The organism is Bradyrhizobium sp. USDA 376 (assembly GCF_054063675.1).
Genome location: NZ_JBSSGN010000001.1, coordinates 8676386 through 8788065, shown reverse-complemented (window position 1 = coordinate 8788065; position 111680 = coordinate 8676386). Strand labels below are relative to the sequence as shown.

Here is a 111680-nt window from a genome sequence, read left to right as displayed (position 1 = left end):
GCCGGCAAGCGCTGCGCTCGCGCACCGATCTGGTCTTCCTCGACGTGCAGCTGCCTGACGGCGACGGCTTCGAGCTTGCCAAGGAAATCCAGGCGACCAGCAACGCGGGCATCATCTTCGTGACCCGCCGCGACACCGATGTGGATCGCATCCTCGGCCTCGAGATCGCCGGCGACCATTACGTCACCAAGCCGATCAATCTGCGCGACCTGCTCGCGCGCGCGCGCAGCGTGCTGCGGCGGCGCTCGATCGACCGCAAGGCGGCGCGCAACCATAACTCGATCGCCTTCGGAGACTGGATCATCGACCTGACGCGGCGCGAGCTGCTCGGCGCCGATGGCAAGCCGGTGGCGTTGACCCGCGCCGAATTCGACCTGCTCGCCGCGCTGGTCGGCGCCGACGGCCGGCCGCTCAGCCGCGACTATCTGATCGAGGTCGTCAGCAACCGCCAGGCCGAGGTCGACATCCGCACCGTCGATGCGCTGGTGGCGCGGCTGCGCCGCAAGCTCGTCGGCAGCGGCACGCCCGTGATCGCGACCGTCACCGGTGTCGGCTACAAGCTCGCGCTCAGCGAGCGGCTCTAGCTCAATCGGCTATCGCGCGCGGGCGCTCTGGTCCGTTGACGTCTTCGCCGGCCCGGCGAGCCGGTCGTCGACCGCATAGAGCGTGCAGGTCGCCGACCATTTCAGGCAGGCGGCGAGCGAATCGCGCTGGGCGTCCTCGGCGGTCGTGCGCCCCGACCGCCAGCCGTAGCCGCCGTTCGGCGACACCGCAAACGCCTTGTGCGGCAGCGTGCTGGCGAGATAGCGCGCGAACTCGGCGCGCGCGGCCTCGTTGAGCTGGCTCGGCGGCGGCAGCGGATCGGGCGGGCTCAGGATGTCGTGGTTCAGCCCACGCTCGCGCAGGAACGCGTCGACGTAGGGCGTCCATTGCGGGCGGCCGGCCACGGAATAGAGATAGTGCCCATCGTCGCCGTAAGCCGGCGCCGCGACGAATTTTGCGGTGCCGCCATTGCCGCGAAACCCGTCATAGAGCCGGCGCGCAAGATCGGGTCCGAAGAAGTTGTCGTTGGTCGCGTAGACCCACAGCATCGGCACGCGCGAGGTCTTGCCGAAGCTGGCGAAGGCCTGCACCAGCCCATCCTCGTTGCAGACGTCATCGTCGTCGCGCGAGCCGCGGCCGCCGGCGAAGCTGATCGCGGCGACGAGGCCGGTCGGTGCCTGCGCCGTCAGCGCGACGGTGGCGAGTCCGCCGGCGGAATGGCCGGCCGCGATCATGCCGGATGTCGTGACGTCGGACCGCCGTGCCATCGCGTCGATCGCAGCGCGCAAATCGGCGACCGCAACCGCCGCCGCCGGCAAATAGGCGGCATTGGCGCAGCCGCCGACGCTGTCGACGCGGCCGCCGGGCGAGGTGCCGTAGCCGCGCCGCATCACGATCAAGGCGGCAAAGCCGCGCCGGGCATATTCCAGCGCGATGCCGTAATATTTGTGCGCCGACATCGTCGCGCGGTCATCGAACTTGCGCGGCGAGCCATGGCTGAGCAGCGCCAACGGATAGCGCTTCGTCCCCGCCGGCCGCACCAGGAACGCCTCCAGCCCCTGCGGCCCCGCCTCCGTCATCGGGATGCGCAGATCCTCGGTGTAGAATTCCGCAGCCCGCGCCGGCGCGCCGGCCACGACAAGGCCGGCGATCAGCAGCAGCAGCTTGCGCGAAGGGATCATGGGACGATTCGAGGGGCGGTGGTGGCGAGCATAGCACGATCCTGGGGATGCGCGGGCAAGGCACACTGCTTCTCGTCGTCCTGGCGAAAGCCAGGACCCATTACCCCAACCCGTCGTTTGACGAAGGCTCGTGGTCGGTACGGCTGTCGAACTCCACGGATGGACCTCGCGGTATGGGTCCTGGCTTTCGCCCATGGGCGCTAAAATAGGATTTGCGCATTGGATTGGCTTGTGATTCCAAATTGGGATGGCACACGAATCGCTTGTGAACGAGGACTGGGCGCGTGTTGTCGCCCGGCTTGGCGGCGCCGAAGCGCTCAACGTTAGCGCGCGCGAGACGAAGGCGTTTGTCCGCCCGCGGGAAATCAGCAATGCGGTGGATTTGCTGCGCTTGATCCTGGCGTATTGCCTTGGCGAGCGAGGTCTGCGGTTGACGGCGGCATGGGCCACGTCGGTGGGCCTTGTCGATATCTCCAACGTGGCTCTGTTGTATCGGTTGCGTCAGTGCGGAGATTGGCTGGCGAAGTTGATAGGCCAAGCACTGGCGAGCGGTGCGCCGAAGGCGAGCCACGGCCGCCTGATCCGCATTGTTGACGCCACGACGGTCCCGAAGGCTGGGACGAGCGGCAGGAACAAGAACGCGGTGTGGCGCATACACAGCGCGTTCGATCTTCCGCAGGAGCGCTTTGGTCACTTCGAGCTGACCGATCAGCGAGCGGGCGAGACGCTGGACCGGATACCGGTGATTGCCGGCGAAATCCGTCTTGGCGACCGCGCTTATCTGCAACCGGAGCGCATGGCACGTCTCGTCGATGCCGGCGCGGACTTCGTGATCCGGTCCGGCTGGAAGAGCGCGCGTTGGGTTGATGCCAAAGGTGGTCTGGTCGATCTGACGGCCGAACTGCGCAAGGCTTCGGCATGTGGCCTGATCGATCGACCGATCTGGATAAAACGCAAGTCTGGCGCACCGCTGCTCGCTCTGCGTCTGGTTGCCGTCAAGAAGCCGGCGCAAGCGGCCGCGGTCGCACGACGCAAGGCGCGCCGAACGGCCCAAAAGGGAGGCCACCAGCTCTCCAGGCAAACACTTGACGCTGCAGATTGGGTGATCCTGGTGACCTCGCTCGCACCGGAGGACTTCTCAACGAGCGATGTCCTTGCCCTCTATCGGCTGCGATGGCGCATTGAACTCGGCTTCAAGCGGCTCAAGAGTTTGATTGGCCTGAAGGGCCCTCCCGGAACTGACGAGCGGTCCGCCAGGCCCCACATCCTCGCTCATCTGCTGATCATTCTCCTGCTCGAGCCACTCGTCGACGAACTCGAGGACTCTCCCCGCTTGGCCGAGGCCGCCTGACCCGTCCAGGGACCTGGCGTCTGCTCCGCCAACTCGTCGCCTCCCTCCGACAAGCAATCATGCCCCAACCCGCGATTGCTTGCCTGCGCAGACTTCGCTCCACGCTCGGACGGCATCTACACGAACCACCAAGACGAAAACGTCGCTATCAAGCAATGCAACTATTTTAGCGCCCATGGGCTTTCGCCAGGACGACAGCGGAGTTTGTGGCGTCGTCACATTCAAGGAACGCCTTCCCCCTCGCGCGTGTTGTGCATTTGGCGGGGGCCCCGCCGATGCTATGGTGTCCCGCACTCACGACAAAGACGAGGATAATTCAGTGGCTGATGTTCATCCCGCGGCGGGCAAGCAGGTCTCGCCGGACGCGCTCACCAACATTCCGCGGCTGGTGACGGCCTATTTTGCGGGCAAGCCCGATGTTGCGGATCCGGCACAGCGGGTGGCGTTCGGCACCTCCGGCCACCGCGGCACCTCGTTCAAGAACACGTTCAACGAGGGCCACATCCTCGCGACGACGCAGGCGATTTGTGACTACCGACAGGAGAAGGGCCTGACCGGCCCGCTCTTCATCGGCATCGACACCCATGCGCTGGCCGAGCCGGCGCTGGTGAGCGCCGTCGAGGTGTTCGCCGCCAACGGCGTCGACATCATGATCGACAAGGACGGCGGCTACACGCCGACGCCTGTGATCTCGCACGCGATCCTGACCTACAACAAGGGCCGCACCTCGGGCCTTGCCGACGGCGTCGTCATCACGCCCTCGCACAATCCGCCGGAGGACGGCGGCTACAAATACAATCCGCCGCATGGCGGCCCGGCCGACACCGACGTGACCGGTGTGGTCGAGAAGCGCGCCAACGCCTATCTCGCCGACGGCCTCAAGGGCGTGAAGCGCATCGACTACGCGAAGGCGAAGAAGTCCGCGAACGTGCATGCCTACGACTTCATCACGCCCTATGTCGCCGATCTCGGCAGCGTCGTCGATCTCGACCTCGTCAAATCGGCCGGCATCAAGATCGGCATCGATCCGCTCGGCGGCGCCGCTGTGCATTACTGGCATCCGATCATCGAGCGCTATGGCCTCAAGGCTACCGTCGTGAACGAGGCGATCGACCCGACCTTCCGCTTCATGACGGTGGACTGGGACGGCAAGATCCGCATGGACTGCTCCTCGCCTTATGCGATGGCGAGCCTGATCGGCATGCGCGACCGCTTCGACGTCGCCTTTGCCAACGACACCGACGCCGACCGCCACGGCATCGTCACGCGCACGGGCGGCCTGATGAATCCGAACCACTATCTTGCGACCGCGATCTCCTATCTGTTCGCGCACCGTCAGGACTGGGGCAAGAGTGCTGCAATCGGCAAGACCGTGGTGTCGAGCTCGATCATCGACCGCGTCGCCAAGAAGCTCGGCCGCAAGCTGGTGGAGACCCCGGTCGGCTTCAAATGGTTCGTCGACGGGCTCGTCAGTGGTGGCTTCGGCTTCGGCGGCGAGGAGAGTGCGGGCGCCTCGTTCCTCAGGCGCGACGGCACGGTGTGGACCACCGACAAGGACGGCATCATCCTCGGCCTGCTCGCTGCCGAGATCATGGCCAAGACCGGCCGCGATCCGAGTCAGCTCTTCAATGACCTCACCGCCGAGCTCGGCGTCCCCCATTACGCGCGCATCGACGTTGCGGCGACCGGGCCGCAGAAGAACATTTTGAAGTCGGTCACGCCCGAGCAGCTCGGCTTGAGGGATCTCGCCGGCGATCCGGTTCGCTCGACGCTGAGCAAGGCGCCCGGCAACGGCCAGCCGTTCGGCGGCATCAAGGTCGAGACCGATTTCGGCTGGTTCGCCGCACGGCCGTCCGGCACCGAGGACGTCTACAAGATCTATGCGGAAAGCTTCCGCAGCACTGAGCACCTGAAGCGGATTCAGGGGGAGGCGCAGGCGGGGCTGGCCAAGGTGTTCGCGGCGTAGGACGCACGAGGCGGGGGTTGCTCTCGGACGCCTCCCGGGGAGGGGGCGCGTATCCTCCGGCGTCATCGCCCGCGCAGGCGGGCGATCCAGTACGCCGCGGCGGAAGTTGTGTGAACCCAATGTCTGCCGCGGCGTACTGGATTCCCCGCTTTCGCGGGGAATGACAGTGGGGATCGTATTGTATACATCGCACTTAGAATAGGTATTATAATACACATATTTGGCCTTGAACAATTCCATCCCTCAGTTATTGTATACATAACGCATACATAAGCCGTGGGAGTGAGACCAATGACAAAGCCCTTCCCCATGAACGCCTGGTACGCCGCGGCGTGGGACGCCGAGGTGAAGCCGGCGCTGCTGCCGCGGACGATCTGCGGCAAGCACATCGTGATGTACCGGAAGGCCGACGGCTCGGTGGCTGCGCTGGAAGACGCCTGCTGGCACCGCCTGGTGCCGCTGTCCAAGGGCCGGCTCGAGGGCGATACGGTCGTCTGCGGCTATCACGGCCTGAAATACAACGCGCAGGGGCGCTGCACCTTCATGCCCTCGCAGGAGACCATCAACCCGTCGGCCTGCGTGCGCGCCTACCCCGTGGTCGAGCGCCATCGCTACATCTGGCTCTGGATGGGCGATCCCGCGCTGGCCGATCCCGCGCTCGTGCCCGACATGCACTGGAATCACGATCCGGCCTGGGCCGGCGACGGCAAGACCATCCGCGTCAATTGCGACTATCGCCTCGTGCTCGACAATCTCATGGACCTCACCCACGAGACTTTTGTGCACGGCTCCTCCATCGGCAACGACGCGGTCGCCGAAGCTCCGTTCGACGTGACCCATGGCGAGAAGACCGTGACGGTGACGCGCTGGATGCGCGGCATCGAGGCGCCGCCGTTCTGGGCCAAGCAGCTCGGCAAGCCCGGCCTCGTCGACCGCTGGCAGATCATCCGCTTCGAGGCGCCGTGCACCATCGCCATCGACGTCGGCGTGGCGCCGACGGGCACCGGCGCGCCGGAAGGCGATCGCTCGCAGGGCGTCAACGGTTTCGTGCTCAACACCATCACGCCGGAGACCGAGAAGACCTGCCACTACTTCTGGGCCTTCGTCCGCAACTACCAGATCGGCGAGCAGCGCATCACCACCGAGATCCGCGAAGGAGTCTCCGGCATCTTCCGCGAGGACGAGCTGATCCTGGAAGCGCAGCAGCGCGCCATGGACGAGAATCCCGATCGCGTCTTCTACAACCTCAACATCGATGCCGGCGCGATGTGGACGCGCAAGCTGATCGACAGGATGGTGGCGAAGGAAAATCCGCCGCCGCACCTCCAGGCTGCGGAGTAGGATATGGCCGAGCGTGAGGTCGATCGCTCCATCTCGCAGACCGTGAAGGCGCAGCTGGCGCTGCGCGACCAGATCCTGTCGGGCTCCTTGCGTCCCGGCGAGCGCATCTCCGAGCTGCAGGCGGTGGAGACCACCGGCGCCTCACGCACGCCGGTGCGCATGGCGCTGGTGCGGCTGGAGGAGGAGGGCCTGCTGGAGGCAATCCCTTCCGGCGGCTTCATGGTGAAGGCCTTCTCCGAGCGCGACATCTCCGACTCCATCGAGCTGCGCGGCACGCTGGAAGGCCTCGCTGCGCGCTTCGCCGCCGAGCGCGGTGTCTCCGCGCGCGAGCTCGAGCCGCTGAAGGAATGCCTCGCTGCGATCGACGAGTTGCTGCGCCAGGTGCCGATCTCGATCGAGGCCTTCTCGTCCTACGTCACGCTCAATGCACGCTTCCACGCGGTGCTCACGGAATTGTCGCGCAGCCCGCCGCTGATCCGGCAGATCGACCGCGCCTCGGCGCTGCCGTTTGCTTCCCCGAGCGGTTTTGTGATGGCGCAATCGGCGTTGCCGGAAGCGCAGCAGATCCTGATCATCGGCCAGGAGCACCATCGCGTCGTCATCGACGCCATCGAGAACCGCGAAGGCGCGCGCGCCGAAGCCATCATGCGCGAACATGCGCGGCTTGCGGTTCGCAACTTGAGGCTTGCGCTCCGCAACCGGACCCATCTCGACCTCCTGCCGGCGCTCGCGCTGATCAAGACCGCAACCGACTGAGGCAGTCACCATGCGCTTCATCGAAACCTGGACCCCGGCGACGCTCGTCTCGACGCGCGATCTTGCGCCCGGCATCCGCGAATTCCTGATCCGCCCCGATCAGTTCGACGGTGCGGCCTATCCGGTCGGCAGCCACATCAATGTCAGCGTGACCATCGACGGCCAGCCGGAGACGCGGTCCTATTCGCTGGTCGGCGAGGCCTCTCCGCACGGCCTTCGAATTGCGGTGCGCCGCACTGATGATTCCCGTGGCGGCTCGCGCTACATGTGGTCCTTGCAGCCGGGCGCGCGGCTCGACATCACCCAGCCCGCCTCGCTGCTTGCGGTGGACTGGGCACGCCAAAACTATTGCCTGATCGCCGGCGGCATCGGCATCACCCCGATCCTCGGCGCCGCGCAGGCGCTGGCGCGGCGCGGGGCAAACGTCACGCTGCACTATGCCGTGCGCTCGCGCACTGAGGCCGCCTATCTCGACGATCTCGCCGCGATGCTCGGGGAGCGCTTGGTCGTACATGCCAGCGATGAAGGCAAACGCCTCGATCTCGATGCGCTGTTCGCGTCATTACCGCAAGGCACGCTGGCGCTGTTCTGCGGCCCGATGCGCATGCTGGACGCCGCGCGCCATGCCTGGATCGGCGCCGGCCATCCGCTGCCCGATCTCCGCTACGAAACCTTCGGCTCCAGCGGCACGCTGCCGACCGAAACCTTTCGCGTGCGCCTGAAGGGCTCCGGCGTCGAGCTCGAAGTCCCGCGCGAGCGCTCGATGCTGGACGTGCTCAACGCCAGTGGCCACGAGGTGATGTACGATTGCAAGCGCGGCGAATGCGGCCTCTGCGCCATCGACGTGGTCGCGGTCGACGGCGAGATCGACCATCGCGACGTCTTCTTCAGCGACCATCAGAAACAGAGCAACCAGAAGATCTGCGCCTGCGTCTCCCGCGCGCGGGGTACCATCACCGTGGACACGCTGCTGCGGGCGGATGCGGTCTGAGCCGGCCCGGAGCGAGACTCCGTTAGGGGAATCGACAGCGGCCGCAGGCTCCACCTCTCCCGCTTGCGGGAGAGGTCGGCGCGAAGCGCCGGGTGAGGGTTCTCTCCTCTTGGGGAATCTCTCCGTCGAGACACCCTCTCCCCAGCCCTCCCCCGCAAGCGGGGGAGGGAGCTCACCGCCCTTGTGGTCGGCAGTTGGACTCGATCACCTACGCCGCGTAAATCGCCCGGTATTTCTTCGTATTCAGCAGCGCCAGCACGCCGTCGGCGGCCACCGGCCGGCTGATCAGATAACCCTGCACCTCGTCGCAACTGATCTCGCGCAGATATTCGAGCTGGTCGGCGGTCTCGACGCCTTCGGCGACCACGGCGATGTTGAGGTCGCGCGCGAGCGAGATCACCGACTTCACGATCGCGGCGCAGTCCGGCTGCACCAGCATGTCGCGGATGAAGGACTGGTCGATCTTGATGCGGCTGAACGGCAGCTTGCGCAGGTAAGTCAGCGATGAGAAGCCGGTGCCGAAATCGTCGAGCGCCACGGTGACGCCGAGTTGCAGCAGCGCGTTCAGGATCGAGGCGGCCGAGCCGTATTTCGACAGGAGCATCGATTCCGTGATCTCGATCTCGAACCGGCTCGGAGAGACCTTCGCATCGGCGAGTGCCTGCACGATGGTCTGGAGGATGGCCGTGCTGTGAAACTGCGACGCGGAGAAATTCACGGCGACCCTGATGTCTTCGGGCCAGTCCGCCAGCGTCGCGCAGGCGCGCCGGATCACCCATTCGCCGATCTCGTGGATCAGCCCGGTCTCCTCGGCGATGGCGATGAACTCGCTTGGCGGCACCAGCCCGCGCGAGGGATGCTGCCAGCGCAGCAGCGCCTCGAAGCCGGTGATGCGGTTCTCGTCGAGATCGAGGAACGGCTGAAACACCAGGAACAGCTCGTCCCGCGCAATGGCACCCTCGAGGTCCGCTTGCAGCGCCTTGCGGTCGCGGGACTGCCTGTCGTCGGCCTGTTCGAAGAAGCAGACGGTGCCCGGTCCCGCCTTCTTGGCGCGATAGAGCGCCGCATCGGCGTTCTTCATGATGTCGAGCGCCATAGTGCCGTCGCGAGGCGCCAGCACGATGCCGACGCTGGTCGCGCCGACGATCTGGCGGCCCTCGATCTGGAACGGTTCGTCGAAGGCTGCAACGAAGCGCTCGGCGATCTCGAGCGCATCCTCGGGCCGCGCCAGATTGGCCATCACCACCGCGAACTCGTCGCCGCCGATGCGCGCGACGTGCTCGGCCGCGCGGGTGCAGCGCTGCAGGCGGCCTGCGACCTGCACCAGAAATTCGTCGCCGGCGGGATGGCCCAGCTTGTCATTGACCTCCTTGAAGCGATCGAGATCGAGCAGCAGCACCGCGAACTCCTCGCCCGACAGCGCGAGGCGCTTGAGCGCGGCATCGAGCGTCTCGTTGAAGGCGAAGCGGTTGGGCAGTTGCGTCAGCGGGTCCTGCCGCACCGTGCGCTCCGCCTCGATCTGCCGCATCACGCGCCGCGCGAACGAGAACGAATTGATGAACACGCCGCGCAGCAGCACGCTGCCATAGACCACGACGAGGAAGGCGATCAGCAGGAAGGCCAGGTCGCCGTTCCTGCCGAGGCAGATCGCGATGCCGCCGAAGATCGGGGCCGTGAAGGCGATCGCCGCGATCGGGATCGTGGCGAAGGCGAGCGCGCCGCCGGCCAGCATTCCCGAGCACAGGCAGGTGATGACGAGCTGGCCGCCGGTCGAGGCATTGGCGAAGAAGGCGACCGGGACGATGCCCCAGGCGGCTCCGAGCAGAAAGGCATTGCGCACCAGCCGATGCATGGCACGCTGCGAGACGAAGTGCGGCTTGGTGATGCGGCGCGCGGCGTGGGATTGCAGGCCGAATGCGATCGCCGCGGCGGCGACCGCGACCGCCCAGATCAGGGCGAACGTCCTGTCCGGTGACGACCACAGCGCGATGGCCAGCACGATGGCGTTGCAGGCGTTGGCGAGCATGATGCCGACCGAATAGCCGAGCACCAGCGACATCTGTTCGGCGCGGATGTGGCCCGCCACGGCTTCGTCCGTTGCGGGACCGCCGAACACCGACAGATCGCCGGCGAACAGCCGCGCGAAATAGCTGGTCAGTTGAGTCCGCATTCAAGAGCCTAGCAGCAGGGCCGTTTGTCCGGCTCGATCCGGAGAATTCTCCGCAAACCTTTGACGAACTATGAATTATCCACGCTTGCCGGGGTGGTCGCGACCACTTCTGCGTGTTCAAAGGAAGGTATCGATAACAAATCGATACAAATGCGGTGCTATGCGTCACGCCTGTGGCACATGGCCTGTTCGGTGGCGGCAAGGAAGCTGTCTGCCTCCTCGCAGAGCGGCTTCGGGACCCGGAAGAACTGCTCCCCGATCGGCTTTTTGCCGCACCCCGGCCGGATCGAGACGCCCCCCGATCGCGTGATACGTTCGTGGACCGACCAGGCCACCGTGCGCGGTGTCGGCACTGGATGCATTCGAAATCCCGAGGGCCTGTCCATGAGCGAGCCTTCAGCCGATGTTTCGGCAACGGTCGAATACACGATGGACAAGTGGCGGATGGACCGGGTTCCCTGGGCCATGTGGGCTTGCGTCGCCGGCCTTGCGGTCGTGCTTCACGCCGAGAGCCGTGGCCAGAATGGAGCGGTTTTGGCCGCCGTCTATCTGGCTCTCCTGGGTCTGGCGTTCGCAGGCTATGCACTGACGACCCTGATCGGACGGTCCGGCCTGCCTCTGCTTCTGGAATTGCTGATCGGCGCCCTTGTCCTGATCATCTTCTCCGCTCTCATCGGTGGCATCAGCCTGATGGTCGGCGGGTCGACCGGCGGCTCCAGCTATGTCGGCGCCATGCGCAGTCTCTATTGGAGCCATCTCGTGAACCCATCGCTGAATGTTTTCGGCTGGATGTTGCTCTACTTGGGATCGGGATGGATCGCGTTCTCGTCCTACCGGCACTTCCATGCGGATCGGGCAGTCGTCTCCATGTCTGCCGCGGGCATCCGGTTTCACAGGCCATGGCTCAAGGGTCTTTTCATCCCCTGGCAGGAGGTGCGCGGGGTGGGCCACCTCGAGGTCCCTGGCATGTCGGGGGTGCCGTATGTCAGTCCGTATGCTGCTGCCGTCATGGTCGGTCAGGATTTCTATGAGCAGCACATCGCGTCGAAGCGAAGCTTCCTTGCGCCACCCGGGTCAGAAGCCATGTTCTGCCCGAAGGGCGAGATGATGCAGGTGGTGCTGAACAGCGCCGACATGACGGTCAAGCCCGATGATTTTCTCAGGCCCGCCGAGGCGCGATGGAAAGCCTTCCGGGATCGGGCCGGATCGTCATCGCAGCCCGGCGGCACTATCGTCTACGGACGGTGGTCCATCAACGGCTCTGCATGGCAGGCCGTTCAGTTTCTTGCGCCTCTCGTCGGCATGGCCGTGGTCATGCTGTACCGATAGGGGCAATCCTGCTCAGCGTCCGAGTTGCTTCGGATCGTAGAAGAAGCGCTCCTCGATGATCTCATTGCCTCGCCAGGTCTGCCACGCGATCTCCTCCAGCGTCCGCGTCACGCCCTCGGCGTTGGTGAAGGAGAATTTCCAGCGGCTGGCGACAATGTCGCCATCGATCAGGCTCGGGCCGAGGCGCACGGCAGTGACCTCCTTGAACGCCGCCAGCACGCCGCGCTCCTTGTCCGCGAGCTTGTCGCGCCCGACCACGGGCGCGGCGAGGTTCTCATAGGTCGCGGCGTCCGGGGTGTAGTAGTCGAGGATCGCGCCGACGAAGTCACCATCCTCCAGCCGCTTCGCAAAGGCTTCGACGATGTCACGGCTGGGCATGGCGCACCTCACAATTAAAACCGACTGATGGTCGGTAAATACCGACCGATAGTCGAAAAGTCAACTGGCCGCCCGCGGCAAATTCGATTAGAGCTTCACTTGATCAAATTGAGGTGCGTCCGCGAAGAAGGTCGGCCCCCTCTCCCGCTTGCGGGGGAGGGCTGGGGTGGGGGTGCCTCCGCAATGAAGAACCCCCAAGAGGAGAGAGCCCTCACCCGGCGCTTCGCCATAGCCGAGGCGGCGCCTCGGCGTTCCTAAGTAGACGGCCGCCGAAGGCGGCCTATGCCTCTCCCGCAAGCGGGAGAGGTTGAGCAAACCCGCGGCTCCAGATGAGGACTCATGGCGAAACAGGCGGAGCGGCGGGCGGCGACATCGGAGGCGATCCTGACGGCGGCGCGCCGCCTGTTCGGGACGCAAGGCTTTGCCGCCACCACCATGGACGAGATCGCGGAAGGCGCCTCCGTCGCCAAGGGCGCGGTCTATCATCACTTCAAGACCAAGGAGGCGGTGTTCGAAGCCGTGTTCGACCAGGTCTCGCGCGACCTCGTCGCCGAGATCGATCGCACCGCGCGGGCCGAGAAGGATTTGCTCGCCGCGATGGTCGCCGGCACCCAGCATTACTTTGCCGCGACCGCCAAGGGCCCGACCGGCCAGATCATCCTCCGCGACGGTCCCGCCGTGCTCGGCTGGGAGCGTTGGCGCGAGATCGACGCCCAGCACTTTGGCGGCAAGATGCCGCGTGCGCTTTCCGCAGCAATGGAGGCGGGCCTGATCGCGCGGCAGCCGGTCGAGCCGCTGGCGCGGCTGCTGCTCGGCGCGGTGACGGAGGCCGCGGTCGCCTGCGCCGGACGCGCCGACATCGCAAGGGCGGGCGCGGAATATGCCCGTGCGTTCAAGTCGCTGGTCGAGGCGCTGCGCCTCCGCGCATGATTGTGCTACTGACGAACCGGAAACGCCCACACAACAAGAAGAACAGTAGCGCATGAACGCAAATTCCTCTCTCGCACCCACCGATCCCGAATTCGACTACATCATCGTCGGCGCCGGCTCAGCCGGTTGCGTGCTCGCGAACCGTTTGTCTGCGAGCGGCAAGCATAGCGTGCTCCTGCTCGAGGCCGGCCCGAAGGATTCCAACATCTGGATCCACGTGCCGCTCGGCTACGGAAAACTGTTCAAGGAGAAGTCCGTCAACTGGATGTACCAGACCGAGCCTGAGCCCGAGCTGAAGGGGCGCCAGGTGTTCCAGCCGCGCGGCAAGACGCTGGGCGGGTCAAGTTCGATCAACGGCCTGCTCTATGTCCGCGGCCAGCACGAGGACTACGATCGGTGGCGCCAGCTCGGCAATGCCGGCTGGGGTTACGACGACGTGCTGCCTTACTTCAAGAAGGCCGAGAACCAGTCGCGCGGTGCGGATCAGTATCACGGCACGGGTGGGCCGCTGCCGGTCTCCAACATGATCGTCACCGATCCGCTGTCGAGGGCCTTCATGGACGCCGCCGTCGAGACCGGTCTGCCCTACAATCCCGACTTCAACGGCGCGACGCAGGAAGGCGTCGGCCTGTTCCAGACCACGACGCGTAACGGCCGCCGCGCCTCGACGTCGGTCGCCTATCTCGGCCCCGCGCGGACGCGCAGCAATCTCAAGATCGAGACTGAGGCGCTCGGCCAGCGCGTGCTGTTCGAGGGACGTCGCGCCGTCGGGGTCGAATATCGTCAAGGCGCTGCACTGCGCCGCGCGCGGGCGCGGAAGGAGGTCGTGTTGTCGAGCGGCGCCTACAACTCGCCGCAGCTCTTGCAGCTCTCCGGCGTCGGCCCTGGCGATCTCCTGCGCAAGCACGGCATCGATGTGGTGCTGGACGCGCCGGGCGTCGGCCACGACCTCCAGGACCACATGCAGGTCCGCATCGTGATGCGCTGTTCGCAGAAGATCACCTTGAACGACACCGTCAACAATCCGCTTCGCCGCACGCTCGCCGGCGCGCGCTATGCGCTGTTCCGCAAGGGCTGGCTGACGATTGCGGCCGGCACCGCGGGCGCATTCTTCAAGACCAGCCCGCGGCTCGCTTCGCCCGACATCCAGGTGCACTTCCTGCCGTTCTCGACCGACAAGATGGGCGAGAAGCTGCACGATTTCTCCGGCTTCACCGCCTCGATCTGCCAGCTCCGTCCCGAGAGCCGCGGCTCCTTGCGCATCAAGAGCGCCGACCCGACCGTGCCGCCGGAGATCCGCATCAACTACATGTCCACGGAGACCGACCGCACCACCAACGTCGAGGGCCTGAAGATCCTGCGCAGGATATTGAGTGCGCCGGCGCTGAAGCCGTTCGTGGTCAACGAGTATGATCCCGGGGCGAAGGTATCCACGGATGCCGAGCTCCTGGATTATTGCCGCGAGCGCGGCAGCACCATCTATCATCCGACCTCGACCTGTCGTATGGGCAACGACGCGCTCGCGGTGGTGGACCAACGGCTGAAGGTGAGGGGGCTCGAAGGCCTCCGCGTCGTCGACGGCTCGGTCATGCCGGACCTCGTCTCGGGGAACACCAACGCGCCGATCATCATGATCGCCGAAAAGGCCTCCGACATGATATTGGAGGATGCGCGGTAGAGCATGATCCGGACCCGGAGGGCCGCGTTAGCGCAAAGTGGGAACCGGTTTTCCGATCAGATCATGCTCAAACAAAACTACGCCTCTCGAAAGGACAACGGCTTGGCTACGCGACTGAAGATCGGCACCCGCAAGAGCGCGATGGCGCTGGCACAGACGGAAGAGATTGCGCGCCGCCTGACTGCCGCCGTGCCCGGTCTCGATGTCGAGATCGTCAAGTTCGACACGACGGGCGATCTCGACCAGACCAGCAAGCTGCTGCCGCATGGCGGCAAGGGCGGTGCCTTCGTGGCGCAGATCCGAGCCGCCGTGCTGTCGGGCGAATTGCAGGCGGCGATGCATTCGCTGAAGGACATGCCGGGCAACGAGGACACGCCCGGCCTCGTCATCGGCGCCACGCTGTCGCGCGATCCGCCCGGCGATGCGCTGGTGCTGCGCGACGGCGTGACGCTGGAGGCGCTGCGCCAGTCCCGCGGCAAGGGTTTTAAGATCGGCACCAACGCGGTGCGCCGGGCCGCCTATGCGCGGCGGTTGTTTCCCGATGTCGAAGTGATCCACTTCCGGGGCGCTGCCGACACCCGCGTGCGAAAACTCGACAATGGCGAGAAGCAGCGCCTGCCGGATGGCGGCGCGGTGGGGCCGGCGGATGCGTTGATCATGGCGCGCTCGGGCCTTGATCGCGTCGGCCTGGCGGACCGGATCGCCTACGAGTTCACCGCGGCGGAGATGCTGCCGGCGGCGGGGCAGGGCATCGTCGCCGTCGAATGCGCGGCGCAGGACTGGCAGACGCGGCAAATTCTATCATCGATCGACGATCCCGCCGCGCACGCCTCGGCCGATGCCGAGCGCGAGGTGCTGTGGGTGCTCAACGGTCACTGCAATTCGCCGGTGGCGGGTTTTTCGACCATCGCCGGCGATCAGATGTCGCTCACCGCATCCGTGCTCGACCTCTCCGGCGACACCATCATCGAAGCCTCGCGCACGGGCCCGGCCAACCGCCCGCGCGAGCTCGGCCGTGCCGTGGGTCTCGATCTGCTGGCGAAGGGTGCGGCGGAGATCATCGAGCGCAGCCGCCCGCGCTAAAGCATGATCCGGAAAAGTGCGAAGCGGTTTTCCGGAAAGATCATGCGCAAACAACAACCTAAAGCGCATCTCATTGCGCTTTAGACTCTCACCAAATTTCTCATGGGGGCGATGATGGCATTATGCCCCTGTTTTGCCCGACGGGTCAAACCTCGTCGCTTCCGGACCTGAAGCTGCGCCGTGCGAAATTCTTCAATGATTTGTACTGTGCATGGGGTTGTTTTCGCAGTTTTTGTTGAGGGCTTTCTTTTCCCTCAGCTCATGGTTCGAGACGCGCCGTAAGGCGGCGCTCCTCACCATGAGGGTCCAGGGGATTTCGCCGCGAACACCAGCCTCATCCTGAGGAGCGCGCCCTTGCGCGCGTCTCGAAGGATGGCCGCAAACCGAGATGCCGACCGCTAGCCCCGCACCCTCTTGATCATCTGCTCGACATGGGCGATCGGCGTCTCCGGCTGGATGCCGTGGCCGAGATTGAAGATCAGCCGACCGGCAGCGAAATTGGCCAGCACGTTGTCGACCGCGCCGTCGAGCGCGGCGCCGCCGGTGATCAGCACCAGCGGGTCGAGATTGCCCTGCACGGCGACCTTGCTTTGCACGCGCTCGCGGATGAAGGCCGGCTCCGCGGTCCAGTCGATGCTGACGCCGTTGACGCCGGTGGCCTCGACGTACCCCGGCAATTGCGCAGCAGCACCGCGTGGAAAGCCGATGATCTTCGCATCCGGCACCTTCGCGCGCACGCCCTCGACGATGCGCCGCGTCGGCTCGACCGACCATCGCACGAATTCGGTCGGCGGCAGCACGCCGGCCCAGGTGTCGAAGATCTGCAAGGCATCGGCACCGGCGGCGAGCTGCGCCAGCAGATACTCGATCGAGCTGTCGACCAGTACGTCGATGATTTTCGAGAATGCGTCCGGATGCCGGTAGGCCATCATCCGCGCCGGGGCCTGGTCGGGCGTGCCGTGGCCCGCGATCATGTAGGTCGCCACCGTCCACGGCGCGCCGCAGAAGCCGATCAGCGCGGTCCTGGGATCGAGCGCGCTACGCACGATCTTCAGGGCGTCGAACACCGGTTGAAGCTTGCCGAGATCGGCGTGCGGCGCCAACGTCGCGACCTTGGCGGGATCATCGAGCGGCTCGAGCCGCGGGCCTTCGCCGACCTCGAAGCGCACCGAGCGGCCGAGCGCATAGGGGATCACGAGAATGTCGGAGAAGATGATCGCCGCATCGAAGCCGAACCTGCGGATCGGCTGCAATGTCACCTCGGCGGCAAGCTCCGGGTTGAAGCAGAGATCGAGGAAGCCGCCGGCCTTGGCGCGCACCTCGCGATATTCCGGCAGGTAGCGGCCGGCCTGTCGCATCATCCACATGGGCGGGACGTGCTGGCGCTGGCCGGAGAGCACGTCGATGAAGGGCTTTTTTGCAGGCTGGGGCACGAATGGTCCTGAACGAGGTTATGGCTCCTGATACACCGCCCCGGCGCTGAGCGGAACAGGGGAACCAGCGCAATCGGGTCGCGTTGACCAGCCAAAGGAGGAGATCATGGCTGAGAGATTCAATCCCGCCCCGCACGACAAGCACGCCGACGATCTGCGTGAGGCGCTTGCCGCCGATCGTCATGCCAAGCTCGATACCGGTCTGGAAGACACCTTCCCCGCGTCCGATCCCGTCAGCGCCACGCAGCCGACGCCGTCCAAGGCCGATGCGGAGGCAGATAGCCCCTCGCTCTGGGACAAGGTGAAGGCGATCTTCAGCTAGCGGCGAGGGCCGCCGGATTCCGATAGGCTCGCTAAGGCCTTGTTAGCGATGTGCCGATCCCGGCGTCCGTAAGACTACTGGAAAGCGGGGAGATAGCCGCGTATTCCGGTAGTGATTTCAGAGTTCACTAAGAGAAGCGGCAGAGTTTCCGAAACGATCGGAGAAATTCTGCCGCATGAGCGCCGCTACCCAAAGAGCCGGATGGAGCCGCCTGCCGCTGCGTGCGGCGGCGTTCGTCGTGCTGACCTGCGCGACCATCCTCGGCGTCAGCGCCTGGCGCGAGTGGGCCGCGCGCGATGCGGTGCTCAGGGGCGCCGAGACCGAGATGGCGAACGTTGCGCGCTCGCTGACGCAGCACGCCGAGGACAGCCTCGACCTCCTGGATTCCGGCATCGTTGGCGTCGTCAGCCGTCTGGAGATGGATGGCACCGACCCCACCACGATTGCCAAGCTCGGAAACCTCCTGGAAGCCCGGGCGAAGTCGGTCGAACGCATCCACAGCCTCGCCATCATCGACGACCAGGGCAAAAGGCTGACCTCGCCTGGGACGATCGGCTCGACGTTCAGCGACGACGCGTTCTTCCGCCAGCACCAGCTCTCGCCGAAGCGCGAGCCCCATTTCGGACGCCCGGTGAAGAGCCTGATCGACGGCGAATGGGTCGTCACCGTGTCGCGCCGCTTCAACAAGCTGGACGGCAGCTTCGGCGGCGTGGTGCTCGCGACCATCAGCTCCGGATATCTGTCGCATTTCTACGAGCAGTTCGAGATCGGCCGTAACAGCTCCGTGGCGCTGACGCATGGCGACGGCCTGATCGTGGCGCGCTATCCGAGCAACGAGAAATTCGTCGGACGCAGCGTCGCTGACAAGCCGTTGTTTCGCAACCCGAGCCTGCAGGGACCGAGCGGCGCCTATCACTTCAAGTCACCGCTGGACGGCGCCGAGCGCGTCAGCTTCTTCAAGCGCAGCGCGCGTTATCCGCTCATCATGCTCGCCACCGTCGACAGGGACGAATTGCTGGCCCCGTGGCGCGCCGCTGCGATCTCCCGCATGCTCTACGTGCTTGCGCTGGTCATGCTGATCGCGATCATCGGCGCGGTGCTGGTGCGGCAGTTGCAGCGCGGGCAGCGCATGGCGGCCGCCCTGGTCGAGAAGGAAGCGCATTTCCGCCTGCTTGCCGAAGGCTCCAGCGACATGGTGACCCGGATCGGGCTCGACGAGCGGCTGCGCTATGTTTCGCCGTCGTCGGTCCGTGTCGTCGGCTGGCGGGCCAATCAACTGATGGGTACGCCCGCGCTCGCCGGCATTCATGCCGACGACCTGCCGCAGGTCCAGGCCCTCGTCGACGCCATGAAGCGCGGCGAGAAGGAGGAGGCGCGCGTCACCTACCGCAACTCGCACCGGCAGAAAGGCGAAGTCTGGCTCGAATCGACGATGCGGGTAACGCGCAAGGACAACGGCCGTGTCGATGGCGTGGTCGCGATCTCGCGCGACATCACCGAGCACAAGCAGCTCGAAACCCGGCTCGAGACGCTTGCGATCGAGGACAGCCTCACCGGGCTTGCCAACCGCCGCCGCTTCGACGAGCGGCTGAAGGAGGAATGGGCGCGGGCCTATCGCGACCGCTCCAGCCTCGCTTTGCTGATGATCGACGTCGACCACTTCAAGGCCTACAACGACGAATACGGTCATCCCGCCGGCGACGCCTGCCTGCGCGTGATCGCCAGGATCCTCGCGGCCGAGATGCAGCGCGCCGGCGATCTGGCCGCGCGCTACGGCGGCGAGGAATTCGCCATGCTGCTGCCGAACACCGATGCCGGCGGCTGCGCCCGGATCGGCGAACGGATCCGCGAGGCCATTCACCGGCAGGGCCTCGTCCACGCCTCGAGCCCGATTTCGAAACGCGTGAGCGCCTCGCTTGGCGGCGCGGCCTGCCGGCCGACCTTCGAGCGAACCGCAGGAGTTGCGTCGCTGGTGGAGGCCGCCGATCGCGCGCTCTACGCCGCCAAGGATGCCGGCCGCGACCGCCTGATGATGTCCGGCGAGCTCATGACCCTGCTGCCCAGGGCGTCGGGACAGTAAGAGCTGGCCGACCTGAGAGCCATCGTGTCCCGGACGCGACGCAGCGTGAAACGATGCGGCGCTGAGCCGGGACCCAGCGCATGTCTTGCCGCGATAATGGGCCCCGGTTCAGCAGCGCATCGCAAAGCGCGCTGCGCTGCGCCCGGGGCACGAGAATTCAATAATGCGGCGGGCGCTCGTTGGCGGGGCCCGGCGCATGGGCCTCGGCCTCCTGCAGCCGCTCGCCGAGCTCTGCGATCTTCCGCGTCAGCGCGTCGATCTGCTTCCACTGCGCGGTGATGGTCTGGTTCAGCGTCTCGATGGCGTCGTCCTGATAGGCGATGCGCATCTCCAGCGTGTCGATGCGCTCGCTCATCGTCTTGATCTCATTCGTCACGTGCCGCGTCCTTGTCCCGTTCCCGCAAACCGTGGCCGAGCGCAACGCGCTCGTCGAACACAAAACATTCGCCGCGCCAGCGGCTCTGCGCCTCCGGCACCACTTCCAGGTATTTCAGGATGCCGCCCTTGAGGTGATAGACCTCGGCAAAGCCGTGGGCGAGCAGGTGCGCGCTGGCCTTCTCGCAGCGGATGCCGCCGGTGCAGAACATCGCGATCCTGCGGTGTTTTGCCGGATCGAGTCTTTGCGCGGCAAACTCCTTGAACTGGCCAAAGTTCTTGATGTCAGGGTCGACCGCGCCCTCGAACGTGCCCATCGCCACCTCGAAGGCGTTGCGGGTGTCGAGCACCAGCGTGTCGGGGGCTGCGATCAGCGCGTTCCATTCGCGCGCATCGACATAGGTGCCGACCTGGCGCGTCGGATCGGCGGCCGCATCGCCCAGCGTGACGATCTCCTTCTTCAGCCGCACCTTGAGCCGGCCGAATGGCATCGCCTCCGCAGTCGAGAACTTCAATTCGAGATTGTTCAGCCGGCCGCCGAACAGGGCGCCGTGTGCGAGCTCGTGGGCGAACGTGTCGATCGCCTCGGCTGCGCCCGCGATGGTGCCGTTGATGCCCTCCGCGGCCAGCAGCACGCTGCCCTTCAGCGCAAGGCCGGCGCAGAACGCGCGCAGCGGCTCACGCAGCTCGCGGTAATTGGGCAGGGCGGCAAACTGATAGAAGGCGCAGACCTTGTAAGTCATGCCGCCCGTTTAGCAGGCGCCCGGCGCTCAGAAAACCCGCATGGCCGAAGGTTAATTCCCGTCTATACGCCCAGCGGATGGCAGCCATTTCCCTGGTATGCCAGCATTGCCCGGATGGGCCGGAATGTGCCATGTAGACCCGGTTTTTCCGAGACGGCGCGGCGCGCGCATCCACGGCCAAGAAAGCCTCAAGAAAGCCTAACGAGAGCAAAAATTCGATGAGAAACTTCCATTTCCCCGGCAGGTCCACGGTCCACGCCACCAACGCCATGGTTGCGACCTCGCATCCGCAGGCCTCGCTGGCCGCGATCGAGGTGCTGCGCGAGGGCGGCACGGCGGTGGACGCGGCGGTCGCCGGCTCGGCCGTGCTCGGCGTGATCGAGCCGCAATCGACCGGCATCGGCGGCGACTGCTTCGCGCTGATCCAGCCGCGCGGCGAAGGCAAGATCATCGCCTATAACGGCTCCGGCCGCGCCCCGAAGGCGGCGAATGCCGACTGGTACCTCGAGCGCAAGATCAACTCCGTGCCGCTGACCTCGGCGCATGCGGTCTCGATCCCCGGCGTGATCGACGCTTTTGCGACCGTGCTGCGCGATCACGGCAAGTTCGGCTTCGACCGCCTGCTCCAGCCCGCGATCAAGGCGGCCGAGGAAGGCTATGTCGTCGCCCCGCGCATCGCCTTCGACTGGAAGAACCAGTTCGAGAAGCTGAAGAATGGCACCAACACCGTGCGTTACCTGCTGCCGGGCGGCAAGCCGCCGGTGGCCGGCGACGTCCTCCGCCAGGCCGAGCTCGGCAAGACGCTGCGCGCCATCGCCAAGGACGGCCGCGACGCCTTCTACAAGGGTGCGATCGCGGAGGACATGGTCGAGACCCTGCGCGGTATCGGCGGCCTGCACACGCTCGACGATTTCGCCGCGCACACGACCGAAGTCACCACGCCGATCGGCACCATGTACAAGGGCCACGACGTCTGGCAGTGCCCGCCGAACGGCCCGGGCGTCACCGCGCTCCTGATGCTCAACATCCTGTCGCGCTTCGACTTGACCAAGTACGCACCCGTGAGCGTCGAGCGCTTCCATCTCGAGGCGGAAGCCGCGCGCATCGCCTACATGAATCGCGAGATGCACGTTGCCTCGCCTGCGCACATGAAGATCAACGTCGCCGAGATGCTGGAGAAGGGTTTTGCCGACGAGTACATCAGCAAGATCCGCATGGACGGCATGCTCGACCTGCCCAATGTCGCACCGCCGATGAATCCCTCGACCATCTACATCACGGTGGTGGACAAGGACCGCAACGTCTGCTCGTTCATCAACTCGGTCGCGCATTCCTTCGGCTCGGCGATCGTCTCCGACAAGACCGGCGTGCTGTTCCAGAACCGCGCCGGCGGTTTCCGCATCCAGCCGGGCCATCCCAACTGCATCGAAGGCGGCAAGCGCCCGCTGCACACGATCATGCCGGGCCTGCTCACCAAGGGCGGTCGTTCCACGATGTCGTTCGCGGTGATGGGCGGCCAGTACCAGCCGACCGGCCAGACTCATCTGCTGACCAACATCCTCGACTATGGCTGCGACGTGCAGGAGGCGATCGACATGCCGCGCGGCCTGCACTACGAGGGCCAGTACCAGCTCGAGGACAGCGTTCCCGCCGACGTCGTCGAAGGCCTGAAGAAGCTCGGCCACAAGACTACCAGCGTGGTCGGCCCGCTCGGCGGCGCCCAGGCGATCTGGATCGACTGGGAGAAGGGCACGCTCACCGGTGGTTCCGATCCGCGCAAGGACGGCTGCGCGCTGGGTTATTGATCGGGCTGCGAGACAGGTTCTTCGCAGACGATCAGGAAAAGTTGACGGAGGGCGGCGCGGCATCTGCTGCGCCGCCCTTTCTCATTCGGAACGGGACTCATTGCTCCCAGTTAAGGGCGGAGCGGCGCAGGTGTGCGCTGCTTGATTCGAACGCGGCGGAGGCCGTTCATGCCCGACAACTCGAGTTCCAGACCGTCCGGCTTCGACCGACGCGCCTTCATGGCCGGTGCTGCCGGCAGCGCGCTCGTTCCGATTACGGCGCGCGCTGCTGCCTCGCAGGACCCACGCGCGCCGGCGATGCAGGATCCATCAGTGCCGGTCGACGTCACGCTGCATGTGAACGGCAAGGATCGGCGTCTGCGCATCGATGCGCGCACGACCGTGCTCGATGCACTTCGCGAGCATATGGGCCTCACCGGCAGCAAGAAAGGCTGCGATCACGGCCAGTGCGGCGCCTGCACGGTGCTGATCGGTGACCGCCGCGTCGTGTCGTGCCTGACGCTGGCGCTCGCAGCCGAAGGGCTGGAGATCGCGACGATCGAAGGCCTCGCCACCGATGATCGCCTGCACCCGATGCAGCAGGCGTTCGTCGACAATGATGCGTTCCAATGCGGTTATTGCACGCCCGGCCAGATCATGTCGGCGATTGCTTGCGTGAAGGAAGGCCATGCCGGCTCCGAGGCCGATATCCGCGAATATATGAGCGGGAACATCTGCCGATGTGCCGCCTATCCCAACATCGTCGCGGCCGTGAAGCAGGCGGCGCCCGAGATCTTGAAAGGCTAGCCGCATGCGACCCTTCCTGTATCAGAGGGCGACGGACCCTGACATGGCCGTCCAGGCGCTGAGCGCAGCCGCCGCGCAGCCGCTCGCCGGCGGCACAACGCTGATCGACCTGATGAAGCTCGACGTGATGCGGCCGACCGCGATCGTCGACATCAATCCGCTCGCGCGTGGCTGGTCGGCGATCGAGCCTGGCCGTGAGAACCTTCGGCTCGGCGCGCTCGCAAAAATGTCCGACGTCGCTGCGCATGATGAGATCCAGCGCAATTATCCTGTCATCGCCAATTCGCTGAAGCTCGCCGCCAGCGCCCAGCTGCGCAACATGGCAACGCTCGGCGGCAACGTGATGCAGCGGACGCGCTGCAGCTATTTTCGCGATGTCTCCTACGAGAACTGCAACAAGCGCAATCCTGGCTCGGGTTGCGCGGCGATGGACGGCGTCAACCGCATGCATGCGGTGCTCGGCGTTTCCGACCAGTGCATCGCGACCTATCCCGGCGATTTCGCCCAGGCCCTGATCGCGCTGGATGCGAAGGTCGAGATCACGGGCAAGTCCGGCAGCCGCAGCATGCCCTTCGCAGAGCTGCACAAGGCGCCGGGCAATTCGCCAGACATCGAGACCACGCTTCAGCCGGGCGAGTTGATCTCGGCCTTTACTGTCTCCGGCCGCTGGCCGCGTTCGGTCTATCTCAAGGCGCGGGATCGGCAGTCCTACGAATTCGCCTTGTCGTCCGCCGCGATCGCTCTCGACGTGCAGGATGGCACGATCCGGGACGCACGGGTCGCGCTCGGCGGCGTTGCCACGGTCCCCTGGCGCGCCCGCGAGGCGGAGGCGCTGCTGAAGGGGCAGAGATTCGACGACGGCCTGGCGCAGCGCGCTGCCGATGCCGCCTTTGCAGACGCGCGCGGCCGCCGGCACAACAGCTTCAAGATCGCGCTCGGCAAGCGCGTGGTGGCACGCGCGCTCCAGCAGGCCGTAACGATGGAGATATGACCATGACCGCTGCAGCTCCCGAGCCGAAGGCGAATATGGGCCAGGCCGTGCCGCGTTATGACGCGCGCTCGAAGGTCACGGGGCGGGCGACCTACGCGTCCGACATGCCGCTGGCCAATCCGGCCTACGCGTTCCTCGTCACCAGCGCGATCGCCAAGGGCCGCATCGACAGATTCGATCTCGAGGACGCGAGGGCCGTGCGCGGCGTGATCGACATCGTTACGCACGAGAATGCGCCTGATCTGAAGGAGTCGAAACTGTTCAGCAATGGCGGCTACGCCGGGACCACGATCCAGCCGCTGAAGTCGCCCGACATCGCCCATGACGGCCAGATCATCGCGGTCGTCGTCGCCGAAAGCTACGAGGCCGCGCGCGAGGCGGCCAACCGCGTCAAGGTCAGCTATACGGTCGCTACGCCCAGCGCGACCTTCGATTCGCCGGGCACGACGACGGCCGCCGCGAAGGGACAAAATTCGCAGTTCAAGGAAGACCCGAAGGTCGGCGATTTCGCTGGGGCGTTCGAGGCGGCCGAGATAAAGCTCACAGCGGCCTACGATACGCCGACGCAGCACCACAATCCGATGGAGCTGTTCACGACGAGCTGCGCCTGGATCGGCGACGATCTCGTCATCTACGAGCCCAGCCAGTACGTCCATGGCCTGAAGAACGGCGTTGCCGAGCAGCTCGGCATCGACGCCGACAAGGTGCGCGTGGTCAACCCTTATGTCGGCGGCGGCTTTGGCTCGCGCGGCTCGATGACGCCGCGCACCGCAATCATTGCCGGCATCGCCAGGCGGCTGAACCGGCCGATCAAGCTGGTCCCGACCCGCGACCAGGGCTTTACCATCACGACCCACCGCGCCGAGACGCGCCACGAGATCAAGCTCGGCGCCAGCCGCGACGGCAAGCTGGTGGCGCTCAGGCACGAGGGCGCCGAGGTCTCCTCGCGCCCGGACGCCTATTGCGTCGGCGGCACCAAGACGACGACGCGGCTCTATGCCTGCCCGAATGTCGACAGCCTGGTGTCGATCGTGCGTGCCGACCGCAACACCCCGGGCTTCATGCGCTCGCCGCCGGAGGTGCCGTATCTGTTCGCGCTGGAAAGCGCGATGGACGAGCTCGCCGTGAAGCTCGACATGGACCCGGTCGAGCTCCGCCGCATCAATGACACCACTATCGAGCCGATCGGCGGCAAGCCCTATACGTCGCGATCGCTGATGGCATGTTTCGACGAAGCGGCCAAAGCCTTTGGTTGGGCGCAGCGATCGGCTCAGCCGAAATCGATGGCGGAGGGGGACTGGCTGATCGGCTATGGCTGCGCGGCCACCTGCTATCCGACACAGATGGGGCCGGCAGCCGCCCGTGTGCGCCTCCAGCGTGACGGCCGCACCCGGGTCGAGATCGCCGGCCATGAGATCGGCACCGGCGCCTATACGGTCATCGCGCAGACCGCGGCCGAGCGGCTCGGCGTGCCCCTGGAGAAGGTCGCTGTCTTCATCGGCGACAGCGATCTGCCACCGGCGCCCGTTGCAGGCGGTTCGAACTCGACCGCCAGCACCTGCTCGGCGGTGATGATGGTGTGCGACCAGATTCGCCAGCGCCTGTTCAAGGCCGTGATGCCTGACAGTCTCACAGACAAGGCCAAGGAGACTGTTGGCATCAGCCAGGCGCCGACCACCCAGGCCGCGAAGAGCGATCGTCCGCTCGATATCGAGAAGGCCTTCGATGCGCTCGGCGTCGGCGTGGTCGAGGAATATGGCGAGTGGAAGCCGGAGGGCGCGCCGCTGGACTCGTTCAAGGCCATGCACAGTGGGCATGTCCGTCTCGTCGGCGGCCATCAAATGAAGGACAAGATCGCTTACGCCTTCGGTGCCGAATTCGTCGAGGTCAGGGTCAACCGCTTCACGCACGAGATCCGCTGCCCCCGCCTGGTCGGCGCCTTCGCGGCCGGTCGCATCATGAACCCGCGCACGGCGCGCAGCCAGCTGATGGGCGGCCTGATCTGGGGCATGTCCTCGGCACTGCTCGAGGCCACCGAGATCGACGAGCGCAATGCGCGCTACGTCAACGACAATCTTGCCGATTATCTCGTGCCCGTGAATGCGGATGTAGCAGGCGTCGAGGTGATCCTGCTCTCCGAGCAGGACGATCACATCAACCCCGCGGGCGCGAAGGGCCTCGGCGAGCTCGCCAATGTCGGCACCAATGCGGCGATCTGCAATGCGCTCTACCACGCCACCGGTCAGCGCATCCGCAAACTGCCGGTCAGGCTGGAAAATATCGAGGTCTAAAGGGGTGGAAACGGCGACGGCGTTGGGTTAGACACCTCCCGCCTCAAATGGAAGGTGTCTTATGCAGCGTTTCCAGCGCGTGCTCCTCGCTATCATGTCGGCACTCGCGATCACGGTGATCGCCAGCGTGTCCGATTTCGTTTCCACCACGGCCTCGGCCCAGACCGCAGGAAAGACCATGACCACAGCTTCAGGCTTGCAGATCATCGACACCGCCGTCGGCACCGGCGCCTCGCCGCAGCCCGGCCAGACCTGCGTGATGCACTATACCGGCTGGCTCTATGAGAACGGCCAGAAGGGCAAGAAATTCGACTCGTCGGTCGATCGCAAGGAGCCGTTCGAGTTTCCGATCGGCAAGGGCCGCGTGATCGCGGGCTGGGATGAGGGCGTCGCCTCGATGAAGGTCGGCGGCAAGCGCACGCTGATCATTCCGCCGCAGCTCGGCTATGGCGCGCGCGGCGCCGGCGGCGTGATCCCGCCGAACGCAACGCTGATGTTCGACGTGGAATTGCTCGCGGTGAAGTGACGGCGCAGCCGTCATTCCGGGGCGATGCGTTAGCATCGAACCCGGAATCTCGAGATTCCGGGTCTGGTGCTTGCGCACCATCCCGGAATGACGGCATCATGAAAGCACGAACAAAAAGACCGGCCTTGCGGCCGGTCTTTTCGCTTTCAACGCTGCTCGTCACTCCGCGGCGCGGCGTGCGGCAGCCGCGGCGCGATCGATCGCGTCCTTCGCGGCGTCCTTGGCATCGCCCATGGCCTGCTGGCCCTTGCCCTTGACCTCCTGGACCGCGCCTTCGCCCTTCATGCGGTCGGAGCCGGTGGCTTCACCGACGCCCTGCTTGGCCTTGCCGATCGTCTCGTTGGCGGTGCCCTTGATCTTGTCGGTCGTGCTGCCCATGAAACTCTCCTTCCATTTTGCGCGCGAGGACAACGTCAGGCGGCTACGAGGGTTCCGATTTTGGTATGGCTTGCGGATGCGGCTTTAGGTTACTTTGCCGCGCACGGAACCAACAGAAAGCAAGTCCCATGACCGGCCATGATCATTCGCATTCCCACCATGACCACGATCACGACGATCGCTGGAAGCATGACGGCGTGCGCGTCATTCCCGGCAACCAGCTCGATACCAACGTGCCGTCGACGGCAGGCATGGACCGTGCCGCAGCCATCAATTTCGCGCGCGTCGGCGCGCAGAAATTGTGGGCCGGCACTGTCAGCATCAAGCCCGACGCCAAGACCGGCGCGCATCATCACGGTCATCTCGAAAGCGTCATCTATGTCGTGAAGGGCAAGGCGCGGATGCGCTGGGGCGAGAAGCTGCAGTTCACCGCGGAGGCCGGCCCCGGCGATTTCATTTTCGTTCCGCCCTACGTGCCGCACCAGGAGATCAACGCCAGCCCCGACGAGGTGCTGGAATGCGTGCTGGTGCGCAGCGACGGCGAGGCGGTGGCGATCAACCTCGACATCGAGCCGGTCGAGAAGCCCGAGACCGTGCTGTGGATCGACCCGGTGCACCGGGACCCCAACGAGAAGAAGTAAGGCCTGGCTGAAAGCCTGCCGGTTCTGTGCGACAGAATCCCGCAGGCAGAGCCTGAAAAAATTATCCGGAAGCCGTGTCGGATGGCTGTCGGCCCGTCCGTCCTTGGGCAGAACCCCGCCCAAGGAGCTTCCGATGCCCAAGATGATCTTCGTCAATTTGCCGGTGACCGACCTCAAGCGCGCCACCGCTTTCTATGAGGCGGTCGGCGCGGTCAGGAACCCGCAATTTTCCGACGAGACGGCGAGCTGCATGGTCTTCTCCGAGACCATTTTCGCCATGCTGCTGACCCACGACAAGTTTCGTCAGTTCACGCCGAAGCCGATCTCGGATGCCAGGATATCGAACCAGGTGCTGTTCTGCCTCTCGGCGGACAGCCGCGACGAGGTCGACGAGATCGTCGGCAAGGCGGAGGCAGCGGGCGGGGTGGCCGATCCCGGCCCGAAGGACGAATACAGCTTCATGTACGGCCGCAGCTTCGAGGATCCGGATGGCCACATGTGGGGCGTGAACTGGATGGACCTCGCGGCCTTCGCCGCGCAGTCCGACATGGCGCACGCCTGATCGAAACCCAGCCAGCCGAAGAGGAGCATTCACGATGTCCAAGCTCGTGCCCTGCATGTGGTTCAACGGCGATGCCGAGGAAGCCGCGAAGTTCTACACCTCGCTGGTGCCGAATTCCGAGATCACGCACGTTCAGCGCAATGTTTCGGACGGCCCGTCCGGCAAGACGGGCTCCGTGCTCGTGGTCGAGTTCACGGTGGCCGGGCAGCCCCTGGTCGCGCTCAACGGCGGCATGAAGATGGAGTACACCCACGCGATCTCGCTGATGATCCATTGCGACGACCAGGCCCAGGTCGACAGCGTCTGGAGCGCGTTCCTCGCCCATGGCGGCAAGGTGGAGCAGTGCGGCTGGCTCAGGGATCGCTGGGGCGTGGCCTGGCAGGTGGTGCCGAAGGTGATGTTCGAGTTCCTGTCGAGCCCCGACAAGGCCGCGGCCGCGCGTGCGATGCAGGCCATGATGAAGATGGTGAAGCTGGACGTCGAGGTGTTGCGGCGCGCGTTCGAGGGCAAGACGGCGGCGTGAGGGCAGCATAGGTGCCGTAGGGTGGGTTAGCCGAAGGCGTAACCCACCACTTCTGTGACCGCGGACATGAAAGAGGTGGGTTACGCTTCGCTAACCCACCCTACGAGACCGGGCTAAGAGACTGTGCTCGGCGGCTAGTAGTTGATCCTCAACCCCACGCCGCCGTGGATGGTGTTGCCGACCGGCTGCGGACCCAGCGTGCCGTTGGCGAACAGGTCCACGATCCAGCCCTTCTGCACGCGGAAGCCGAGGCGGCCGCCATATTCGAACCAGCCCTGGTTGCCCATGGTCGGCACCACCGTGCCGTTGCCGGTCACCGTCGCGACGATGCCGCTATGGCTGGCGAACGACTGCACCCAGCCGCCGTTGATGTTGGCCTCGATGTTGCTGCCGTAGAGATGCGTCCACTGGCCGCCGATCTTGACGAGGCTGGTGCGGTCGGTGCCGGTCGCGATGCTGGCGTCGAATGGATTGAACGCCACCGCACTGTCGCTATAGCCGGAGACGCGTTGCCAGAGCTGCCAGACCTCGATCGAGGCTGCGACCTCGTCGCGCGGTGACACGCGGCTCATCCAGCCGGCACGGCCATAGACCGCGTAGTTCGAAGCGTTGGTCGAGCTCGTGACGCTGACCGGGCCGAGGCTGGTGTTATAGCTGCGGGTGTAACGCGCCTTCTCCCACGGCGTCAGGATCGTGCCGATATCGAAGAACGGGCGCGAGGAACCCCAATCGGTAAAGTCATAGCGCAGCGCGAAGGCGCCGATCGGCGCGCTGGTGATCTTGTAGCCGCCCTCGTTGTATTGGGTGTAGGCGATGCCGGCGAGCAGCGACAGATTGTTGGTCAGCTCCTTGCGGCCGTGAATGCCGGCCGAGAACGAGCCGGCCGAGCCGAACGCGCTGATGCAGTCGCTGCAATTGACCTGCTCGTTGACGCCGAGCAGCACCGTGCCGAGCACCCGGTTGGTGATCATCTGGTTGAAGCGCTGATTGGCGAGGCCACCGATCGAATTGCCGCTGGAATCCGCGCCGGTCGGGCCCGGCGGTGCAGACGGGCTCGGCGAGGGCGACGGATAGGGGTTCGGTGATGGCGAGGGAGAAGGTATCGGCGTTGGTGTGGGTGTCGGCGTCGATATGGGCGTGGGTGTCGGCGTCGGGGACGGCGAGTACGTCGGCGACGGGTAGGGATTCGGCTCGCCGCATTCGGACCCGCACTCAGCCGACTGCGCAGCCGCGGGCCGCGCGTTGAACGCGACAAGCGAAAACGCAGCGGCTGCCGTCAGTGCAGCGGCGAGGATGAGGCTCCTGACGTTGAACTTCGCCATCGTCAGCGTCCGCACAGCATGCCGTCGTCATGGACGGCGGGCGTGATGGTCGGCGAAGCGTCGGCGTACTGGTTGACCGAGCATAGTCCGGCATTCGCGGCGCAGTTGGCCGCGAAGGTCCAGGGCGGCGTGTTGGTCTTGGTGATGGAGACCTTGCCGCCGGTCGAGGTGATGATTGCGGTGTCACCGGGCTGAGTGAGCTGCACGCATTGGAAGCTCAGCGTGCAGACGCTCGCGGCGCCATCCTGAAGCACGACGACGGAGCGGCCGCGCTGGGAGAGGATGTCGAGCGTGGTGCCGCGCACGCCGATGGTCGCGAGCGGCGTCGTGATCTTGTAGGCGGTCTTGTCGGAATGTCCGGTGACGAAGCGGAATGCGCCCGTCGTCATCCGGATCGCAACGGCGCGATAGCTGCGCTCGTCGTTGAAGACGGTGCGGTCGAGCTTCAGCGTCGCGCTCGGGCCGAGCGACAGATTGGTGCTGTCGGCCATCACGAAGCGCGCCGCGCTGTCGGCGCCGGTGCGCACGGTCTCGTCGCGCAGCATGCTGTCGCCGACGCTGATCGGCGTCGTGGTCGCGGCCACCCGCACCACCTCGTTCTGAATCACGACGGCTTCGCCGACGCGTGTCTGCGCCTGCGCGCAAGGCGCGGCGCACAATGCGGACGTGAACAGTGTAAGGAAAAGCCAGAAACGCAAATTCATTTCGCAACCGATCGATGTGTCCCTGATCGTACCGGATCGCGCGCGCTTCTGATGTGGCGGAATTATCACAAGCGGCGCAGGACGTGCGTCATGCTTAGTGACAGCTGCGGCAGAATGCGTTCAATGACGAGAGCCAATTTATTTTTCTCCGCGGTGAAGCCGATTTGCCACGTAAAACAGCCCCACAAGAGACGCTGGAATTGCCTGCGGTTCCGAAGGTGTCGCGGAGCGCAGCAATTGCTGTCGCGATTTTCCTGCTCGCGCATCTGGCGCTGCTGATCGGACTCACCACGCCGGATAAATTCGTCTTCGACGAGGTGCATTACGTGCCGGCGGCGCGCCAGATGCTGGCGCCGGTGATGTCGCAGCCGATGCTCAATCCGATGCATCCGCCGCTGGCCAAGGAGCTGATCGCGGCGTCGATCGCGACCTTCGGTGACAACGCGTTTGCCTGGCGCTATCCCGGGGCATTGTTTGGCGCACTCGCCATCGTCGCGATCTATCTGTGCGGCCTCGCGCTGTTCGCGGCGCAGGGGCCGGCGATCGCCGCCGCGCTGATCGCGGCCTTCAACCAGATGCTCTACGTGCAGGCGCGCGTCGCGATGCTCGACATCTATGCGCTCGGTTTCGGTCTGCTCGCGACCGCGGCCTTCCTGCATGGCTTTCGCAAAGAGCGGCCGCACGCACTGTTCGCGGTGGCGGGCTGCCTGTTCGGCCTTGCCGCAGCCTGCAAATGGAGCGGCCTGTTTTCGCTCGGCGTCTGCATCGTCATCATTGGCGTGATCCGCCTGATGCAGAGCTGGCGCACGCTGTTCGCCGACGCAAAGCCGGACGATTGGTATCGGCCCGACCTCTGGCCGGACTTCAAGGCGCTCCATGTCGCGCTTTGCTTCGCCGTGCTTCCCGCAATGACCTATCTCGCCGCGTTCGTCCCGCTCTATGGATTGTCGCTGCCGGATCTGGTCGAGGCGCAGCGCCGGATTTTTGCCGACAACACCACCACCGCGATCGCCGGCCATACCTATATGAGCGCGTGGCCGTCCTGGCCGTTGCTCGCGCGTCCGGTGTGGTTCCTGTTCGACAAGACGGCGGAGGACAACGTCTCCGCGATCGTCTTCCTCGGCAATCCGCTGGTGGCGTGGCCGGCACTGCTCGCGCTCGCGGTCGTGCTGCGCGATTTCGTCGTCGCACGCCGCCGGGACGCGTTCCTGATCGCGGCGTTTTACTTCGGGCCCTGGCTTGCCTGGGCGTTGCTGCCGCGCACGCTGGGGTTCATCTACTACTACCTGCCGGCCGCGACCGCAGCTTCCCTCGCACTGGTCTACGTGCTGCGCCGGGGCGGCATGCCGCGCTGGCTGCTGTGGGCCTATGTCGGCGTCGCCGCGATCAGCTTTGTGGTCATGCTGCCGGTCTCGGCGGCCTTCATCGGCACGTCGATGCAGCATTTCAATCGGCTGATGCTGTTCCAGAGCTGGATATGACATCGCCGCCTGCCGGGGTGCGGCAGGCGGCGTGTTTCGCGCGACGGTTCGAAATCATTTCGACGCGGTCTTGGTGTCCATGTTCACGACCTGGACGCGGCGGTTGATCGGGTCGGCGCCGTTGGCGGTATCCTTCAGCTTGGTCTTGCCGTAGCCGACGGTGACGAGATCGGTGCCGTTGAGGCCGTAGTTCTGCACCAGATACTTCTTGATGGTGTCGGCGCGCCGTTCGGAGAGGCCTTGATTGTACTCTTCGCCGCCGATCGTATCGGTGTGACCGGCGACCACGAAGGTCGAGCCCTTCAGCGCCGGATCGGACAGCGCCTTGCCGAGCGCCTGCACCGACGGCACCGAGGTCTTGGCGATGTCGGCCGAGTTGTAGTCGAACTGGATCTCCAGATCGATCTTCGGCTTGGTCGCGGCTAACTCGGCGATCTGCTCGCGCTCGCCCATCGAGAGCGACCGGGTCGAGCGGTTGCGCACTGTGTTCAGGAACGTCGCTTCCTTGGCCTGCGCAGTCGGATCGGCCTGCGGACCAACGGACAGGCCGCGGGTCACCGGCTTCGGCTTCAGCGCGTCCACGATCTGGCTGGCGGAGAAATTGTTGTCGCCGGCCAGTGCAAAGCTCGCCGTCATCGACAGCGCTGCGGTAAGAGTGATCGCCTTCAGTCCAAAAAACTTATCAAAACGGGTCATTGTCGTATCCTCGCTGTAACGCCTGATGGCGATTTGATGCTGCGAGCATAGGGGAGGTTCAAAGGCCGAAGTGTGACCCTGGTCACGGTAGAAGTGGAGGTTTCCGAGGCCATCCTGGCGCAATTTTGCGGGTTTCTGCCGCATGATGGCCCAGCCGTGCGGTCCGGTCCAAGGGGACGCGAGCGCGGGAAGAGGAGTTGGTCGCATCCTTCCCGGCGCGGGTTCGAGCTGCGGTTGTCCTGGCGTGACCCAGCTCACCATGGATAGCCGCCACGAACGGCAAGGCCGGTTCACACTACGAAACCTGTGCTCATCGATCGTCGCAAAGCCGTCGCGCGATGGCCAGTCTGCGAACAATTTTTCGGCCAGATGCACGCCTAGCAGAATCCTTCGCCACCAACCGCAGACGAGGGGAGCCGAGTACCGTCCAGTGCCGAGGCCAAGTGACTATAAGTTCTATCGCAGTAGCCCGCCGGATCGGACTGTGTCCCTGAGCTCCATGCCCATCTATATCGGCGCGGCGATGATCGCGCTGGCGATCCTGCTGTCGACGCTGATCACGGGGCTCACCTCGCGCTATGTCGGCCTCGAAGCGCCGGCCGACGAGAACATGTGGCTGGTCGACCGTCTCACCGGCAGCGTCTATCGCTGCCAGGCCGAGGGGCGCGGCAGGGCGTCATGTGAGCCGGACGTCGCCACGGGCAGTCTCGGTGGCCGGTCCGGGGCGCCGAAGGACAGTCGCTGACCGCATCTGCCTTCGCATTGCAGCAAGAAAATTGTCTTCTCCGCGAAACGTCTGCGCGAGAGAATACGTAATTGCGAAGGCCGGCATGACGCCGGTTTCGTTTTACGGAGGAGACTTTTCGATGAAGATCTTGCTCACGGCCGCAGCCTTTGTCGCGTTCACTCTTTCGCTGTCCCCGGCATCCGCCGCCATGATGGCGTGCACCAAGGACAACATGATGAAGTCCGCCGCCACGATGGGCGGCACCCCCGACACGCCGGCCAAGATGGCGGCGAACAAGGAAATGGCCATGGCCAACACCGACATGAGCAATGGCAAGATGAAGAGCGCCTGCATGCACTACATGAAGTCGCAGAAGGCGATGTCGATGAAGTAGGCGCGCCGCGCGCCGTCCAGCCGCGCTGTCAGCAGATGGCAGCGCGGTTTTCCCTAGCCGCTCTCTTGCCCCGTTCTTTCTCTTGGCGCGAATTCCGCTACATTGTGTCCTGCAATGTCACGCGCGCCCAAACCGCTTCCCCTCACCACCACACAGGCCCGGCAGATCTGGCTGCACGCCCAGCGGCTGGATGAGCGCACCCCGTTCGGCGAGGGTGCGCTGGCCGTCGCGGATGCGGTCTCCCATCTCGGCTATGTGCAGATCGACACCATCAACGTCATCGAGCGCTGCCACCACCACATCCTTTACAGCCGCATCCCGTCCTATCGCCGCGCCGATCTGCGCCAGGCCCAGAGCGTCGACAGAAGCGTGTTCGAATATTGGACCCATGCGCTCTCTTACGTGCCGGCCGGCGACTTCCGCTTCTTTCTTCCGGCGATGCGCGAGCACCGCCGCGAGGGCCACAAATGGTACGCCTCGGTCAAGCCTGCCGACACGCGCAAGGTGATGCGGCTGCTGCGTGCCGGGCCGCTGACGATCCGCGACATCGAGGACGACGTGCTCACCGAGAAGGAGCACCTTTGGCAGAGCCGCAAACCCTCGAAGCGGGCCTTGCAGCTCGCCTTCTATACGGGCGTTGCGACCATCAGCGAGCGCCAGGGCATGCTCAAGACCTATGAGCTGATGACGCGCCATTTCGGCTGGGACAAGCTGCCGAGGCCGGCCTCGAACAAGGACATCACGGCCTATCTGCTCGACCGCGCGCTGCGCTCGCAAGGCGTCGTCAGCCTCGATTCGATCTGCCATCTGGACGCGCCGCGCAAGAAGGCGGTGGCGGGCCTGATCGCCTCACGCGTCCGCCGCGGCGAGCTCGTGCCCGTTGCGATCGACGGCGCGGGCCGGCAGGAGCATTGGGCCACGCCCCCGGCGCTGGAAGCGAACGGCGAGGTGTCGCCCGATCTCGTCCACATCCTCTCGCCGTTCGATCCCCTGATCATCCAGCGCAAGCGCACCAACCTCATCTTCGGCTACAACCACCTGTTCGAGGCCTACGTGCCGAAGGCGAAACGGAAGCTCGGCTATTTCGCGCTGCCGGTGCTGGTCGGCGACGAGATCGTCGCCGCGCTCGATCTGAAGACCGACCGGCAGGCGAAGAAGCTCCTGATGCAGAAATGGAGCTGGGTCGGGCAGGGCAGGAAGACGGCGGGGCGCAGGGAGCTCAAGCATGTGATCGAGGAGGAGCTCGATCGGTTCGAGCGGTTTCAGCTGGCGGAGTGAGCTACGCCTTCGTAGGGTGGGTTAGCCCTGCGATTGCGCGAAGCGCAATCGCTCGGCGTAACCCACCTCTTCTGTTTCAGCAGAGACCGGTCTCGTAGGGTGGGCAAAGCGAAGCGTGCCCACCTTCCTTGAGCACGAAGAAAAATCGTGGGCACGGCGCTAGGGCGCCTTTGCCCACCCTACGAGACCGCGCATTGCGACGAGCCGATCGATCCAAACCCCGAACGCAATACCGATCGCATACGCCACCAAATTCCACTGCGAGAATATCCGCCCGAGCAGCAGCGCGCCGGCCGTCGTGAGCCGGAACGCATCGAGCCATGGCACATGCACCAGCCGAGAGAATTCCACGACGACTGCAATCACCACCGCGATGACCGTGATCTGCATTCGCGATAGCCGCGGCAGTAGAACCCCGACCAGCAGAAACACCATCGTCGCCCACAGCAGCGAGCCGCCGTACTTCACCACGAAGGCGGGAAGTCCAAGCGGAAAGCCGTACCAGCGCAAGGACAGCCCGCAGGCGATCACGACCAGCGCGAGGGCGGCGCGGGTCAGCGATGTCCGGAGCGGTGCAATGGAGTTGACTGGTTGCGCCCCGTGCATTGCTCGCTCCATTGACTCTTCGCCCGCAATGCGGAAAACCGCGAGCCAGCCCATAAAAGCAACAACCCCGGGGGGAAAGCCATGAGCCAGACCACGACCTATGCCGGTTCCGCCGGCGCCGCCAAGTCGGACATCGAGACATCGACGATCCGCGCCATCTCCTGGCGCCTGATTCCGTTCCTGGTGCTGGCCTACTTCTTCTCCTATCTCGACCGCGTCAATCTCGGCTTCGCCGCGCTGACCATGAACGCGGAGTTGAAGTTCACGCCGCTGATCTTCTCCTGGGGTGCCGGCATCTTCTTCATCGGCTATTTCATCTTCGAGGTGCCGAGCAACCTGGCACTGGAGAAGTTCGGCGCCAGCCGCTGGATCGCCCGCATCATGGTGACGTGGGGCATCATCTCGGCGCTGATGGCGATGGTCAGCGGCGTGACCAGCTTCTACGTCCTGCGCTTCCTGCTTGGCGTCGCCGAGGCCGGTTTCTTCCCGGGCATCATCCTCTACCTCACCTATTGGTATCCGGCCGAATATCGCGCCCGCTTCCTCGCGGCCTTCGCCATCGCCGTGCCGGTCTCGACCGTGATCGGCGCGCCGATCTCCGGCCTGCTGCTCGGGCTCGACGGCATGATGGGGCTGAGGGGCTGGCAGTGGCTGTTCATCATCGAGGGCATCCCCTCGGTGCTGCTCGGCATCGTCACCTGGTTCTATCTCACCGACAAGCCGGAGAAGGCGGACTGGCTCTCGGCCGAGCAGAAGGCCTGGCTCAAGGCGAAGCTCGATTCCGAGATCGCGGCCAAGCAGGCGGTGAAGCATTTCTCGCTCGGCGAGGCGCTGTCCTCGCCGAAGGTGATCGCGCTCAGCCTGATCTATTTCGGCTTCGTCGGCGCGCTCTACGGCATGCAGTTCTGGCTGCCGCAGATCGTCAAGGCGTTCGGCCTCACCAATGCGCAGACCGGCTTCGTCACCGCGATCCCGTATCTGTTCGGCACCATCGCCATGATCCTGTGGGCGCGGCATTCAGATGCGACGCGCGAACGCGTGTTCCATGTCGGCGCGCCGCTGCTGCTCACGGCGGTCGCGCTCGGCATCTCCTCCTATCTCACCGATCCCACGGCGACGATGGTGGCGCTGACCGTCGCTGCAATCGGCGTGTTCTGCTGCTTCGGTGTGTTCTGGACCCTGCCGACCGCCTGGCTCTCCGGCACGGCCGCCGCCGGCGCCATCGCGCTGATCAACTCGATCGGCAACCTCGCCGGCTTCGGCGGTCCGTATCTGATCGGCTGGGTCAAGGAAGCGACGGGGCAGACCTCGACCGGTCTGCTCGTTCTCGCCGTCCTGCCGCTGCTCGCCGGCATCCTGGTGTTCGTGGGTCGCCACGACACCAAGCACGAGTTCGCTGATCAGGGGCGGTAGAGCCGAGTGAACGGTCCCGTAGGACCTCCTACCCGTGGTCAAGAGGTAGACGTCCTTGATGGGCGAGCATAGCGCCGTGCTCGCCGCCGTCCAGGACGCTTCGCGCCGGCGTTGCCGGTGCCGACGGCCTCCTGGACAGCGTCTGCGCGCGGCGCTGTGGCGATCGGCAGGTCGGGACGAAGGAATGGTCACACCGGCCGAACAAAGGAATGAGGCTCAGGCTTTAGTGGAGGTCCTTGCGCTATAGTCCGCCTCGTATGGGGTGTGTCGCTTGAGCGTCGTGCACAAGGCAAAGAGCAAGCGATCCCCTACAGTGCGCAGAGCACGCGCGTGGCCATGTCCTCGCTGTCGCAAGGCATCATAGCGTCGCCTGCTGGCCTCATCGTGTTGGATGGCGACCCGCGACCAGTGATGGACGGCGCTCTGTAGCCGCCTGTTGCAGGCGAGGCGACGGATCACGAAGCGTTGCTTGCCGCTTTGCCGCGTCACCGGCGCGGCCCCTGCCAAGGCGCGCAGAGCATGATAATCTCGCCTGCGCAGAGGCTCTGCGGCCTCGGCGAGCAGTGTGGCGAGATGGATCCTGCCGATTCCTGGCCAGGAGCGAAGGATCGTCACGTCGCACTGCTCCGAGCTCTGCCCCGAGGCCTTCTCCTCGCCTTCGATTGCGACGCACAGACGGTCCAGGTTCTGATGCGCCTCCTTGATCTGCTGATTGACCAGGTGCAGTCGTGCCGCCAAGCTGCGGATGTGTGCGCAGGCGGCCTCGGTGGTGCCGGGTGCCACGAACAGCGGGGCCTCGCGTAAAGTTTCAAGCACCCCCGCCGCATCAAGGCGGCGGATGCGATGGGCTTTCAGAACGCGTGCAATTGCCTTCTCGCTGGCCTTGGCCGCACGGGCCGGCGTCGGCACCATCTGCCAAAGCGCCAGGAACCATTCGTCAGCGACATCGTCGGTCAGCTTGGTGGCCTGCGGATAATATCGCCACAACTGCTTGCGCAGCCGGTTGGCAAGACGTGTGCGCTCCTGCTGCAGTTCGTCGGCCAAGCGCGACCACTCGCGCAGCTCGATCATCGTGGGATCGTCGACCACAAGCCGACGGAACGCCGCGCGATCCGTGCGGAGCGAAGCTCCGAGCACATGGGCATCGCGGCGGTCATCCTTGGCACCAGCCACCGTGAAGCGATCACGGAAGCGGTCAAGCTGCTTGGGATTGATCGCGAACACCGCAAACCCGTGTTCGAGCAACACCTCCACCACCGGGCCGTGCGGCATCTCGATCGCCACGGCGATCTGCCCCGGTGCGGCGTTGGTCTTCTGCAGCAGCCAGTCGCGCAACTCCGTCAGGCCCGCACCCTCATGGGCGAACTCGCAGTGAGCAACCTGTCTTCCTTCGGTATCCAGCAGGCAAACGCTATGGCTCTGCGTTGCCCAATCGATCCCGACGAACCAGCGTACATCTTCGAGCATTGTTGGGACCTCCTTGCTCTCAAAAAGCGGGCCACCGCGATCCTGATCGATCCCTGTACTGGCGCTCTCGGCGCGAACCTCCTACTGGATCTCGACCGCGGCCGCTCTGCCGGGGCGCGGCTCCTACGTCGGTGTTCAAGACACAGGTGGGCAAGGCTGCTCCCGGCGGATCGGCCCGTGTTCCAGTCTACACCTTCGACTGGATGCGAACCCCAAAAGGGTACAGGGTGGGCAAAGCGAAGCGTGCCCACCCCCTCTATGCCAATCGAAACGAATGGTGGGCACGGCGCTGACGCGCCTTTGCCCACCCTACGGCATCTCGCCCAAGGCGCCGGACCCGGACTGCCCAACCCTACAATCGCACCTTCGAGGCAATAGTCCCCAATCCTTACCACCCCTTAACGATCACGCTTTCCTGATGACTGACGATTATTGACTTTTATCAGTGATTAGTCGACATTCCTCTCATTGCAGCCGCAGGAGTGTCCTCCGATGTTCGTCCGGTCCGTTTTGTCCAGCTATTCCAAGCTTTTGGCGGGTGTGTCGCTGGCCCTGATGGCCGCCGCCCTGGCCGGGTGCAATGACACCGTCGCCGAAAAGGCCGAGCCGCCGCGGCCGGTTCTGGTGGCGACCGCGCATTATGATGCCGAGACCCCGGAGCGGAGCTTCGTCGGCACCGTTCGGCCCCGGATCGAGAGTGACCTGGGCTTCCGCGTCGCCGGTAAAGTTGCAAAACGCCTCGTGGAAGTCGGCCAGACCGTCGAGATCGGCCAGCCGCTCGCCACTCTCGACGAAGTCGACCTGAAGCTCCAGGCCGAGCAGGCCCTGGCCGAGCAGACCGCCGCGACCGGTGTGCTGGCCCAGGCCGCCGCCGCCGAGCAGCGCGCCAAGGATTTGAAGGCCAAGGGCTGGACCACCGACGCGCAGATGGATTCGAGCCGGGCGTCCGCCGACGAGGCCCGCGCCCGCCTGAACCGCGCCGAGCGCGCGCTCGAGCTGAGCAAGAATTCCCTTTCCTACGCGACGCTCAACGCCGACGCCCGTGGCGTCGTCACCGCAACGCTGATCGAGCCCGGCCAGGTGGTCGCCGCGGGCCAGGCTTCGATCCGTGTCGCCCGCTTTGCCGAGAAGGAAGCGGTCGTCGCGATCCCTGAGACGCTGGTTGGACGCGCCAAGTCGGGCGTCGCCAGCGTCACTCTTTGGTCGGAGCCGGACAAGAAGTACGCAGCGAAGCTGCGCGAGATCGCGCCGGCGGCGGATCCCGCCACCCGCACCTATCTTGCGAAGTTCTCGCTGCCCGAGGCCGACGACAAGGTCGCGCTCGGCATGACCGCGACGCTGACGCTGTCGGACGCTGCCACCGAGCGCGTCGCGCGGCTGCCGCTGTCGGCGCTGTTCAACGAAGGCGGCAAGCCGTCCTTCTACGTCGTCGACGACAACGGCGGCGTCACGCTCAAGCCGGTGACGGTGAAGTCCTACGAGAGCAACGACGTCGTCATCACCGGCGGTGTCGAAGAGGGCGCCAAGATCGTCGCCCTCGGCGTGCAGAAGCTCGATCCGGGCCAGCGGGTGCGGGTCGTGTCGTCACTGTCGTTCTAGGTTTTTTACAAGTTACGTCGTGTGAGGTGAGTTTCGGCCCTTGTCCCTAAGCAAAGGCTGAAGCGGCGAAGCGATCCAGAACCTGCCCAGCCCCCTGGATTGCTTCGCTGCCTCGCGACGACGGTTTGAACAGAGCGGCTGTCGTTTTTAACTGGATCGACCTTCGGAGAGTGCGATGAAGCGCTTCAACCTTTCGGCCTGGGCCGTCAGCCATCCGACGCTGGTTCTCTTCCTGATGATCATCCTCGGCGTTGCCGGCTTCTTCTCCTATGAGAAGCTCGGCCGCGCCGAGGACCCGTTCTTCACGGTCAAGACGGTGAACGTTTCCGTGATGTGGCCGGGTGCGACGTCGCAGGAGATGCAGGCGCAGGTCGCCGATCCCATCGAGAAGAAGATCCAGGAGCTGCCCTATTTCGAGAAGGTGCAGACCTATTCCAAGCCCGGCTTCGCCGCACTCCAGGTGACCTTCCGCGACAACACGCCGCCGAAGGACGTGCCCTATCTCTTCTATCTGCTGCGCAAGAAGCTGGTCGACGTGCAGGGCCAGCTGCCCTCCGGCATTCTCGGACCCGTCGTCAACGACGAGTTCTCCGACGTCGATTCCATCCTCTACATGATGACCGGCGACGGCGCCGACTATGCCCAGCTCAAGAAGGTCTCCGAAGGTTTTCGCCAGCGCCTGCTCAAGGTGCCCGGCGTCACCAAGGTCGACGTCTACGGCAATCAGGATGAGCGCATCTTCGTCGAGTTTTCGCATGCGAAGCTCGCCACCCTCGGCATCACGCCGCAGGCGCTGTTCGATTCGCTCGCCAAGCAGAACAATGTGACCCCCGCCGGCACGGTCGAGACCTCCTCGCAGCGTGTGCCGCTGCGCGTCACCGGTGCGCTCGACGGCGCCAAGGCCGTCGCCGAAACGCCGGTCGAGAGCAACGGCCGCGTGTTCCGCTTAGGGGATATCGCCACCGTCACCCACGGCTATGTCGATCCGCCGAGCTTCGTCGTCCGCCAGGAAGGCAAGGCCGCCATCGGCATCGGCGTCGTCACCGCCAAGGGCGCCAACATCCTCGAGCTCGGCAAGGAGGTCGAGAAGGCGACAGCCGAGTTCATGAAGGCCGTGCCGCAGGGCATCGACGTCAAGCTGATCGCCGACCAGCCCAAGGTGGTCGAGCACGCCGTCGGCGAGTTCGTGCACTCCTTCATGGAAGCGCTCGTCATCGTGCTGTTCGTCTCGTTCCTGGCGCTCGGCTGGCGCACCGGCATCGTGGTCGCGCTGTCGGTGCCCCTGGTGCTCGGTATCGTCTTCATCGTCATGAACACGATGTCGCTCGACCTGCACCGCATCACGCTGGGTGCGCTGATCATCGCGCTCGGCCTGCTCGTCGACGACGCCATCATCGCGGTCGAGATGATGGTGGTGAAGATGGAGCAGGGCTGGGACCGCATGCGCGCGGCGTCCTTTGCCTGGGAATCAACTGCGTTTCCGATGCTCACGGGAACGCTGGTCACGGCCGCTGGCTTCCTCCCCATCGGCTTTGCCAATTCGGCGGTCGGCGAATATGCCGGCAGCATCTTCTGGATCGTGGCGATCGCGCTGGTCGCCTCGTGGTTCGTCGCGGTGATCTTCACGCCCTATATCGGCGTCAAGCTGCTGCCCGAGATGAAGGCGCACCACAATCACGATCCGCACGCAGTCTATGAGACCCGCATGTACCGGGGCCTGCGCGCCATCGTGCAATGGTGCGTCAACCACCGCATCACCGTGGTGGTCGCGACCGTCGGCGTCTTCGTCGCCTCGATCGTCGGCTTCGGCCATGTCCAGCAGCAGTTCTTCCCGCTGTCGGAACGGCCCGAGCTGTTCCTCCAGCTGCGCCTGCCCGAGGGCACCGCCTTCAACGTCACCGAGAAGGCGGTCAAGAAGGCCGAGACCCTGCTCAAGGACGACAAGGACATCGAGACCTATACGTCCTATGTCGGCCAGGGCTCGCCGCGCTTCTGGCTCGGCCTCAACCCGCAGCTGCCGAACGAGGCCTTTGCCGAGGTCGTCATCGTCGCCAAGGGCGTCGAGGCGCGCGAGCGCATCAAGGCCAAGATCGAGAACGCTGCTGCCGAAGGCTTCCTGTCCGAGGCGCGCGTGCGCGTCGACCGCTTCAACTTCGGTCCGCCGGTCGGCTTCCCCGTGCAGTTCCGCGTGATCGGCCCCGACGCCAACAAGGTGCGCGAGATCGCCTACCAGGTCCGCGACGTCATGCGCCAGAACAAGAGCGTCAAGGACGTCCAGCTCGACTGGAACGAGCAGTCGCCCTACCTGAAGCTCGTCGTCGACCAGGACCGCGCCCGTGCCATGGGCCTGACCCCGCAGGACGTCTCGCAGGCGCTCGCCATGCTGATCTCGGGCTCGCAGGTCACCACCGTGCGCGACGGCATCGAGAAGGTTGGCGTGGTCGCCCGTGCGATCCCGTCCGAGCGCCTCGACCTCGGCGGCGTCGGCGATCTCACCATCACTTCGCGCAATGGCGTCGCCGTGCCGCTGCAGCAGATCGCCAAGATCGAATATGCCCACGAAGAGCCGATCATGTGGCGGCGTAACCGCGACATGGCGATCACCGTGCGCTCCGACGTCGTCGACGGCGTGCAGGCGCCCGACGTGACCAACCAGATCACGCCGAAGCTGAAGGCGATCAAGGACCACCTCGAGCCGGCCTACCGGATCGAGCCGGGCGGCGCGTTCGAAGAGTCTGCCAAGGGCAACGCCTCGATCTTCATCCTCTTCCCGGTGATGGTCATGGTGATGCTGACGCTGCTGATGATCCAGCTGCAGAGCTTCTCGCGCCTGATCCTGGTGTTCCTGACCGCGCCGCTCGGCATCGTCGGCGCCTCCTTCGGCCTCAACGTCGCCAATGCCCCGTTCGGCTTCGTGGCGCTGCTCGGCCTGATCGCACTCGCCGGCATGATCATGCGCAACACGGTCATCCTGGTCGACCAGATCGAGACCGACGTCAGCCACGGCCTGACCCGGCGCGAGGCGATCGTGGAGGCGACCGTCCGCCGTGCCCGCCCGGTGGTGCTGACGGCGCTCGCCGCGATCCTCGCCATGATCCCGCTGTCGCGCTCGGCCTTCTGGGGCCCGATGGCGATCACCATCATGGGTGGCCTGTTTGTGGCGACGTTCCTGACGCTCCTGTACCTGCCGGGCCTCTACGCCCTGTGGTTCCGCAAGAGCCTGGATGAGGCGGGTACCCCCGAGCAGCCTGCCGCGCCGCAGCATGGGAGCGATGACCAGCATGCAATTCCGCTTGCTGAAGCGGCTGAATAAATGAGAAGAGTGCTGATTGACGAGTCCTGACAGATGACACTGGTTGCGGAACATATCGAAGGCGACACCCGGGATCGTATCCTCGAGGTGGCCGAGCGGCTGTTCCGCCAGATCGGCTACCAGAAGACCACGGTCGGCGACATCGCCAAGGAGCTCAGGATGAGCCCCGCCAACGTCTATCGCTTCTTCGAATCGAAGAAGGCGATTCACCAGGCGGTGGCCCGTTCGCTGATGGGCGAGGTCGAGCTGGAGGCGCAACGGATCGTGGCGCGGCCCGGCCCGGTACTCCCGCGCTTCCGCGAGCTGCTCACCACCATCCACCGCATGAACACCGAGCGCTATGTCGGCGACAACAAGCTGCACGAGATGGTCGCGATCGCGATGGAGGAGGACTGGGACGTCTGCGTCGCCCACATGGAGTGCATTGCCGGGGTGATCGGCCAGATGATCGCGCAAGGTGTCGCCTCCGGCGAGTTCGAGGCGGCGGACCTGCAACTGGCCTCGCTGTGCGCCTGCACGGCGATGATCCGCTTCTTCCACCCCCAGATGATCGCCCAGTGCGCCACCAAGCCGGGCCCGACCATCGACCAGATGATCGATTTCGTCATCGCGGGTCTGTCGCCGCGCCACTGACGGGCGGGAAGTTTCCTCCTATAAGCTGCTTCTCTGTCATTCCGGGGCGCCTCGAAGAGGCGAACCCGGAATCTCGAGATTCCGGGTTCGATGCTTTGCATCGCCCCGGAATGACGGAAAACGGAGAAGCAGCGCGTGACCGACAAAGACCTCTATTTCTACGAGCCCTCCAAGGGCCACGGCCTCAAGCACGATCCCTTCAACGCCATCATCGCGCCGCGGCCGATCGGCTGGATCTCCTCCCGCGACACCAGGGGCCACGTCAACCTCGCGCCCTACAGCTTCTTCAACGCGTTCTGCTACGTGCCGCCGATCATCGGCTTCTCCTCCACCAACTGGAAGGACACGGTGTCGAACATGGAGCAGACCCGGGAGTTCGTCTGGAATCTCACCACGATGGACCTCGCCAAGCACATGAACGCGACTGCGGCGCACGTCGCCCCTGAGGTCGACGAGTTCGAGATCGCGGGGCTGACCGCCGTGCCGGGCAAGCTCGTCAACGTGCCGCGCGTCGGGGAAAGCCCCGTCGCCTTCGAGTGCAAGGTCTCCGACATCGTTCGCCTCAAGGGCGCCAACGGCAAGGAGGCCGACGCCTGGCTGACGCTGGGCGAGGTGGTCGCCGTCCACATCGACAAGGCCATGATCAAGGACGGCGTCTATCAGACCGCCGCCGCCCGCCCCATCGTCCGCGCCGGCCGCCGCGGCGATTATTTCGAGATCAAGCCGGAAAACATGTTCGAGATGATCCGGCCGGATTAGGTCGGGCCCACCGCTCTCTCCACATGTCATTCCGGGGCGCGCCGTCAGGCGCGAACCCGGAATCCATAACCACGATAGGGAGTATGGATTCCGGGCTCACGCTTCGCGTGCCCCGGAATGACAGTCGGAGACATTGCACCTCCATCCCTCCCGGAACTGCCCCCACGCCCCGGCCGTTAGGCCCCGGGCGGCCGCCCGGCCGCGTCAATCCGCTTCATTTTGCTCGTGAAGTGTTCACGCACCCAGGCCAGTTTCCGCTAAAATGCCCTGTCACCGCGCCGATCCATGAGGTCCGCCATGAGCTTCCGCCGCGACAAAATCACCAAGCCGATCTTCTCCTGGGCGCGCGGCGTGCTGCCGGCGATGTCCGACACCGAGCGCGAGGCGCTGGAGGCGGGCGATGTCTGGTGGGATGCCGATCTCTTCACCGGTGATCCCGACTGGTCGAAATTGCTGAAAATCGCGCCGGCCAAATTGACCGACGAGGAGGAGGCCTTCCTGAGCGGCCCCGTCAATGAGCTCTGCGCCATGCTCGACGAATGGAAGATCTTCTGGGAATGGCGCGACCTGCCGCAGGACGTCTGGCACTTCGTCAAGCGCGAAAAGTTCTTCGGCATGATCATCCCGAAGGAGTTCGGCGGCCTCGGTTTCTCGCCCTACGCGCATTCGGAAGTGGTGCGCAAGATCTCGACCCGCTCGATCGCCGCCGCCGTCACGGTGATGGTGCCGAACTCGCTCGGCCCCGGCGAGTTGCTGATGCGCTTCGGCACCAGGGAGCAGCAGGAGCGCTGGCTGCCGCGCCTCGCCGATGGCCGCGACATTCCCTGCTTCGGCCTCACCAGCCCCGAGGCCGGCTCGGATGCCGCCTCGATGGTCGACAGCGGCATCATCTGCAAGGGCATTTTCGAGGGCCGCGAGGTCATCGGCCTCAGGCTCAACTGGCACAAGCGCTACATCACGCTCGGGCCGGTGGCGACGCTGCTCGGTCTCGCCTTCAAGGCCCATGATCCCGATCATCTCGTCGGCGATCAGGAAGAGCTCGGCATCACCGTGGCGCTGATCCCGACGAACTTGCCCGGCGTCGAGATCGGCCAGCGCCATCTGCCCTCGATGCAGGTTTTCCAGAACGGCCCGAACCGGGGCCGCGACGTCTTCATTCCGCTCGATTACGTCATCGGCGGCAAGGAGCGCCTCGGCCAGGGCTGGAAGATGCTGATGACCGCGCTCGCCGCCGGCCGCGGCATCTCGCTGCCGTCGCTGTCGGCGGCTGGCGCTGCCTATGCCGCGCGCACCACCGGAGCCTATGCCCGCATCCGCGAGCAGTTCGGCATTTCCATCTCCAAGTTCGAAGGCGTCGAGGAGCCGCTCGCGCGCATCGTCGCCACCGCCTACCAGCTCGATGCCGCGCGCCGGCTCACCTGCGCGGCGCTGAATGCCGGCGTCCATCCCGCCGTCATCTCCGGCATCATGAAGCTGCACGCGACCGAGCGGATGCGCGCCGCGGTCGACGACGCCATGGACATCCACGGCGGCAAAGCCGTGATCGATGGTCCGCAAAACTATCTCGGCAATCTGCATCGCGCCGTCCCCGTCGGCATCACGGTCGAGGGCGCCAACATCCTGACCCGCAATCTCATCGTGTTCGGGCAGGGCGCGATCCGGGCGCATCCTTACCTCCTCGACGAGATGAACGCGCTTGCGGACACCGATCGCGAGCGCGGGCTCACAGCGTTCGACACGGCGTTCTGGAAACATGTCGGCCACAGTTTTCAGACGCTGTTCCGCGCCTTCGGCCGGAGCTGGACTTTTGGCGCCTTCGCAATGGCGCCCGATGCCGGCGATGCCACGCCATTCTATCGCCAGCTCTCGCGCTATTCGGCGGCCTTTGCGCTCTGCGCCGACATGGCGCTGCTGACGCTCGGCGGCGCGCTCAAGCGCAAGGAAATGCTGTCGGCACGCTTCGGCGACATTCTGTCCGAGCTCTATCTGCTCTCGGCCGTCCTGAAGCGCTGGCAGGACGAGGGCCGGCAGAAGGAGGATTTTGCAGCGCTGGAATGGTGCATGGCGACCGGCTTCAGGACCATCGAGAACCGGCTTGCCGAAATCCTCGCCAACCTGCCCAACCGCTTTGTCGCCGGCTTCCTCAAGCTCGTGGTCCAGCCCTTCGGCGCCCGCGTGCTCGGCCCGTCCGATCGCGTCGTGCATCAATGCGCTGGCATCGTGCTGGAGCCGTCGGCGGCACGCGAGCGCCTCACGCCGGATCTCGCTTATGTCGACGACGACGGCGGCTTTGCCCGGCTGGAGCGAGCGTTCAAGCTGGTGGCCGGGACCGATGCGATCGCCAAGCGCATGCGCGCTGCGCACATAAGGGACTGGAAGGATGCCGTGACCAAGGGCGTGATAACGCAGGCCGAGGGCGAGCAACTGGCGGCTGCTCACGAAGCAGTCACAAAAGTCATCGAGGTCGACGATTTTGCGCCGGAGGCGCTGTCGCCGATTTACAAGAAAACCGGCGACGTGCATCAGTTCTTCCAGGAACTCGGTGAGCAGAGGGCGGCAAGCTGATGGCACGACCGGTTTTCATCGTCGACGGCAGCCGGACGCCGTTTCTGAAGGCACGTTCAGGGCCAGGTCCGTTCACGCCGGTCGATCTTGCCGTGCAATGCGGCCGGCCGCTGCTGGCGCGTCAGCCGTTTTCGCCCGACGATTTCGACCAGGTCATCCTCGGCTGCGTCAACGTGATCGCGGACGAGATGAACCCGGCCCGCGTCGCCGCGCTCCGGCTCGGCATGGGCGAGGACATGGTCGCCTTCACCGTGCAGATCAATTGCGGCTCCGGCATGCAGTCGATCGACACCGCCTATCGCTACATCCGCGAAGGCCATGCCGACATGATTTTGGCGGGCGGCACCGAGGCGCTCAGCCACGCGCCGCTGGTCTGGCCGAATTCCGGCGTGCGCTGGTTTGCCGGGCTCGCCACCGCCAAGGGCGTGGCCGCGAAGCTGGCTGCGGCGTTCAAGTTGCGGCCGCGTTATCTCAAGCCGATCATCGGCCTCGAGCGCGGGCTGACCGATCCCGTCACAGATTTGAACATGGGCCAGACCGCCGAGGTTGTCGGCCATCTCTTCGGCATCACCCGCGCGCAGTCGGATGCCTATGCGGCCGAGAGCCATCGCCGGCTCGCGCACGCGCAGGGCGCGAGTTTTCTCAAGGGCGAGGTCGAGACCGCGTTCTCCCGCGACGGCAAATTCTTCGACCACGATGACGGCGTGCGTCCGGACTCGACGGCCGAGTCGCTCGCGAAACTGAGGCCGGTGTTCGAACGCCCCTGGGGCCAGGTCACCGCCGGCAATTCCTCGCAGATCACCGATGGCGCCTCCTGGGTGATCCTCGCCTCCGACCAGGCGGTGGCAAAGCACAGGCTGACGCCGAAAGCTGTCATCGTCGACAGCCATTGGGCCGCGCTCGATCCCAGCATCATGGGGCTTGGCCCGGTGATGTCAGCGACGCCGCTGCTGAAGCGCAACGACCTCACCATCAAGGACGTCGAGACCTGGGAGCTGAACGAGGCTTTTGCGACGCAAGTGCTCGGCTGCCTCGCCGCATGGAACGACGACAAATTCTGCCGCGAGATTCTTGGGCTCGACGGCGCGGCCGGCGAGATCGACCGTGAAAGACTCAACGTCGATGGCGGCGCCATCTCGCTCGGTCATCCCGTCGGCACCTCCGGCAACCGCATCGTGCTGCATCTCGTTAACGCGATGAAGCGGCTCGGCACGCGGCGTGGCGTTGCCACCGAATGCATCGGCGGCGGGCTCGGCGGCGCCATGCTGATCGAGGCGGTGTGACCATGGATTCCAAGATCATGACCGCGCTCGGCGACCGCGTCCTGACGCTCGGGCCGCAGCCGGCGCCAGAGAGTCCCTACAAGCACTTCAAGCTGACGCGCGATGCCGATGGCGTTGCCTGGCTGCTGTTCGACCGCGCCGATTCCAGTGCCAACACGCTGTCCTCCGACGTGATGGAAGAGTTCGACGCCGCGCTGGCGGCGATTGAGACCGAGCGCCCCGCGGGCCTCGTCATCCGCTCGGCAAAGCCATCGGGCTTCATTGCCGGTGCCGACGTCAACGAATTCCGCGGCGCGGCCGATCCCGAAATGGTCGAGACACGCATCCGCGCTGCGCATGCGGTGGTCGACCATCTGGAAGCCCTCAAGCTGCCGACGGTCGCGGTGATCCATGGCTTCTGTCTCGGCGGCGGGCTCGAGGTCGCGCTCGCCTGCCAGGCACGCATTGCTATCGACGGTGCGCGCTTCGGTTTCCCCGAGGTAATGCTGGGCCTGCATCCCGGCCTTGGCGGCACTGCGCGCTTCACCGCGCTGGTCAACCCGACGCAGTCGATGGCCTTGATGCTGACCGGCCGCACCATCGACGCGCGTCGCGCCAAATCGCTCGGCCTCGTCGACACCGTGACGCAGGAGCGCCACGTCCAGGGCGCGGTGAGAGATGCGCTGTTCGGCCGGCTGAAGCGGGCCAAGCCCGGCCTGTTGACGCGCGCGGCCAATCTCGGACCGGTGCGCGGACTCTTGGCCAAGCGTATGCGCTCGGAGGCGGCGAAGGCCGCATCCCGCGAGCACTATCCCGCGCCTTACGCGCTGATCGATCTCTGGGAGACCCATGGCGGCAGCAAGGCCGCGATGCTGAAGGCCGAGCAGGCGTCATTCGCCAAGCTGATGGTGACGCCGACCGCGCAGAATCTGATCCGCGTCTTCTTCCTGCGTGAGCAGATGAAGAAGGCGGCAGGCTCCGGCAACACGGTGAAGCATGTCCACGTCATCGGCGCCGGTGCCATGGGCGGCGACATCGCGGGGTGGTGTGCGGGGCAGGGGCTGCGCGTCTCGCTCGCCGACATGAAGGCGGAGCCGATCGCAGGCGCAGTCAAGCGCGCGGCCGAGCTCTACGGCAAGATCATCCGCAAGCCCACGGACGTGCGCGACGCGCTCGATCGCCTGATCCCCGATATGGACGGCGAGGGTGTCCGCAACGCCGATCTCATCATCGAGGCGGTGCCGGAAAAGCTCGAGCTCAAACAGAAGGTCTATGCCGGCCTCGAGCCCCGAATGAAGCCGGGCGCGATCCTTGCGACCAACACGTCGAGCATTCCGCTTCAGGATCTACGCACCACGCTGGCGCGGCCGGAGCGGCTGGTCGGTCTGCATTTCTTCAATCCGGTGTCGCGGCTGCAGCTGGTCGAGGTCGTCAGCCACGACGGCAACGAGCTAGAGGTGCTCAAGGAAGCGCTCGCCTTCGTCGGCGCGATCGACCGCCTGCCGCTCGCCGTGAAGAGCTCGCCCGGCTTCCTCGTCAACCGCGCGCTGACGCCTTATATGCTTGAAGCCATGGTGATGCTGGACGAGAAGACCGACCAGCGCCTGATTGATGCTGCGGCCGAACAGTTCGGCATGCCGATGGGGCCGATCGAGCTTGCCGACCAGGTCGGCCTCGACATCTGCCTCGACGTCGGCGACATGCTGCGGACCAAGTTCGGCGACCTGCTGCCGCCGACGCCGGCCTGGCTGCGCGAGAAGGTCGCCAAGGGCGAACTCGGCCGCAAGACCGGCAAGGGTTTTTACACCTGGAAGGATGGCAAGGCGGAGAAGGCACAGCTCGCCGAGACCGGCCCGCGCGTCACCGACCAGATGATCGACCGCCTGGTGCTGCCGATGTCCAATGTCTGCGTCGCGGCGCTTCGTGAGGGCATCGTCGACGATGCCGATGCGGTCGACGGCGCCATGATCTTCGGCACCGGTTATGCACCGTTCCGCGGCGGTCCGCTGAATTACGCGCGCACGCGCGGCGTCGAAAACATTGTATCCACCCTGCGCGCGCTGGCGGAGCGATTCGGCGAGCGCTTCGCGCCCGATCCGGGCTGGGACAATTTCAAGTGAGCAATCTCAAGTGAGAGAGGCATGAACGAGCAAGCCAATACCGGACCGAGCGGGGATCTCTGCATCCGCACGCTGGCGATGCCGGCCGATACCAACGCGAACGGCGACATCTTCGGCGGCTGGCTGCTCAGCCAGATGGACGTCGGCGGCGGCGTGTTCGCATCGAAGGTCGCGAAGTCGCGCACCGTGACCGTGGCGATCGAGGCGATGAATTTTCGAAAAGCGGTCTATGTCGGCGATCTCGTTTCGGTCTATGCCAACCTCGTGCGTGTGGGGCGCACGTCCATCACCGTGCATCTGGAAGCGTGGGCGCTGCGTCGCGGGGAGCAGCATCCGTTCCTCGTCACTGACGGCAACTTCACCTACGTCTCGATCGACGAGCACGGCCGCCCGCAGGCGGTTCGTTCGAGCGACACTGTCATCGCGACGTAATCGCGCGCGGCGCTCTGTCTCGTCTCACGAAAACTTGCAGCAAGCGAAACGCGGCGCGCGTGAGTCATCGCGTCGCGGCTTCGCCAAGAACCAGTCACAAAACGGATGAGGTCCCGGCGTACTCAATTGCCTGTCGATTCGAGGTGGAAACGGCTTCAAATGCCCAGGAACTTTTGGGCGGAGATGCCGTTATTTGCCCGCACTGAGGAAACCACGGACCATGCCGGACAGCTACATCATCGAAGTCGATTCGCAGACCGCAGGTATCGTCGTTCGTTCTTCTGGAGGTTACTGCTTCTTCGCCTCATCCCAACGATTCAACCGTCTCGAAGGCCAGCTCTTCCGCAACGCGCGCGAAGCCGAGCGCGCCGCACGCAGGCTGTTGAATGGCGATGTGAAGGAGGCGGCGTAAGCGCCTGCCGCTGATGATTTCGACGCGCGAAGCGTGGTCGGAATTTTTTGCCGAGCGCACCGCTGCCCTCTCCCCACGAGGGGAGAGGGCAAGAGGTGCCATCACAACTTCGTCGCGGCGCGCGAGAGCAGCTTCCACTCGTCGCCCTGCTTCTGCCAGTTCATCAGGATGTGAAGGTTGGTCGATACTTTTTTCCCATCGGCTGCCATTTCCTGTTCCCCCAGCCAGTGGAAGCGGACGATCGCCGCGGGACCGACGACCTTGATGGTCGGGTCCTTGTATTCGATCGACAGGAACTTCGATTTGCCGTCGGTGGCATTAGTGACGAAGGTCGCCTTGTCTTCGACCTTGCCGCTGGAATGGCTGTAGCTGAGGTCGTCCCAGCACAGCGCGCCGAGCGCCTTCGGGTCGGCCGCGATCTGGGCGAGGCGGAAGGCCTCGACCTTCTTCGCCACGGCGTCCTCGTCCGCTGAAGCGGCCAGCGCCGGCGTGGCGAGAGCAAGCGCGGAGACCGCAAGAGCCGGGACGGCCAGAGTCGAGAGAGCCAGATCGCGTCGGTTGATCGTCATCGTTTCCTCCTTTTTGATCTTGCACCGAGTGTTGCAGCCGCGCGCGACTTTGTCGAGTGTCACGTATTGGTCATGTGGATGCGTCATTGCGCGATCGAGGCCGTATTGATACGTCTCGCGCATCGATGTGTCGCGCATGTGGGAAAGTACGGAAATGATCGAGGCCAGCTACGATGCGATGGGCAGGGCGTTGTTGTTCGACATCGACGGCACGCTCGCCGACACCGATCCGTTGCACTTGAAGGCTTTCAACCAGGTGCTTGGCCCTCACGGACATGTCTTCGATCACGCACGCTTCTCCAGGGAGCTGCAAGGCTTCGCCAATGTCGCGATCGGTGAGCGCTTTCTGCCCCACGAGGCGCCGGAGCGGCGCGCCCTGATCCTCGACGAGAAGGAGGAAGTCTTCCGCGCGCTCGTGGCCGGGCAGATCGCACCGCTGCCGGGATTGATGGCGCTGCTCGACCGGGCCGACAGGGCCGGCATTCCCATGGTCGCGGTGACCAACGCGCCACGTCTCAACGCCGAGCTGCTGCTCTCCGGCCTCGGCATCACGCATCGCTTCAAGGCACTCGTGATCGGTGCCGAGCTGCCGCACGGCAAGCCGCATCCGCTGCCCTATCAGGAAGGGCTGCGTTTCGTCGGCGCGCGGCCGGAAACCTCGATCGCGTTCGAGGACTCCCGCACCGGCGTGCAGTCCGCCACGGCGGCCGGCATTCCGACCGTCGGCATAAGGACCAGCCTGAGCCATGCTGACCTGGTGGCATCAGGCGCGGTCACGTCCGCCAGCGCCTTCGATGATCCGGCGCTGCTCGCGCGTCTGGCGAGCGCCATGACTTGGTAAGAAAATGACATGGTAAGAAATGGCGTGGTGAGGGCCCTTCATCCGTTAACCGTGATCGGCGCGCGCATTGACCGAAGGCGCGAACCGCCGCACCATGCATCATCCTGACTTGAGGCCGTTGCCGTGACCGGATTGACCCATCGCCAAGCCGAAATCCTCAACATCGCGCGCGCCTCCGGCCGTGTCATGGTCGAGGAGCTCGCGCGCCGGTTCGAGGTCTCGGCGCAGACCATCCGCAAGGATCTCAACGATCTCTGCGAGCGGAGATCGCTGACCCGCATCCATGGCGGCGCCATCATCGCCTCCGGCGTGGAGAACCTCGCCTATGAGGCGCGCCGTTTCGTCGCCGCCGACGAGAAGAAGGCGATCGGGGCTGCCGCCGCCTCGCTGATCCCGAACGGCTGCTCGCTCTTCATCAACATCGGCACCACGACGGAGGAGGTCGCGAGCGCCCTGACCTCGCACGAGGATCTGCTCGTCATCACCAACAACCTCAATGTCGCGATGCTGCTGTACCGCCATCCCCGCATCGAGGTGGTGGTCGCCGGCGGCACGGTGCGGCGTGCCGACGGCGCTGTGGTCGGCTCGACCGCGACACAGCTGATCGGCCAGTTCAAGGTCGATTACGCCATCATCGGCGCGTCTGCGATCGACGAGGAGGGCGCGCTGCTCGACTTCGATTACCGCGAGGTGCAGGTGGCGCAGGCCATCATCGCCAATGCCCGCAGCGTCATGCTGGTCGCCGATTCGACAAAGCTCCGCCGCAGCGCGCCGGTGCGCATCGCCCACATCACCCAGATCCAGACCTTCGTCACCGACCAGGAGCTGCCCGAGCGCCTTGCCACCATCTGCCACAGCAAGGGCATCGAGGTGGTCGAGGCGATGCCGAAAGGTGCGGACATCGATGATCCGCAGACCGATGCCCAGGATGCGGCACCGGAAGCCGCGCCGGTGGTGCGGCTGAGATAGGGCTTATACGTCGTCCCATGGATTGAGCAGCGGGACGCCGAAGGCCGCAAAATCTTTCACATTGCGTGTGATGAGCGTGAGGTTGTTGACGAGTGCGGTCGCTGCAAAGAAGCCGTCCATCACGGACAGCGCAACGCCGCTCCTGCGGCTCTGAGCCATCAGGTCGCCCCAGCGCTCGGCCACCGCGTGATCGATCGGCAGGACGCGTTCGGCAAACCGCGCCGGCAGATCGTGGGCAAGCCAGGCGGCCAGTGCCGTGCGCCGGCGGCCGTCCTCCAGCAATGCGATGCCCCGTCGAAGCTCGGCGATCGAGGCAACGCTGATGAACGCGCGGTCCTCGTCGATCGTATCAAGCCAAGCCAAAACTTTCGGCGAAGGCGCAGGCCGCTGAACCTCCGACAGCACATTGGTGTCGAGCAGCAGGTTCACGGCATTTCGTCGCGCGGCGCGTCGTGTACGCGTTCAAGCTCGAGGTCGGCGCCGCGCAGCGGCGAGGCCAGTAGGAATTCGGCGAGCGTGCCTTTGCGTGCGACCTTGCGCGCCCATTCCTCGGCGGAAACGACCACCGCATTGGGCTTGCCGTGGCGGGTAATGACCTGCGGCCCGGTTTGGGCGCGGTCGATCACTTCGGAGAGCCGTGCCTTGGCGTTGGCGAGCGTCCAAGTGTCATCCGTCGGAAGCGAGTCGGGTGCAGGGTTGCGATTGGCCATGGGCAGAAACCAATATGACTATTGTGACTATAATTCTGTGCAACTAACCATTCAAGGGGCGCGGTTGCTTTTCGAATGGCCGTCCAAGCTGCTTATTTGCGCGGCCTTTTGCCCACCAAAAAGTTCCTCTTTCACTTCCTTTCGCCTCTCTTTCATCTTGCTTTCGTTTTTCGGTGTGATCTAATCAAAAACGAAAGTAGCCGCTCGAAGGAACGGGCGGTCGCCGGGGGATGCGTCTGTTGGAGCGTATTTTCGATCTCGCCATCATTGGAGGCGGTGTTAACGGCTGCGGCATCGCGCGTGACGCGGTGGGCCGCGGCAACACGGTTTTCCTGTGCGAAATGAACGACCTGGCGAGCGGGACGTCGTCCTGGTCGACCAAGCTGGTGCATGGCGGCCTGCGCTATCTCGAATATTACGAGTTTCGGCTGGTCCGCGAGGCGCTGATCGAACGCGAGATTCTCTGGGGCATCGCGCCCCACATCATCCGCCCCCTGCGTTTCGTTCTGCCGCATCACGCCGGCCTGCGCCCGGCCTGGCTGCTGCGCCTCGGCCTCTTCCTTTATGACCACATCGGCGGCCGCCATCTGCTGCCCGCCACGCGCTCGGTCGACCTCAAGCGCGACGAGGTCGGCAAGCCGCTGATCCCGAATCGCTACAGCCGCGCCTTCGAATATTCGGACTGCTTCGTCGACGACGCCCGCCTCGTCGTGCTCAACGCGCGCGACGCCGCCGACAAGGGCGCCGAGATCCGCACCCGCACTCGCGCCACCGAGATCCGCCAGGCCGATGGCGTCTGGACCGTCAGCATGCTCAACACGCTGACCGGCGAGCGCTCGCAGGTCCGGGCACGGGCTCTGGTCAATGCCGGCGGCCCCTGGGTCGAGGACGTGCTCGGCCGCGGCGCCGGCGTGAATGCGAAAGCCAAGGTGCGCCTGGTGCAGGGCTCGCACATCGTGGTCAAGAAACTCTACGACCACGACCGCGCCTACATGTTCCAGAATGCCGACGGCCGCATCATCTTCGTGATCCCGTACCAGGACGATTTCACGCTGATCGGCACCACCGACCGCGACTATGACGGCGATCCCGCCAAGGTGAAGGCGACGGCTGAGGAGATCCAATATCTCTGCACCGCGGCGAGCGAATATCTGGCCAAGCCGGTGACGCCGGAGGACGTGGTCTGGACCTATTCCGGTGTGCGTCCGCTCTATGACGACGGCGCCAACGAGGCCAAGGCCGCGACGCGCGACTACGTGTTCGAGCTCGACACGCCCGGTGGCTCTCCGCTGCTGTCGATCTATGGCGGCAAGATCACGACCTATCGCCGCCTCGCCGAGGAGGCGCTGGAGCGCCTTGCGCCCTATCTACGCAGCGCGAAGGCGCGCGAGGGTTGGACCGGCAAATGGCCGCTGCCGGGCGGCGACATGAACGTGTCGGATATTGACGGCCTGATCGTGGAGCTGCAGCGCGGCTATCCCTTCCTCGGCCACGAGCATGCGCGGCGCCTGGCGCGCGCCTATGGTACCCGCGCCATCAAGCTGCTCGGCGATGCGAAATCGGCCGCGGATCTCGGCCAGGCCTTTGGCGCCACGCTGACCGAGCGCGAGGTCCGCTACCTCATGGCCAATGAATGGGCCGTCACCGCCGAGGATATCGTCTGGCGCCGTTCCAAGCTCGGCCTGCGACTATCTGCCGACGAGATTGCTGCCTTGGACGACTGGATCAGGAGCCACGCTGTGCCGCAAACTCCCCTGCTGGAAGCAGGAGGACGCTCATGAGCGTGACACTCGATCACGTGACCCGGACCGTCGACGGTATCGAGCACATCCGCGACGTCTCGCTGACGCTCGAGAGCGGCACGCTCAACGTGCTGCTCGGACCGACGCTGTCGGGCAAGACCTCGATCATGCGGCTGCTCGCCGGCCTCGACAAGCCGACCACGGGCAGGGTGCTGGTTGGCGGCAAGGACGTCACCGGCGCCGACGTGCGCCAGCGCTCGGTCGCGATGGTCTATCAGCAGTTCATCAACTATCCCTCGCTCACGGTCTACGAGAACATCGCCTCGCCCCTGCGCGTGCAGGGCAAGCCGCGCGAGGAGATCGAGACGCGGGTGGCGGAGGCCGCCAAGCTGCTGCGGCTCGAGCCGTTCCTCAAGCGCACGCCGCTTCAGCTTTCCGGCGGCCAGCAGCAGCGCACCGCGATCGCGCGGGCGCTGGTCAAGGGCGCCGATCTCGTGCTGCTCGACGAGCCGCTCGCCAATCTCGACTACAAGCTCCGCGAGGAGCTGCGCGCCGAGCTGCCGCGCATCTTCGAGGCCTCGGGCGCGATCTTCGTCTATGCCACCACCGAGCCCACCGAGGCGCTCTTGCTCGGCGGCAACACGGTGTGCATGTGGGAGGGCCGGGCGCTGCAGATGGGCGAGACCGCCAACGTCTACCGCCGGCCGCAGACGCTCCGCGTCGCGCAGGTGTTTTCCGATCCGCCGCTCAATCTCGTCGGCATCGAGAAGAAGAACGGGCGCGTCGCCTATGCCGGCGGCACGGCGTCGCCGGCCTCGGGCCTCTATTCGTCGCTGGCCGACGGCACCTATCGCGTCGGCTTCCGCGCCCATCAGCTCGGGCTTGCCAATGGCGAGGCCGATCGCCACGCCTTCCATGCCACTGTCACGGTGACCGAGATCACCGGTTCGGAGAGCTTCGTGCATTTGACCCGCGACGGATTGAACTGGGTTGCGGTGCTGCACGGCGTGCACGAGTTCGAGCCGGGCCAGACCATCGATGCGGTGCTCGATCCGAATGACGTGTTTGTGTTCGATGCGGCTGACCGCCTGGTCGCCGCTCCGGGCATAGCGTTTTCAAGCGAAGTGCGTAGCGGTTCGCGTGAAGAAAACGCGTCAACCAGAAAAAGCTCTTAAGGGGGAGGTGCGCCATGGCCCGCATTGACCTCGTCGATCTCGCCCATTCCTACGGCGGCAATGATGCGCCGCAGGAGAGCTTTGCGCTGAAGCCTGTCACCATGACCTGGCGGCAGGGCGGCGCCTACGCGCTGCTCGGCCCGTCCGGCTGCGGCAAGACCACCCTGCTCAACGTCATCTCCGGCATCATCACGCCGTCGCGCGGAAAGATCCTGTTCGACGGCAAGGACATCACACCGCTGTCAACCCAGAAGCGCAACATCGCCCAGGTGTTCCAGTTTCCGGTGATCTACGACACCATGACGGTGGGGCAGAACCTGGCGTTTCCGCTGAAGAACCGCGGCGTGCCGAAGGCCGACATCGACAGGCGCGTCGCCGAGATCGGCCGCCTGCTCGACCTCGAGCCCTATCTGAACCGCAAGGCCACGCGCCTGACCGCCGACGCCAAGCAGAAGATCTCGCTCGGCCGCGGTCTCGTGCGCAACGACGTTGCCGCCGTGCTGTTCGACGAGCCGCTGACGGTGATCGATCCCGAGCTGAAATGGCAGCTCCGCTCCAAGCTGAAGGCGCTGCATCGTGAGCTCGACCTCACGATGATCTACGTCACCCACGACCAGACCGAGGCGCTGACCTTCGCCGACACCGTGGTCGTCATGCATGACGGCCGCGTCGTGCAGAGCGGCACGCCGGCCGAGCTGTTCGACAAGCCGGCGCATACCTTCGTCGGTTATTTCATCGGCTCGCCCGGCATGAACATCCTGCCGGCGGAGGTGAGGGGGCGCGAGGCGCTGATCGACGGCCACGTCATCGCGCTGAATCGCGCTTACGACAACCTACCGGCGGGTGCCAAAATCGAGATCGGCGTGCGCCCCGAATTCGTCGAGGTGGTCGCGCCCGCGCCCGGCCTGCTCACCGCGAAGATCGAGCGCATCGACGATCTCGGCCGCATCCGTTTCGCGCGGGCGCGCCTCGGCGATGCCAAGCTCGCGGCGCGTGCGCCCGCCGGCTTCACGTCATCCGACGGCAACGCCGGGCTGAAATTCGACCCGTCGCACGTCCACGTCTATGCCGACAGCCTTCTGGTGGAGGGAGCCGCCTGATGGACAAGACCGTCAACCAAAAAGCATGGTTCCTGGTGCTGCCGGTGTTCCTGGTCGTCGCCTTTTCGGCGGTGCTGCCGCTGATGACGGTGGTGAACTATTCGATGCAGGACACCTTCGGCAACAACCAGTTCTTCTGGAACGGGGTCGGCTGGTTCAAGGAGCTGCTCGACCCCTCGACCGATCTCGGCGGCCGCTTCCTTGCCTCGCTCGGCCGCAATCTGTTCTTCTCGCTGGTGATCCTCGCCATCGAGGTGCCGCTCGGCATCGTCGTTGCGCTGTCGATGCCGCGCGAGGGCTGGACGGTGGCGGCCTGCCTGATCATCCTCGCGCTGCCGCTGTTGATTCCGTGGAACGTGGTCGGCACGATCTGGCAGATCTTCGGCCGGCCCGACATCGGCCTGCTCGGCTATGTGCTGAACGCCATCGGCATCGACTACAACTACGTCTCCAATGAGGTCGACGCCTGGGTCACGGTCATCGTGATGGACGTCTGGCACTGGACCAGCCTCGTCGCGCTGCTCTGCTATGCCGGCTTGAAGTCGATCCCGGACGCCTATTACCAGGCGGCCCAGATCGACGGCGCCTCGCGCTGGGCGGTGTTCAAGGCGATCCAGCTGCCGAAGATGAATCGCGTGCTCTTGATCGCGGTGCTGCTGCGCTTCATGGACAGCTTCATGATCTACACCGAGCCGTTCGTCGTCACCGGTGGCGGACCCGGCAACTCCACGACCTTCGTGTCGATCGAGCTGGTCAAGATCGCGCTCGGCCAGTTCGACCTCGGCAAGGCCGCGGCGCTGTCGCTGGTCTACAACCTGATCATCCTGATCGTCTGCTGGATCTTCTACACCGTCATGACCAATGCCGGTGTCGAACGCAAAGTCCAGGCGGTGAGCGAGCCGGCGGCGGAGCCGAAGCCTTCGGCCGCGCTCAAGCCCGTGCCCGCGCTCAAGCCAAAGGAAGGAGTGGCCTGATGCATTCGATCCCCGGCCGCCGCCTCATCATGGGGCTGTTCCTGATCTTCCTGCTGCTGCCGATCTACTGGCTCGTCAACATGAGCTTCAAGACCAACAGCGAGATCGTCTCGACGATGACGTTGTGGCCGCATACCCCGACGCTGCAGCACTACAAGCGCATCTTCACCGACGAGAGCTGGTATTCCGGCTACATCAATTCGCTCGAATACGTCGTCCTCAACACCATCATCTCGATCTCGGTGGCGCTGCCCGCGGCCTACGCGTTCTCGCGCTACCGTTTCCTCGGCGACAAGCATCTGTTCTTCTGGCTGCTCTCGAACCGCATGGCGCCGGCGGCGGTCTATGCGCTGCCGTTCTTCAATCTCTATTCGGCGATCGGGCTGTTCGACACGCCCTGGGCCGTCGCGCTCGCGCACTGCATCTTCAACGTTCCGCTCGCGGTGTGGATCCTCGAGGGTTTCGTCTCCGGCGTGCCGCGCGAGATCGACGAGACCGCCTTCCTCGATGGCTATTCCTTCCCGCGCTTCTTCATCAAGATCCTGGTGCCGCTGATCGCGAGCGGCATCGGCGTCGCCGCCTTCTTTTGCTTCATGTTCTCCTGGGTCGAGCTGTTGCTGGCGCGCACGCTGACCTCGGTGCAGGCAAAACCCATTGCCGCGATCATGACGCGCACGGTCTCTGCCGCCGGCATGGACTGGGGCCTGCTTGCTGCCGCCGGCGTGCTCACCATCATCCCGGGCGCGCTGGTGATCTGGTTCGTCCGTAACTACATCGCGCGCGGTTTCGCGCTCGGTCGCGTGTAAGGGGAGGCATCAATGGAATCCATCGCATGGATGGCCTGGACGTTGCCGACTGCGATCTTCTTCGCCGCGCTCGCCTGCACGCTGGCGGTGATGACGTGGCTCGCCGCGGTCTACCCCGAGGCCGAGCGCGTCGGCGTGCTCAGTATTCCGACCACGCGCGGCGACCGGCTGTTCATCTCGCTGATCGCCGCGGCCGTCATCCATCTCGTCTGGATCGGCCTTGTCGGCACCGACGCGATCGCCACGCTGCCGATCGGCGAGGAGGGGTTTGAGATCTCGAGCCTGTGGCTCGCATCAGGAATTTCGCTGGTCACGGCCGCGCTCATTTTCCGCACGGTCTGAAGCTCGCGAAGGGACGGCCAGATCCGGGACCAACCCGGGCCTGTATAAAAGTTTGTCGCTGCAACGGAGGAACAACATGCGACAGTTTAGGAGAAGGAAAGGTCCATTGACCAAGAATAGTTTTCTGACCATGTCCAGCGCCGCTGCGATCGTTGCGGTGTCGTTCGCCGTCTCGGCGCCGGTCCGCGCCGCCGACGACGCCGCGATCCAGAAGTGGATTGCGGAATTCCAGCCCTCGACGCTGTCGAAGGACGAGCAGAAGAAGGAGCTGGAGTGGTTCGCCAAGGCCGCCGAGCCCTTCAAGGGCATGGAGATCAACGTCGTCTCCGAGACCATTGCGACCCACGAATACGAGTCGCAGACGCTGGCCAAGGCGTTCTCCGAGCTCACCGGCATCAAGCTCAAGCACGACCTCATCCAGGAAGGTGACGTCGTCGAGAAGCTGCAGACCCAGATGCAGTCCGGCAAGAACGTCTATGACGGCTGGATCAACGATTCCGATCTGATCGGCACGCACTTCCGCTACGGCCAGACCATCGCACTGTCGGATTACATGACCGGCGAGGGCAAGGACGTCACCGATCCCCAGCTCGACGTCAACGACTTCATCGGCAAGTCGTTCGGCACCGCGCCGGACGGCAAGCTCTATCAGCTGCCCGACCAGCAGTTCGCCAACCTCTATTGGTTCCGCTACGACTGGTTCACCAACCCGGACTACAAGGCCAAGTTCAAGGCCAAGTATGGCTACGAGCTCGGCGTGCCCGTGAACTGGTCGGCTTACGAAGACATCGCCGAGTTCTTCACCAACGACATCAAGGAGATCAACGGCGTCAAGGTCTACGGCCATATGGACTATGGCAAGAAGGACCCCTCGCTCGGCTGGCGGTTCACCGACGCCTGGCTGTCGATGGCCGGCAACGGTGACAAGGGCATTCCGAACGGTCTTCCGGTCGACGAGTGGGGCATCCGCATGGAAGGCTGCCGTCCGGTCGGCTCGAGCGTGGAGCGTGGTGGCGACACCAACGGCCCGGCTGCGGTCTACTCGATCACCAAGTACCTCGAGTGGATGAAGAAGTACGCTCCGCCGCAGGCCCAGGGCATGACCTTCTCCGAGTCCGGTCCCGTGCCGGCTCAGGGCAACATCGCCCAGCAGATGTTCTGGTACACCGCCTTCACCGCCGACATGGTGAAGCCGGGCATCGCCGTGATGAACGCGGACGGTACGCCGAAGTGGCGTATGGCTCCGTCGCCGCACGGCTCGTACTGGAAGGAAGGCATGAAGCTCGGCTACCAGGACGCCGGTTCGCTCACGCTGTTGAAGTCGACCCCGGCTGACCGCCGCAAGGCGGCCTGGCTCTATCTCCAGTTCATCGTCTCCAAGACGGTGTCGCTGAAGAAGAGCCATGTCGGTCTCACCTTCATCCGTGAATCCGACATCTGGGACAAGTCGTTCACCGAGCGTGCGCCGAAACTAGGCGGCCTGATCGAGTTCTACCGCTCGCCCGCGCGCGTGCAGTGGACCCCGACCGGCAACAACGTGCCCGACTATCCGAAGCTCGCGCAGCTCTGGTGGCAGAACATCGGCGATGCGTCGTCCGGTGCGAAGACGCCGCAAGCCGCGATGGATGCACTCGCGGCCGCTCAGGACTCCGTGTTGGAGCGCCTGGAGAAGTCCGGCGTGCAGAAGGAGTGCGGTCCGAAGCTGCACAAGAAGGAGACGGCCGAGTACTGGTTCGCCAAGGCCCAGAAGGACGGCACCATCGCCCCGCAGCGCAAGCTCGCCAACGAGAAGCCGAAGGGCGAGACGGTCGACTACGACACCCTGATCAAGTCGTGGCCGGCAACTCCCCCCAAGCGCGCGGAAGCGAAGTAAGCAGCGCGTAGCGTCACCAAACACGAAAGGCCGGGAGCGATCCCGGCCTTTTTCTTTTTCTCCGTCGTCCTGGACAAGCGAGCAAAGCGAGCGCTGATCCAGGACCCATTACCACCGGCCTTGTTGAGAGGCTGTACTGTGGCGGCAATCAACTGCCGCAATATCCGTTTGGGGTAATGGGTCCTGGCTTTCGCCAGGACGACTCGTGGCTACTCCGCCGGCTCGGCCGCCAGCGCCGGGTAATCCGTGTACCCCTTCGCACCGCCGCCATAGAACGTATTCTTGTCCCAGTCGTTCAGGCCTGCACCCTGCTTCAGCCGCTCGACGAGGTCGGGGTTGGAGATGAACGGCTTGCCGAACGCGATGAGATCGGCGGCGTTGGCGTCCAGCACCTTGCTGGCGAGGTCGAAATCGTAGCCGTTGTTGGCGACATAGGCGCCGGCAAAGCGCTTGCGCAGGGACGCATAGTCGAACGGGGCGATGTCGCGCGGCCCGCCGGTGGCGCCTTCAACGACGTGGAGATAGACCAGCTTCAGCGCGCTGAGGCCGTCGACGATGTGGTCATACAGGGCCTGCGGATTGGAATCCGAGATGTCGTTGGCGGGCGTCACCGGCGAGATGCGGATGCCGGTACGATCGGCGCCGGCTTCAGTCACGACAGCCTTGGAGACTTCCAGCATCAGCCGCGCGCGGTTCTCGATCGAGCCGCCATAGGCGTCGGTGCGCTTGTTGGCGCCGTCCTTGGCGAACTGCTCGAGCAGATAGCCGTTGGCGCCGTGGATCTCGACGCCGTCAAAACCGGCTTCCAGCGCGTTCTTGGTGGCGCGCTTGAAGTCGTCGATGATGCCTGGAATCTCGGAGCGCTCGAGCGCGCGCGGCTCGGAGACATCGGCGAAGCCGCCGTTCACGAACGTCTTGCCCTTGGCGCGGATCGCGCTCGGCGCCACCGGAGCTGCGCCATGCGCCTGGAGATCGACATGCGAGATGCGGCCGACATGCCAGAGTTGGATGAAGATCTTGCCGCCGCGCTCATGGACTTTGTCGGTGACCTTGCGCCAGCCGGCGACCTGGTCCTTGCTGTAGATGCCGGGGGTGTCCTGGTAGCCCTGACCCTGTTGCGAGACCTGGCTTGCTTCGGTGATCAGGAGGCCCGCGGAGGCGCGCTGGCCATAATAGTCGGCGGCAAGCGCGCCGGGTACGAACGTGCCGGGCACCGCGCGGTTGCGCGTCAGCGGCGCCATGACGAGGCGGTTGGCCAGTGTGATCGGGCCGAGCTTGTAGGTCTCAAACAATTTGGTCGAACGGCTCATGGGAATGCTTCCAGGCGGTGAGAGGTCACGAACACTTGTGCATCGCGACATCAGGCGCAAGGGATGAGCCATACGGAAAGTGCAGGCGAGCTGCGCGGCAAGGACCGCGCAGCATAATTCGTGTGCAATTTCGGCCGGGACAGCAGAATTCCGCTACGCGGCCGTGCGATTTGACAAGTCAGTTCGCGCCGAGGAAATCGCGCTTGCCGATCTCGACGCCGTTGTGGCGCAGGATGCCGTGGGCGGTGGTGGCGTGGAAATAGAAGTTCGGCAGCGAGAATGCGCTGAGGAATTGCTGGCCCTTCATGGTGATGGATTTGTCGGGACCGGCCGGGAAGGTGACGTCCTTGGTCTCGGCGCCCTCGAACTGCTCGGGCTTGAACGATTTGACGTAGTCGATCGTCTTCGCCAGCCGCTGCTTCAATTCCGCAAAGCTGGTTTCGGTGTCGGGATTCGCGGGCACTTCACTGTGCGTGAGGCGCGCGCAGCCCTTGCTGGCGAAATCGCTGACGAGCTGGATCTGTTTCGACAGCGGCAGCATGTCCGGGAAGAGGCGGGAGCCGAGCAGAACGCTGGGATCGATCTTTTTCGCCGCGCAATGCGCCTCGGCCTTGGTGAGCAGGCCGGTCAGGCTGTTCAGCATCTGCAAATAGGCGGGAACGACGGCGTCGTAGAAGGACATGTGATGCTCGCTTCAATGAGGGGAGATCTCAGGAGAAAACCTGAGTCACTCACATGGGAGCCTCATGGAAAAATACAATCGCGAAAGCGGCTTGTGCAATGCGAAAATTCTATCGCACCGTCGCCTGTGGCTGCGCCTGCGCCGTGCTGCCGCGCATGCGCGCGAGCAGCTCGGCGGTCGGCCAGGAATCCGCCGGCAGGCCGAACTTGATCTGCATCGCCTTCACGGCGGCGCGGCTCTGCTGGCCGAGCACGCCGTCGACCTTGCCGACATTGAAGCCGGCCTGGACCAGAAGCTGCTGCAATTGCTTGAGCTCGTTGAACGGCAGCTGCGCGACCGGCGCGGCCGGCTTGCGCATCGGGGCTGCGCCCGCGATGCGGGTGGCGAGATAGCCCGCCGTGGTCGAATAGATCAGCGAGTTATTCCACTCGGTGTAGGCGGCGAAATTCGCATACGCCATGAAGGCGGGACCGGTCCGTCCCATCGGCAGCAGCACGGAGGCCGGCAGATTGTCGTTCGGCAGCGGCCGTCCGTCGGGATAGGTGACGCCGAGCTGCGCCCATTTCGAGCGCGGCTGTTGCACGGTGAGATCGGTCTGCTCCCATGGCAGGTTTTGCGGCACCTTGATCTCCTCCAGCCACGGCTCGCCGCGCCGCCATTTCAAGCCGTTGGCGATGTAGTTCGCGGTCGAGCCGATCACGTCGTCCTCGCTGCGCAGCAGATCGCGCCGTCCATCGCCGTCATAGTCGACGGCGTAGTTGACGTAATGCACGGGCAGGAACTGCGTCTGTCCGAGCTCGCCGGCCCACGAGCCGATCATCTCGTCGGGCGTGAGATCGCCGCGGTCGATGATCTTCAGCGCGGCGATGGTTTCGCCCACGAACATCTCCGAGCGGCGGCAGTCATAGGCCAGCGACACCAGCGATTTCAGCGTCGGCAGATTGCCCATGTTGACGCCGAAATCGCTCTCCAGGCCCCAGAATGCGGCGATCACCGCCGGCGGCACGCCATATTCCTTTTCGGCGCGCGCGAACGCAGCGGCGTGGTTCTTGATGTGCTGCTGGCCGTTCTGCATGCGATAGGGCGCGGCCATGCGTCCCGCGAACTCGGTGAACAGCTGGCCGAACACACGCTGGCCGCGGTCGCGGTTGACGATGCCCTGGTCGTAGACGAGGTAAGGCGAAGCCTCCGCGATCGTTCGCTGCGACACGCCGGCCGCGACGGCCTGTTGCTTCACGTCGGCGAGGAAGCGATCGAAGTTCGCGCCATTATGGCACGAGGCCGCGCGCGGCGACGGCGCGGTGGCCTTGGGCGCCGCAGGTCTTGCGGGCGGCGGTACGAACTGGGCAGAGGCAGTGGCGGAGCATGCGAGGAGTGCGACGGCCGCGATCGCAAATCGGGTCTGGAGCATAGGGGTTCCGGCGGGGAGGGCAGGCGTGGATTCGCCGGAAGTTTAGGGGAAGTGACGGTCTCAGGCCATCCCCTCAAGGCCAAGCCGGCTCATGGGGAATTGAAGTTACTGGGCTTCGGCGATCTTCGGTCCGGATGACAACATCTGCGCGTTGGCTGCCAAGGGCCGCTTCGACGGCGATGCCGGGTCCGGCAATCGGAAAGCGGCGTCGGCCGGCGCTCCCTGGGATGGCCGACGGGCAGCGGTTGCCGGAAGCACGATCACTTTCGCTCCGACTTTGACCCGCTCATAAAGGTCCACGACATCGTCATTGGTCAGCCGGATACAACCGGACGAAACCCGCTTCCCGATCGTATCGGGATTGTTGGTGCCGTGAATTCGATATTCGGTCTCGCCCAGATACATCGCCCGGGCGCCGAGCGGGTTGCCGGGACCGCCCGCCATGAACCGCGGCAGATAAGGCTGACGCGAGACCATCTCCGCAGGCGGATGCCAATCCGGCCATTCTGCTTTACGGGCCACAGTCTGTTCACCGGACCACGTGAAACCTTCGCGGCCAACACCGATGCCATAGCGCATCGCCTGCGCGTCGTTCAGAACGAAATAGAGGAATGTGTTCTTGGTATCGATGATCACGGTGCCGGGCGCCTGACGGCTGGCGTAGTCAACCACCTGCCGGACAAGTGCTCCGGGAGCGTCAGCGGCGGCTTTTGGTGGTTCGACTAGAGGCGCCGGGGCTGGAATCGGAGCCGGAACGGGCGCTGACGCATGAACTGGCGTCGACACGTAAACCGGAGTTGACGACGCCCGGGCTTGCGGCGCGGACGGCGTCCGTGCCGGCTGAACGGTCGCCGGACGCGACAGCAAACCGTATCCCAAGGCGGCGACGGCCACGGCGCCAATTGCAACTCTTCCGACCATTGGGAGTGCGAGCGTCTCTGCTTTTCCACGCTTGGCCCGCTTGCTCATGTCTTTCCCCAGATCATCACGTCTGGAAGAGGTACCTAGCAAATTTTAACAAAGTTCGAAGCGCTGCCGCTCAGAGTGGAACCGTTAAGCGTCGTTAGCCATCAATGGTGCAGACGCCTTCCATCCCTTCGGAACAGTCGGCAATCATGGTTAAGCGGAGTGGCTTCCGCTTTGCCGTGAGGCGTCGATGTTCAGCGTGCAGACCCTAGCCAAACAGCCGCATCAGCAGCGCTTTGCCGACCGGGAGCGCCTTGACCGCCCGATAGGCGCGCACATACTCGCCGGCATAGAACGCCCGGATCGCATGCACGCGCGTGTCCATGCCTTCCTCGAACCGCACCGCGAATCCGTCCGTCGTCCGCCGCACCACGATCGCGGCGATCGAGCGGCCGTAGATCCGGCATTCGATCGTGCTGCCGGGCGCCGGCGGATCGGGGTCGATCAGCCGGGCGCCGGTGATCGAGATGTCGGCGAGCCGCGCCAGATGCGACCTGCCGTCCTGGCGCAGCAGCACCGGCTCGTTGCGATGAAAGCGCTCCGCCTTGCGCTTGCGCGGCTGCTCGATGCAGACGAAGCAGACCACGGTGAGGATGAGCGCGTTGTAGAGGCTCCACGCCAGCGCCAGTCCGCCATAGGCGATGTTCTCGCCGCGCAAATGCAGGATGAAGGCATAGGCGATGGCCGCGAGCGTGATGACAAGCGCGCTGCCATAGAGCCGCAGCAGCGGCCATTCGACGAAGCGCCTGTCGCGGTCGCCGCCCTTCGCGGTGACCTTGAACTTGTGTCCTTTCGGCTTCAAGAGGCCGGTTGCCACCGCCTTGAGCACCGCCGGCGCGGCGATGAGTTGCGACACGTCCGTCATCATGGCGAGCGAGCGGCCGCGCGACAGCCACGCCATGGTGAGACCGATCCAGACATAGAACGGCAGAAAATAGCGCAGCAGCTCGTTGAGGTCGGCCCGGACCGCCTTGATGCCGAACAGCAGGAACAGCCAGGGCACCACCAGGCCCGCGACCTTCGAGGTGTAGACCGCGGCCCAGCTCATGAAAGCATCGACCAGCGAGAGGCGGTCGATGAAGGAGAGCTTCGACGTCTGCGATAGCGGGCCGCTGCGGCCGCGCACGATCTGCATCAGGCCGAGACACCAGCGGGCGCGCTGGGTGATGTATTCCCTCAACCCTTCCGGCGCGAGCCCGATCGTCAACCGCTCGTTGAGATAGATCGTGTTGAGGCCGCATTCCTTCAGGCGCAGCGTGACGAGATAGTCTTCCGTCACCGAGTCGGTCGGAAACCCGCCGATCTGCACCAGCCCGGCATAGCGAATGAGCGACGAGGTGCCGCAGCAGAAGGCGACGCCCCAGGCATCTTTCGCCGGCAGCAGGATGTCGAAGAAGAAGCGTTGTTCGTCCGGCCAGACGTCGGTCGCGGCAAGGTTGGTCTGGATCGGGTCGGGATTGATGAAGTGCTGCGGCGTCTGCACCACCCCGACCGAGGGATCGTCCATAAGCGAGATGGTTCGCGCAAGGAAGTCGGGCCGCGGCACGAAATCGGCGTCGAGAACGGCGACGAATTGCGGCGGCTCCGGCAGCGCACCGACATGTCGGAGCGCATGGTTGATGTTGCCGGCCTTGGCGTGGCGGTTGTCGGGCCGCGTCAGATAATGGCAGCCGAGTTCGCCGGTGAGCCGCCGCAGCCAGGGCCGCCGGCCGTCGTCGAGCACCCAGACGCGATAATTGCCGTATTCCATGCCGGTCGCGCCGATGATCGTGCGCTCGAGGATCGATCGTTCTTCGTTGTAGGTGCAGATGAAGACGTCGATCAGCGGCGCGCGCGGCTCTCTGGCGCGGCCATCGATCCTGGCCGCCTTGGTGCGGTCGAGCGTGCGACTGAGAAACAGCAGCGACAATGCGACCGCTAGAAGCGAAGCCGCCTCCAGCAGCATGAAGGGATAACCGATCACGGCATCCGCCGTCAGATGCGGCGGCGGCAGCGTTGCCGTGACGCGCCAGTGGAGATAGCGCAGCAGGAGAACCAGCGACGCGACGGCGAGCAACGAGCGTGCCATCGTGCTCTCGCGCCGGAGCAGCGGCACGATCGCCATGAAGGCGCCGAGCGCGATCAGGCCGGGCGTCAGCGCCGTCGTCACGGCGCGGTCTCTTGCCTTGCAAACACCACGCGGCCGGTGCGTCCCACCGTGCAGCCGTGGGCGGCGGCATCGGCAAGCGCAACGGTGACGCGAAACGGCTCCTTGCTCAGCGCGTCGGGATTGATGGCGAGATTGGCGGGCGCGCCGGCGGCGCCGGTCAGATTGACCACGGTGCCGGAGATCGGCGCGCCGCCGTCGTTCGGCTCGAACGTTGCGTGGTCGACGAGCTGCAGGCGGTTGTAGACGCTCTCGGTGACGTTCGCGGTGATGACGGCGCCGCTGCAATCGAGCACCTTGAGCAGGGGCTGGCCGGCTTGCACGTCCTCGCCCGGCGAAGTCATCATCTCCCAGACGCGCCCTGCGACGGGTGTCGTGATGTTGGCCTCGGAGAGATCGGAGAAGCGGACCTCCTCGATGATGATCTCGTTGCCGAGCCAGGCGATCTCGGTGTCGATGCGCGCGAGATCGGCCTCGAGGTCGTTGGCGCGCTGGCGCATCTCCTCCTCGCGTTGCACCGAGCTCGGACGGTCGTTGTAGCTGTCGCCGAGGAATGAGCCGCTCCGTGCCGCGGAGAGCTCGACCTTCGCTGCATCCAGCCGCTTGCGCGCGCCGAGCTCGGTCTGCTGCGACACCGAAAGCTCGCGCGTCAGCCGGGCCAGTTCGACGCTCGAGACATTGCCGGATTTCGCCAGCGAGGAGGCGCGCTCGACGGCAGCGCTGGCCTCGTCCCGCCGCGCCGCGGCAGCCTCGATCGAGGTCTGGATCTCGGCGATGCGGGCCTCGAGCTGCAGCACGCGTCCGTCGCGGAATTGCGCGGCCTGCCGCGCCAGGTCCTTTTGCGCCGCCTGCGCCGAGGCGAGCTTGGCGGCGAGGCTCGGCCGCTCGTTCTCGAGGCGCGATTTCTGCCGCCGGAGATCGTCGAGCCGGGTGCGATCGCCGCGCGAATTCACGACGCGCAGGACCACGGTGCCGGCATCGAGCCTGGCCTGATCGGTGAGGCGTTGGGCGGCTACCACGCGCCCGCCGATCGGCGCGCGCAGGGTGACGAGGCGGGAATTCAGCACGGCCTCGACGCTCGAATATTCCCATATCGCGCGCAGCGGCAACCAGCCGAAGACGGCAAGGATGGCAAGGCCGATGGCGATCTTGGCGCCACGTCGCAGATGCGGCCAGCGCCGCTGCGCTTCCGCAGGCGTCTGCGCCTCGGGCGAATGATCGGGCTCGTCATTGGCGAACAGCTGCTCGTGCAGCGCCTCCTGCAATCCCTTGGCATCGCCTCTGGCCTCCTTGGCGTCGTGAGGCGGGGAAGCGGATACTGGATCGGTGGAAGCGGCGCGAGAGCGATCGATCATGACGGTCACCGTGCTGACGCAATGTCAACGGAACCGGGTCAATGCACGACAACCGTGCGGTGTGCCCGGCTACCGCCAATTTAGACGAGGCGGCGCTTTCCAGGTTGCTAAGCGCGGAGTCGCGTTTTTGCGTAAATCCCGGTCAAGGTTTAGCAAGAAGGGAAAGGCTGGCCGCACGGCAATACTTCTGCGTCCCGGCGACGCATGACCTTGCGGTGTCCGGCGGCCCCCATACTTCGAAGGGGCCGGCCGGAGGCTTGCCCGCGGCCGCCCCAGGAGACGGCCATGAACTATCTTCGTACCGCAATGCTGCTCGCAGGCCTCACCGCCCTGTTCATGGGCGTGGGCTATCTGATCGGCGGCGCCTCCGGTGCCATGATCGCGCTCGTCATTGCTGCCGCGACCAACCTCTTCACCTACTGGAACTCCGACCGCATGGTGCTGTCGATGTACGGCGCCCATCAGGTCGATCGCGCGAGTGCGCCGGAACTGGTCGGACTCGTTGCGGAACTTGCGGGCCGCGCTGGCTTGCCGATGCCGCGCGTGTTCGTGATGGACGAGGCGCAGCCCAACGCATTTGCGACGGGGCGCAACCCCGAGAACGCCGCAGTCGCCGTCACGACCGGTCTGATGAACCAGCTCAGCCGCGAGGAGCTCGCCGGCGTGATCGCGCACGAGCTCGCGCACATCAAGCATCACGACACGCTGCTGATGACGATCACCGCGACCATTGCGGGTGCCATCTCCATGCTGGCCCAGTTCGGCATGTTCTTCGGCGGCCACCGCGACAACAACAGCGGCCCGGGCATCGTCGGCTCGATCCTGCTGATGATCCTTGCCCCGCTCGGCGCCATGCTGGTGCAGATGGCGATCAGCCGCACCCGCGAATATGCAGCGGACAATCTCGGCGGCCGCATCGTCGGCCAGCCGATGTGGCTCGCCTCGGCGCTGATGAAGATCGAGGGCGCCGCGCACCAGGTCCCGAACTTTGAGGCCGAGCGCAATCCCGCGACCGCGCACATGTTCATCATCAATCCGCTGTCTGGGCAGGGTATGGACAATCTCTTCACCACCCATCCCTCGACGCAGAACCGCATCGCGGCGCTTCAACAGCTCGCGGCCGAGCTTGGCGCGCATGCGGCGCCGTCGCTGGGCGCCAACGAGAACTATCCGCCGCAAGGCCCGTGGGGCCGCTCGTCCTGGCGCGGTCCTTCTCGCGGCCCTTCACGTGGTCCTTGGGGCTGACGAAACCGGCCAGGATTTGCGCGAGGCTTTGTGAGCTGGCGCACACAGGATTGTCCGGACCGGTGCTAACACCCGGGCGTGACAGTTGCTTCGAAAGGGGATGCGTGGCCGGCGAAATGCCGGCCAGCGTCGAAGATGACCAGACTCGCCGTACCATTGCTGATCGTCGTGGCCGTGCTCATCGGCCTGTCCACGCATATGGTGGTCAATTGCGGGGACGAGGACGATCCCGACATCTGCGCGGCCGTGATCGGCTTCTCGCCGCTGCGCGGCTCGCTGATCGCCTTTGCCTATGAGGGGCGCGGGCGGATCGCGCTGCGCCGCGGCGACTTTCGCCGGGCGATCGTCGATTTCGACGAGGCCATCCATCTCAATCCCAACCGCGCCTCGCTCTATCGCGACCGCGCGCTCGCACACCGGCAGAACGGTGATCTGGAACTGGCCATCGAGGACTATGACGAGGCGATCGCGCATGATCCCAAGCACGCCGCGCCCTATCATCAGCGCGGCCTCGCGCTCGCGGCCACCGGCGATCTCGATCGCGCCATCCTGAGCTACAACACGGCGGTGCGCCTCGATCCCTCGGACGCACAAGCCCGCCTCGATCGGGGCCTGGCATTCCTCGCCCGCGGCCAGATCGACGACGCGCGCGCCGATTTCGAAGCCGCCCTGACGCTGCCGGCCGGCAAGGACGTCCGCACCCGCGAAGCCGCGCGCGCCAAGCTCGCCGAACTTGCCAGCGCCGAGCCGACCCGGCTCACCACGCCAAGGCGGTAGGGAAAGTCTCTCTCCTCTCCCCGCAAGCGGTAGGGCTATCGCAGATGGCTTCCCGGTGACGGGCAGAGCAAGCGCCTCGTCCTTCGAGACGACCGCTTCCAGCGGTCTCCTCAGGATGAGGCTAAGCAGCATTGGCTCCGTTGAAATTGCAGCCGCGCACTCCGCCCTCATCCTGAGGGCCCGCCATCGGCGGGCGTCTCGAAGGATGGGCTGCGGGCGAGCTATCCGCCGCGTTTCTTCATCTGCGATAGCCCTGCCGCAAGCGGGGAGAGGTGAAGCACGCGAGCCGCAGCTACTTCGCCTTCTTGGCTTTCGCCTTCTTCGCCTTGGCGGCCTTCTTCGCCGGCTTCTCTTCCTTCGCCTTCTTCTCCACCTTCACGGCAATCGGCGTGCTGGCGGCAAGGCGCATTGCGCGGGCGTAGCTGTCGGCGACGTTGTCGGCGGACATCTGCAGGCGCTTGGCGGCGGCGGTGGCCTGCTCCATGGTGGCCTTGGCCATCATCTTGAAGCGGTCGCCGGTCTCCTTGCCCTTGGCCTTGGCCGCGAGGCCGTTGAAGCGATCCCGCCGCTCCTTGGCGCGGGTCATCAGGCCCGTATGCAGCTGTCTGGCCAGTTGCCGGATCACGACATCCAGGTCGGCGTCCGCCATGTTCTCTTATCCTCTCCGAAAACGGTATCGATGCGGGCGGGACTATGCAGATCGGGCCCCACCTTGGCAATTGGTGGCCGCCCGTCATCCGCAGCTTCCGGTTAGCAAAACAAAAAAGCCGCGCATTTTGCGCGGCTCTTGTGTGTCCTGGTGGTGTTTCCGCCTCACTTCAGCGAGGCAACCGGGCCGCTCGATGCTGCCGGATCGGGGTCGAAGCCGAACACGCCGACCAGATATTTGTAATAGTCCGGCATCTTCTCCTTGAGCACCTCGCGCGACTTGGGGTCGTGGAATTCGCTCTTTCCGGAGAGGAAGATGCTGGCGGTCACGGCGAAGAACTCCATCGGGTTCTTCATCGCGTAGGATTCCTTGGGGAGCATCTCTTTGGACTTGGCCAGGGCATAGTAGCCGATCACGCCCTTGTTGGCGTAGCCGTCCGGCAGAAGCCGCGCGTGGAAGGCGTGCAGCATCTCGTGCAGCAGCACGGCCTCCTTCTCGTAGCGCATCATGTCCGGCCGCAGCATGATCACGCCGAGGCCCGAATCGACCGCGAGGTCGACGGCATTGGGATTGGTCCAGCGCTGCTTGGCGGGATCCCAGACCGTCAGGGTCCGGGGCGCGGTGCGCTGCATGTCCGGCGTGACCCGGCCGTAGCAGGCGGTGGCGGCGCCTTCGTCGAGGCAGGCCAGCTCGCTCGCGACGATCGGAACGGTGTGGAAGAAGCGCAGCACGCGCGGGGAGAGGCCGACGCCTTCGACGACGTCGATCTGGCTCTTCAGGTTCTCGGTGAGCATGTCGACGTCCTTGCGGTCGCGGTTCTCGGAAATGTCGAACATGTAGCCGCGATAGCTCTGGAAGCCCGGCGGCAGCGCCTGCGCCGCATCGGCATCGAGCGAGCCGGCATTGGATGGATTGGCAAAGAGCGCGCCGACGATGGTCGCGGTCAGCAGCAACGCAATGCGCATGATGAACCCCCTGATGTCACTTCGCCCGGCAGGATAGGCCGCCGTTGTTTGCGAAAAGTGAGTGGGGCGAGACTAAGGCAGCGATGTTGAGGCGTGCTTAACCGTTGGTTGCAGATCGCGGAGATGGATTAGTGGCGGGTTAACCAAGGAGGGGGCGGTCGGAAGTGGCCGTTGGCGAGGCCAGCAAACTGCTTCCCCGTCATCCTGAGGTGTGAGGCTGGCGATGCAGATGCATCGCCCGCCGAGCCTCGAAGGATGCACGGCCCCGCTGCTGCATTCGGGCCCTCCATCCTTCGAGGCCCACTATGGGGGCGCCCTGCGCCCCCATAGTGGGCGCCTCAGGATGACGGGATTTGCTGTCAGGTGTAAGCTCGCAGCACCAAGCTTCAGACAGCCGGAAGGGGAGGATGCCATGTATGCCGCCATCCGTCAGGCCAAGGCGAAAAGCGGGAGTGCGGAAGAGCTGACGCGCCGCATCAAGGACGGCGCCGTTCCGATCATCAGCGACGTCGACGGTTTCCGCGCCTATTACGTCGTCTATGCCGGCGGCGACACGGTCACCGCGATCTCGATCTTCGACAAGTTCGAGCAGGCCGAAGAGGCGAACAAGCGCGCCATCGCCTGGATCGAGAAGAATCTCGGCCCGCTGCTCGCCGGCGACGCCCGCGCCGTGGCGGGGCCGGTGATCGTGCATACGCTGGCGTAGACGGCGGGTGCCTTCGCCTCTCCCCGCTTGCGGGGAGAGGCCGGAATTCAAGCGCAGCTTGAATTCCGGGTGAGGGGGACTCTCCGCGAGTCCAACTGTTACCGCCCCCGCGGAGACTCCCCCTCACCCCGACCCTCTCCCCGCAAGCGGCAGGGCAATCGCATATGGCCAAAAATTCGGAGAAACCGACGGAAAACGAGGCGGACGTTCGCGATCCGATTCCACTTCGTTCACTTTCCGATTCCGTCGCGGGCTGCTCTCCAGTGTCATATGCGATAGCCCTGCCGCAAGCGGGGAGAGGGAGCACATCTCCTCACAACTCCCTTGCATTCGAGAACGCGAACGAGCTCACGCGCCGCGTCGTCTCATCCAAAATCAGCGTGCGCGTGATCGGCGGCTCGGCGCGCTGGGCGCAGTTTTCGCGTTCGCAGAGGCGGCAATTGACGCCGATCGGCGTGCCCTCTGTCTTCTCCAAATCCATGCCGGCGGCGTAGGTCAGGCGCACAGCGTGGCGGATCTCGCAGCCGAGGCCAATGGCGAAGCGCGGCTGCGGCAGCGGGTGCGGCGCGACGGGACGGCGCACCATCTGCGCGATCGAGAAATAGCGCGTGCCGTCAGGCAGCTCGATCACCTGCTTGAGCAGGCGATCGGGCGTGTCGAAGGTCGAGTGCACGTTCCACAACGGACAGGTGCCGCCGAATTTCGAGAACGGGAACGTGCCGGACGAGAAGCGTTTTGACACGTTGCCGGCATTGTCGACGCGGAGCAGGAAGAACGGAATGCCGCGCGCGTTCGGCCGCTGCAGCGTGGTGAGGCGATGGCAGACCTGCTCGAAGCCGGAATTGAAGCGCTGCGCCAGCACGTGGATGTCGTAATTGAGCGCTTCGGCGGCGGCCAGGAAAGCCGGATAGGGCATCATCACGGCGGCCGCGAAGTAGTTGCCGAGCGTGATGCGGAACAGCCGCCGCGGCGTATCGTCGAGCGGGCCGGCGCGGCCGATGATCGTCTCCAGGGCTTGCGCGCATTCGCCAAGCCCGAGCTGGAAGGCGAGCTGGAACGCGCGGCCGGGCGGATCGACCAGTTCGGAGATCAGGAGCTGCCGGCGGTGGCGGTCAAAACGCCTGAGCGTCTCGCGCATCACGTCCACGGGCATGATCCGGGTCTGGATCGAGTGCTTCTCGCGCAGGCGCGCGGCGAGCGCCGCGTAAAGCCCCTCGGCCGGCACGTCCAGCTCGTCGCGCAGGTTCTCCGCGGCCTGCTCGAGCTCCGGAAAATAGTTGCGGTTGGCCTCGATCAGCTCGCGCACGCGCTCGACCGGATTGGCTTCATAGCGCGTGCCGACGTCGCGGTCCGCCATCTGCGCCGCGGCCAGCGTCTCGCCCTGGCGCGCCTCGGTATAGGCCGCATAGAGCCGTTGCAGCGCGTGGGTGACGCCGGGACAGAGCTCGGCAAGGTCGCGCAGTTCCTGCTTGGGAACGTCGATCTGGCGGAACAGCGGATCGGAGAAGATCTCGTTCAGCTCGGCGAAGAAGCGGTCCTCGTCGGCGGTGGCGAGGTCGCGCAAATCGAGATCATAGGTCTCGGCCAGCCGGAGCAGGATCTGCGCCGTCACCGGGCGCTGGTTGCGCTCGATCAGGTTGACGTAACTGGGGGAGATCCCGAGCCCCTCGGCGATCTGGGTCTGCGACAGCCCCAATTGCTGGCGGATCCGCCGAAAGCGCGGGCCGACGAACAGTTTCTTCCCGGATTCGGCGGGCATCAGCAGTTCCTCCCTTCGCCTCTCCCCGCGTGTGGGGAGAGGCCGACACGCGCCGAACGATGCGAAGCATCGTCCGGAGCGGGGCGGGTGAGGGGGAGCCTCCGCGGGGGAGGTGAGAGTGGGATTCGTGGAGAGAGCCCCTCACCCCGACCCTCTCCCCGTAAGAACGGGGAGAGGGGGAAAACAGCGGATTCGGCGGGCATGTCTGAGATCTCCTGAGGCATCAAGGACAGCCTTGCTGACCTATATTTTTACTAACTTTACAAAATAACATCTATTACATGTTCTGATGTTACATGACATCACCAATAAAAAACAAGCCACCTATACGAAGTTTCTGTTTTCGCGTTTAGCTCCTGACACGCATCTCGCAATGCATTGTCAAGAATGTCGATGGCCAGCCATCGGCTATCGTCAGCGAAAGGATAGGCACATGAATTACCAGCCCCGCGGCATCAACGCGCTCCAGCGCCCGGCCTCGTATCAGAGCGAGATCGAGGCGGCCCAGGCGCTCCTCAAGACCCAGCCGACCTGGAACGGGGTGTCGGCCGAGGCCGTCGCACGCATGCGCCTGCAGAACCGCTTCAAGACGGGCCTCGACGTCGCCCGCTACACCGCGGCGCTGATGCGGGCCGATATGGCCGCCTATGACAACGACCCCACCAAGTACACCCAGTCGCTCGGCTGCTGGCACGGCTTCATCGCCCAGCAGAAGCTGATCTCGGTCAAGAAGCACTTCGGCGGCAAGACCGATCGCACCTACCTGTATCTCTCGGGCTGGATGATCGCGGCGCTGCGTTCCGAGTTCGGTCCGCTGCCCGACCAGTCGATGCACGAGAAGACCTCGGTGCCGGCGCTGATCGAGGAGCTCTACACCTTCCTGCGTCAGGCGGACTCGCGCGAGCTCAACGACATCTTCCGCAGCCTCGACAAGGCGCGCAAGGAAGGCGACAAGACCCGCGAGAAGGAGCTGATCGAGAAGATCGACAACTTCCAGACCCATGTCGTCCCCGTCATCGCCGACATCGATGCCGGCTTCGGCAACGCAGAAGCAACCTATCTGCTCGCCAAGAAGATGATCGAGGCGGGCGCCTGCGCGCTCCAGATCGAGAACCAGGTCTCGGACGAGAAGCAGTGCGGCCACCAGGACGGCAAGGTCACCGTGCCGCACGAGGTGTTCATCGCCAAGATCCGTGCCTGCCGCCACGCCTTCCTCGAGCTCGGCATCGAAGACGGCGTCATCGTCACCCGCACCGACTCGCTCGGCGCCGGCCTGACGCAGCAGATCGCCGTCAGCCACAAGCCGGGTGATATCGGCGACCAGTACAACAGCTTCCTCGATTGCGAGGAAATCACTGCGGAGAACGCGCGCAACGGCGACGTCATCATCAACCGTAACGGCAAGATGATGCGCCCGAAGCGGCTGCCCTCGAACCTCTACCAGTTCCGTCCCGGCACGGGCGAGGACCGCTGCGTGCTCGACAGCATCACCTCGCTGCAGAACGGCGCCGACCTGCTCTGGATCGAGACCGAGAAGCCGCATATCGAGCAGATCGCCAAGATGGTCGACCGGATCCGCAAGGTGGTTCCGAATGCGAAGCTGGCCTACAACAACTCGCCGTCGTTCAACTGGACCATCAACTTCCGTTGGCAGGTCTACGACGCGATGAAGGAAGCCGGCAAGGATGTCAGCAAGTACAACCGCGCCGAGCTGATGAAGCCGGAATACGACGATACGCCGCTGGCGATCGAAGCCGACGAGCGCATCCGGACCTTCCAGGCGGATTCGGCCAAGCGTGCCGGCATCTTCCACCACCTGATCACGCTGCCGACCTATCACACGGCCGCGCTGTCCACCGACAACCTCGCCAAGGAGTATTTCGGCGAGCAGGGCATGCTCGGCTACGTCAAGAACGTGCAGCGCCAGGAGATCCGTCAGGGCATCGCCTGCGCCAAGCACCAGAACATGGCCGGCTCCGACATCGGCGACGACCACAAGGAGTACTTCGCGGGTGAAGCGGCCCTCAAGGCAGGCGGCGCCCACAACACCATGAACCAGTTCGGCTAACGCACCACGCAGTTCGAGAGGAGACTGACATGACCAAAGGCAGCAATTTCTGGGTGATCGGCGGCGAGTTCGGTTCGATGAACTTCCACAAGCTCGTGGAAGGCTCGGCCCAGGTCAAAGGTCCGTTCAAGACCCGCAAGGAAGCCGAGGACTGCTGGCGCGAGGTGTCGGAAGAGAGCCGCCACAAGGCCGGCGTCCGCTTCTCGATCGTGGAAGAGCCGTCGCGCGTCTCGGCCTGAGGGCCGACCTAAACTAAGAAGACGTCCAAGGACGGATGGTCCCATCCAGGCTCTGCCTGGGTGGGATCGTCTGTTTTTGGCACAGGTCACGCGCCTGTGGGCGCCGTAAGTATCTGGAATTGTGGGCCCTTTGCGGGCAGCTTGGTTGCTGATAGGTTAACGGGGATAAGTCGAGGACGAGGCCGACAATGTCAGAGCCCGAGACCAGCGGGACCCATCCCAGCCAGCCGCGCCCGGTACGGCTGCGCGATGCGCTGCTGCGCGCGCGGATCGAGGCCGCCGACCGGACCGGTGTCGTCGTCGACCTCCGTGACGCCGAGGTGGCGCGGCTCGAGATCCTCAACGACACGCTCGACCCGCTGTTCGCCCAGGTGCCGGAGCAGATCGACCTGTTCGACCGCGGCATCAGCCAGGGCGACACGCCGCGGCTCTGGATCGATGTCGTCGCGCACATCATGATGGGGCGCGACAAGCGGATGTACCGCTTCGTCCAGGACACCCGCTTCGGCCGCATCGTGCTCGCCGAATCGCACGACACCTCGGTGATCGTCGACGCCGTCACCGACTATGTCGCCCGCCGCATGATCGAGCGCGAGCATGCGATGGTGGTCCCGCCCGAGCCGCAAGCTCCGGCCGCCGAGCCGCCGCGCCGCTCGCGCCTCTGGCCGTTCATATTCGGCTTTGTGCTCGGTGCGGCCGCGCTGTTCGGCGTCGCCGTGCTCGCGGTCTTGCGGAGCTGGTGAAGACAATCGCTGTCATTTCGGGGCGCGCGAAGCGCGAACCCGGAATCTCGAGATTCTCAGGTGCGCAATTGCGCACCGGAGTTCGATGCTGGCGCATCGCCCCGGAATGACGGCGTGATCTCAAATCAACCTTGCCTGCTTGATCTGCCCAATCTGAAATCCCGCCCCCAGCGCCCGCACCGTCTGCTCGCAGCGCCAGCCGGCATTGTCCTTCTCGATCCTGAACAAATTGTACGCCGCCGCCGGATAGCGCCCGTGCGCGAGCGCCGAGGCCGAGGGCACGCCCAGTGCGGGAATGTTGCCGTTGGGGCCCTCGAACCACATCGTCGAATGGATGTGGTCGTGCCCGTGCAGGATCAGCTCGACGCCGTGGCGCTTCAACAGCGCCAAGAGATCGGCAGAGTCCGTCATCCGCTTCTGGCGCGCAGCGGACTTGAGGGGATGATGCACCAGCAGCACGCGGAAGACGTCTTCGGCTGCGAGCCGTTCGAGGACCTCGGCGAGCGCGGCGAGTTGATCGCGCCCGAGCGTGCCCGTCGCCATCAGCGGCAGGGTCGGCACCGCCGTCGACAGGCTGATCAGCGCCAGCGGCCCGCGCCGGCGCACGCTCGGAAAACCGATGCGACCGTCGTCGCCTGCGAGATAGGGCGCAAAGGTCTCGCTGAAGCGATGAAAGGTGGCGCGGACATAGGCGTCGTGATTGCCGGGAATCGTGGTGACGCGGTCGGGCGGCCCGACCTCGTCGAGCCAGGCGCGGGCCGGCACGAACTCGGCCTCCAGCGCCAAATTGACGAGATCGCCCGTCACCGCGATGTGGTCGGGCGCCTGCGCCTTCATGTCGGCGACGAGCGCGTCGAGCACCTCGCGGCGCTGATATTTGTGGCGGTTGCGCGTCCAGTTGACGTAGCCGAGCGCGCGCTTGCCGGCGAGCTCGACCAGCCGCGGCTTCGGCAGCGGCGCTAGATGCGGGTCGGACAGATGGGCGAGCGTGAAGGGGGCCATGGCGCGCGATTGCCTCGCTATTCGTCCACTGTAATGGCAAGGTCGCGAGGACTGTGCAAGCGTGGCCCGGACACGGGCCTGTTGGGAGCCTGATGGGGGATCGTCTGAATCGCGTTCGACGCAAATTCGAGCCGCTGCTGCGGCGGATCTTCCACGCCTATTTCCTGCTGGTGCGCGGCATGACCCTCGGGGTGCGCGCCGTGGTGCTGGACGCCGAGAACCGGGTGTTCCTGGTCAGGCACAGCTACATCAGCGGCTGGTATCTGCCCGGCGGCGGTGTCGATCTCGGCGAGACCATGGAGCAGGCGATGCGGCGCGAGCTCAAGGAGGAGGGCGACATCGATCTCACCGGCGAGCCCGTGCTGCACGGCATCTTCCTCAACAGCCACGTCTCCCGCCGCGACCACGTCGCGGTCTACGTCGTCAGGCAGTTCAGGCAGGATCGGCTGCCCGCGCCCAATCACGAGATCGTCGAATGCGGGTTCTTCGCGATCGATGCGCTGCCCGAGGGGACCACGCTCGGCACCCGGCAAAGAATCGCGGAAGTGCTGGACGGCCGGCCGCTGATCGCGACGTGGCGGTGAGATCAACCGCCGCCTTGGCCGCTCTCCTTCGCCTGCAGCTCCAGCACCAGCAGGCTCTGCTCCTGGATCAGTGCGCAATTCTGCCGCTCCAGCTTGTGCAGCCGCGCAGTCATGTTGTGCATGAAGGTGAACACCACGAGGAACAGCGCGCCGAACATCACGACGAACGGGAACACGACGCCGGTCAGATGGCTGACGAGATAGGCGAGACTCGGGAACAGGGCGAAGCCTGCGGGGATGATCGCCACCATGGACAGCATCAGGAAGTCGTAGAGATCGAATTTCCCCTGCAGCGTCTTCCTCAGCAGCACCAGCATGTAGATCAACGCGAAAGCGGAGATGACGGCGACTGTCTCCAGGCTCGGAAGGACGTTCGTCATGGCGCCTCCTCAGGCTGCTCGAATGGTTGACGGAAACGAAAATTGGAACTGGATTCGCGGCGTCATGGCGATCGCACCAGGCGCGCGAGCAGGATGTAGCCGAGCACGCGGATCATGTAGCTCGCCGATTTCAGTCCGTCGATCGAGCTGGCGCCGGTCTCGCGCGCCCGCATCTCGACCGGGACTTCGTTCACAGTGAGGCCTGCACGCATGGCCCAGGCCAGCGAGATCGGCTCCGGAAAATCTGTCGGATACGCGTTGGCAAAGAAGGCGATCGCGGAACGGTCGAGCAGGCGCATGCCGCTGGTGGGATCGGTGATGCGGCCTCCTGAAAAGAGACCATTGAGCGCGAGCACGATCAGCCTGATGCCGGCGCGACGCATCCGCGTCGAGCAGAAGCCGGCATTGTCGATGAAGCGGCTGCCGATGGTGATGTTGGCCGGGTCCTTGCGATAGGCATTCAGGAGCGTGTCGATGGCGCGCGGATCGTGCTGCCCGTCGCCGTCGATCTGGATGCAGAAGTCGAAGTCCTGACGCGCCGCGTATTTGATGCCGGTCTGTACGGCGCCGCCGATGCCGAGATTCTGCGCAAGCCGGGCGACCGGCGAGCGGCAGCTCGCCACCGCGCTCGTCGCGTCCGACGAGCCGTCGTCGACCACCAGCGTGTGGTAGGGGCGGCCGGTCGCCGCGATCTCGCTCAGCAGATTGCCGATCGAGGCCTCTTCGTTGAAACAGGGAATGACAAGCAGGATCCGCGGCGCGGAAAACGGCGGTGTTGCGGCACCGCACATATTGGTCGAACCCAATTCCCTATTGGTCACGCCCGCCTCGCCCCCGAAATCCCAGCCTTGCTATACTTGCCGATGCTTTTCCTGTACAGGCGGCGGAGACCTTTTCAAGCTGCGCCGGCGCCCCGGCAGATCATTATGAGAGCTGTTAAAGTATTTTTTTCGATATTGTTTCTGGCAATTCTGGCGAGCAATGTTCGCCTGATCTCGCACTGGAGCGAGAGCCGCGGCGTCTATGACGACATCTGCTATCTCAGGCAGGCCCATCTGTTCCAGCGCTTTGGATGGCAGGGGCTCGACACCAGCCTCGCCCGTGAAACCGACGGCTATCTCGCGGGTAAGTTGCGTAGTATCGATTATCCGAAATGGAATGATCCGACCGAGGCGCTCTGCCATACCCGGACCGCCGACGGCAGCAAATCGGTGATGACGCCGCCGCCAGGGACGGGTTTCGTGCTCGCGCTGTTCCCGGAAGGGTTCCAGGTCATTCCGCTCTATGCGCTGGCGAACATGATCATCGCCGCCTTTGCGCTGTACGGCGTGTGGCGGGCGCGGGAGTCCGCATCGCTGGCGCTGGCCGCAGTGTTCGGCGCGCTCTCGATCTACTTCATGATCAACCCGACCAAGGCGAGCTACTCGATGGCGCCGACCATGGTCGTCTGTGCGTTGATCGCTCTGTTCACTGCCAGGCTGTTCGTCGGCGAAAGCCGGCGCCTGCTGGTGATCGCGGCCATTGGCGTTCTGCTCGGCCTGTCCGCGAGCTTCAGGATCGCCAACGTCGTGCTTGCGGCCGGCTACTTCCTGTTCTTCGGATTGTCGTTCCTGATTCGGCGCAACCGCGAGAGCTTCGTGTCGGGCCTTGCGCTCGGCCTCGCATTCCTCGTTGGACTGTTGCCGGTGCTTGCGGCGAACCTGGTCAATTCGGGCAATCCGCTGGTCTCGGCCTATGGCGGTCAGGACACGGCCGCACCACACCTCGATCCCGCCGTCCTGCGCGCCTATCTCGGCGACACGCAGTTCCCGCTGGTCGTAATCGCCTGTGCATGGACCGCGCTGCTGTGGCGTTTCGCGACCCAGGCCGGCGTCAGGCAACTCGCGCTGCTGGTGGCCGGCAATCTGGCGCTGAATCTGGCGTTCTTCGCCACGCACCCGGTCTTCACGCAGTATTACGTCATCCCGATTGCGATGCTCTCGCTCTGGACGCTGCTGTTCGCGACCATCCTCAGCCGCAGCCCGGCCGCCAGTTCGGCCCGGTATGAGCCCGATGGACCGCAGCCCGCCGAGATGTTATCCCGCTCCCCTCGTTGACGCGTTTTCGTGACGCGAACCCGGGTCCATTTCGCTCGAAGACGCATGCCGACATGAACGATCTCTCGCTCACCATCCTTCCCGAAGCCGCCGGCGACGCCCAGGCGATCGAACGGCTGCACGAGCGCACCTTCGGCCCCGGCCGCTTCGTGCTCAGCGCCTATCGCATCCGCGAGCACGTCGACCATCTGCTCGACGTCTCCTTCACCGCGCGCATCGGCACACTGCTGGTCGGCTCGGTCAGGCAATTGCCGGTGCTGGTCGGCGACACGCCCGCGCTGCTGCTCGGACCTCTCACCGTCGAGCCGCCGTTCCGCGACCGCGGCATCGGTCGCCTTTTGATGGAGCGCGCGCTGAAGGACGCCAAGGAGAGAGGTCACCGCCTCGTGCTGCTGGTCGGCGACGAGCCCTATTACAGCCGCGTCGGCTTCAAGCAGGTGCCCAAGGGCCGCGTCACTATGCCCGGCCCGGTCGATGCCGCCCGCGTCCTGGTGTTCGAGCTCGTCGACGGCGCCTTCGAGGGCGTGTCGGGAGCGGTCGTGCCCGACTGGAGCAAGGCGCGCGGGTAGCTGCTACTGGAGCTTCGACCATGCAGGTGCGGCCCACCGACGCCAGTGAGATCGATCATCTCGCACAGCTGTGGCACGATGCCTGGCATGGATCGCATGCCTCGCTTGCGCCGCCCGACCTGGTCCGCCTCCGCACCCTCTCAAGCTTTCGCGACCGGCTCGCGGTCATGCTTCCCACGATCAGCGTCGTCGGCCCAGCCGGTGCGCCGCTCGGCTTCTGCGCTATTCGGGGCGATGAATTGTACCAGCTCTTCGTGTCGTCGCAGGCGCATGGCGCGGGCGTGGCCGCCGCGCTTATCGCTGATGCCGAGACCCGGCTCGCTGCGGGCGGTGTGGAGCTGGCGTGGCTGGCATGTGCCGTCGGCAACACCCGCGCTGCGCGGTTCTATGAGAAGAGCGGCTGGCGCAACGCCGGCACCTTCGTGATGTTGTCGGAGACCTCGAACGGGCCGTTCCCGGTCGACCAGTGGCGTTTCGAGAAGCGGCTGGCGTGTTCGACGTGAGCAGGTCGAGGCCCGCAGGCGCGGGCCCCGACACGATCGCGCCTAGAACTTGAAGTTCGCGAACGCCCGCACCCCGATGCCGGGCATCAAGACCTCGTCCTTGGTGTAGGACACCGAATTGCGGATGCTCTCGTTGAGGAGATTGTTGCCGACGATGCCGGCCATCATCTCGCGCGCGCCGAACCAGTTGCGGTCGAGCTTGGTCTTGTAGCTCACCTCGGCCTTCAGCAGATTGTAGCCCGGCGTTGGCGTCTCCGCGATTACGGCGACGTTGTTCTGTGCGAAGGCGTGCAACAGGTTGACACGCATCAGCCAGTTGTCGTCGCGCCAGAACACGCCGCCGCCCAGCCGCACCGGCGGAATCCGCGGCACGTTGGTGCCGTCGGAGAAGGTGGCGCGCACGAAATCGAGCTGGTTCTCGATGCCCCAGATGCCGCCCTGGAACGCGCCGATATCGAGCTGCGACTGGAATTCGCCGCCGCGGAAATTGGCATTGCGTTGCGAATAGACCGCCTGGTTCAACTCGGCGCCCGGCGTGCCGCACGAGGCGAAATCGTCGTCGCACATCACGCCGGTGAGGCGGCGAAAGATGAAATTGTCGAAATGCGTGTAGTAGACGGTCGCCTCGAAACGGAACGGTCCCGTCGCCTTGCGCACGCCGAGCTCGACGGACTTCGCGGTCTCGATGGTGAGGTTGGGATTGCCGATGTCGAAGGTCGCCGTCGCATCATGGGCGCCGCGGGAAAACAGCTCGGCCGCCTTCGGCGCGCGCTCGACGTATTGCGCAGTGATGCTGCCGACCATGCCGCCCGGCAGGTCCTGCAACAGGCCGATGCTGCCGCTCTTCGGCGTGAAGGACGGATTGCGTGCGATGCCCACCTGCGGCGTGCCGTCGGGCAAATAATCCGCCGGGAAGTTCGGCGTCGTGCCGTGCAGCTCGACATGCTCGATGCGGCCGGCGATCTGCGCCCGCGTCGCGTCCGTGAACTTGAACTCGTTGAAGGCGTAAGCAGCAACGCGGGTGTTGTTGTTCGGGTCCCACAGGCCGTTGAACAGCGTGCCGGGATTGTCGGGGCTCGGCGCGGTCAGTTCCTGGTGACCGACCTGGAAGCCCAGCGCCGTCGTCACCTCGGCGAAGCGCGCGTTGAACGGCATCAACTGAACCTCGGTGCGGATCTCCTGCTCCTTGTTGGTGAAGGTCTGCCGCACGCCGTCGGTGTTGGGATCGGCGGGATCGGCAAGGCCGATCTCGTTGTGTCGATAATCCGTGGCGCCAGCCCAGAAGCGGATGGTGTCGATCGCGGCGGCATCGGGCCGGTACTCGCCCTTGACGTTGATCTTGGTCTGGTGACCGTCGATCCGCGTGTTGTGGTCCGCGCCGTCGATGCCGGGGATGTAGTAGAGCGAGTCGTTCTGCGTGATCGCCGCGCCGATATAGCCGCCCTGGAAGAAGTAGGAGCCGCCGATCGAGGCGCCGTCCGACCGCGTCGCCGAGTTGGGCTGGCGGCCGTTGGTAATGGTGCGCGTCTGATCGGTCAGGTAGGGATAGCTCGGAATGCCGTAGTCCGTGGTGCTGCGGCCATAGGCATCGGCATGGAAGGCAAAATTGCCGCCGCCGGTGTCGAGCAGCACGCCGCTTTCGACGCCGCGATCGACCGAGCTGAACGCGGTGCGCGTCTCGGCGGTGACGCAAGGCGATGTCGCGGCTGATGCGAGCGGCGCCTTGGTCGGCAGGCCGTAGCTCTGGAACGACGGCGCGCAGGACGGCAGCGCATCCGGAATCCGGTTGTTGGTGGCGCTGACGACGCCGCCGATCGAGGTCGAGCCGTAGCGCAGCGCAGCAGGCCCGCGCACCACCTCGACCTGGTTGGTCGCGAGCGGATCGATCGGCACGAAATGGTCCTCGCCGAGGTCGGAGGCGCCGCCGCCATTGGTGCCGTTCTCGACGATGCCGACGCGGTTGACGTCGAGCCCCCGGATGATCGGCCGGCTGGAGGCGCCGGGTGCAAAGCTCGAGCCGGTAATGCCGGGCTTGGAGAACAGCAAATCGCCGAGCTGGCCGCCGCCCTCGCGGCGGATCTCATCGTTCGGCACCACGGTGACGGTGGCGAACTGGTTGGTCACGATTGGCAGCACGCCCTGCTGAGGCGCGGCCGTCGCGGGCGCTGCCGGCGCTGCTTCCGCCGTGCGCTGCTGGCTGCGCGAGCGTCCGGTGCGCGCGACGCGGACCGGGCTGCGGGTCGGCACCACCCTGCGCACGATCGGGCTCGGCGCCGTCACGGTGACGGCCGGGATCTCCGTCGACGACTTGTCTGGTGCAGGCGCTGGTGCCGGTTCTTGGGCCAGCGCGGATGTGGCGGCGGCGCCGAGCAGGAGCAGGCTCGCTCCGCCGAGACGCTGCACGCGTCGCAATTCAAATGACATGGTCCTGATTCCACTCAGGCGCCGTCCGCATGTTGGTGTGCTGATCGGAGGCGGCCTGCCGTCGCAGCGCGACGGAATTCGACTTCAACTTCTCCCGGGCGATCGCCTGAAAGCGGCGGGTCCGAGCGTGATCACGCGGTGTTGGAAGTCAGGACGCGGGAGGGGCGCGCGGCTGGAATGCCGTGCCGGCCGATTTCAGATGGATGAATTCGGCATCAGTGGTGCGATGGAGCAGCTCGATCGCCTGCGGCAGCTGCAGAAGCGGCGGCGTCGCGAACAGGATTGTGCCCGCCATCGCGACGACGGCGCAGATCGCGCAATTGTCGTCGCCCGGCTGCTCCCGGTCTGGGGCAGAGGGCGATTGCTTCTGGATCGCCGCACGGTCGATCGACGCGATCGCCTTGGCGTTGTCCGTCTGTTGGAGCGAGGACTGGGCGAGGGGGGCGGCCTGGGCGAACCAGTGGCTGTGGCCGAAGGTCAGCGCGAATTGCACCAGCATCGCGAACAACGCGAGCCGGGCACCGTGCCTGATATGCGACCGGAACCACTTCATCTGCAGACGCCACCCCGCATCGCGAGGCGCCAATCCCTAGGGCGTCGCGATGTTACAATGTAACATCGCCTGATCGGTCTGCGGATGTCAACGGCGTGCGGCCCTGGGAGCGCAGGCAGCCGGTCCGATGTGTCGTTCGGGCAACTAGCGCCTGATGAGATTAGGTCTGATGCAGCCACGAAGGAGGTGCGCTCCCTCTCCCGCTTGCGGGAGAACCCCTGTATGGAGAGAACCCTCACCCGGCGCTTCGCGCCGACCTCTCCCGCAAGCGGGAGAGGTTGAACGAGCCCGAGACTATCGGTTCAACCTAGAGCCATCCCGCCGTAGAGGATCACCGCCCCTCGCGGGCCCAGGTCGCGGCGAAAGCGCCGAGCAGCAGCAGCAGGCCGATCAGGCCGGCGAAGATCGGCAGCACGCCGACGCCCTTCACGACGCTGGCATCGCGCATGCGCACGCCCATCCAGCCGTCGCCGGCGAAGACGCTCGCCGACCGCGATGGCACGATGCGCGGCAGCTCGACGCTGTTGCCGTCGACGACGCGCACGGCATTGCCGCCGGTCGCCTGCGTCAGCGGCCTCAATGTCTCGGTGGTGGAGGTGACCTCCGAAAACTCCTTCGGATTGGTCGGTCCGACATTGATCAAGGCCTTCAGCGTGCCGTCGGTCGCCTGCCACAGGCCGAGCTCGTTCGCCGGCAGGCTGGCGCGCCACTCGCCGGGATCGCCGGCGCTCAGCGTCAGGTCCTGCGACACGCCCGACGGCGAGGTCACGCTGACAGGCTGGACGCTGTCCGACATGGTCTGGCGCACCACGACGAGATTCTTGCCCTGCACCTGGAGGCGCAGCGCTTCCTCGTCGAGGTCCGGCTGCTTCATCAGCCAGTGCGACATCCGCCTGAGCAAATCGAGATGCGGGCCGCCACCCTCATAGCCGCGCGCCCACAGCCAGATGTGGTCGGAGAGCAGAAGCGCAACGCGCCCCTCGCCGAAGCGCGACAGGAACAACAGCGGCTTGCCGTCGAGGCCCGTCATCACCGGCGGGTTGACGGAATTGCGGGTGTCGACGGTGCGGAAGAAGCGGCTCCAGCGCGGCGGCTCGGATCCCGATCCCTCCAGCCCGCGCGTGACCGGATGGCGTTTGCCGAGGTCGGACAGATGCGCATAGAACGGTTTTTCGGTCACGCCGACCGGCTCGGCCGGCAGCACCGAATCCAGCGGCGTGCGCCAGATGCTGGTGTTGGAGGCGTAGTCGGGACCGGCCGAGACCAGCACCGCACCGCCCGCGCGCACATAGCGCGCGATGTTGTCGAAATAGGCGATCGGCAGCACGCCCTGGCGGGCATAGCGGTCGAAGATGATCAGCTGGAATTCGTTGATCTTCTGCTGGAACAGTTCGCGGGTCGGAAACGCGATCAGCGACAATTCGTTGATCGGCGTGCCGTCCTGCTTCTCCGGCGGCCTTAGAATCGTGAAGTGCACGAGGTCGACGCTGGCGTCGGACTTCAGCAGGTTGCGCCAGGTGCGCTCGCCGGAATGCGGCTCGCCCGACACCAGCAGCACGCGCAGCTTGTCGCGCACGCCGTCGATGGCGACGACGGCGCGGTTGTTGACCGGCGTCAGCTCCTTCTCGAGCGGCGAGGCCTCGATCTCGACGATGTTCGGGCCGGCATGCTTGATGTCGACGTCGACGCTCGCGCTCTGGCCGCTCGTGAGCGTGCGCTCATTGATGACCTCGCCGTCGCGGCGCACCGTGACCCTGGCGCGCTCGCCGGACACGCCCTGGTCGTCGAGCCGGTAGCTGATGGTCTGCATCTGGCCGACGATGCCGAAGCGCGGCGCCGCCGTGATCGCGATGCGGCGGTCGCGCTCGTCCTTCTGTCCGGTGATCAGCGCATGCACCGGCGCCTGGAAGCCGAGCGCGGCGGCATTGGCGGGAATGTCGTGGACGCGGCCGTCGGTGATCAGGAACGCGCCGGCGACGCGGTCGACAGGCACGTCGGACAAGGCCGAGGCGAGGGCGCCGAACAGTCTCGTGCCGTCGGTCTCGCCGTCGGCCTGTCCGGCGTCGACGACGCGGACCTCGAGGCCCTTGATCTTCTTCAGGCCGTCGACCAGCGCCTCCTGCGCCTGGGCGGCCTCGCGATTGCGGTTGCCGAAATTCTGGCTCGGGCTCTTGTCGACGACGATGGCCGCGACCGAGGTGAGGGGATCGCGGTCCTCGCGGGTGAAGGAGGGATTGGCGAGCGCCAGCAGGAACAGCGCCAGCGCGGCCACGCGCACGGCCGCGCCGCGCGCACGCGCCACCAGCAGCAGAATCGCAATGACGACGATCGCGGCCAGCGCGAGCCACAGGACGATCGCGGGAACAAGCGGCGTGAACGCGATGCCGTAATTCATCAGACAGACCTATCAACGTCATTCCGGGGCGCCTCGAAGAGGCGAACCCGGAAGCTCGAGATTCCCCGGTGCGCAATGCGCACCTGCGGTCTGGTCCTTCGGACCATCCCGGAATGACGGGGCATGTGGCTCGTCACACGCATCTCTATTGCCCCAGCCGTTCGATCAGGGCCGGTGCGTGCACCTGGTCGGCCTTGTAGTTGCCGGTCAGCGTGTACATCACGATGTTGGCGCCGGCGCGGTAGGCGAATTCGCGCTGGCGGGTGTCGCCGCTGGTCACCGGCAGCATGTACTGGCCGTCGGGGCGCACGGCCCAGGCGCCGGCAAGATCGTTCGAGGTGATGATGATCGGCGAGACGCCGTCGCCGCCGCGCGCCGGACGCTGCGCGCTGTCCTCGTCCTCGTCGCGCGGCAGGGTCTCGACCCAGGTCTGGCCGGTGTTGAAGCGGCCGGGGAAGTCGCGCAGCAGGTAGAAGGTCTTGGTCAGCACGTGCTCACGCGGCACCGGCTCGAGCTCGGGTACGTCGAGCGAGGACAGGATGTCGCGCAAGGCCCGCATGCCCGGCGTCTGCGAGGCGCCGCTATCGCCCGGCGGCGCCTCGTAGGCGTCGCGGGTGTCGAACAGCACGGTGCCGCCCTGCTTCATATAGGCGTCGATCTTGTTGATGGCGTCCTGCGGCGGCTTGGGCGCGCCCGGCACGATCGGCCAGTAGATCAGCGGGAAGAAGGCGAGCTCGTCGCGCGCCGGATCGATGCCGACGGGATCGCCGGCCTCGAGCGCAGTGCGCTGCGCCAGGAACAGCGTCAGTCCGGTGAGGCCGGCCTTGACGATGGAATCGACGTCGGCATTGCCGGTAACGACATAGGCGAGGCGGGTCTGCGACACCGCCTTCATCGCGAACTCGTCGGACGCGCTGTCGGCGCGCAACGGCGTCGGCGACAGCACGGAGACGCCCGCAAGCACGAGGCCGAGCAGGATCACCGCAGGCGCGGCGCGGCGGCGCAGCAACGCGGCGAGGCCGCCGCCGAGCAACGCGACGATGATGGCGTCGATCAGGAACAGCCCGAGCGCGGTCGAGAGCAGCCAGCCGCGCAAATCGCGCGGCTCGGCGTTGGTGTAGGTGGCGTGCCGGGCGCGCAGGCTCGCGGTGTTCAGGGCTGCGATGCGGTCGGCGCTAGCAAGCGTGTTCACGGCGAGCGGTCCTTCTGCCGGACCGTAGAAGCCGGGCGGATGATCGGGGGTGGCGCGGTCGCGATAATCCGCGGGCAGCGGCTTTGCGGTCGCCGGCGGCGGACCGAAGGCGCCAAAGCCGTCGAGGATGTGCAGCGGCGCCACCGTTTCAGTGGTCGCCTCGCTGGCGACGCCGGCACCGGGCTTGGTGGTGTAGCCGGACATGTCGACCACCCGCCTCAGCATTTCGACGAAGATGCCCGACATCGGCAGATCAGACCAGCGCATGTCGGCGCTGACATGGAACAGGCTGACGATGCCCTTGCCGCGATGCTCGCCGGTGACGAGCGGCGTGCCGTCCTCGAGCGAGGCCCAGCTCTTGGTGGCGAGCACGGCGTCCGGCTCGGCCAGCACCTGCCGGCTCACGGTGACATCCTTGGGCACCACGACGCCGGCGAACGGGCCGTCGGCGGCGAAAGAGGCGAGATGCTGCGGCTTCTCCCAGGTCAGGCTGCCGCCGAGCGTGCGGCCGCCCTTGCGCAGCTTGACCGGCACGAGATCGTCCTCGGCCTGCGCCAGACGGGGCCCCGCGAACCGCACCAGCACGCCGCCCTGGTCGATCCAGGCATTGAGGCGCTCGCGGATTTCAGGCGCGATGGTGCCGACATCGGCGAGGATGATCATCGGCAGCTTCTGGTCCAGGAATTGCGTGATGCCCTGCTGCGGCGAGCCCTTGTCGGCGAGCCGCACGTCGGCGAACGGCGCCAGCGCGCGCGTGAGGTAGAAGGTCGGCGCCAGCAGCGGCTGCGCGGTCTCGCTGGTCGCCCCCGAGACGATGCCGATGGCGCGGCGGCGCCAGCGCTTGTCGAGCAGCTGCACCGCACCGGCGGAGCGCTCGCCCGAGATCTCGAGCCGCGTGATGTCGTTGCGCAGCTCGACCGGCAGGTCGAACGCGGCGTTGGTCTCCTTGTCCTGCGGGCCGAACGAGAAGCGTGCTTCGCCGATCGGCGAGGCCTTCTGGTCCAGCGCGCGCACGGTGCCCACCGCAATGCCGCTGTCGGTGCGCAGCACCTTCACCGTCATCCTGGCGGCGGCGTTCTCGGCCGCGACCAGCGCCAGCGGCGAGGACGTGCCGCCTTCGAAGATGGTCAGGCTGCGATCGCCGATGGTCTTGCCGAGGCCAGCCACGAATTCCTCGCCGCGGCCGGTATCGACGCCGTCGGACAGCCAGGCGATCTCGCAGTCGCCGGTCGCTTTCAGGAAACGATCGACGGCGGCGAGCGTCTCGACGCGATCGATCGAGTAGGGTTTTGGCGCGAGCTGGCGCAGCGCGACGCGCGCGGCGCCCGCCGGCATCAGGGTGATGTCGCGGTTCGGCTCGGACAGCGGCACCAGCGCGATGGCGCGGCGGTCATTGTCGGCGTTGGCGATCAGCTCGTCGGCGGCCCTGATCCTGACGTCCCAATTCGAAGCCGCGCTCCAGCCGTCGTCGAGCATGATCATCAGCGGCGCCTTGCTGCCAGCGGCGCCGACCTGCGGATTCCAGATCGGCCCGGCGGCGGCGAAAATGACCAGCGCCGCAGCCAGGAGGCGCAGCGCGGTCAGCCACCACGGCGTCCGCGACGGCGTCTCCTCGCGCGGTGCGATGTCGAACAACAGCCGCGTCGGCGGAAACTCGATCCGGCGCGGCCGCGGCGGCATCACGCGCAACAGCCACCACAGCACCGGCAGGCTGACGAGGCCGATCAGGAGCAGCGGTTCGGTGAAGGCGAGCGGCAATCCCATCATGCAGCCGGCCCCGCCTTGATGGTCGCGGTGCGCGCGCCCGATTTGCTTACCTGCATGCCGGCGTGCAGATACAGCAGCAGCTCGGCGGCGGAGCGGTCGGTCGCATGCGTCGTGAACAGCCAGTCGAGCCTCGAGGTCTCGGCGCGGATCTGGTCGCGGTGCAGCGCAAGGCGCGCGGTGTAGTCCTGCGCCCAGCTCTCGGCGCGGCCGGCGGTGATCACGCCAAAGCCCTCGGGCTCGACGAACTCGATGCGGCCGGAATAGGGGAACGACTCCTCGGCGGGATCGACGACCTGCACCATCGTGCCATGCGCGCCGGAGCCGGAGAGCCCGGCGAGCGTCGCACTGATCTCGGAGATCGGCGACCAGAAATCCGACAGCACGATGATCTCGGCCAGCGCGGAAGGAACGAAAGAGGGCGGCAGGCTGAGGCGGTCGGCATCGTCATGCAGCATCGCCTGCGCCATCTTGTCGATGACGCTGCGGCTCGCAGTCGGCGCCATCAGCCCGGGAATGCCGACGCGTTCGCCGCCCGACACCAGCAGCTCGGCCAGCGCGAAGGCGACGATCAGCGTGCGCTCGAGCTTGGATTCGCGCGCGGTCTTCGAGGCGAACGCCATCGAGGGCGAGCGGTCGGGCCAGATCCAGACCGTGTGCGAGGCTTCCCATTCGAGCTCGCGGACATAGAGATGGTCGTCGCGCGCCGAGCGGCGCCAATCGACGTTCTGCGCCGGCTCGCCGGAGACGAAGCGGCGATACTGCCAGAAATTCTCGCCGGAGCCGGCGCGGCGCCGGCCGTGCAGGCCGTGGATGACGTTGGCGGCAACACGGCGGGCTTCGAGGACGAGGCGCGGCAGCGAAGCGGCGAGCGTACGGCTTTCGCCATCGGCACGTCGGATCGCGATGATCTCCTTCGCTGTGTGCCCGGTCTCTGCAGCCATCAACCGATCCGTGTCTTCAATTGCCGGATCACGTCCGGAATCGTGCGGCCTTCGGCGCGCGCCTGGAACGTCAGTGCCATGCGGTGCTTCAGAATGGGTTCGGCGAGGTCGAGCACGTCGTCGATCGAGGGCGCGAGGCGCCCGTCGATCAGCGCGCGGGCGCGCACGGCGAGCATCAAGGATTGGCTGGCGCGCGGGCCGGGGCCCCAGGCGATGAACTTGCCGGCTTCGCCGCTCTCCTCGCCCGGACGGGCCGAGCGCACCAGCGACAGGATCGCTTCAACAACGGAATCGCCGACCGGCAGGCGGCGGACCAGCCGCTGCGCGGTGATCAGCGCATCCGCCGTCATCGAGCCCTTCGCCAGCGTCTCCTCGGCGCCGGTGGTTTCGAACAGGATGCGGCGCTCGGCCTCGCGGTCGGGATAGTCGACGTCGATCTCCATCAGGAAGCGGTCGAGCTGCGCTTCGGGCAGCGGATAGGTGCCTTCCTGCTCCAGCGGGTTTTGCGTCGCGAGCACGTGGAAGGGCTTTGGCAGATCGTGACGCGCGCCGGCCACGGTGATGTGCTGCTCCTGCATCGCCTGCAGGAGCGCCGACTGGGTGCGCGGGCTGGCGCGGTTGATCTCGTCGGCCATCAGGAGCTGCGCGAACACGGGACCCGCAATAAAGCGGAAGGCGCGCCTGCCCGCGGTGCTCTCGTCCAGCACCTCGGCGCCGAGGATGTCAGACGGCATCAGATCGGGCGTGAACTGGATGCGCTTGGCGTCGAGACCGAGCGTGACGCCGAGCGTCTCGACCAGCTTGGTCTTGGCAAGACCGGGCACGCCGATCAGCAGCGCATGGCCGCCGGAGAGGATCGTGACCAGCGTGTTCTCGATCACGCGGTCCTGGCCGAAGATGACGGATGCGATCGCCTCCTTCGCCGCGCGAATTTGGGCCGACACCTGCTCGGCCGAACGGACGATCCCGTCCTCGAGTTTCTCGACACTCTCCGCCATTCGCTCGCTCCTTCAGCCTGCCATGCGGCTTGCTTGCGTCGTCACGTTCCCGCGTCGTCACGCCATCACATGGGCCCTATGCTAGACTTGCAGGAAGGCCATGTATTCGTTGAATTAACCTATCCCCACCTTATCGGCTTAAGGGTATGTAGGGCATCACGAAGTGGCGACCTCCACACCGGACTTTTCCGGGATGGAACCGAGCACCAATCTCCAACGTAGACCTGCACCAATCGTGCCAGATGACAAAGTCAGGGCAAACCATGGCGAACCAAGGGCAGAGCGCCGATCGCGGTCTTGAGGGGCTGACTGCCGCCGCCAAGAGTGCTGCCGGTGCCGAAGGCGCCAAAAAGGGCCTGCCTCCGGTGCATCTGTGGAATCCGCCGTTTTGCGGCGATCTCGACATCCGAATCGCCGCCGATGGTACTTGGTTCTACATGGGGACGCCAATTGGCCGTCACGCCCTCGTCCGCCTGTTCTCGACCATTCTGAAGCGCGAGGGCGACAAGCACTTCCTCGTGACGCCGGTGGAGAAGGTCGGCATCCGCGTCGACGACGCGCCGTTCATGGCGGTCGAAATGCAGAAAGACGGCGAGGACAACCATCGCGTGCTGAGCTTCCGCACCAATGTCGACGACTGGGTCATTTGCGATGCCGCGCACCGGCTAAGGTTCGAGCAGGCGGCGGACGGCGGGCTGACGCCTTACTTGCATGTCCGCGCCGATCTCTGGGCCAAGGTGACCCGCGCGCTCTACTACGATCTGGTTGACATGGGCGAGGAGCGGATGGTCGATGGCCAGCCGATGTTCGGCGTCGAGTCGGCCGGCGAATTCTTCGCCATGGCCGACGCGGAGCAGGTGAGGGCCGCGCTTTGAACAAGCCTATCTTGAGGAACGAACCTGTCGCGCTGGGAGCTGCAGATTTCTTCGCCCGCTCGCGGGCGCGGCTTGGCTTCGACGTGCCGCCCGGCCTCTACGATCCCAACATCATCCCGGCCTCGGGCGATCCCGGCACCGACAAGATGCTGGAGATCATCGCACGCGAGCAGCCGGTGCGGCCGGCCGCGGTGCTGATCGCCGTGGTCGACCATCCCGAGCCGACCATCCTGCTGACGCAGCGCTCGGCCCATCTCAACGACCACGCCGGCCAGATCGCCTTTCCCGGCGGCAAGATCGACGCGATGGACGCATCCCCGCTCGACGCGGCGCTGCGCGAGGCCGAGGAGGAGGTCGGCCTGTCCAGAGACTTCGTCGAGCCGATCGGCTATCTCGACCTCTACGGCACCGGCTTCGGCTTCCGCATCCTGCCGACGGTCGCAAGGGTCAGGCCGGGCTTTGCGCTCACCATCAACCATTCCGAGGTTGATGACGCGTTCGAGGTGCCGCTATCCTTCCTGATGAACCCGGTGAACCATCAGCTGCACAGCAAGGAATTCCGCGGCATGGAGCGGTTCTACTACGCGATGCCGTTCGCGGAGCGCTACATCTGGGGTGCGACGGCCGGAATGCTGCGTGTGCTGTATGAGCGGATCTATTCATCATGATCCGGACGGTTCTGACCGAGATCGGAATCTTCCTCATCCCCTTTGTCGTCTATGCGTTGTTCCTGGCCGCCACCCGGTCCGGCCTGTTCGCGCGAACGTCCTGGCCCGTCACGGTCGTCGCCCGTCTCGCCCTGGTCGCGCTCGCGATGGTGATCGCGGGCCTGATTGCCCTCGCACAATTCTCCGGCGCCGGACCGGATTCGACCTACGTTCCCGCCCATATCGAGGACGGCAAGTTCGTGCCGGGCACGGAAAGATAGGGGCGGGACGATGAGCGCGGAGCCGATCCTTGCCGATGCGCCCTGGCTGACCGCCGGTGGGACCGCGCGCGTCCTGCAACTGCTCGGCGTTGATGGCGAGGAGGCGCGGGTGGTCGGCGGCGCCGTGCGCAATGCGCTGCTCGGCCTCGTGCCCGGCGACATCGACATCGCGACCACGGCGCTGCCGGAGGAGGTGATCCGCCGCGCCAAGGCCGCCGGCATCAAGAGCGTGCCGACCGGCATCGACCACGGCACCATCACGCTCGTCATCGACGGGCATCCTTACGAAGTGACGACGCTGCGCGAGGACACCGAGACCTTCGGCCGCAAGGCCAGGGTCGCGTTCGGCCGCGACTGGGTGAAGGACGCCGGGCGGCGCGACTTCACCATGAACGGCCTGTCGGTCGATGCGGCAGGCGTCGTGTACGACTATGTCGGCGGCATCGCGGATGCCAAAGCGCGCCGCGTGCGCTTCATCGGCGATCCCGACCAGCGTATCGCCGAGGATTATCTGCGCATCCTGCGTTTCTTCCGCATACATGCCGCCTTCGGCGCCGGCGAGCCCGACCGCGACGGCTATCTCGCCTGCATCCGCGGACGTGCGGGCCTCGCCAGCCTGTCGGCCGAGCGGGTGCGGATGGAGATGCTGAAGCTGCTGGTCGCCGGCGGTGCCTCCGCGGCCGCGCTGGCGATGGCCGATGGCGGATTGCTGCAAACGCTGATCGGCGGCGTCGCCTATACGGGCCCGCTGGAAACGATGATCGCGATCGAGCGCGAGCTCGGCCTCAGCCCCAGCAGCACGCGGCGCCTCGCCGCGCTGACGGTCGCCGTGACGGAGGACGCCAAGCGCGTCGCCGCGCGCCTGCGGCTCTCCAATGCCGAAGCCAAGGCGCTGGATTCGATGGGCCATCGCTGGTGGCGCTTCGCCGCCAAGGACGAGGCCAATGCGCGGCGGCTGCTCTACCGGCTCGGCCCTGAGCGCTATCACGATCGCGTGTTGCTCGGCTGGGCGCGCGCCGCCGGTGAGGTGCATTCGCCGCGCTGGCGCGCGCTCGCCGAACTGCCGCAGCGCTGGACGGCGCCGAAATTCCCGCTGCGCGCCGCCGACTTCATCGCGCGCGGCCTCGCGGAAGGGCCCGCGCTCGGACATGTGTTGACGCTCGCCGAGGACGCTTGGCTTGCGGCGGATTTTCCCCTAGAGGAAGCCGCGCTCGCTTCCATCGCCGATCAAGCTGCGGCACGCGTCGGCCGCGACGGGAAAACGTGACCATCGTTTCAGGCTTCGCCGACATCTCGATCCTTCAGCTTTTGCTGGTCGCGTTGATGGCGTTGTTTGCTTCGATCATCGGTGGTCTCGCCGGCTACGGCACCGGCGCGCTGATGCCGCTGGTGCTGGTGCCGCTGGTCGGCGCCGAGCCGGTGGTGCCGATCATCGCGATCTCCGCAATGCTGACCAATGCGAGCCGCGCTCTTGCCTATCTCCGCCATGCCGACCGCCGCCGCGCGCTGATCGTGCTCGCCTGCGCGGCGCTGACCACCGCGCTCGGCGCCTACGGCTATACGCGTCTCACCAATGCCGGCGCAGCCCTCGTGATCGGCACCATGCTGATCATGAGCGTGCCGCTGCGCCGCGTGCTCCGCCGGCGTGAGGTCAGGATCGGCGACACCGGTCTTGCCGCCGGCTCGGTCGGCTACGGCGTGCTGGTCGGCGGCACCTCCGGCTCCGGCGTGATCCTGCTCTCGCTGCTGATGGCCGCAGGCCTCGAAGGCGCCGCCGTGATCGCCACCGATGCGATGATCTCGCTCGGCACCGGCCTCATCAAGATCTCGGTGTTCGGCCTCGCCGGCGCCGTGACCGCGCAGGTGCTCGCCTTCGCGCTGCTGATCGGCGGGATCGCGATCCCGGGCGCGTTCCTCGCAAAGGCTTTCGTCGAGCGGATGCCGGTGCACATCCACACCGCGATCCTCGACGTTGCGGTGATCACGGGCGGGCTCGTGATGATCTCGGCGGCGGCGAAGCAGCTGATTGCATAGATGATCCTGGCCCGCGCCCGGACCGCGGATCGAACCTCGTACTCATAAGCATCGGCCTCCGAGCACAAGCTGGAAGTCACCCGGCTCAGCCTCATCGGCGGCTTATTGATCCGAACCGGCTCAAACACCAGTACGAGCGTTCCATCCAATTGCTTCAGTCGCGCAACGGATGTATTGATGTCATAACCCACTTTATAGTTTCATGCCTGCCATTTTAGTGGAGAGGGTAATGAAGACGGGAATTGCTACAGCGTCGATTTTCGCAGCAACGGTCTTGACGGCCAACGCTCAAATGCCCCGGATAGAAGTTTATCCGATCACGTCTGTCACCCTCAAGGATCCAGACCTTTTGGCTGGTCGAAGGATAGCGGTACGACGACCCCACCTCGTTTAGGTGGACGGGATGAGCGAGACTCGCGCGTGGATTTGACAACGCGAGGGACGCTCGTTCCATGCATCAAGACAGACATCAAGACGGGCATGATGCCGCCTCCTATCAGCGGATCGAGGTGATCACAGGGGAGAGGCGACGGCGCAGTTGGAGCGATGCGGAGAAGGCGCGGATCGTGGCCGAGAGTGCCGATCCGGAGACGAGCATTTCCGAGGTGGCTCGACGCAACGGGGTGAACCGGGGACTGCTCAGTGTGTGGCGGCGCCAGGCGCGGCTCGCGTCGAGCGAAGCGCCGCAGTTCGTGCAAGTCAGGCTCCAGGCCGCCGTCGAGGCGCAGCCGAACGCGATCGATAAGGCGCATGTTCTGACGGATCCGGCCGAGCGGATCGAGGTGATGATCGCGGGCGCGACGGTGCGCGTGTCGCATTTTGGTGACAGCCAGCTTCGATAAAGCATCGGCGTGGCCACCTCACCTTGGACAGCGGGAAATGTGGGTGTAGCTTTCTCTTGGGAACCCTGCCGCGGAGTTGGGGGCAATGAAAGCCTTGCAGGCCGCCTGCATCGTGGGTGTCGTTGCATTCACGGTGATGATTCATCGCGCCGTAGCGGAGATATCTGCTGGAGCTGGAGCGCTGCCTGGAGCAACGCTCGGGTCGGTCTCCGGGGCGGCTTCTGGTCGATCATTGGTTGCCCAAGCCAAAATCGACGACGATTCCAACGCGACGAAATCGAACGCATTGGACCAGCGTGATGCTGCGCCGCCGGTGCCGGCAATGCGCGATGCATTGGATGATGCTTCCAGCCCCGCGCCGGTGAGCCAGGATTTCCGGTATCTGATCTATTACGTGTGGTCCGAATATCCGCCCGCCGAGAAGCCGGCGGATATCGTGTTGAGGTCGTTCAAGGACACCCTGGTCGGAACGCCGATCGAGGAGATCAAGCGCGCGTCCGATGCGTTCGGTCTCGATTTCAATTTCATGAAAGCGGTCGCGAAGATCGAGTCCGGGTTCGATCCCAAGCAACGCACCGGGTCGTATATCGGCCTGTTCCAACTGAGTGAGTATGAGTTCAACAAGTTCGGCTCGGGGCAGATTCGTAGTCCCCGCGACAATGCCGTAGCGGCGGCCTACAAGGTCATTACCGAAGGCGTGCTGTTCGAGTGGGTGACGCACCAGAAGCCGACCTTGAGCGATCTTTACTTGATCCATCAACAGGGCTGGGAAGGCGCCGCCGAGCACATCAGCCAACCTGATCGCATCGCCTGGAAATCAATGTGTGCCACCGGTGAGGGCAAGGAAAAAGGCGAGAAATGGTGCAAACGCGCGATCTGGCGGAACACTCTTCCGGCCGTCAAGCAGGCGTGGAAATCGGTCGACAAGCTGACATCCGGAGCGTTCGTCGGAATGTGGCGCGCGCGGATTGCTGAACTCTATTCGAAATATATGGCCACGGCCGCCGCCGAGCGGGTGAACCAGTAGCTTCCGTCGCGTGGTTGACTCCAGGCAAGCCGCTCGCACTCGCTGACGAGGTGGTCGACGCGACCGTGATGAGATGAGGCTTGATTGCTGCAAGGACGAGCGCTCCCTCTCCCGCCGGCGCGCCAGATCGTGCGCCTCTCGGTCGAGCTCGTGCAGACCTCGTGCGGCATGGGCGTGCCGCTGTTCGACGACAAGCAGGAGCGCGGCAGCCTCGTGCGCCACTGGACGGCACAGGGTCTCGACAAGTTACGAAAATACTGGCGCCTGAAGAACATGAAGAGCATCGACGGCCTCCCGACCGACTTTGCTCCCGACAGCATGGCGCCGCGGGGCTGACTAAGATTGCGTTCGACACCGGCCCGATTTGACGTTCGCGCCTGGAGCGTAGCCGTCATCGGCGGTTTGTGACCCGAAGCGGAATGTCGAGGCTACCTCGATTCCATTTTCGAGTTGATTGTCTTCGAAGTCAGAATCGCAATGAGCCAAAATTGGCAATAGGGTTTGAAAGATCAGCGCAATCCAGAAAACCCCATTTTCGGCACCCTTGCTGATCGAGTACGGCCACCATCTCATCGCGTAAATGATGATCTCGATGAAAGTGCCGACAAAAGCTCCAATTAAGATGTTGGGCCCCAGCGGGGGTCCAGAAATTTTGCGTACTGTAAATGCACCAATCAGAATACCTGGGAGCGCGGTGATGAAGAGCCCGCTTAGGATTAAGCCAGGAGCCATAACGAAGGCTAGTGCGGGATAAACAATCAGACCGTCATATCGGCTGGGCATCCAATCCAATAGCACAGCCATGAGCATTGTGGTTCACCAGCCTCGCTACGTAAATGATGGTCGACTGCGGTAAATGAGCATTTGATGACGCTCGGCCAACGCTTCTGCTTCTGGCCCATTGCAGACCTTAAGAAGACTTGGCATCCTGGCGCGATGATTAGCGATCAGCGTGTAAGTATGCGTACATGGAAGACGACAACGCTTTACGCGCTTTGTTTGATTGTTGGTTGTCTTGTATTCGACCGGGCAGTAGCCTGCGCGGTGGCGAGTTCGCAAGGTGGTGTGCTCTTTGACTATATTCCAGAAGGAGTCGACGCGCCAGTAATCGTCGAGGTAACGATCGTCAGCAGAGAAGCCGATATTAACTCTCCGGACCATACTCCATTGGCAGTGATGAATGCTCGGGTCGAAAGGATCGTCAGGGGAACACTCGATAGCAACGCGTTGAAAGTCCTTACCTACCTTAGCACTTGTACCAGAATTGGCGTAGGGCATGGTTTCGTGGCCGGCACGATCGTGCATGATGCTCAGCTTGGGCCCAAGCTGATTGCGCTACAGCGATCCTATGAGGTTCTCACGCAAAGACGATGAATTCGGCCCGTCTTATCGAAGTCTGCTTAGTGAGGCAGAGCGGGTCGCAATTTGCCCAAGTTGAGTACTTCTCAGTTTGCGGCGCCGGGATCGTGCCAACTGCGCTCGATTAAGCTCAAAGGTTCCCTCGATAAAAATCGAGTGCGTTCAGCTCGTTGGCAAGCGTGTTTCGGGAGTGATACTGATCTCCGTCAAGCTGAGTTCTCATGGTCTTAAGCCACGGCAGCTTCGTTTCAATATCCGCGGTCAATGGGTCTTCTGTCACCTCGATGACCGCCTCGCGCAATACAACTCCAAAGCCGAATGTTGCGGCTAGATTTCCAGGATCAATCTGTTCAACCGACTCTGGGTCATCGAGATCACGAAAGTGGACCAACATCGGAATCTCGTCGACATGCAACACGCGACGCGGACGCTGCTCTCTCAACAGCCGCACTCGGGGAAGAGGATCGATCTCGCTTTTCAGCAAGTCGGCAAAAGCATGAAACAGCATCCATGCTGGACCACCTAGATCTCCGAATCCAGCCTTCGGTCCGTGCAGAAGCGCGAAGAGCGTACCGTGAGCGCCGAGATCGACCACAACAGCTTCGCCGCTCACCTCGTTGCCGAAACCTCCCATAGAGCCGAAGAGGCCTCTCGTGTCGGACTGCTTGACTTGAATGACGCCGGAACCACTGACGAGCTTGCCATCAACATCTACGTTGAATGTTAATTGGTATCTGATGGTCTCGCTCAGAGAGCCGCCGCATCCTGTTAGAAAGCTGGCCAGAGTGCAGAGCACAGCCAGCCATCTCGCGCGCAGCAGAGCCATCGCCTCACCAACTGCTATGAGCGCCTAATAGGCTAAGGAGCCTGCCGACGCGCCAACAGCCTTTGGTTGTGCATGGAAGGGGCTAAGGTTCGGTAAATTGTGTTGACCGCCAGAAAAGACTAGCTGGACAGGATTTCGTTTCCGCTCCTGGCCCTTCGCGGCGGTCGGGCGCCTATCTCGACAGCCGGCTTTGGAGCTATGGCTGATTTTGGGTGACGCGGCCTGATCAGGCGGCGTGGCTTTCAGTGTTCGGAATGACTTCGATTCCGTCGATGAACTTTACACCGGCGATGACTTTCGGCAACTGGTTCGTGCTCTTCAATCGCCGCCAGGTCTTCGATGCGGCGTCGATGAGCTTGAACACCATCAGCTTCGCAGTTTGTTGCGACAGCGATCCCTTGGTCCGCACCGTTCGGTGGCGCACCGTGGCGAAGACGCTCTCGATCGGGTTCGAGCTGCGTAGGTGGATCCAGTGCTCAGCAGGGAAGTCGAAGAAGGCGAGCAGCGCATGGCGATCCTTGATCAGGCACTCCACCGCACGTCCGTATTTGACGTGGTATTTCTCGACGAAGACGTCGATCGCGGTTTCAGCTTCGGCCCGGTGTGGGGCCAGATAGATGTTCCGCAGGTCGTTCTTCATGGGGCCCTGCACGGATTTGGCGACCTTGTCGAGTACGTTGCTCACTTTATGGCACCAGCATCGTTGGTGCCGCGTGCCGGGAAAGGCCTCGTCCAGTGCCTTCCAGAAGCCGAGGGCGCCGTCGCCGATGGCGAGTTGCGGGGCAATCCGTAACCCGCGTTGCCGCAGGTCGATCAGGAGTTCGCGCCAGCTCTGCGCGCTCTCGCGCACGCCGACCTGGAAGCCGATCAGCTCCTTCTTGCCTTCCGGCGTGGTGCCAATCAGCACCAGCATGCATTCGCTGTGATCTTCCATGCGGGCCTGCAGGTACACGCCATCGGCCCAGATGTAGACATAGCGACGCGCCGACAGATCGCGTCTCTGCCAGCGTTCGTACTCGACCTGCCAATCGGCCTTCAGGCCGGCGATCACCGAAGGCGACAGGTTCGGCGCATCCTTGCCGAGCAGCGCCGAGAGCGCCTCCTGGAAGTCGCCGGTCGAGATGCCGCGCAAATAGAGGACCGGGATCAAGGCATCCAGGCTCTTCGTCCGCCGCGCCCATAGCGGCAGGATTGCCGAACTGAAGCGGAGGCGGTCGCCTGGCCCGCTCGCTCCGCGGTCGCGGACCTTGGGACGAGCGACCTCCACCGGACCGATGCCGGTCGCAATCTCGCGCACCGGACCGTGCCCATGTCGGACCAGGCGCGCTCGACCGTCGGGCAGCGTCAGATTGGCCGTGCTGGCCAGAAACGCGCCAACCTCGATCTCGATCGCCCTGGCAAGCAGGTCCCGCGCGCCGGCACGAACGATATCGGTCAGTGGATCATCAACCGCGGACGGCTGACGGAAAGCAAGAACATTGGTAGTCTCGGTCATGGCGTATCGCTCTCCTCGAGAGGTTCTGGCAGGCTCGTCACCCGCCTCGATACGCCGCCTTCCTCACACCGTCATCACCCAGATTCCGCCATAGCTCCCGGCTTTGGGAGGTACACCGGAACAAGTGCCTTTACGGGCGTGATCTCCTTCACGCAATGGGGCCACGCCCTACTTTTTGAGCGCCGACAGTTGATCGGTGTCATAGCGGGCTCGCAACTTGGCAATCGTTGCGGGATCGGCGGCGCCGCCGCGCGCTACCGTCTCGGCCAGTTCCTCGAAATAGCGCTCATGGCCGGGCGGCGACACCGTCATGAGCACCCGTGCGATCTTGTCGGAGGCATTGCCTATGTTGTGGGGGACGCCGGGTGGCAGGAACAGGTAGGTGCCTGGAGTGGCGCGCACCCGTTCGCTGCCAACCTGCCAGTCGCATTCGCCCTCCAGGACATAAAACGTCTCCTCCTGCACGCGATGGACATGCAGCCCCGTGGAGAAGCCGGGCGGAATGGTCCATTCGAACATCGAGGTATGCTTGGTATCGGTGCCCGTGACCAGGAAGGTCATGGGCTGGCCTGCAAGCTTCACGCCCTTGCCTTCGGTCGGTCGTCGGATGATCGGCTGTCGGCTCATGTCGCTCTCCGGATAGTGTTCAGGGAGCCTGATGCTGCCACTCCGGCGCCGAAAGGTCGTGAAGAGTCGCCAAAATTGTTGCAAAATGTCGCCGAAATGACCCAGCCACCCGCGGCCTACAAATTCGGCCCGTTTGCGCTCGACGCTGACACAGGAGCGCTCCTTTGCGACGGTGCGCCAAGCCTGCTTGGCCAGCGTGGCGCCGCACTGCTGCGCCTGCTGCTCGAGCGCGCTGCTTCTCCGGTCAGCAAGGATGCATTGATCGAGGCGGCGTGGCCGGGACTCGCGGTCGAGGACAGCAATCTCTCGGTGCAGGTCGCAGCACTTCGCCGCGCGCTCGAGCAGGGCGGTGGCGGGCGCTGGATCGAGACGCTGCCGCGCCGCGGCTACCGCTATGCCGGTCCGCCGGTCACACGTACTGATGCCATTGCGGACCAGACGGCGCACCGGGCCGCACTCGCGGTGCCGGAAAAGCCGTCGATCGCCGTGCTGCCGTTCGAGCAGTCCGAGGAAACCGCGTGGTTGGCCGACGGCATGGTCGACGACATCATCACTGGCCTGTCGCGAATCCGATGGCTCTTCGTGATTGCTCGCAATTCGAGCTTCGTTTGGCGTGGCCGCATCGCCGATATCAAACAGGTCGGACGCGACCTAGGCGTGCGCTACGTTCTCCAGGGTAGCGTGAGGCGCGCCGACGACCGTGTTCGCATCAACGCGCAACTCGCTGAGGCCGCGACCGGCGTGCAGATCTGGGCAGAACGCTATGACCGCAGGACCGGCGATCTGTTCGCCTTGCAGGACGAGATTGCGCTATCAGTGATTGGCGCCATGGAGCCGAGCCTGCGCCGGGCCGAGGCCGAACGCATCCGTCGCAAGCGACCCGACAGTCTCGATGCCTACGAACTCGTGCTGCGCGCGCAGGCCGACGTCGACTCCGGCATGCACGAACGATCCACGGCAGCGCTTCCGCTCCTGAAGCGTGCGCTCGAACTTGATCCGTCTTATGCGCTCGCCCATGGACTGGCCGCTATCGCACATCACAATCTTTTTCTACGTACGGGGCTGAAGGAAGAGAATCGCTCGGCCGCCGTGCACCACGCGCACAAGGCGATGGAATACGGTCGCGACGATGCGCGGGCGCTGACCTGCGCCGGCTTTTCGCTCGGTATGGATGCTCATGATCGGCAAGCCGCCTTTGTCGCATTCGAGACCGCGCTGGCGCTGAGCCCATCGACAGCGCTCGCATGGATTCTTGGCAGTGTCGTCGCCGCCTGGGCCGGCGATGCCGAGCGCGCGATTGACTGGAGCGAGCGTGGCATGCGCTTGAGTCCGTTCGATCCATGGGCGTTCGCCGCCTACGATGCCCAAGCGCTCGGTCACTTCCAGCGGGATCGCTTTCCGGAAGCTGCAGCCGCGGCCTACAAATCGAACCTGGCCAATCCTGCCCACAGCATCACATGGGTTCAGCTCGCGGCGTCACTCGCGGCCCTCGGTCGCCTGGCGGAGGCGCGAGCGGCGGCCTCCCGCGTGATCGAGTTGCAACCAAAGTTCCGCATCGCTGGCCAGCTTGCTGGCGTTGCGTGTGCGCCCGAACTCGCTTTGAAGCTCGGCAGCGCACTTCGCGAGGCCGGGCTGCCGGAATAAGTAGATGGTAGCTTCAATTCCGCTTCTGGCCCATCTGCGAAGTCGCGGCACTGGTCGGACATTGGTTGCCCAAGCCAAAATCGATGACGATTTCGACGCGACGAAATCGAACGCATTGGACCACCGTGATGCTGGGCAGCCGGTGCCGGCAATACGCGATGCATTGGATGATGCTTCCAGCCCCGCGCCGGTGAGCCAGGACTTCCGGTATCTGATCTACTACGTATGGTCCGAATATCCGCCCGCCGAGAAGCCGGCGGATATCGTGTTGAGGTCGCTCAAGGACACCCTGGTCGGAACGCCGATTGAGGAGATCAAGCGCGCGTCCGATGCGTTCGGTCTCGATTTCAATTTCATGAAAGCGGTCGCGAAGATCGAGTCCGGGCTCGATCCCAAGCAACGTAGCGGCAGCCTACAAGGTCATTACCGAAGGCGTGCTGTTCGAGTGGGTGACGCACCAGAAGCCGACCTTGAGCGATCTTTACTTGATCCATCAACAGGGCTGGGAAGGCGCCGCCGAGCACATCAGCCAACCTGATCGCATCGCCTGGAAATCAATGTGTGCCACCGGCGAGGGCAAGGAAAAAGGCGAGAGATGGTGCAAACGTGCGATCTGGCGGAACACTCTTCCGGCCGTCAAGCAGGCGTGGAAATCGGTCGACAAGCTGACATCGGGAGCGTTCGTCGGCATGTGGCGCGCGCGGATTGCCGAACTCTATTCGAAATATATGGCCACGGCCGCCGCCGCCGAAGGGGCGAAGCAGTAGCTTCCGTTCCGTGGTCGGCTCCAGACAAGCTGCTCGCACTCGCCGACGAGGTGGTTAGGATGGCGGGCAGGGACTTAAGCGCAGTGTCACCGTAATTCGCCCGGCTTAGCCGTCTTCGGCGACCTGTGACCCGAAGCGGATGCGTCTGAGCGCGCAGAAGTTGCCAATTCCGGGAGAACTCGCGTATGCACTGTGTGGGATCATAGTGCGAGCAATTCAAATGACGATGGAGCTGAGAGGCGCGAGCGGCGAAGGATTTGCGACCATTGCCGCTGACGGTCGCGTGTTGGATTCCTGGTTTCTTCAACTGAGCCTGGTTGTGGAGGCCGGCAAGGCGGCAACGGTGCGGCTGACGCCGGACGAGATCATTGGATCGTTGGGTGAGCCGGCGGACGGATATGCGCGACACGACGACATTCGCAATGTCGACGTCGTTCCAATCCGCACAGAAATTGACTCCCTTGCATCTGCGCCGACCGATGTGCACGACGCCTATCTTCGACTCCATCTCCTGAGTCACCGGCTCGTCCAGCCCAATTGCCTGAACCTTGACGGAATTTTCGGTCTGTTACCCAACGTTGCCTGGACGACCCTCGGTCCCTGCGAATGCTCTCGTGTACCGGACGCGCAATTGGTCGCGCGAAAGCGTGCCCTCGCGTTTGAGGTGACGGGCGTGGATAAGTTTCCGCGCATGACTGACTATGTGACGACTGCGGACGTGCGAATTGCGGATGCGGATCGCGTCAGGCTCGGCGCCTACTTGGCGCCGGGCACGACCGTCATGCATGAAGGCTTTTGCAATTTTAACGCAGGTACGCTCGGTCCCTGCATGGTCGAAGGTCGGATAAGCGCCGGCGTGGTCGTGGGACGTGGCAGCGACGTTGGTGGCGGAGCCTCGATCATGGGCACGCTGTCAGGAGGAGGCAAAGAGAGGATTACGGTTGGTGAGCGCTGCCTGATCGGAGCCAACGCCGGTATCGGCATTTCGTTGGGTGACGATTGTGTCGTCGAAGCGGGCTGTTATGTCACGGCAGGCGCGCGCATCCGTTTGGAAGACGGCCGGGTCCTGAAAGCCAAGGAACTTTCAGGCCAAAAGGGCCTTCTTTTTCGCCGTAACTCCCAGAGCGGCGCTCTTGAGGCAACCAGACGCACACCCAATTGGGACGGCCTCAACTCGCAGCTTCACGGCTAGGCAGCCCACCCGCATCCTGCTTTCGCTAAAGCTCAAGGTATTCGAAAACAGCAGCGCAAATGCCTCCGACGACGACCAATGCAGTCATGCCGATAAGCCCAAGGCGGGATTGATACTTGGCAATGAGCATAGCTTCGTTTTCATCGTACCCGAGCCGCTCCACCCAGATAAGTCGAGCGCGTCTCTGAGCCCCCGCCATACCGTTCGAACGGATGAACCAGTATGTCGAACCTCTTCTCCAAACCGAGACTCGCTTCTTGGCGGCTTCTATATTGAGGTAGAAGTCTGCGACATAAGCGGCGGCGACCAGGATCGTTATGAGCAGACCTGCTAAATTGCGCACCATCGGAAGACGTGCCTAGCGACGACTATAGGTCGTTGATGTTTGTGCCCTCACCTTGGCGCCCACACCAACAATCCTCCGAAGAACCAAGGAAGAAACAAGACTTCGACCATGATGGCCCAGCGTCGGTATCTTCTGCCTCTTTCGCTGTAAGCGGACGGGTCGCGCCAAAGGGCGGGGCGGCGCCCCTCAAGACGCCAATCTGAATAGCCCCTGAATTGAGCCAATCCCGGTGCCAGGTGTCGGCGCATCTGCCGGATGAACCAGGCGTCCGCAACGCCTAGACTCATTATGCCCAACGGCCAAATCAAAGCGATCGCGTTTGAGGCGAATGACATCACAGTTTCGTCTCTGTCATGAGATTCTGTTTAGCACATCAATGCAGTGATGTCGTCTCTTGGCCTATCTGCGAAGTCGCGACATAAGCCATTAGAGTCAGCTTAGCAGGGCGGAGCGGACTTGCTCCCTCTGAGGTCTTCGCGTTTTGTCCCAACCGAAACCGGAGACGCTTTTTCTTCGCGCGAAACGGTATGCGCTTCGTTCGAAAAACGCTCCAAAGCGCGACGAGATTTGGATGAATCGTCGTCGCGCTTTGGATTGTTGTTGACGCATGATCTTCCCGAAAAACCGCTTCGCGCGTTTCCGGATCATGCTCCAGCGCTAGCGCTTCGGTCGCTTGAGGTCGGCGACTTGAAACTTGTTGCCGGCGGAGAGGCTGCTGCAGATCCAGTAGGCTCTGTTGCGGTAGTCGCCCAGGAACACCTTGGTCTCGACGCAATCCACGTAGTTCTTGTGAGTGATGGTGTCTGTGCAGGTCGGCGAGAAAGGTGCATCGGTTGTCCGCCGCCCGACTCGCTGCACCCGACCCAGGGATCCTTGCCGCGTCTGAAGCTTGTTTGACAGCCACCGTTGCAACTGCTGGCGCGCTTCTCCAACGCGGCAATCCTCGCCAATGGTGAACCCGGTGCTGGCGATGGCGTTCGACCGGACGACGGTTGAGCGGTTGCCGATCGGATGTGGCGGGTTGACGATGTCGGGCGAGATGTCCCGGTGTTGACCGCCTGCTTCGGCCTTGCCGCCTGCTTCGGCGCATCGACCGTGACGGAGGGAACCTGGGTGGGGGAGCTTGTTGCGGTTTGCGACACCGCCGGGCTGCACAGCAAGACCGTTGACAAGAAAGCGAAGGCTGAGGGCGCGACAAATCCTGACGACAATCTCATGACATGTCGCATTGCCTCGCCTTAATTGTTACCGGATCCTAAGCCGTTGCCTCACGTAAATTGCTCCCCTGGACCGGGAACGAGCGAGGGGCGGAGATGGGGTGGCTAAGCATGGCAACGCGGAAGGAACTGACGGCGGCGGCAGGCGTGCGCTATCGGCGGTCGGATCGCGCGAAGAAGGCGCGGATATTGGACGAGTTCGTCGACATCACCGGATTCCATCGGAAGCATGCGATGCGTCTACTTCGAAACCAGGAAGGCGTACATCCGGGCCGACGGGCGCGACGTCGGATATATAATGAAGCAGAACACACCGCACTCGTGCTGCTTTGGGAGGCGTCAGACCGCATCTGCGGGAAGCGACTGAAAGCATTAATGCCCGCGCTGATTGAGGCGATGGAACGGTACGGGCACCTCGACCTTGCCCCTGAGATTCGCACCAAACTTTTGGCGATGAGCGCTGCGACGATCGACCGCGCCTTGGTGCGGGTTCGAGAAAAATTGGGTCGCAAGCGCCGGCGGCACGCGGGGCATTCCCTGCGTCGCAGTATTCCAATACGGACTTCGGCAGATTGGAATGATCCGGCGCCGGGATTCGTCGAGGCCGACCTTGTAGCGCATAGCGGTCCATCTGCGCGC

The 111680-nt window shown here is 64.9% G+C and carries 106 protein-coding genes (2 of these 106 running past the window's edge); 67 read left to right on the top strand and 39 right to left on the bottom strand.

Features of this window, described 5'->3' with window-relative positions:
- On the top strand, positions 1–584 hold the 3' portion of the coding sequence (locus ACVJ19_RS41365; RefSeq protein ID WP_453954801.1) for a response regulator. Its footprint begins 232 nt before the window's first position; 584 of the gene's 816 nt are visible here — the last part of the coding sequence; its start codon lies beyond the left edge, outside the window; the stop codon is at positions 582–584.
- A 9-nt stretch (positions 585–593) separates the two neighbouring features.
- On the opposite strand, the gene ACVJ19_RS41360 is transcribed toward ACVJ19_RS41365, so the two are convergent.
- Complete coding sequence (locus ACVJ19_RS41360; RefSeq protein ID WP_453954800.1) at positions 594–1724, bottom strand: alpha/beta hydrolase family protein; 1131 nt, start codon at positions 1722–1724, stop codon at positions 594–596.
- 247 nt (positions 1725–1971) lie between these two features.
- Here ACVJ19_RS41360 and ACVJ19_RS41355 point away from each other — a divergent pair, with 247 nt between their 5' ends.
- The 5 genes from ACVJ19_RS41355 to ACVJ19_RS41335 all read left to right on the top strand — a co-directional run bounded on the left by ACVJ19_RS41355 (position 1972) and on the right by ACVJ19_RS41335 (position 8129).
- Positions 1972–3075, top strand: a complete 1104-nt coding sequence (locus ACVJ19_RS41355) for an IS4 family transposase (protein ID WP_453947895.1) — start codon at positions 1972–1974, stop codon at positions 3073–3075.
- Positions 3076–3394: 319 nt separating this feature from the next.
- Entirely contained in the window at positions 3395–5041 is a 1647-nt protein-coding gene (gene pgm, locus ACVJ19_RS41350; RefSeq protein ID WP_453954799.1) for a phosphoglucomutase (alpha-D-glucose-1,6-bisphosphate-dependent), read from the top strand.
- 291 nt (positions 5042–5332) lie between these two features.
- Positions 5333–6382, top strand: a complete 1050-nt coding sequence (locus tag ACVJ19_RS41345) for an aromatic ring-hydroxylating dioxygenase subunit alpha (protein WP_453954798.1) — start codon at positions 5333–5335, stop codon at positions 6380–6382.
- Between the two features lie 3 nt (positions 6383–6385).
- On the top strand, positions 6386–7138 hold the full coding sequence (locus tag ACVJ19_RS41340) for a GntR family transcriptional regulator (protein WP_211404229.1): 753 nt from the start codon (positions 6386–6388) through the stop codon (positions 7136–7138).
- Positions 7139–7148: 10 nt separating this feature from the next.
- A complete protein-coding gene (locus tag ACVJ19_RS41335) occupies positions 7149–8129 on the top strand; it encodes a PDR/VanB family oxidoreductase (protein WP_453954797.1) in 981 nt (326 codons plus the stop codon).
- Between the two features lie 208 nt (positions 8130–8337).
- On the opposite strand, the gene ACVJ19_RS41330 is transcribed toward ACVJ19_RS41335, so the two are convergent.
- Positions 8338–10299 carry a putative bifunctional diguanylate cyclase/phosphodiesterase gene (locus tag ACVJ19_RS41330; protein WP_453954796.1) on the bottom strand — a complete coding sequence of 654 codons (1962 nt, stop codon included), beginning with the start codon at positions 10297–10299 and terminating at the stop codon, positions 8338–8340.
- A 24-nt stretch (positions 10300–10323) separates the two neighbouring features.
- On the opposite strand from ACVJ19_RS41330, the gene ACVJ19_RS41325 reads away from it, so the two are divergent.
- Positions 10324–11628: a hypothetical protein gene (locus tag ACVJ19_RS41325; protein WP_453954795.1), complete on the top strand. Its 1305-nt coding sequence runs from the start codon at positions 10324–10326 to the stop codon at positions 11626–11628.
- Between the two features lie 12 nt (positions 11629–11640).
- Here the strand turns inward: ACVJ19_RS41325 and ACVJ19_RS41320 are convergent, their stop codons facing one another.
- A complete protein-coding gene (locus tag ACVJ19_RS41320) occupies positions 11641–12006 on the bottom strand; it encodes a nuclear transport factor 2 family protein (protein ID WP_211404226.1) in 366 nt (121 codons plus the stop codon).
- A gap of 339 nt (positions 12007–12345) precedes the next feature.
- Between ACVJ19_RS41320 and ACVJ19_RS41315 the strand changes: the two genes are divergently transcribed.
- The 3 genes from ACVJ19_RS41315 to hemC all read left to right on the top strand — a co-directional run bounded on the left by ACVJ19_RS41315 (position 12346) and on the right by hemC (position 15697).
- On the top strand, positions 12346–12936 hold the full coding sequence (locus ACVJ19_RS41315; RefSeq protein ID WP_453954794.1) for a TetR/AcrR family transcriptional regulator: 591 nt from the start codon (positions 12346–12348) through the stop codon (positions 12934–12936).
- 52 nt (positions 12937–12988) lie between these two features.
- A complete protein-coding gene (locus tag ACVJ19_RS41310) occupies positions 12989–14614 on the top strand; it encodes a GMC family oxidoreductase (protein ID WP_453954793.1) in 1626 nt (541 codons plus the stop codon).
- A 102-nt stretch (positions 14615–14716) separates the two neighbouring features.
- Positions 14717–15697, top strand: a complete 981-nt coding sequence (gene hemC, locus ACVJ19_RS41305; protein WP_453954792.1) for a hydroxymethylbilane synthase — start codon at positions 14717–14719, stop codon at positions 15695–15697.
- A gap of 398 nt (positions 15698–16095) precedes the next feature.
- On the opposite strand, the gene hemE is transcribed toward hemC, so the two are convergent.
- The gene (gene hemE, locus ACVJ19_RS41300; RefSeq protein ID WP_453954791.1) at positions 16096–17130 is read right to left on the bottom strand and encodes a uroporphyrinogen decarboxylase; all 1035 of its coding nucleotides are present in this window, start codon (positions 17128–17130) and stop codon (positions 16096–16098) included.
- A 106-nt stretch (positions 17131–17236) separates the two neighbouring features.
- Here hemE and ACVJ19_RS41295 point away from each other — a divergent pair, with 106 nt between their 5' ends.
- Entirely contained in the window at positions 17237–17452 is a 216-nt protein-coding gene (locus ACVJ19_RS41295) for a hypothetical protein (RefSeq protein ID WP_453954790.1), read from the top strand.
- Between the two features lie 175 nt (positions 17453–17627).
- Complete coding sequence (locus ACVJ19_RS41290; RefSeq protein WP_453954789.1) at positions 17628–19532, top strand: sensor domain-containing diguanylate cyclase; 1905 nt, start codon at positions 17628–17630, stop codon at positions 19530–19532.
- A 157-nt stretch (positions 19533–19689) separates the two neighbouring features.
- On the opposite strand, the gene ACVJ19_RS41285 is transcribed toward ACVJ19_RS41290, so the two are convergent.
- Positions 19690–19908 (bottom strand): SlyX family protein, encoded by a 219-nt coding sequence (locus tag ACVJ19_RS41285; RefSeq protein WP_453954788.1) that lies wholly within the window; start codon positions 19906–19908, stop codon positions 19690–19692.
- Positions 19898–20650: an oxygen-dependent tRNA uridine(34) hydroxylase TrhO gene (gene trhO, locus ACVJ19_RS41280; RefSeq protein WP_453954787.1), complete on the bottom strand. Its 753-nt coding sequence runs from the start codon at positions 20648–20650 to the stop codon at positions 19898–19900. Before trhO ends, ACVJ19_RS41285 begins: the two co-directional genes overlap by 11 nt.
- A gap of 218 nt (positions 20651–20868) precedes the next feature.
- On the opposite strand from trhO, the gene ggt reads away from it, so the two are divergent.
- The 5 genes from ggt to ACVJ19_RS41255 all read left to right on the top strand — a co-directional run bounded on the left by ggt (position 20869) and on the right by ACVJ19_RS41255 (position 27049).
- Entirely contained in the window at positions 20869–22455 is a 1587-nt protein-coding gene (ggt, locus tag ACVJ19_RS41275) for a gamma-glutamyltransferase (protein WP_453954786.1), read from the top strand.
- Positions 22456–22674: 219 nt separating this feature from the next.
- The gene (locus tag ACVJ19_RS41270; RefSeq protein ID WP_453955312.1) at positions 22675–23241 is read left to right on the top strand and encodes a (2Fe-2S)-binding protein; all 567 of its coding nucleotides are present in this window, start codon (positions 22675–22677) and stop codon (positions 23239–23241) included.
- A gap of 4 nt (positions 23242–23245) precedes the next feature.
- Positions 23246–24232 carry an FAD binding domain-containing protein gene (locus tag ACVJ19_RS41265; protein WP_453954785.1) on the top strand — a complete coding sequence of 329 codons (987 nt, stop codon included), beginning with the start codon at positions 23246–23248 and terminating at the stop codon, positions 24230–24232.
- A gap of 2 nt (positions 24233–24234) precedes the next feature.
- Positions 24235–26523: a xanthine dehydrogenase family protein molybdopterin-binding subunit gene (locus ACVJ19_RS41260; RefSeq protein ID WP_453954784.1), complete on the top strand. Its 2289-nt coding sequence runs from the start codon at positions 24235–24237 to the stop codon at positions 26521–26523.
- Positions 26524–26584: 61 nt separating this feature from the next.
- Positions 26585–27049: an FKBP-type peptidyl-prolyl cis-trans isomerase gene (locus ACVJ19_RS41255; protein WP_453954783.1), complete on the top strand. Its 465-nt coding sequence runs from the start codon at positions 26585–26587 to the stop codon at positions 27047–27049.
- A 159-nt stretch (positions 27050–27208) separates the two neighbouring features.
- Here ACVJ19_RS41255 and ACVJ19_RS41250 read toward each other — a convergent pair whose 3' ends face one another.
- A complete protein-coding gene (locus ACVJ19_RS41250) occupies positions 27209–27427 on the bottom strand; it encodes a CsbD family protein (RefSeq protein WP_453954782.1) in 219 nt (72 codons plus the stop codon).
- A 128-nt stretch (positions 27428–27555) separates the two neighbouring features.
- Here ACVJ19_RS41250 and ACVJ19_RS41245 point away from each other — a divergent pair, with 128 nt between their 5' ends.
- The 3 genes from ACVJ19_RS41245 (at position 27556) to ACVJ19_RS41235 (ending at position 29153) form a co-directional block, all read left to right on the top strand.
- A complete protein-coding gene (locus ACVJ19_RS41245) occupies positions 27556–28068 on the top strand; it encodes a cupin domain-containing protein (RefSeq protein ID WP_008568982.1) in 513 nt (170 codons plus the stop codon).
- Positions 28069–28201: 133 nt separating this feature from the next.
- Positions 28202–28630 (top strand): VOC family protein, encoded by a 429-nt coding sequence (locus tag ACVJ19_RS41240; protein WP_453954781.1) that lies wholly within the window; start codon positions 28202–28204, stop codon positions 28628–28630.
- Between the two features lie 34 nt (positions 28631–28664).
- Entirely contained in the window at positions 28665–29153 is a 489-nt protein-coding gene (locus tag ACVJ19_RS41235) for a VOC family protein (RefSeq protein WP_453954780.1), read from the top strand.
- A 134-nt stretch (positions 29154–29287) separates the two neighbouring features.
- Here ACVJ19_RS41235 and ACVJ19_RS41230 read toward each other — a convergent pair whose 3' ends face one another.
- On the bottom strand, positions 29288–30475 hold the full coding sequence (locus ACVJ19_RS41230) for a hypothetical protein (RefSeq protein ID WP_453954779.1): 1188 nt from the start codon (positions 30473–30475) through the stop codon (positions 29288–29290).
- A gap of 2 nt (positions 30476–30477) precedes the next feature.
- The gene (locus ACVJ19_RS41225) at positions 30478–31179 is read right to left on the bottom strand and encodes a FecR family protein (protein ID WP_453954778.1); all 702 of its coding nucleotides are present in this window, start codon (positions 31177–31179) and stop codon (positions 30478–30480) included.
- Between the two features lie 200 nt (positions 31180–31379).
- Between ACVJ19_RS41225 and ACVJ19_RS41220 the strand changes: the two genes are divergently transcribed.
- Positions 31380–32660 (top strand): phospholipid carrier-dependent glycosyltransferase, encoded by a 1281-nt coding sequence (locus ACVJ19_RS41220; RefSeq protein WP_453954777.1) that lies wholly within the window; start codon positions 31380–31382, stop codon positions 32658–32660.
- 54 nt (positions 32661–32714) lie between these two features.
- On the opposite strand, the gene ACVJ19_RS41215 is transcribed toward ACVJ19_RS41220, so the two are convergent.
- Positions 32715–33356, bottom strand: a complete 642-nt coding sequence (locus ACVJ19_RS41215; RefSeq protein ID WP_453954776.1) for an OmpA family protein — start codon at positions 33354–33356, stop codon at positions 32715–32717.
- A gap of 499 nt (positions 33357–33855) precedes the next feature.
- Between ACVJ19_RS41215 and ACVJ19_RS41210 the strand changes: the two genes are divergently transcribed.
- From ACVJ19_RS41210 to ACVJ19_RS41200, 3 genes are all read left to right on the top strand, one after another.
- The gene (locus tag ACVJ19_RS41210) at positions 33856–34101 is read left to right on the top strand and encodes a hypothetical protein (RefSeq protein WP_453954775.1); all 246 of its coding nucleotides are present in this window, start codon (positions 33856–33858) and stop codon (positions 34099–34101) included.
- A 121-nt stretch (positions 34102–34222) separates the two neighbouring features.
- The gene (locus ACVJ19_RS41205; RefSeq protein ID WP_453954774.1) at positions 34223–34477 is read left to right on the top strand and encodes a hypothetical protein; all 255 of its coding nucleotides are present in this window, start codon (positions 34223–34225) and stop codon (positions 34475–34477) included.
- Between the two features lie 114 nt (positions 34478–34591).
- The gene (locus ACVJ19_RS41200; RefSeq protein ID WP_453954773.1) at positions 34592–35755 is read left to right on the top strand and encodes a winged helix-turn-helix domain-containing protein; all 1164 of its coding nucleotides are present in this window, start codon (positions 34592–34594) and stop codon (positions 35753–35755) included.
- 159 nt (positions 35756–35914) lie between these two features.
- On the opposite strand, the gene ACVJ19_RS41195 is transcribed toward ACVJ19_RS41200, so the two are convergent.
- A complete protein-coding gene (locus ACVJ19_RS41195) occupies positions 35915–36361 on the bottom strand; it encodes a ribosomal maturation YjgA family protein (protein ID WP_453955311.1) in 447 nt (148 codons plus the stop codon).
- A gap of 81 nt (positions 36362–36442) precedes the next feature.
- Between ACVJ19_RS41195 and ACVJ19_RS41190 the strand changes: the two genes are divergently transcribed.
- Positions 36443–37774: an MFS transporter gene (locus ACVJ19_RS41190; protein ID WP_453954772.1), complete on the top strand. Its 1332-nt coding sequence runs from the start codon at positions 36443–36445 to the stop codon at positions 37772–37774.
- Positions 37775–37990: 216 nt separating this feature from the next.
- Here the strand turns inward: ACVJ19_RS41190 and ACVJ19_RS41185 are convergent, their stop codons facing one another.
- Positions 37991–39241, bottom strand: a complete 1251-nt coding sequence (locus tag ACVJ19_RS41185) for an IS110 family RNA-guided transposase (protein WP_453948482.1) — start codon at positions 39239–39241, stop codon at positions 37991–37993.
- 492 nt (positions 39242–39733) lie between these two features.
- Between ACVJ19_RS41185 and ACVJ19_RS41180 the strand changes: the two genes are divergently transcribed.
- The 9 genes from ACVJ19_RS41180 to ACVJ19_RS41140 all read left to right on the top strand — a co-directional run bounded on the left by ACVJ19_RS41180 (position 39734) and on the right by ACVJ19_RS41140 (position 52336).
- Positions 39734–40840 carry an efflux RND transporter periplasmic adaptor subunit gene (locus ACVJ19_RS41180; RefSeq protein ID WP_453954771.1) on the top strand — a complete coding sequence of 369 codons (1107 nt, stop codon included), beginning with the start codon at positions 39734–39736 and terminating at the stop codon, positions 40838–40840.
- Positions 40841–41015: 175 nt separating this feature from the next.
- Positions 41016–44153, top strand: coding sequence for an efflux RND transporter permease subunit (locus tag ACVJ19_RS41175; RefSeq protein WP_453954770.1), 3138 nt, complete (start codon positions 41016–41018; stop codon positions 44151–44153).
- A 33-nt stretch (positions 44154–44186) separates the two neighbouring features.
- Positions 44187–44786: a TetR/AcrR family transcriptional regulator gene (locus ACVJ19_RS41170; RefSeq protein WP_453954769.1), complete on the top strand. Its 600-nt coding sequence runs from the start codon at positions 44187–44189 to the stop codon at positions 44784–44786.
- A gap of 135 nt (positions 44787–44921) precedes the next feature.
- On the top strand, positions 44922–45545 hold the full coding sequence (locus ACVJ19_RS41165; RefSeq protein WP_453954768.1) for a flavin reductase family protein: 624 nt from the start codon (positions 44922–44924) through the stop codon (positions 45543–45545).
- Positions 45546–45842: 297 nt separating this feature from the next.
- On the top strand, positions 45843–48110 hold the full coding sequence (locus ACVJ19_RS41160) for an acyl-CoA dehydrogenase (protein ID WP_453954767.1): 2268 nt from the start codon (positions 45843–45845) through the stop codon (positions 48108–48110).
- The gene (locus ACVJ19_RS41155; RefSeq protein ID WP_453954766.1) at positions 48110–49393 is read left to right on the top strand and encodes an acetyl-CoA C-acetyltransferase; all 1284 of its coding nucleotides are present in this window, start codon (positions 48110–48112) and stop codon (positions 49391–49393) included. The genes ACVJ19_RS41160 and ACVJ19_RS41155 overlap by 1 nt, the downstream gene beginning before the upstream one ends.
- 2 nt (positions 49394–49395) lie before the next feature.
- Positions 49396–51492: a 3-hydroxyacyl-CoA dehydrogenase NAD-binding domain-containing protein gene (locus ACVJ19_RS41150; protein ID WP_453954765.1), complete on the top strand. Its 2097-nt coding sequence runs from the start codon at positions 49396–49398 to the stop codon at positions 51490–51492.
- A gap of 21 nt (positions 51493–51513) precedes the next feature.
- Positions 51514–51924, top strand: coding sequence for an acyl-CoA thioesterase (locus tag ACVJ19_RS41145; RefSeq protein WP_453954764.1), 411 nt, complete (start codon positions 51514–51516; stop codon positions 51922–51924).
- Positions 51925–52144: 220 nt separating this feature from the next.
- A complete protein-coding gene (locus ACVJ19_RS41140) occupies positions 52145–52336 on the top strand; it encodes a hypothetical protein (protein ID WP_453954763.1) in 192 nt (63 codons plus the stop codon).
- Positions 52337–52437: 101 nt separating this feature from the next.
- Here the strand turns inward: ACVJ19_RS41140 and ACVJ19_RS41135 are convergent, their stop codons facing one another.
- The gene (locus tag ACVJ19_RS41135; protein ID WP_453954762.1) at positions 52438–52905 is read right to left on the bottom strand and encodes a nuclear transport factor 2 family protein; all 468 of its coding nucleotides are present in this window, start codon (positions 52903–52905) and stop codon (positions 52438–52440) included.
- Positions 52906–53059: 154 nt separating this feature from the next.
- Here ACVJ19_RS41135 and ACVJ19_RS41130 point away from each other — a divergent pair, with 154 nt between their 5' ends.
- Together ACVJ19_RS41130 and ACVJ19_RS41125 are read left to right on the top strand one after the other, a co-directional pair.
- The gene (locus ACVJ19_RS41130; RefSeq protein WP_453954761.1) at positions 53060–53746 is read left to right on the top strand and encodes an HAD family hydrolase; all 687 of its coding nucleotides are present in this window, start codon (positions 53060–53062) and stop codon (positions 53744–53746) included.
- Positions 53747–53869: 123 nt separating this feature from the next.
- Positions 53870–54715, top strand: a complete 846-nt coding sequence (locus ACVJ19_RS41125; RefSeq protein ID WP_453954760.1) for a DeoR/GlpR family DNA-binding transcription regulator — start codon at positions 53870–53872, stop codon at positions 54713–54715.
- A gap of 3 nt (positions 54716–54718) precedes the next feature.
- Here ACVJ19_RS41125 and ACVJ19_RS41120 read toward each other — a convergent pair whose 3' ends face one another.
- Both ACVJ19_RS41120 and ACVJ19_RS41115 read right to left on the bottom strand, forming a co-directional pair.
- Entirely contained in the window at positions 54719–55144 is a 426-nt protein-coding gene (locus ACVJ19_RS41120) for a PIN domain-containing protein (protein ID WP_453954759.1), read from the bottom strand.
- The gene (locus ACVJ19_RS41115) at positions 55141–55425 is read right to left on the bottom strand and encodes a type II toxin-antitoxin system Phd/YefM family antitoxin (protein ID WP_453954758.1); all 285 of its coding nucleotides are present in this window, start codon (positions 55423–55425) and stop codon (positions 55141–55143) included. The genes ACVJ19_RS41120 and ACVJ19_RS41115 overlap by 4 nt, the downstream gene beginning before the upstream one ends.
- A 230-nt stretch (positions 55426–55655) precedes the next feature.
- Between ACVJ19_RS41115 and glpD the strand changes: the two genes are divergently transcribed.
- From glpD to ACVJ19_RS41080, 7 genes are all read left to right on the top strand, one after another.
- Positions 55656–57206 (top strand): glycerol-3-phosphate dehydrogenase, encoded by a 1551-nt coding sequence (gene glpD, locus ACVJ19_RS41110; protein ID WP_453954757.1) that lies wholly within the window; start codon positions 55656–55658, stop codon positions 57204–57206.
- On the top strand, positions 57203–58342 hold the full coding sequence (locus ACVJ19_RS41105) for an ABC transporter ATP-binding protein (protein ID WP_453954756.1): 1140 nt from the start codon (positions 57203–57205) through the stop codon (positions 58340–58342). Before glpD ends, ACVJ19_RS41105 begins: the two co-directional genes overlap by 4 nt.
- A 14-nt stretch (positions 58343–58356) precedes the next feature.
- Positions 58357–59442: an ABC transporter ATP-binding protein gene (locus ACVJ19_RS41100; RefSeq protein WP_453954755.1), complete on the top strand. Its 1086-nt coding sequence runs from the start codon at positions 58357–58359 to the stop codon at positions 59440–59442.
- Positions 59442–60416 carry a carbohydrate ABC transporter permease gene (locus ACVJ19_RS41095; RefSeq protein ID WP_453954753.1) on the top strand — a complete coding sequence of 325 codons (975 nt, stop codon included), beginning with the start codon at positions 59442–59444 and terminating at the stop codon, positions 60414–60416. The genes ACVJ19_RS41100 and ACVJ19_RS41095 overlap by 1 nt, the downstream gene beginning before the upstream one ends.
- Positions 60416–61222 (top strand): carbohydrate ABC transporter permease, encoded by an 807-nt coding sequence (locus ACVJ19_RS41090; RefSeq protein ID WP_183249692.1) that lies wholly within the window; start codon positions 60416–60418, stop codon positions 61220–61222. Before ACVJ19_RS41095 ends, ACVJ19_RS41090 begins: the two co-directional genes overlap by 1 nt.
- 12 nt (positions 61223–61234) lie before the next feature.
- Positions 61235–61564 carry a DUF2160 domain-containing protein gene (locus ACVJ19_RS41085; RefSeq protein WP_453954751.1) on the top strand — a complete coding sequence of 110 codons (330 nt, stop codon included), beginning with the start codon at positions 61235–61237 and terminating at the stop codon, positions 61562–61564.
- Positions 61565–61694: 130 nt separating this feature from the next.
- Complete coding sequence (locus tag ACVJ19_RS41080) at positions 61695–63437, top strand: ABC transporter substrate-binding protein (RefSeq protein ID WP_453955310.1); 1743 nt, start codon at positions 61695–61697, stop codon at positions 63435–63437.
- Positions 63438–63646: 209 nt separating this feature from the next.
- On the opposite strand, the gene ACVJ19_RS41075 is transcribed toward ACVJ19_RS41080, so the two are convergent.
- From ACVJ19_RS41075 to ACVJ19_RS41050, 6 genes are all read right to left on the bottom strand, one after another.
- The gene (locus ACVJ19_RS41075; RefSeq protein ID WP_453954750.1) at positions 63647–64747 is read right to left on the bottom strand and encodes an alkene reductase; all 1101 of its coding nucleotides are present in this window, start codon (positions 64745–64747) and stop codon (positions 63647–63649) included.
- 178 nt (positions 64748–64925) lie between these two features.
- Complete coding sequence (locus tag ACVJ19_RS41070; protein ID WP_453954749.1) at positions 64926–65429, bottom strand: DUF1993 domain-containing protein; 504 nt, start codon at positions 65427–65429, stop codon at positions 64926–64928.
- A 109-nt stretch (positions 65430–65538) separates the two neighbouring features.
- Positions 65539–66840 carry a lytic murein transglycosylase gene (locus tag ACVJ19_RS41065; RefSeq protein ID WP_453954748.1) on the bottom strand — a complete coding sequence of 434 codons (1302 nt, stop codon included), beginning with the start codon at positions 66838–66840 and terminating at the stop codon, positions 65539–65541.
- Positions 66841–66945: 105 nt separating this feature from the next.
- Positions 66946–67809, bottom strand: coding sequence for a L,D-transpeptidase (locus ACVJ19_RS41060; protein WP_453954747.1), 864 nt, complete (start codon positions 67807–67809; stop codon positions 66946–66948).
- A gap of 205 nt (positions 67810–68014) precedes the next feature.
- Entirely contained in the window at positions 68015–69955 is a 1941-nt protein-coding gene (locus ACVJ19_RS41055) for a glycosyltransferase (RefSeq protein WP_453954746.1), read from the bottom strand.
- Positions 69952–71307: an HlyD family secretion protein gene (locus tag ACVJ19_RS41050; RefSeq protein ID WP_453954745.1), complete on the bottom strand. Its 1356-nt coding sequence runs from the start codon at positions 71305–71307 to the stop codon at positions 69952–69954. The genes ACVJ19_RS41055 and ACVJ19_RS41050 overlap by 4 nt, the downstream gene beginning before the upstream one ends.
- Positions 71308–71592: 285 nt before the next feature.
- On the opposite strand from ACVJ19_RS41050, the gene htpX reads away from it, so the two are divergent.
- Positions 71593–72552, top strand: coding sequence for a zinc metalloprotease HtpX (gene htpX / locus ACVJ19_RS41045; RefSeq protein WP_453954744.1), 960 nt, complete (start codon positions 71593–71595; stop codon positions 72550–72552).
- A 135-nt stretch (positions 72553–72687) separates the two neighbouring features.
- A complete protein-coding gene (locus ACVJ19_RS41040) occupies positions 72688–73329 on the top strand; it encodes a tetratricopeptide repeat protein (protein WP_453954743.1) in 642 nt (213 codons plus the stop codon).
- 292 nt (positions 73330–73621) lie between these two features.
- Here the strand turns inward: ACVJ19_RS41040 and ACVJ19_RS41035 are convergent, their stop codons facing one another.
- Both ACVJ19_RS41035 and ACVJ19_RS41030 read right to left on the bottom strand, forming a co-directional pair.
- Positions 73622–73978: a hypothetical protein gene (locus ACVJ19_RS41035; protein ID WP_130370582.1), complete on the bottom strand. Its 357-nt coding sequence runs from the start codon at positions 73976–73978 to the stop codon at positions 73622–73624.
- Between the two features lie 164 nt (positions 73979–74142).
- Complete coding sequence (locus ACVJ19_RS41030) at positions 74143–74943, bottom strand: hypothetical protein (protein ID WP_453954742.1); 801 nt, start codon at positions 74941–74943, stop codon at positions 74143–74145.
- A gap of 412 nt (positions 74944–75355) precedes the next feature.
- Here ACVJ19_RS41030 and ACVJ19_RS41025 point away from each other — a divergent pair, with 412 nt between their 5' ends.
- Positions 75356–75649: an antibiotic biosynthesis monooxygenase gene (locus ACVJ19_RS41025; RefSeq protein WP_453954741.1), complete on the top strand. Its 294-nt coding sequence runs from the start codon at positions 75356–75358 to the stop codon at positions 75647–75649.
- Positions 75650–75962: 313 nt separating this feature from the next.
- Here ACVJ19_RS41025 and ACVJ19_RS41020 read toward each other — a convergent pair whose 3' ends face one another.
- Positions 75963–77408: a helix-turn-helix domain-containing protein gene (locus ACVJ19_RS41020; protein WP_453954740.1), complete on the bottom strand. Its 1446-nt coding sequence runs from the start codon at positions 77406–77408 to the stop codon at positions 75963–75965.
- A gap of 433 nt (positions 77409–77841) precedes the next feature.
- On the opposite strand from ACVJ19_RS41020, the gene ACVJ19_RS41015 reads away from it, so the two are divergent.
- The 3 genes from ACVJ19_RS41015 (at position 77842) to ACVJ19_RS41005 (ending at position 80458) form a co-directional block, all read left to right on the top strand.
- Positions 77842–79476, top strand: coding sequence for an isocitrate lyase (locus tag ACVJ19_RS41015; RefSeq protein ID WP_453954739.1), 1635 nt, complete (start codon positions 77842–77844; stop codon positions 79474–79476).
- A 29-nt stretch (positions 79477–79505) separates the two neighbouring features.
- The gene (locus ACVJ19_RS41010) at positions 79506–79715 is read left to right on the top strand and encodes a DUF4170 domain-containing protein (protein ID WP_008560963.1); all 210 of its coding nucleotides are present in this window, start codon (positions 79506–79508) and stop codon (positions 79713–79715) included.
- 188 nt (positions 79716–79903) lie between these two features.
- Positions 79904–80458 (top strand): hypothetical protein, encoded by a 555-nt coding sequence (locus ACVJ19_RS41005; protein WP_453954738.1) that lies wholly within the window; start codon positions 79904–79906, stop codon positions 80456–80458.
- 120 nt (positions 80459–80578) lie between these two features.
- On the opposite strand, the gene ACVJ19_RS41000 is transcribed toward ACVJ19_RS41005, so the two are convergent.
- Positions 80579–81460 carry a metallophosphoesterase family protein gene (locus ACVJ19_RS41000; protein WP_453954737.1) on the bottom strand — a complete coding sequence of 294 codons (882 nt, stop codon included), beginning with the start codon at positions 81458–81460 and terminating at the stop codon, positions 80579–80581.
- A gap of 92 nt (positions 81461–81552) precedes the next feature.
- Between ACVJ19_RS41000 and ACVJ19_RS40995 the strand changes: the two genes are divergently transcribed.
- Positions 81553–82044 (top strand): NUDIX domain-containing protein, encoded by a 492-nt coding sequence (locus ACVJ19_RS40995; protein WP_453954736.1) that lies wholly within the window; start codon positions 81553–81555, stop codon positions 82042–82044.
- 2 nt (positions 82045–82046) lie between these two features.
- Here ACVJ19_RS40995 and ACVJ19_RS40990 read toward each other — a convergent pair whose 3' ends face one another.
- Together ACVJ19_RS40990 and ACVJ19_RS40985 are read right to left on the bottom strand one after the other, a co-directional pair.
- Positions 82047–82424, bottom strand: a complete 378-nt coding sequence (locus ACVJ19_RS40990) for a DUF2304 domain-containing protein (RefSeq protein WP_453954735.1) — start codon at positions 82422–82424, stop codon at positions 82047–82049.
- Positions 82425–82486: 62 nt separating this feature from the next.
- Positions 82487–83245 carry a glycosyltransferase family 2 protein gene (locus tag ACVJ19_RS40985; RefSeq protein ID WP_453954734.1) on the bottom strand — a complete coding sequence of 253 codons (759 nt, stop codon included), beginning with the start codon at positions 83243–83245 and terminating at the stop codon, positions 82487–82489.
- A gap of 105 nt (positions 83246–83350) precedes the next feature.
- Between ACVJ19_RS40985 and ACVJ19_RS40980 the strand changes: the two genes are divergently transcribed.
- From ACVJ19_RS40980 to ACVJ19_RS40970, 3 genes are read left to right on the top strand one after another with little or no spacing between them, the layout of a single operon-like run.
- Positions 83351–84520 carry a hypothetical protein gene (locus ACVJ19_RS40980; protein WP_453954733.1) on the top strand — a complete coding sequence of 390 codons (1170 nt, stop codon included), beginning with the start codon at positions 83351–83353 and terminating at the stop codon, positions 84518–84520.
- Positions 84521–84573: 53 nt separating this feature from the next.
- A complete protein-coding gene (locus ACVJ19_RS40975) occupies positions 84574–85089 on the top strand; it encodes a GNAT family N-acetyltransferase (RefSeq protein WP_453954732.1) in 516 nt (171 codons plus the stop codon).
- 20 nt (positions 85090–85109) lie between these two features.
- Positions 85110–85592, top strand: coding sequence for a GNAT family N-acetyltransferase (locus ACVJ19_RS40970; RefSeq protein WP_453954731.1), 483 nt, complete (start codon positions 85110–85112; stop codon positions 85590–85592).
- Between the two features lie 42 nt (positions 85593–85634).
- Here ACVJ19_RS40970 and ACVJ19_RS40965 read toward each other — a convergent pair whose 3' ends face one another.
- The 6 genes from ACVJ19_RS40965 to ACVJ19_RS40940 form a co-directional block, all read right to left on the bottom strand.
- Complete coding sequence (locus ACVJ19_RS40965; RefSeq protein WP_453954730.1) at positions 85635–88016, bottom strand: TonB-dependent receptor; 2382 nt, start codon at positions 88014–88016, stop codon at positions 85635–85637.
- A 148-nt stretch (positions 88017–88164) separates the two neighbouring features.
- The gene (locus tag ACVJ19_RS40960) at positions 88165–88569 is read right to left on the bottom strand and encodes a DUF2946 family protein (RefSeq protein WP_453954729.1); all 405 of its coding nucleotides are present in this window, start codon (positions 88567–88569) and stop codon (positions 88165–88167) included.
- Between the two features lie 331 nt (positions 88570–88900).
- Positions 88901–90964 (bottom strand): hypothetical protein, encoded by a 2064-nt coding sequence (locus tag ACVJ19_RS40955; protein ID WP_453954728.1) that lies wholly within the window; start codon positions 90962–90964, stop codon positions 88901–88903.
- 145 nt (positions 90965–91109) lie between these two features.
- Entirely contained in the window at positions 91110–93923 is a 2814-nt protein-coding gene (locus ACVJ19_RS40950; RefSeq protein ID WP_453954727.1) for a DUF4159 domain-containing protein, read from the bottom strand.
- Complete coding sequence (locus tag ACVJ19_RS40945; RefSeq protein WP_453954726.1) at positions 93920–94864, bottom strand: DUF58 domain-containing protein; 945 nt, start codon at positions 94862–94864, stop codon at positions 93920–93922. Before ACVJ19_RS40945 ends, ACVJ19_RS40950 begins: the two co-directional genes overlap by 4 nt.
- A complete protein-coding gene (locus ACVJ19_RS40940) occupies positions 94864–95862 on the bottom strand; it encodes an AAA family ATPase (protein ID WP_453954725.1) in 999 nt (332 codons plus the stop codon). Before ACVJ19_RS40940 ends, ACVJ19_RS40945 begins: the two co-directional genes overlap by 1 nt.
- A 263-nt stretch (positions 95863–96125) precedes the next feature.
- Between ACVJ19_RS40940 and ACVJ19_RS40935 the strand changes: the two genes are divergently transcribed.
- The 8 genes from ACVJ19_RS40935 to ACVJ19_RS40900 all read left to right on the top strand — a co-directional run bounded on the left by ACVJ19_RS40935 (position 96126) and on the right by ACVJ19_RS40900 (position 101904).
- The gene (locus ACVJ19_RS40935; protein ID WP_453954724.1) at positions 96126–96737 is read left to right on the top strand and encodes a DUF1285 domain-containing protein; all 612 of its coding nucleotides are present in this window, start codon (positions 96126–96128) and stop codon (positions 96735–96737) included.
- Positions 96734–97405, top strand: coding sequence for a CoA pyrophosphatase (locus ACVJ19_RS40930; protein ID WP_453954723.1), 672 nt, complete (start codon positions 96734–96736; stop codon positions 97403–97405). Before ACVJ19_RS40935 ends, ACVJ19_RS40930 begins: the two co-directional genes overlap by 4 nt.
- Entirely contained in the window at positions 97402–97665 is a 264-nt protein-coding gene (locus tag ACVJ19_RS40925) for a DUF6111 family protein (RefSeq protein ID WP_453954722.1), read from the top strand. The genes ACVJ19_RS40930 and ACVJ19_RS40925 overlap by 4 nt, the downstream gene beginning before the upstream one ends.
- 10 nt (positions 97666–97675) lie before the next feature.
- Positions 97676–98932, top strand: a complete 1257-nt coding sequence (locus tag ACVJ19_RS40920; protein WP_453954720.1) for a CCA tRNA nucleotidyltransferase — start codon at positions 97676–97678, stop codon at positions 98930–98932.
- Positions 98929–99699, top strand: coding sequence for a sulfite exporter TauE/SafE family protein (locus tag ACVJ19_RS40915; protein ID WP_453954719.1), 771 nt, complete (start codon positions 98929–98931; stop codon positions 99697–99699). Before ACVJ19_RS40920 ends, ACVJ19_RS40915 begins: the two co-directional genes overlap by 4 nt.
- A 452-nt stretch (positions 99700–100151) precedes the next feature.
- Entirely contained in the window at positions 100152–100541 is a 390-nt protein-coding gene (gene tnpA, locus ACVJ19_RS40910; protein WP_453954718.1) for an IS66-like element accessory protein TnpA, read from the top strand.
- A gap of 85 nt (positions 100542–100626) precedes the next feature.
- A complete protein-coding gene (locus ACVJ19_RS40905; protein ID WP_453954717.1) occupies positions 100627–101568 on the top strand; it encodes a transglycosylase in 942 nt (313 codons plus the stop codon).
- Between the two features lie 84 nt (positions 101569–101652).
- Complete coding sequence (locus tag ACVJ19_RS40900) at positions 101653–101904, top strand: hypothetical protein (protein WP_453954716.1); 252 nt, start codon at positions 101653–101655, stop codon at positions 101902–101904.
- Here ACVJ19_RS40900 and ACVJ19_RS40895 read toward each other — a convergent pair whose 3' ends face one another.
- Entirely contained in the window at positions 101905–102378 is a 474-nt protein-coding gene (locus tag ACVJ19_RS40895; protein WP_453954715.1) for a hypothetical protein, read from the bottom strand.
- Between the two features lie 57 nt (positions 102379–102435).
- Between ACVJ19_RS40895 and ACVJ19_RS40890 the strand changes: the two genes are divergently transcribed.
- On the top strand, positions 102436–102942 hold the full coding sequence (locus tag ACVJ19_RS40890; RefSeq protein WP_453954714.1) for a hypothetical protein: 507 nt from the start codon (positions 102436–102438) through the stop codon (positions 102940–102942).
- A gap of 115 nt (positions 102943–103057) precedes the next feature.
- Here ACVJ19_RS40890 and ACVJ19_RS40885 read toward each other — a convergent pair whose 3' ends face one another.
- The 3 genes from ACVJ19_RS40885 to ACVJ19_RS40875 all read right to left on the bottom strand — a co-directional run bounded on the left by ACVJ19_RS40885 (position 103058) and on the right by ACVJ19_RS40875 (position 105875).
- Complete coding sequence (locus tag ACVJ19_RS40885; protein ID WP_453954713.1) at positions 103058–103753, bottom strand: hypothetical protein; 696 nt, start codon at positions 103751–103753, stop codon at positions 103058–103060.
- Between the two features lie 226 nt (positions 103754–103979).
- Positions 103980–105248: an IS256 family transposase gene (locus ACVJ19_RS40880; protein WP_038952271.1), complete on the bottom strand. Its 1269-nt coding sequence runs from the start codon at positions 105246–105248 to the stop codon at positions 103980–103982.
- A gap of 168 nt (positions 105249–105416) precedes the next feature.
- Positions 105417–105875 carry a cupin domain-containing protein gene (locus ACVJ19_RS40875; protein WP_453954712.1) on the bottom strand — a complete coding sequence of 153 codons (459 nt, stop codon included), beginning with the start codon at positions 105873–105875 and terminating at the stop codon, positions 105417–105419.
- Positions 105876–106058: 183 nt separating this feature from the next.
- On the opposite strand from ACVJ19_RS40875, the gene ACVJ19_RS40870 reads away from it, so the two are divergent.
- The 4 genes from ACVJ19_RS40870 to dapD all read left to right on the top strand — a co-directional run bounded on the left by ACVJ19_RS40870 (position 106059) and on the right by dapD (position 109478).
- A complete protein-coding gene (locus ACVJ19_RS40870; protein ID WP_456739535.1) occupies positions 106059–107519 on the top strand; it encodes a winged helix-turn-helix domain-containing tetratricopeptide repeat protein in 1461 nt (486 codons plus the stop codon).
- Between the two features lie 4 nt (positions 107520–107523).
- The gene (locus ACVJ19_RS40865; protein WP_453954710.1) at positions 107524–108057 is read left to right on the top strand and encodes a hypothetical protein; all 534 of its coding nucleotides are present in this window, start codon (positions 107524–107526) and stop codon (positions 108055–108057) included.
- A complete protein-coding gene (locus ACVJ19_RS40860) occupies positions 107969–108286 on the top strand; it encodes a hypothetical protein (protein ID WP_453954709.1) in 318 nt (105 codons plus the stop codon). The genes ACVJ19_RS40865 and ACVJ19_RS40860 overlap by 89 nt, the downstream gene beginning before the upstream one ends.
- Positions 108287–108506: 220 nt before the next feature.
- The gene (dapD, locus tag ACVJ19_RS40855) at positions 108507–109478 is read left to right on the top strand and encodes a 2,3,4,5-tetrahydropyridine-2,6-dicarboxylate N-succinyltransferase (protein WP_453954708.1); all 972 of its coding nucleotides are present in this window, start codon (positions 108507–108509) and stop codon (positions 109476–109478) included.
- A 25-nt stretch (positions 109479–109503) separates the two neighbouring features.
- On the opposite strand, the gene ACVJ19_RS40850 is transcribed toward dapD, so the two are convergent.
- Entirely contained in the window at positions 109504–109824 is a 321-nt protein-coding gene (locus ACVJ19_RS40850; RefSeq protein ID WP_453954707.1) for a hypothetical protein, read from the bottom strand.
- A gap of 657 nt (positions 109825–110481) precedes the next feature.
- The gene (locus ACVJ19_RS40845) at positions 110482–110979 is read right to left on the bottom strand and encodes a hypothetical protein (protein WP_453954706.1); all 498 of its coding nucleotides are present in this window, start codon (positions 110977–110979) and stop codon (positions 110482–110484) included.
- A 158-nt stretch (positions 110980–111137) separates the two neighbouring features.
- Between ACVJ19_RS40845 and ACVJ19_RS40840 the strand changes: the two genes are divergently transcribed.
- A protein-coding gene (locus ACVJ19_RS40840) for an ISNCY-like element ISBj12 family transposase (protein WP_011084703.1) crosses the window boundary here: on the top strand, positions 111138–111680 show its 5' portion. Its footprint extends 969 nt past the window's final position; 543 of the gene's 1512 nt are visible here — the first part of the coding sequence; it begins with the start codon at positions 111138–111140; the stop codon falls past the right edge of the window.

Excerpts from the sequence above, each read along its gene's own strand:
- ACVJ19_RS41195 (WP_453955311.1), bottom strand. The coding sequence starts at position 36,361 with ATGCACGGGGCGCAACCAGTCAACTCCATTGCACCGCTCCGGACATCG.
- ACVJ19_RS41005 (WP_453954738.1), top strand. The coding sequence starts at position 79,904 with ATGTCAGAGCCCGAGACCAGCGGGACCCATCCCAGCCAGCCGCGCCCG.
- ACVJ19_RS40970 (WP_453954731.1), top strand. The coding sequence starts at position 85,110 with ATGCAGGTGCGGCCCACCGACGCCAGTGAGATCGATCATCTCGCACAG.
- ACVJ19_RS41095 (WP_453954753.1), top strand. The coding sequence starts at position 59,442 with ATGGACAAGACCGTCAACCAAAAAGCATGGTTCCTGGTGCTGCCGGTG.
- ACVJ19_RS41085 (WP_453954751.1), top strand. The coding sequence starts at position 61,235 with ATGGAATCCATCGCATGGATGGCCTGGACGTTGCCGACTGCGATCTTC.
- ACVJ19_RS41270 (WP_453955312.1), top strand. The coding sequence starts at position 22,675 with ATGGCCGGTGCTGCCGGCAGCGCGCTCGTTCCGATTACGGCGCGCGCT.
- ACVJ19_RS41145 (WP_453954764.1), top strand. The coding sequence starts at position 51,514 with ATGAACGAGCAAGCCAATACCGGACCGAGCGGGGATCTCTGCATCCGC.
- ACVJ19_RS40975 (WP_453954732.1), top strand. The coding sequence starts at position 84,574 with ATGAACGATCTCTCGCTCACCATCCTTCCCGAAGCCGCCGGCGACGCC.
- ACVJ19_RS41160 (WP_453954767.1), top strand. The coding sequence starts at position 45,843 with ATGAGCTTCCGCCGCGACAAAATCACCAAGCCGATCTTCTCCTGGGCG.
- ACVJ19_RS41230 (WP_453954779.1), bottom strand. The coding sequence starts at position 30,475 with ATGGCGAAGTTCAACGTCAGGAGCCTCATCCTCGCCGCTGCACTGACG.
- ACVJ19_RS41065 (WP_453954748.1), bottom strand. The coding sequence starts at position 66,840 with ATGCTCCAGACCCGATTTGCGATCGCGGCCGTCGCACTCCTCGCATGC.
- ACVJ19_RS41180 (WP_453954771.1), top strand. The coding sequence starts at position 39,734 with ATGTTCGTCCGGTCCGTTTTGTCCAGCTATTCCAAGCTTTTGGCGGGT.
- ACVJ19_RS41235 (WP_453954780.1), top strand. The coding sequence starts at position 28,665 with ATGTCCAAGCTCGTGCCCTGCATGTGGTTCAACGGCGATGCCGAGGAA.
- ACVJ19_RS40940 (WP_453954725.1), bottom strand. The coding sequence starts at position 95,862 with ATGGCGGAGAGTGTCGAGAAACTCGAGGACGGGATCGTCCGTTCGGCC.
- ACVJ19_RS40980 (WP_453954733.1), top strand. The coding sequence starts at position 83,351 with ATGAGAGCTGTTAAAGTATTTTTTTCGATATTGTTTCTGGCAATTCTG.
- ACVJ19_RS41345 (WP_453954798.1), top strand. The coding sequence starts at position 5,333 with ATGACAAAGCCCTTCCCCATGAACGCCTGGTACGCCGCGGCGTGGGAC.
- ACVJ19_RS41135 (WP_453954762.1), bottom strand. The coding sequence starts at position 52,905 with ATGACGATCAACCGACGCGATCTGGCTCTCTCGACTCTGGCCGTCCCG.
- ACVJ19_RS40935 (WP_453954724.1), top strand. The coding sequence starts at position 96,126 with ATGGCGAACCAAGGGCAGAGCGCCGATCGCGGTCTTGAGGGGCTGACT.
- ACVJ19_RS41060 (WP_453954747.1), bottom strand. The coding sequence starts at position 67,809 with ATGAGCAAGCGGGCCAAGCGTGGAAAAGCAGAGACGCTCGCACTCCCA.
- ACVJ19_RS41010 (WP_008560963.1), top strand. The coding sequence starts at position 79,506 with ATGACCAAAGGCAGCAATTTCTGGGTGATCGGCGGCGAGTTCGGTTCG.
- ACVJ19_RS41130 (WP_453954761.1), top strand. The coding sequence starts at position 53,060 with ATGATCGAGGCCAGCTACGATGCGATGGGCAGGGCGTTGTTGTTCGAC.
- ACVJ19_RS41295 (WP_453954790.1), top strand. The coding sequence starts at position 17,237 with ATGGCTGAGAGATTCAATCCCGCCCCGCACGACAAGCACGCCGACGAT.
- ACVJ19_RS40960 (WP_453954729.1), bottom strand. The coding sequence starts at position 88,569 with ATGAAGTGGTTCCGGTCGCATATCAGGCACGGTGCCCGGCTCGCGTTG.
- ACVJ19_RS41360 (WP_453954800.1), bottom strand. The coding sequence starts at position 1,724 with ATGATCCCTTCGCGCAAGCTGCTGCTGCTGATCGCCGGCCTTGTCGTG.
- ACVJ19_RS40890 (WP_453954714.1), top strand. The coding sequence starts at position 102,436 with ATGACGCTCGGCCAACGCTTCTGCTTCTGGCCCATTGCAGACCTTAAG.
- ACVJ19_RS40875 (WP_453954712.1), bottom strand. The coding sequence starts at position 105,875 with ATGAGCCGACAGCCGATCATCCGACGACCGACCGAAGGCAAGGGCGTG.
- tnpA (WP_453954718.1), top strand. The coding sequence starts at position 100,152 with ATGCATCAAGACAGACATCAAGACGGGCATGATGCCGCCTCCTATCAG.
- ACVJ19_RS41025 (WP_453954741.1), top strand. The coding sequence starts at position 75,356 with ATGTATGCCGCCATCCGTCAGGCCAAGGCGAAAAGCGGGAGTGCGGAA.
- ACVJ19_RS41340 (WP_211404229.1), top strand. The coding sequence starts at position 6,386 with ATGGCCGAGCGTGAGGTCGATCGCTCCATCTCGCAGACCGTGAAGGCG.
- ACVJ19_RS41335 (WP_453954797.1), top strand. The coding sequence starts at position 7,149 with ATGCGCTTCATCGAAACCTGGACCCCGGCGACGCTCGTCTCGACGCGC.
- ACVJ19_RS41105 (WP_453954756.1), top strand. The coding sequence starts at position 57,203 with ATGAGCGTGACACTCGATCACGTGACCCGGACCGTCGACGGTATCGAG.
- ACVJ19_RS40955 (WP_453954728.1), bottom strand. The coding sequence starts at position 90,964 with ATGAATTACGGCATCGCGTTCACGCCGCTTGTTCCCGCGATCGTCCTG.
- ACVJ19_RS41070 (WP_453954749.1), bottom strand. The coding sequence starts at position 65,429 with ATGTCCTTCTACGACGCCGTCGTTCCCGCCTATTTGCAGATGCTGAAC.
- ACVJ19_RS41215 (WP_453954776.1), bottom strand. The coding sequence starts at position 33,356 with ATGACCCGTTTTGATAAGTTTTTTGGACTGAAGGCGATCACTCTTACC.
- ACVJ19_RS41255 (WP_453954783.1), top strand. The coding sequence starts at position 26,585 with ATGCAGCGTTTCCAGCGCGTGCTCCTCGCTATCATGTCGGCACTCGCG.
- ACVJ19_RS41050 (WP_453954745.1), bottom strand. The coding sequence starts at position 71,307 with ATGATCGATCGCTCTCGCGCCGCTTCCACCGATCCAGTATCCGCTTCC.
- ACVJ19_RS41155 (WP_453954766.1), top strand. The coding sequence starts at position 48,110 with ATGGCACGACCGGTTTTCATCGTCGACGGCAGCCGGACGCCGTTTCTG.
- ACVJ19_RS41175 (WP_453954770.1), top strand. The coding sequence starts at position 41,016 with ATGAAGCGCTTCAACCTTTCGGCCTGGGCCGTCAGCCATCCGACGCTG.
- ACVJ19_RS40950 (WP_453954727.1), bottom strand. The coding sequence starts at position 93,923 with ATGATGGGATTGCCGCTCGCCTTCACCGAACCGCTGCTCCTGATCGGC.
- ACVJ19_RS41185 (WP_453948482.1), bottom strand. The coding sequence starts at position 39,241 with ATGCTCGAAGATGTACGCTGGTTCGTCGGGATCGATTGGGCAACGCAG.
- ACVJ19_RS40865 (WP_453954710.1), top strand. The coding sequence starts at position 107,524 with ATGGTAGCTTCAATTCCGCTTCTGGCCCATCTGCGAAGTCGCGGCACT.
- ACVJ19_RS40850 (WP_453954707.1), bottom strand. The coding sequence starts at position 109,824 with ATGGTGCGCAATTTAGCAGGTCTGCTCATAACGATCCTGGTCGCCGCC.
- ACVJ19_RS41150 (WP_453954765.1), top strand. The coding sequence starts at position 49,396 with ATGGATTCCAAGATCATGACCGCGCTCGGCGACCGCGTCCTGACGCTC.
- ACVJ19_RS41015 (WP_453954739.1), top strand. The coding sequence starts at position 77,842 with ATGAATTACCAGCCCCGCGGCATCAACGCGCTCCAGCGCCCGGCCTCG.
- ACVJ19_RS40905 (WP_453954717.1), top strand. The coding sequence starts at position 100,627 with ATGAAAGCCTTGCAGGCCGCCTGCATCGTGGGTGTCGTTGCATTCACG.
- ACVJ19_RS41245 (WP_008568982.1), top strand. The coding sequence starts at position 27,556 with ATGACCGGCCATGATCATTCGCATTCCCACCATGACCACGATCACGAC.
- trhO (WP_453954787.1), bottom strand. The coding sequence starts at position 20,650 with ATGACTTACAAGGTCTGCGCCTTCTATCAGTTTGCCGCCCTGCCCAAT.
- dapD (WP_453954708.1), top strand. The coding sequence starts at position 108,507 with ATGACGATGGAGCTGAGAGGCGCGAGCGGCGAAGGATTTGCGACCATT.
- htpX (WP_453954744.1), top strand. The coding sequence starts at position 71,593 with ATGAACTATCTTCGTACCGCAATGCTGCTCGCAGGCCTCACCGCCCTG.
- ACVJ19_RS41080 (WP_453955310.1), top strand. The coding sequence starts at position 61,695 with ATGTCCAGCGCCGCTGCGATCGTTGCGGTGTCGTTCGCCGTCTCGGCG.
- ACVJ19_RS41310 (WP_453954793.1), top strand. The coding sequence starts at position 12,989 with ATGAACGCAAATTCCTCTCTCGCACCCACCGATCCCGAATTCGACTAC.
- ACVJ19_RS41115 (WP_453954758.1), bottom strand. The coding sequence starts at position 55,425 with ATGGCCAATCGCAACCCTGCACCCGACTCGCTTCCGACGGATGACACT.
- ACVJ19_RS41035 (WP_130370582.1), bottom strand. The coding sequence starts at position 73,978 with ATGGCGGACGCCGACCTGGATGTCGTGATCCGGCAACTGGCCAGACAG.
- ACVJ19_RS41140 (WP_453954763.1), top strand. The coding sequence starts at position 52,145 with ATGCCGGACAGCTACATCATCGAAGTCGATTCGCAGACCGCAGGTATC.
- ACVJ19_RS41040 (WP_453954743.1), top strand. The coding sequence starts at position 72,688 with ATGACCAGACTCGCCGTACCATTGCTGATCGTCGTGGCCGTGCTCATC.
- ACVJ19_RS41205 (WP_453954774.1), top strand. The coding sequence starts at position 34,223 with ATGAAGATCTTGCTCACGGCCGCAGCCTTTGTCGCGTTCACTCTTTCG.
- ACVJ19_RS41260 (WP_453954784.1), top strand. The coding sequence starts at position 24,235 with ATGACCGCTGCAGCTCCCGAGCCGAAGGCGAATATGGGCCAGGCCGTG.
- ACVJ19_RS41000 (WP_453954737.1), bottom strand. The coding sequence starts at position 81,460 with ATGGCCCCCTTCACGCTCGCCCATCTGTCCGACCCGCATCTAGCGCCG.
- ggt (WP_453954786.1), top strand. The coding sequence starts at position 20,869 with ATGAGAAACTTCCATTTCCCCGGCAGGTCCACGGTCCACGCCACCAAC.
- ACVJ19_RS41320 (WP_211404226.1), bottom strand. The coding sequence starts at position 12,006 with ATGCCCAGCCGTGACATCGTCGAAGCCTTTGCGAAGCGGCTGGAGGAT.
- ACVJ19_RS40925 (WP_453954722.1), top strand. The coding sequence starts at position 97,402 with ATGATCCGGACGGTTCTGACCGAGATCGGAATCTTCCTCATCCCCTTT.
- ACVJ19_RS41250 (WP_453954782.1), bottom strand. The coding sequence starts at position 27,427 with ATGGGCAGCACGACCGACAAGATCAAGGGCACCGCCAACGAGACGATC.
- ACVJ19_RS41190 (WP_453954772.1), top strand. The coding sequence starts at position 36,443 with ATGAGCCAGACCACGACCTATGCCGGTTCCGCCGGCGCCGCCAAGTCG.
- ACVJ19_RS41290 (WP_453954789.1), top strand. The coding sequence starts at position 17,628 with ATGAGCGCCGCTACCCAAAGAGCCGGATGGAGCCGCCTGCCGCTGCGT.
- glpD (WP_453954757.1), top strand. The coding sequence starts at position 55,656 with ATGCGTCTGTTGGAGCGTATTTTCGATCTCGCCATCATTGGAGGCGGT.
- ACVJ19_RS41355 (WP_453947895.1), top strand. The coding sequence starts at position 1,972 with ATGGCACACGAATCGCTTGTGAACGAGGACTGGGCGCGTGTTGTCGCC.
- ACVJ19_RS41265 (WP_453954785.1), top strand. The coding sequence starts at position 23,246 with ATGCGACCCTTCCTGTATCAGAGGGCGACGGACCCTGACATGGCCGTC.
- ACVJ19_RS40920 (WP_453954720.1), top strand. The coding sequence starts at position 97,676 with ATGAGCGCGGAGCCGATCCTTGCCGATGCGCCCTGGCTGACCGCCGGT.
- ACVJ19_RS41170 (WP_453954769.1), top strand. The coding sequence starts at position 44,187 with ATGACACTGGTTGCGGAACATATCGAAGGCGACACCCGGGATCGTATC.
- ACVJ19_RS40880 (WP_038952271.1), bottom strand. The coding sequence starts at position 105,248 with ATGACCGAGACTACCAATGTTCTTGCTTTCCGTCAGCCGTCCGCGGTT.
- ACVJ19_RS41240 (WP_453954781.1), top strand. The coding sequence starts at position 28,202 with ATGCCCAAGATGATCTTCGTCAATTTGCCGGTGACCGACCTCAAGCGC.
- ACVJ19_RS41200 (WP_453954773.1), top strand. The coding sequence starts at position 34,592 with ATGTCACGCGCGCCCAAACCGCTTCCCCTCACCACCACACAGGCCCGG.
- ACVJ19_RS40990 (WP_453954735.1), bottom strand. The coding sequence starts at position 82,424 with ATGACGAACGTCCTTCCGAGCCTGGAGACAGTCGCCGTCATCTCCGCT.
- ACVJ19_RS41090 (WP_183249692.1), top strand. The coding sequence starts at position 60,416 with ATGCATTCGATCCCCGGCCGCCGCCTCATCATGGGGCTGTTCCTGATC.
- ACVJ19_RS41100 (WP_453954755.1), top strand. The coding sequence starts at position 58,357 with ATGGCCCGCATTGACCTCGTCGATCTCGCCCATTCCTACGGCGGCAAT.
- ACVJ19_RS40885 (WP_453954713.1), bottom strand. The coding sequence starts at position 103,753 with ATGGCTCTGCTGCGCGCGAGATGGCTGGCTGTGCTCTGCACTCTGGCC.
- ACVJ19_RS41075 (WP_453954750.1), bottom strand. The coding sequence starts at position 64,747 with ATGAGCCGTTCGACCAAATTGTTTGAGACCTACAAGCTCGGCCCGATC.
- ACVJ19_RS40995 (WP_453954736.1), top strand. The coding sequence starts at position 81,553 with ATGGGGGATCGTCTGAATCGCGTTCGACGCAAATTCGAGCCGCTGCTG.
- ACVJ19_RS40895 (WP_453954715.1), bottom strand. The coding sequence starts at position 102,378 with ATGCTCATGGCTGTGCTATTGGATTGGATGCCCAGCCGATATGACGGT.
- ACVJ19_RS41225 (WP_453954778.1), bottom strand. The coding sequence starts at position 31,179 with ATGAATTTGCGTTTCTGGCTTTTCCTTACACTGTTCACGTCCGCATTG.
- ACVJ19_RS40965 (WP_453954730.1), bottom strand. The coding sequence starts at position 88,016 with ATGTCATTTGAATTGCGACGCGTGCAGCGTCTCGGCGGAGCGAGCCTG.
- ACVJ19_RS40945 (WP_453954726.1), bottom strand. The coding sequence starts at position 94,864 with ATGGCTGCAGAGACCGGGCACACAGCGAAGGAGATCATCGCGATCCGA.
- ACVJ19_RS41315 (WP_453954794.1), top strand. The coding sequence starts at position 12,346 with ATGGCGAAACAGGCGGAGCGGCGGGCGGCGACATCGGAGGCGATCCTG.
- ACVJ19_RS41210 (WP_453954775.1), top strand. The coding sequence starts at position 33,856 with ATGCCCATCTATATCGGCGCGGCGATGATCGCGCTGGCGATCCTGCTG.
- ACVJ19_RS41020 (WP_453954740.1), bottom strand. The coding sequence starts at position 77,408 with ATGCCCGCCGAATCCGGGAAGAAACTGTTCGTCGGCCCGCGCTTTCGG.
- ACVJ19_RS41330 (WP_453954796.1), bottom strand. The coding sequence starts at position 10,299 with ATGCGGACTCAACTGACCAGCTATTTCGCGCGGCTGTTCGCCGGCGAT.
- ACVJ19_RS41030 (WP_453954742.1), bottom strand. The coding sequence starts at position 74,943 with ATGCGCATTGCGTTGCTGCTGACCGCGACCATCGTCGGCGCGCTCTTT.